The sequence below is a fragment of the Limnothrix sp. CMB-01 genome (genome assembly GCF_055193175.1).
Genome location: NZ_CM143720.1, coordinates 3345074 through 3460416, shown reverse-complemented (window position 1 = coordinate 3460416; position 115343 = coordinate 3345074). Strand labels below are relative to the sequence as shown.

Sequence of the window (115343 nt, the reverse complement as noted above, 5' to 3'; positions counted from 1 at the left end):
CTCCCCAATCTTCCATCACGAGTACATAGCTATTCCCCAAGGACTGAAGAGTCAGGGGATGAATAATGCCAGGTAAACTGAGATTTTTGGCGATCGCGTATTGATTCCGAAATTGCACCAGTTCGCCAAAGGTGGGATAGTCCGACAGCAGGATTTTTAACACTACCGATCGTTGATCACCATCCTGTATCCCTCGATAGACGGCCGTTCTTGATCCCGAATAGAGTTGCTCAATGATCGTATAGCCAGCAATTACAGGCAATGGCCGGGATGAAGAGCCAGTGAGAGGTGACATGAATATGGTTAAAAGTAAAATCCACTTTTCAGTATTAGATCTCTTCTGGTGATACAGCAACTTTGATGTGCTAGATATGACACAGCATACGGACGTAATTTGGTTTTATATAACAGTCTAGGGTTTCGCAGCAGAATCTATGACTTGATTGGCAGTCGAATCAAAAATTCAGCACCTTGTCCTGGCTCCGACTCAACGGTCAGGCTGCCGCTATGTTTATCCACTATGATTTGTTGAGCGATCGCTAGGCCCAATCCTGTGCCTTTGCCTACAGATTTCGTGGTGAACAAATGGTCAAAGATTCTGGACTGCACCTCTACATCCATGCCTTTGCCATTATCGTGAATGGAAATCTGGACTTGATCCTCAACCAGCGCTGTGCTGATGGTGATTTGTTGGGGATTCGCTTCTAATTCCTTGAACGATCGACCCTGGGCTAACTCATCAAACATATCGATCGCATTAGCCAGGATGTTCATAAACACCTGGTTGAGCTGTCCTGGAAAGCAATCGATCGATGGTATTTCGCCATAGTTGGTAATCACCTCGATCGCCGGCCGATTAGCATTTGCCTTGAGCCGATATTTCAGAATCAGCAGCGTGCTATCAATCCCTTCATGCAGATTAGCGCTGACTTTATACTCCGTATCCGCACGGGAGAAAGTCCGCAAACTTGTACTAATCGATTTGATGCGATCGGTTGCCCCTTGCATTGAATTCAGGAGTTGAGGCAAATCTTCGCAAACATATTCCAAATCAATATCTTCAGCGTGATCTTGAATCGGGGAAGTGGGACTAGGATAGTGCTGCTGATACAGGGCTAGATGTTCCAGCAAGTCCTGCACATGCTCTTTGCCATTATTAATGCTGCCATTCAGGAAGCCGATCGGGTTATTAATCTCGTGAGCAACACCCGCTACTAGGTTCCCCAAAGAAGCCATCTTCTCGCTCTGCACCATTTGCAACTGAGCATTTTTTAGTTCCTGCAATGTACGTTCTAGATCTTCAGACTTTTGCTGAATTACAGCTTCAGCCAAAATTCGATCGCTAACATCTTGAATCATTGAAAAGATGCCAATAGCCTTTCCTTCATTATCTACCAGAGGCGTATTGATCCATTCACACATGATGATCGTTCCATCTTTCCGAACGTTCTGATTTAAACTATGGAACCCCCCCTTTTGTTCCAGCAATGCTGTCATGACTTCAGCCACAAGAGGTCTATCCGATTCTGGAACAATCTGAGCTGCATGGTGATCCAACATTTCTTCTGCAAGATAACCAAAGATTCTTTCAGCAGATGGGTTCCAACTTGCCACCTTAAATTGGTCATTCCATTCAATAATGCCAACAGGTGTTTGCTGAATCAGAAATGTCAGCCTCTCTTGGAAATCCCTCAACGAAGCCTCTGCCGCTTCGCGCTCCTGTGATGCAGCTTTTTGCTCACTGATGTCCAACAAAAGCCCATCCCAAACCAGCGTTTCATCTGCCAGTTTTTTAATGCGTGATTCTCCATGAATCCACTTAACTTTTCCAGATGGGGTAATAATTCTTCCCTCCCACCGCCAAGGTGTTAAGGCTTGAGCTGAATCAGTAATCGTTTGACGATACAGTTCAACATCCTCTGGATGTGTCATGTTCATCAGAATACGTACATCAGCGATCGCTTGTTCGGCCGTAACCTCATACAGATCGTAACAAGCGTTGCTGATATAGGGCATTGATACTGAGCCATCAGTTTTCATGAGGAACTGATACACCACCCCCGGAACGTTATCCACTAGATTATGAAAACGGGATTGGGTATTGTCCAACTCATGAAGAGATTGCTCTAGCTGCTGACTATATTCTTGAGATTGTTGATAGAGTCGCGCATTTTCCAGAGAAATTGCCGCTTGGGTGCAAAGAAAATTGAGCACTGCAATGCGATCACTCGTAAATACACCGCTAGTTGATCGATTTTCCAAATGCAAAATAGCTCGTAGCTTTCCTTGATTGAGAATCGGCAAACATAGAACACTCTTCGGCTGATGCTGATTCAGGTAATTACCAATCACTGGAAGATTAGTTTTGAGATCATCAACCATCACCATCGTTGCAGTGTTCTTTACGTATTGAATAAGCTTCACAGGAACCGTTAGGTTATTGTCGAGCGATGCAGACTGCAAAGTTACTCGCTCTAGGTCTGCTATTACTCGCACTTGCCATTGATTCTCTTCGCAGAGCATTAAGGCGCATCGGTCTGCGCCAGAGTTCTCAAGCATCGTCTGAGCTAGCGCTTGTAGGAGTTCATCCAGGGCGATCGTGCTGGCGAAAGCCTGAGACATTTGCAGCAGAGCAGCCAGATCTAAAGTCTGATTAATAGTGCCGGAAGAGCTTTTATGGGATACGTAATGAATTGAATGAGCGGGAGCGGTAATGCTCGAAAGAGTTTCTAAAACAGTTAAATGTTGGTTTGCTGCTTGCAAGATGGGTTGCAATAACTGGGGGTAGCGCTGTTCTAAGTCGTTGATTTTTGCTCTGGCTCCCCAACGGGCATAGCAGTAGTAAGCTTCCTGCATATAACCTGCGGCGATTTTTTCTTTACCCCAATCAAGATAGAATTTAGCTGCGAGTTCATTAGCAAGGGCTTCTTCTTGGAGGTAATTATTTTCTTTGGCACCGGAGATAGCAAGATCGTACCAATCCCCTGCTTCTGTTCTTTGTCCTAAAACACGGGATTGCTCGGCTGCAACTAAACTATGCTTATGTTCAAAATTATAAGGACAGTTCACTGCCCATGACTTCATTAGCACTTGATTAATTTCTACTTGCTTCAACCGAAGTCGAGAAGCTTCCTCATCCAACAATCGTGAACGACTAGTAGAAGTTGAGAAATCCTTTAATAGACAAAGAGAATAGTAGAAATTATGAATTGCAAGAGTTATCCCAATGGCAGAGTCAGCGTAATTCGATGCTTCTACTGCCAACTGAATTGCTTTTGTGTTGCTTCCAAATAAGTAGCTCAGAACACACTTTGCTAAATATGCTGTAAACGGCAGGGATCGATCATTGCCTAGACGAAAGGTCTCAAGTTGTCCAGCTTCATCAAAGCAATCACCTGAGAACTGCTCTGAATTTATAGTGTTCTGTAACAAGTTTAAAACAAATTGATGCCAAATAGTTGCATGAACTAATGAGTGGTTTTGCTTGGTCTTTTTAATAATTGCTATTGCAAGCTCTTGTTTTTTTTCTACTTCTATCAGAGGCTTTCCAACTAGAACGTTAAATGTGCAGAAATGAGCAGTTGCATAGCTAGCATACTCAATATCTCCCATTTCAAAACCAACTTGACTAACTCTTTCCAAAGGCTCAATACTATCGAGTATTGGATTTTTCCAGGGATTGATAAAAACATTGAATAAATTAATGATCTTACACTCTAAGTCCCGAGCAGAAAATCGGCTTAGCACTTCTAATGCAAGTAAGCCGCAATAATAACCTTTAGTCAAATCTTTTTCAGCTCCACACTTTAAGATACCGTACAGTACATAAGCAAACGCAGTTAGCGAAGTGTGTCCTAGTTTTAGACTCAAATCAATTGCTGTTAATACAATTGATGATAAAAGTTCTGGCTTGGCTGTATAGGCCGGAGAGAAAATGGTCATCAGTATAGACATGATCGCCATTCCTCGATGATCTTGCATTACTGGCAATGATTCTATTTCAGATAGTTCTGGTAGATGAATATCTGAAGAGGTAGGTGAATGATTTAGATCAATACCTAAAAGCCCCAATGCTAGCTCTCCTACAGCTAGTGCTTCAATCATTTCTGATTGAGCCATATACATTTGAATTTGCAGTTCATAGATTTTTATGCAGTCAAAAATACTAGTTGCACGCTCTAAAACCAATTCAGCCAAATCGTTGGCACGAGCATAGTTAGTGGCAAGATATTCCGCTTTAATTGCAGACTGGTAAAGACGTAGTGTGAGTTGATATTGATGATCCCAACAATCAATCGATAACAATTCAATTCCATTTTTAAAATATTGAACCGCACTGTCATAAGCCGTTGCTCCTAGCGCTCTTTTTCCAGCCGCATAATTTAAATTGGATAGTTGATTTTTTTCTTCTTCTGTCGTAATTAGTTGTGTGCTTTTGTTTAAATGATTAGCAACATCAAAAATGTTTTCTTCTAGCCTTTCTAAAGACATAGAATGCAGCAACAGTTTGCCAATTTGGTAGTGAATAAACTGCCTCTGATTTTCAGCAATCAAAGAATAAGCAGCTTGTTGAACTCGATCGTGCAGGAATCGATAGGCTGGATTGGCATGATTTTGAGCTTCAAGCTGCTCAATTTCTTCAGACTGAAAAAACTTGTAAACCTGCGTGATCGGAATGATCAATCCTTCCTGTAAAGCTCTCCACAAGACGGTGGCTGTTTCCGTTTGGGATTGCTCTGCCACGATCGCCAGGGTCTGTAAATCAAACTGCGCGCCAATACAAGCTGCTAACTTCAAGACCTCTTGCGTCGCTGTCGGCAGTTTCTGTAACTGCAACGCCATAAATTCCACCACATCATCCGTCAGCGCCAGTGCATTGACCTGGGCAATATCACATTGCCAATAGCCTCGGTCACGGTCAAAAACGATGTACCCATCTTCATGGAGTGCCTTTAGAAATTGGGTCGTAAAGAAGGGATTCCCTTGGGTTTTACGATCAACCAGTTGTGTTAGCGGCTTCGACAATTTTCGGCTGCATTTCAACGTATCCGCTACTAAGCAATTGGTATACTCTAGGCTCAACGGCAACAAAGTGATTGTATTAACGGTTAAGTTCGCTTTTTCCAACTCCCCAATCGTCAACATCAGGGGATGAACTGGTGAGACTTCGTTATCTCGATAAGCACCCAACATCAGCAGATAGCCACTGCTTTCCATGAGCACTTTCAGCAATTGCAACGAAGCAGAATCAGACCACTGCAAATCATCTAGGAAGATTACTAACGGATGGTTAATGGTCGTGAAAACCTGAATAAACTTCTGAAACAGCAAATTAAATCGATTCTGGGCTGCGGTCCCTGACAGTTCCGGAGCTACGGGCTGCTGACCAATGACCTGTTCTAGCTCCGGAATCACCTCAATCAAGACCTGGCCATTTTCACCGACAGCTTTGAGGATTTGAGCTTTCCATTCGGCTAGTTGACTGTCAGACTCTGAGAGCAGTTGCCCCATCAGATCCCGCAAAGCCTGCACGAATGCTGACAGGGGAATGTTGCGATTAAATTGATCAAACTTCCCTTTGATGAAGTACCCTTTTTGCTGAGTGATGGGTTTATGAACTTCATTGACGACGGCAGTTTTCCCAATTCCCGAAAATCCCGCCACCAGCATCAGTTCTGATGCACCTTGGGAGACTCGCTCAAAAGACTTGAGTAAAGTTTTAACTTCGGCTTCTCTACCGTAGAGCTTTTCAGGGATTAAGAAGCGATCGCTCAGATCCCGTTGTCCCAATTCAAACTCAGTAACTTCGCCTGTTGTTTCCCATTGGCTTAAGCATTGCTGCAAATCATGCTGAAGACCCAAGGCACTTTGATATCGATCCTCAGCATTTTTAGCCATCAGCTTGGCCACGATCGCCCCCACTATCTCAGGCACTGACGGGTTTACCTGATCCACAGGCTGTGCTGTTTTGGCGATATGGCAATGCAACAACTCTAAGGGATCGTCAGACTCAAAAGGCAATTGACCCGTCAATAGTTGATATAGTGTCACCCCCAAGGCATAGTAATCGGCTCGATAGTCAATGCCACGATTCATGCGCCCGGTTTGTTCGGGAGCCAGGTAGGCTAAAGTTCCCTCTAAAATATTTGGATTCTGAATTTCTTGAGTTTCCTTGGGCAGCAAAGAAGCAATACTAAAGTCAATTAACTTTACTTCTTTCGATTCGGAATCAATCAGAATATTGGCGGGTTTAATATCTTTATGAATAACGCGCTGCTGATGCAGATCGTGCAAAATGGTGGTCAATTGTAATGCAATCTTGAGCACTTCAACCCAATTAAGCTTGTGCTGCTGTAGGTATTGATTGAGAGACAATCCTCCCCAATCTTCCATCACGAGTACGTAGCCATTACCGAAAGGCTGAAGAGTTAGGGGATGAATAATGCCAGGAAGATTGAGGTTTTTGGCGATCGCGTATTGATTCCGAAATTGCACCAGTTCGCCAAAGGTGGGATAGTCCGACAGCAAGACTTTCAACACCACCGATCGCTGATCACCATCCTGGGCAGCTCGATAGACAGCCGTTCGCGATCCCCAATAAAGTTGCTCTGTGATCGTATAGCCAGCAATTGCAGGCAATGGCCGGGATGAAGAGCTGGTGAGGGGGAACATGGATGTGGTCAAGAAGAAAACCTACTTTTCAGTATAAGGCTCCCTTCTGGTGATGCGGCAACTTTAGAGTGCTCATATCACGCTAAATACAGGATTAGTCCGCATACTTTATGTTTCGTGTTGATAACAACTCTTCTGCTTCAAAAAAGTCCTATGACTTAACTGGCAATTGAATCCGGAATTCAGCGCCTTGTCCCGGTTCCGACTCAACGGTCAGACTGCCGCTGTGTTTATCCACTACGATTTGTTGGGCAATCGCGAGACCCAACCCTGTGCCTTTACCTACGGACTTTGTGGTGAATAAATGGTCAAAGATCCTGGATTGCACTTCTGCATTCATCCCCTTGCCATTATCCCGAATCGTAATTTGTACCTGATCATCAACCAGAGTCGTACTGATGGTGATCTGTTGAGGATGTGCCTCTAATTCCTTGAACGATCGACCCTGGGCCAGCTCATCAAACATATCGATCGCATTGGCCAGGATATTCATAAATACCTGGTTGAGCTGTCCCGGGAAGCAATCGATCGGTGGTATTTCGCCGTAGTTGGTAACTACCTCGATCGCCGGCCGATTAGCATTCGCCTTGAGCCGATATTTCAAAATCAGTAGGGTGCTATCAATCCCTTCATGCAGGTTAGCGCTGACTTTATATTCCGTATCCGCACGGGAAAAAGTCCGCAAACTTGTACTAATCGACTTAATGCGATCGGTTGCCCCTTGCATTGAATTCAGGAGTTGGGGCAAATCTTCGCAAACATATTCCAAATCAATATCTTCAGCGTGATCTTGAATCGGGGAAGTGGGACTGGGATAATGCTGCTGATACAGAGCTAAATGTTCAAGCAAGTCTTGCACATGCTCTTTACCATTATTGATGCTGCCATTCAGGAAGCCGATCGGGTTGTTGATTTCATGGGCAACCCCTGCAACCAAGTTACCGAGAGATGCCATTTTCTCGCTTTGCACCATCTGTAACTGAGCACTTTGTAGCTCTTGCAATGTATTTTCTAAAGCTTGAGACTTTTGCTGAATAATAGCGTCTGCAGCCTTGCGATCGCTGATATCTCGTATAATTCCTTGTAGACCGATAGACTGGCCTTGGAGATTTTTAATAGGCGTTACATTGACTGTTACCCACAAATATTCTTTACCTTGGCATAGGTGTCGAAATTCTATATTTTTCTGGCTTTTACCTGTTTCGAGTGCAGCCGTGGCTGATGATGTCACTATTTCTATGTCATCAGGATGAACCAACTTAACAAAAGACTGCCCTACCCAGTCAGATAGCGATAATTTGAACATTGGTTCAAATTGAGGAGATAAATAAGTCAATGTGCTATCTGCTAGAGCAGACCAAATCATGTCATCTGCTCCTTCTACTAATCTTCTAAACTTTGCTTCACTATTTTGTAGAGTTTGGTAGAGGTCAGCATTTCGTAAAGAAATAGCAGCTTGAGTGCAAAGGAAACTAAGCACTGCAACACGATCACTAGTAAATACACCACTAGTTGATTGATTTTCTAGATACAAAATAGCATGTAGACTCCCCTGGTTCAGAACTGGTAAACATAGGACACTTTTAGGTTGATGATAATTTAGATAATCACCAATCACTGGAAGATCAGTTTTGAGATCATCAACCATCACCGTCGTTGCAGTGTTCTTTACGTATTGAATAAGCTTCACAGGAACCGTTAGATTATTGTCTAGCAGTGCAGGCTGCAAAGTTACTTGCTCCAGGTCTGCTATTACCCGCACTTGCCACTGATTTTCTTCGCAAAGCATCAAAGCACATCGGTCTGCACCAGAGTTCTCAAGCATCGTCTGAGCTAGCGTTTGTAGGAGTTCATCCAGAGCGATCGTGCTTGCAAAGGTCTGAGAAATTTGCAACAGAGTAGCCAAATCTAGCGATTGATTAATACTGCTAGAGGAGCTTTTTCGAGAGGTAGAATAAGCTGCATACCCTGGAGCATTAATGCTGGTTAGGGTTTCCAAAATAGTTAGAGATTGAATAGCAGTTTTTAAAATTGGTTGTAATAGTTGGGGGTAGCGCTGCTCTAAATCAGCAACTTTAGCTTTTGCACCCCAACGAGCGTAGCAATAATAGGCTTCTTGCATATAGCTTGTAGCAACTTTCTCTTTACCCCAATTGAGATAGAATTTAGCAGCAATCTCATTGGCGAGCGCTTCCTCTTGGATATAGCCACTTTCTTTGGCGTTAGCAATTGCGCGATCATAGTAATCCATCGCTTCGTATATTTGCCCCAAAACTCGATGTTGCTCTGCTTCTACCAAATAAAACTTATGTAAATAATTGATGGGTGCAGAATTTGACCATTTTTTTAGCAGATTTTGATTTTCAGCAACTCTTTGCAAATCCAAATTCTGAGCGCTAGATAATTTAGCAAGATAAGTTAATGAGTCATAGAAATGAAATAAGGGAACCATGAAGCAGCCCGATATTCCGCCGAGATATTGTTTAGCTTGTGTGGCAGCTGTGGTCGCAGATTCCCATTCGCCAAAAAGGTAACAGAGAATTAACTTATTCACGTAAAGGGTTCCCAACGCATAAAGATCATTAGCCTTTTGATGCAGAGGTAACATATTATTTTCGTCATAAATTTCACCCTGAATTTTCCAAGGATGCTCATTTTGCATCGCTAAGTTCATGATAGATTGATAGAAAATTTTTAAATAATTATGAGCTACTTCTTGTTTAATTTGTGCTAACGCTTGATTGTATAGTTGAATTTCTGGTTCTAGAGTTGACAAATCTTTGCCGAGAAAATAGGAAAGCGAGCAATAATTATAAGCACAATAGGCAGCATATTCTAAAGTTCCTGTTTCCAGTCCACTGTAATATCCATCAAGTAAAGGAGCTAGAGAATTTTTAATGTGGTGCTTCCAGGGTTTTACAAATGGATAAACCATGTTGATAGTGCTGGCTTTAAATTCTCGGTTCTGAAAGCGCGATAGTAACCCCAGCGCAATTTCTCCAATGTGATTACCCAAGTCAATTTCTCCGGTAATACACAAAATTACTCCATACCAAGCAAAGGCTTGAGCCGACACAGCAGCGCTACCATACTGAACTGATAATTCAATTTGCTTACACACAATCAGTGGTAAAAGTTCAGGAACCGCTTGATAAACCGCTGCTGTAACAGTTGCTAAAATTCGCATTTGAGCGATGGCTTGTAAGTCAGTCATCTCTGGTAGCAACAATAAATCTGCTAAGTCTTTTTCTTTTAATAATTCCTGAGTCTGCTTTAGGCTGCGAGAAATATCAGCGGCATTAGGGTTTCCTGGAAACACTATGCCAAATAGCTCTAAAACACTAAGAGCAGTTTTGATAGCTTCAGGTTGTTTACTTTGTGCTACTTCGGCCAAAATTTTTACTTCATAGACTTTGGCTTTATCCAGCACATCACGCGCGTTTGTAACTACTTCGTCAACCAACTGCTGCATTTTTTCAAAATTGCTGACCAAACAAGTTACTTCTGCCGCTAAATTATATAGACTCAGCGTGATTTCATAATGCTGTTTCCAAGACTGTAAAGCAAGTAAATTTATCCCTTGGTCAGCATATTCAATAGCTGCAATATAAGCAGTAGAAAGCTTTGCTTTTCGTGCAGCTTTTAGATTCAATTTAGCTAGCTCTTCTCGTTCATCTTGAGACTTGATTAGGTCAGCTCCTTGATTTAACTGATTGACAACCTCAAAAATCCTCTCTTCTTGATCTACTGAATTTACTACACGAGCAAGAAGCTGCCCGATTTTTAGGTGTTTTACTTGCTTTTGATCATCGGGAATTAGAGAATAAGCTGCTTGTTGTACTCTATCGTGCAGAAATTTATAATTAATGATCTGCTGATTTTTTAGCGCACTTGATTCAATACTTTGACCGATATAAAACTTGTAAACGTCACCAATGGGCACAATCAGTCCTTCTTGCAAAGCTCTCCACAGAAAAGTGGCTACTTCCGTTTGAGATTGCTCTGCCACGATCGCCAGGGTCTGCAAATCAAACTGTGCGCCAATACAAGCCGCTAATTTCAAGACCTCTTGCGTCGCTGTCGGCAGTTTCTGCAACTGCAGCGCCATAAACTCCACCACATCATCCGTCAGCGCCAGAGCATTGACTTGAGCAATATCACATTGCCAATAACCTTGATCACGGTCAAAGACGATGTACCTATCTTCGTGAAGCGCTTTCAGAAATTGGGTCGTGAAGAAAGGATTCCCTTGGGTTTTACGATCAACCAGTTGAGTCAGTGGCTTTGATAGCTCTTGGCTGCATCTCAATGTATCCGCCACCAAGCAATTGGTATGCTCTAGGCTCAGTGGCAACAAAGTGATTGTATTAACGGTTAAGTTCGCTTTTTCCAATTCCCCGATCGTCAACATCAGGGGATGAACTGGTGAAACTTCGTTATCTCGATAAGCACCCAACATCAGCAGATAGCCACTGCTTTCCATGAGCACTTTCAGCAATTGCAGCGAAGCGGAATCAGACCACTGCAAGTCATCCAGGAAGATCACTAAGGGATGATTGGCAGTCATGAAAACTTGAATAAATTTCTGAAACAGTAAGTTAAATCGATTCTGGGCTGCGCTTCCCGAAAGCTCCGGAGCTGCGGGCTGCTGACCAATGACCTGCTCTAACTCTGGAATCACCTCAATCAAAACCTGGCCATTTTCACCAACAGCTTTGAGGATTTGAGCTTTCCATTCGGCTAGTTGACTGTCAGACTCTGAGAGCAGTTGCCCCATCAGATCCCGCAAAGCTTGTACGAATGCTGATAGGGGAATGTTGCGATTAAATTGATCAAACTTCCCTTTGATGAAGTAGCCCTTTTGCTGAGTGATTGGCTTATGGACTTCATTCACCACAGCAGTCTTACCAATCCCCGAAAATCCCGCCACTAGCATCAGTTCTGATGCACCTTGGGAAACTCGCTCAAAAGACTTGAGTAGAATTTCAACTTCTGTTTCGCGACCATAGAGCTTTTCAGGGATTAAGAAGCGATCGCTCAGATCCCGTTGTCCCAGTTCAAATAATGCAATCGTTCCTGTTGTTTCCCATTGGCTTAAGCATTGCTGCAAATCATGCTGAAGACCCAGGGCACTTTGATATCGATCCTCAGCGTTTTTAGCCATCAGCTTGGCCACGATCGCCCCTACAATCCCAGGCACTGACGGATTTACCTGATCCACTGGCTGTGCTGTTTTAGCAATATGACAATGCAGAATTTCTAAGGGATCGTTGGCAATGAAGGGCAATTGACCCGTTAATAGTTGATATAGTGTCACCCCCAAGGCATAGTAATCGGCTCGATAGTCAATGCCACGATTCATGCGCCCGGTTTGTTCGGGAGCCAGGTAGGCTAAAGTTCCCTCTAGAATGTTGGGATTTTGAATTTCTTGAGTTTCCTTGGGCAGCAAAGAAGCAATACTAAAGTCAATTAACTTTACTTCTTTCGATGCGGAATCAATCAGAATATTGGCGGGTTTAATATCTTTATGAATAACGCGCTGCTGATGCAGATCGTGCAAAATGGTGGTCAGTTGTAATGCAATCTTGAGCACTTCGACCCAATTAAGCTCGTGCTGCTGTAGGTATTGATTAAGGGATACCCCTCCCCAATCTTCCATCACCATCACATAGCCATTACCGAAGGGCTGAAGAGTTAGGGGATGAATAATGCCAGACAGATTGAGGTTTTTGGCGATCGCGTATTGATTCCGAAATTGCACCAGTTCGCCAAAGGTGGGATAGTCCGACAGCAAGACTTTCAACACCACCGATCGCTGATCACCATCCTGGACAGCTCGATAGACGGCCGTTCGCGATCCTCTGTAGAGCTGCTCGGTGATTGTGTAGCCCGGAATATTGGGTATTGACTGTTCGGATACTCGAGTGGCAGTGGTCATAAGTGATACCAGGAGATCGGCTCAATCCATTCAAGACGCACGACAAATCCTCAAGCACTAGGCACTGCCAGGATATTGATTTAGTGTCTTAGGGCACTTAAGAGATCACTCAACGATCACTCAGCAATGCGGCTCTATAAATTTTGCGTAAAATCAGGAAAATCTCGGGAATAGCAGAAAAGTGCTGCGTAGAAATTTTCCCAGCACTCAGCACTGACAAGGCACTGATCCAATGTCATGGGGTACCAAGGAGATCACCCAGCAGTATAGCTCTACAAATTTTGCGTAAAATCGGGAAAATCTAGGAAATTACAGGAAAATTCCGAAAAAAAATCCAACTTGTTGGAGCAGGGAAGCGCTAATTGCTCAACACTGAGGCGAGAGGCTGAGGCTGCTGCTCAAAGAAGCGAATGCTGGTGGGCGTGCGGTTTTTGAGATCTGGCGCGTAGCGGGCTAGGTGGCGCACTACCCGATCGTTCACCCACAAAATGATGGGAAACCGAAACTGATGAGTGAAGGCGTTGAAGGCCCGATTGGTGGCCACCAACAGATCATCCAGTTCTTCTAGGGTTTCCAGCCCAGTGACCACCAGGGCTTGAGGCGGGTGTTGGTGGCAAAGGTGTTGGATTGGTGACAAGAGCGATCGGGCGGAGGTGGGCAACTGCAAGCACCCGACCTCCAAGGACAGCATCTCGCGTAAGCGATTAGTGGCACAACGCTGAACCGTTGGATCGTTGCAGTGCGCCAGAATCAGGGCAAATTCTCCCTGCTGGTGCAACAGAGTTCTGGCCAAAATGGCAACAGATCGCTCATTGGCGTTGGCGAGACCGCCTGGAACTTTGGGGCCCATGGCTTAACGCTCCTCTTTGGGAACAGTCGCATGACTGCTACGTATTGCGCCTGGGTGGATGGGTTAGGCCCAGGCGGCGATCATCTGGGAGTTAGCGGTTTTGTTGCTGCCAAGCTTGAAACCAATCGGTTTCTTCGAGGGAAGGGTTGATGCCAAACCACCGTCCCTGGGCATCGCGGTACTCGTAAACAATTTGAGTCCGCAGCAGCATTTGGTAGCTGTCTTCGCCACGCACACTTTGTTCGCGGACAACCTGGAAAAGGCGCTCTCGCTCAATGTCATCGATCGACAGGGTGAGATCGTCCCGACTGTCGCGAATGGCGCGCTCCAAGTTCGCCCGAGCAAAGGGAGGGTCTTCCTGCTGTAGGCAGCGATAGAGTAATCCTAACAGGCTTCGGGGGTGACCACCACTGACCCGACAAAGACGATTTAGGGTTTCCAAGTCTTCAAAAACTTCGCTGACATGGCTGAGTGCTTCGGTGGGAGAAAGGTTTGGGAAAGCCCTCGCCAAAACAGCCGATCGCAAGGCTTCCATGCCTGGTTCAAAGGGTTCCCCATTCCGAGTCCGCACCGGAATCATTGACAATACTTTGGGAGCCAAACCGCCGCCTAAGCGGTTTTTCATCGCTTCGTATTCGTCAGCAAACATTAACGAAAGAGGAACGGTGTAGACCAAATGGCAATTAATTCGCCGGAGCTGAGCACCGCGATCAATAAATAAATATTCCGGTTGCCGCCGCCCGATCGAGGGTAAGGTGCGGCTATCCACCCGATCGAGGTTATCCACAATCACCACTAGGCCCTTCTTGCCGCGCCGCAGCAATTCTTGGGTGGCCCGCTGAATAATTTCCTCGTTAATGGCCCGCAGAATTCCCTCCGTTCGCGGTTCCAGGTATTGCCGCAATTGGCTGCGCAGTTTGGGATTGTCCTGGGTTTTGGCGGTAATTTTGGCAATTCCTAGGGAAACCTCCGCCTGAGCACCCAGTTCGATCGGGGTTTGCAGAAAATCTGAAACCTCTTGGAACAAATTGGCAAAATAGCTGGGTTTCAACTTAATGCCGACGGCATCTAAGTTTTCGCTGACCTGGCGAGTAATGGCCAACAAAATATCACTAATATCCACATCGGCCATATCCAAGTCTTGGGTAGACTCGAAATAGACCACATGGAAATTCTCTTGCTCCAGTTCAGCTTTCAACCGCAAGAGTTCCGTGGACTTCCCGCAGCCAATGTGTCCCGTAAAAAGCTGACAAGTGGGCACATCGGGAGAAATTCGGACGATCGTCCGCTTCAGCTCACCAATGATATTGCCACCGCGCACATTCGAGAAATCAATATAGTATTTTCGATCTTCCGGCTTGGCGAGATCGAGCGTATAGGAAGGATTACAGGCCTTAAAGAAGCGGGATATATCGTCAATTGCCATGGTACTGAGAAATATCGGCCAAAGAAAACAGCAACAATCGACTTGGACTAGGGCTACGATGCAACCATCATGACCAACCTAGCGATCAAAGTACAGGGACACCGGCATTCACCCTGAAATCTATTCCTGAAATCTTGTCCTGAAATCTTGAAATTGATTGAAGTTGTGCAGTTTGTCCTGGGTTGCTGCTGCGGTGGGCATGGCGAGCAGCGGCAACTATTCTAAAGGGCCCCATTTTGAATTGGGGTTGGGGGTCTTGGCCACTGAAGCTCAGGAGAAATCAGCAATCCCTTGCAGGAAGCCATTATTCAGGACACTATTCCAGACGCTATTACATAAAACAGATCAGTTAAATGGGCTAAATGGGCCAGATGTTCAACGGGCCAGATGATGGGCCAGATATGGATCCGCTTGTTCCCTTGTCTCGTCGCCACTTGGATCTGCGGCGATCGCACCTTCGCCGTCGTCGCCACTGGAAAATTGCGCGGCGGAGTTGGCGCTTGGTGGCAGTGGGGTTGGTGGCGATCGCCACGGCCAGCTTGGTTACGTCTGCCCCTTGGGTGATTCGGGGGCCCGAACAGGTGGACGTGCTGGGCAATCGGATGCTGAGCGATGACCACGTGCGATCGCTCCTGGGCATCAGCTATCCCCAATCTTTGTGGAAACTCCAGCCCCAAGTGATTGCCGCCAGTTTGCGGGCCAGGGGCCCCGTGGCCCATGCGGAAGTCACTCGCCAACTGTTGCCGCCCAAGTTGGTGGTGCAGGTCACGGAGCTGTTTCCGGTGGCTGTGATTGAGTCCACGGTTCCGGTGCAACGGGCTGGCGGCAACCCACGCGCCCAAATCGGTCTGATGGACAGCCAGGGCACTTGGATTGAGCTAGAGCGCTACCAAGCCATGCGCCCTGTTCCCCAATTGCCCGTGCTCAAGGCGATCGGGGACTATGGCACGATTCAACGGGAATGGGCTTTTATCTATCGTTGGCTGAGTTTGTCGCCTGTAGCCGTGCAGGTGGTGGATTGGCGCAACCCCCGATCGATCCGTTTGCAAACGGAATTGGGGCCCGTGGAATTGGGAACCTATGGGCGCGATCGCTGGGCCCAGCAAATGGCCCTCCTGGCGCGGATGCGATCGCTCCCGCAACAACTTGATCCCAGGCAAATTGATCACATTGATTTTCGGGATTTGGAGCGACCCGCCATCCAAATGCGATCCACCACTCTGGACAAGGGAGCACAACAACAGCTAAAACCACCCTAGTAACACTGTTGTTGCCTGAGCACATTGCCCGAGCACATTGCCCGAGCATTCCACCTGTCGATCGGATTTCCGCCTCAGCAACTTCCCCACACTCGTTTACGCCCCGGCCCCCTTGATCCAACAGCCGCCAGATTGCTGAGATAACTTTTTTCCAGCAACTTTCAGCAACTTACCCTATAGTTGTCTACAAATTCTGTAAATTCTGTCGGTTGGACAATCTAACCTTCGACCCTTTTAGCTTGCCAATCCCATGACGCTTAATGACCGCCTGGGGCCTGCCCAAGACAACCCAACCGCCTACGACTCCGCCGAGTACCCCCGTGGAGCCAGCGGAGCCTATGGAAGTGCTGGCCTGCCCCTCAGCAATATCGGTAGCGGCTTTAAGAATAATGGAGATGGCGGGATGCAGCCCGGTGAAACTGCCAAAGGAAGCGAGATCGTGCCAGGAAGCATCGCCCGTATTAAGGTCATTGGCGTAGGTGGTGGCGGCGGCAACGCTGTGAACCGCATGATTGCCAGCCAAATTTCCGGCATCGAGTTTTGGTCCATCAACACCGATGCCCAGGCTCTGACCCAATCGGCGGCCCAAAACCGCTTGCAAATTGGTCAAAAGCTAACCAAGGGGCTGGGGGCTGGCGGCAACCGCACCATTGGCAAAAGCGCCGCTGAAGAGTCCCGGGAAGAAATTGCCAACCTGGTGCAAAACACAGAATTAGTCTTCATTACGGCCGGCATGGGCGGCGGCACTGGAACCGGGGCCGCCCCGATCGTGGCGGAAATGGCGAAAGAAGCCGGTGCGCTGACGGTGGCAGTGGTGACCCGGCCCTTTAAGTTTGAAGGGCGGCGGCGGATGGCCCAAGCCGAAGAAGGCATTGCGGAACTGCAAGCCCAGGTGGACACCACGATCATCATCCCTAACGATCGCCTGTTGGCCGCCATTCCAGAACAAACCCCCGTCCAAGAAGCCTTCCAGTTTGCCGATGACGTGTTGCGGCAAGGGGTTCAGGGGATCTCTGATATCATCACCATCCCCGGTTTGGTGAATGTGGACTTTGCCGATGTGCGGGCGGTGATGGCCGATGCCGGTTCGGCGCTGATGGGCATTGGTATTGGTTCCGGTAAGTCCCGGGCCCGCGATGCGGCCAATGCGGCTATTTCCTCCCCGCTGCTCGAAGCCAGCATTGAAGGGGCCAAGGGCGTGGTCTTGAATATTACGGGTGGTCGCGATCTAACCCTCCATGAGGTGAATGCGGCCGCTGAAGCGATCTATGAAGTGGTTGACCCGAACGCCAACATCATCTTCGGCGCGGTGATTGATGAGCGATTACAAGGGGAAATTTGCGTCACGGTCATTGCAACGGGCTTTTCGGCAGATTTGCCCCCCAGTCCGGCGGCGGGCCGCTTGGGCACTGGTTTACCGCGATCAACCCCCAAGCCCCTCCCAAACCCCACAGGTGACCAAAAGGGTAACAGCATGTTGGGTGGGCTAGATATTCCCGAGTTCCTGCAACGACGGCGGAATCCCTAGGCTCCCCGATCCCACCCGATCTTGCCCGATCTTGATCGTCCTAGATCATCTAGACCATGAGCCAGGGAATGCAGCCCCCGATCACCCTGACCATTGCCGGTTCCGATAGCGGCGGTGGCGCGGGAATTCAAGCCGACTTAAAAACCTTCGCCATGCACTGTGTTCACGGTGCTTGTGCTTTAACCTGCGTGACGGCCCAAAACACCTTGGGGGTCACCAGGGTTGACCCGCTGACTCCGGCGGCGGTGGTGGCCCAAATTGATGCGGTGGCGATCGATTTAGGCATCGCAGCGGCCAAAACGGGCATGTTGCTGAATCGAGATATTATTTCGGCCGTGGTCAATCGGCTCACGGCCGACCCGTTACCGGCCTTGGTTGTGGATCCGGTGATGGTGTCCCGCACGGGGGCGCAGTTGATTGATGATGACGCGGTGGCACTGATGCGCGATCGGCTGTTGCCCTTGGCGACGGTGGCCACGCCCAATTGCTATGAGGCGCAATTGTTGGCCGGACGGGCGATCAAGTCCTTGGCGGATTTGATCGCGGCGGCAAAAACCATTTGGCAGTTGGGGCCCCAGGCGGTGGTGGTGAAGGGGGGCGGTTTGCCGGGAGATTTACGGGGCGTGGATGTGTGGTTTGCGGGCGATGAACCGGTGGTGTTGCGAACGGAAACCGTGGACACCCCCCACACCCACGGCACGGGCTGTAGTTTGTCTGCGGCGATCGCGGCGAACTTGGCCTTGGGGCAAGCCCCCTTGGCGGCAACCCAGGCAGCCAAAACCTACGTCACGCAAGCATTGCGCCATGCTCTGGCGATCGGGCAAGGCCAGGGGCCGATCGGGCACTTTTTCCCATTGTTAAACGGTTGATTGAACGGTTGATCGCCCCTGCATCGCACCCCGTGAATTCCTGACTACCGATCTCCAACCACCAATCCCCCACCGCGATCGCACCCTCATTCCCCAATCCTGGAAGTTTTGAGCAGGAAATTGCCTGAACGCACTGAATTTTCACCAATCTCAGCTCCCTAGCGGGCGTGGGCAGATTTGACGACCGATCATCGGCCAGTTTCGCAGGCGACAATCAGCCCCTCCCCAGTCCGGAAGTCTGCTGCTTCGGTAGGAAGAGGAAAAAAGATGGTGACGATCGCTACGACCGGTGGTGAAAACACGGAAATTGGGCGATCGGGGACAGGCTGCTGCATGACTGAGATCGGTCTCCGTTTGCGATCGCCGTCGCCATCTGTGATTGCTAACCGAGTGAAACTAGAGATATCACAAGCATGATGGGCGATCGAGCAATGATGAGCACGCATTCCCCCAAATCTGGCCAGCGTCCAGAGGACAACGTGCGGGCGATCGCCGACGCGTTGGCCGTCTATCTCGCTTGGTCGTTTCGCAACAGTGTGACGCAGGTCAAAAAAACAACAACCGCTACCCCGGAAGTGCCCGCTGCGGGGCGGTCAGCTTCGGATTCCCAACCAGCAACCACGGTCGAAGCCATGGCCGACCAACCGCCAGCCGGTTTGGCCGACTCTGGGGCCCCGTCTGCAACTTCGGAGAACGCTGAGGATGACTCAGTAAATTTACGTAGATTGACCCAGTTCGCGCAACCGGGCCCGGACGCGATCGAGCCGATCCTTTCCTCTGAGTCATCTTCTGAGTCACGGCCGACGGCTGAACTGCGGGTGGGAACAGAACCCTCCCGCCAATTGCCAGGGTTAACTGCGGCCATGACCACCACGGAAACCATGACCAGCGGCGTGAATTTCCCAAGTGAGCGATCGAGCACTACAGCTCCGACTCAAGGATCGCCAGACTCCGATTGGGTAGATTTTTGGGCCGATCCTTGGGATACGGCTCTGGAACCGGGCATGGGTTAAACCGGTTCTCACTCGATCACCTAGCGATAATCCTCTCAGCCGATTTTCACGGTCGAACTATTCTGACCAACTAGGGCGAATTTTCTGAACCGGCCGCCCTAAACCAGCCAGCCCGTTTCGTCATCATTACTCTTGCGCGGGTCGATCGGGCCCGAGACCGAACGGCGCGGCGGCAATCGGCGCGGGGTCGGCGCATTGGGACGAGTCAGGGGCTTCGGCAGGTTGCGATCGTTCATCGGGTCGATCGGGGCGGGGGCAACCGGCGGAGCCAAATTCAAAATGCGGGGTTTGCTGCGGCGCTCCGGCACGATCGGGGCTGCCAACTTAGCCGGCAATTGTGGTGGTGTGCTGGCGGGAAGGCTACGGCTAGCGATCGCCGGGGCCGCAGGTTCCGATTGCTGAGCTAACCACAACCGCAACCCATCCTCGATCGCATTTCCAGGTGCATCGGTCAGTTCCAACACCCGATTGATCAAGGTCGGATCCAAGAAAACCGTATATTGCTCGCGATGTTGGCTGGACTGACCGGATGGGGCGGATGGTGCAGACATGGAAAGCGTAGCGATCGGGTGGGCAAATAACTAGCTCCATTGTCGCCTGTTTTGGGGCCGATCGCCCATTGACCTGGGGCGCAACCAATCTCGAACGGACGATCGGCGGGTCAACCTCACTCGGGCAGACGACAGCCACCGATCGGCCGCTAGCAGGCAGGCAACCAATAAGCCATGGGGCGGAAATTGGCTTAGCCAATTGGCCTGGCAGGATTCGGCAAAAAATTGGCAAAAAAAAAAGGAGAGTCGTTGCGGACTCTCCCAGTCATCAGGGTGCATCTACTTAGCACAGTATAACAGTAGGAGGGCGAGGGGTGTCACCCCCTTTTTTGAAATTTTGATGAACTCTTGGAAATCCAGCCGGCCGATCGCCTAGCCATTCAGCAACTCCTCCAGCAATTGGTTCGTGAGCTTCGGATCCACGCGGCCGCCGCTCTTCTTCATCAGTTGCCCCACAAAGAAGCCCTTCAGCTTGGTTTTTCCAGCGCGATATTGTTCCAGTTCCGCCGGATGGGCCGCCAAAACCTCTTCGATCATGGCCTTGATCGCCCCTTGGTCAGAAATTTGCACCAACCCCTTGCGATCGACCAGGGCCTTGGGCGAGCCACCTTCCGTTAGCAGCTCCGGCAGAATGTCCTTGGCGATTTTGCCGCTGATGGTTCCATTCACAATTAACCCCACCAACTCCGCCAACTCCGCCGGTTTCAGGGCCAAGTTTTCGATCGACTGTTTTTCGTTCTTCAGCCAAGCGGCAATATCGCCCATGATCCAGTTCGCCGCCTGTTTCACATCGCCCCCAGCGGTCACCGTGGCTTCAAAATATTCCGCCACCGCCCGCTCATCGGTCAGCACCTGGGCATCGTAGGCCGACAGCCCCAACTCCGTTTCATAGCGATGGCGCTTTTGGGCAGGCAACTCCGGCAACTCCTCACGCCAAGATTCCCGTTGCTCTTCCGACACCACGATCGGGGTGAGATCCGGCTCCGGGAAATAGCGATAGTCGCTGGAGCCTTCCTTAGAGCGCATGGAAATGGTGCGTTGGCTGCCCTCTTCCCAAAGACGGGTTTCTTGGACGATCGGCTCGCCGGTTGCGATCGCCTCAATTTGGCGCTCAATTTCGTACTCGATCGCCCGCTGAATCGCGTTGAACGAGTTCATATTTTTGATTTCAACCTTCGTGCCAAAGGCCTTTTGGCCCACCGGCCGCACCGACACATTCACATCACAGCGCAGGGAACCCTCCTGCATGTTGCCGTCACTGATGCCCAAATAGCGCACGATGCGGCGCAGTTCCTTGGCATATTCCGCCGCCTCTTGGCCCGTGCGAATATCCGGCTCCGAAACGATTTCCACCAGCGGCACACCGGCTCGGTTGTAGTCCACCAGGGAATAGGCTGACCCGGCCAGGCGATCGGCCCCCGCATGAACCAACTTGCCCGCGTCTTCTTCCATGTGCAAACGGGTGATGCCAATCCGTTTGCGGGTGGCGTTTCCTTGCTTGTCCACAATTTCAATTTCCAGCCAGCCGTGCTCCGCGATCGGCAGGTCATATTGGGAAATTTGATAATTTTTGGGCAAGTCGGGATAGAAATATTGCTTGCGATCGAACTTGCTGTAGGGGGCGATCTGACAATTGAGCGCCAAGCCCGCCTTCACCGCATATTCCAACACCTTTTGATTCAGCACCGGCAGCGTGCCCGGCAACCCCAAGCACACCGGATCCACATGGGTGTTGGGATCGGCTCCAAACTCCGTGGAACTGCTACAGAAAATTTTGCTTTCCGTGCTCAGTTGGCAGTGGGTCTCGAGACCAATGACGGCTTCGTATTCGGTCTTGGCAGGCGCGGCAACGGTCATATGCTTGGCTGAACTTGCTGTGAGTGACGGATGAGAAGTTAATAAACCGAAAGTGCATGAACCAGAGTTGAATGAACCCAGAGGAACTGAGTCCGGCTGAATCAGCAGACCGATTCAGTAGACCGATTCAGTGTCCATGGCCCATAGCCCGTCCAGTATTCCTACTGTGGGTCTTTGAGCGCGATCGGCCTAGAATCCCGAGAGGGCCCCAGTTGGCATGATTGAAAGGGTGAATCAACCGTTGAGCCAGTGGCCAAATCAACTAGCCAGACCATCACCCGATCAAAAACCCGATCAAAGCGCTCGGACTTCATTCTATCGCTAGCGATCGCCCGGCCCCGGTTGGAAGCAAAACTTTTGACGGTTGACCGGGCCATCGACCGGGCGATTGGCCTAGCAATTTTGACTGGCTTTTTGACTGGAATTCATTTCCAGGATTCAACAACTCAAGGATTCAATAACGGAAGGTGGCCGTGCAACGCAAGGGGCAAATCCTGATTGGGCTGTTGGGGGTATTGGCGGTTGCGGGGCTGGGTCTGGAATGGTGGCTGCGTAGTGACCCGATTTTGAGGGCAGCGCGATCGGCCTATGACCAAGCCAACTGTGCCGCCGCAATCCCTCGGTTTCAGCAGGTGGCCGATCGATCCGCTCCGGACGATCGAGACCCAACGGCCGTGGAAAGTCGCTATCGGTTAGCGGAATGTCAGCTTTATCAAACCGCTGAACAGGCCCAAAAGGCTCGCCAATTGAACAAGGCGTTTGGAGCCTATGTGCAATTTGCCAAGATTTATCCCCACAGTGCGCTGATTGGCGCGGTGCGGGCTAATGTGCGCCGAATTTTGGATCGCACCAGTCCGGGCAGCCTGGCCAGTCCGGAAGCTTGCCGAGGGTTAACCATTCTGCTCGATCGGGCTGTGGTCAGTGCCGAACACCCCAGCGCACCGCTGTTGTTGTTGACCTGTGGGCGGCTGTTTACCCAACGGGCTGAATATGCCCGGGCTGTTCATACCTATGTGGCTCTGGAGATTCACTATCCCGATCATCCCGTGATGGAACTGTTTCCGGAGGAGCTGGCCCAATTGCTGCGATTGGGGCAATTTTCGGAATCTTCGGTGCGCAATATCTATCAGGTGATTGAGCAACGGGATTTGGATCGACTGAATTGGACAGCCCGCCCGGAACCGGATACGGACTGGATGATGGCGAATCCGCGCTCTTGGGAATTGGTGCAACAGTGGCTGGCCAATCCGGAGTCTTGGCTGATTCTGGGAGGCGGGGCGGTGGGTTTGGGGTTGGGGCTGGCGGCCAGTCGCTGGTGGCGGCACCGATCGCCCCGGCCCCGGCGATCGGTTTCCCGGCGATCACCCGTGCGAGTCACCCAAGAACGGCCTACGGGGTTTCGATTTGATGGGGGTCAATATCGCCTGACCCGGCAACAGCTCAACCAAATCAAGGCGGAACCCAGCCAGACCATTCCCAAAACCCAACCTCAGCAGGCCGATCGCCCTACGCCCTCCCCGTCTACCTCGTCGCGATCCACATCGCGATCCACGTCCTCTCGATCGACTCCACCCCCATCGGCCCCATCCCGATCGCGGCGCGATCGCCCGGCGGCCAAGCGGCCGCCCCGCCCAGACCCGAAGCCCAAGCCCCCCAAAAGTCGTGGCCCCAGCCGGGCCCTAGAAGCGCAACTGTTGCTGTTAGTGCAAAACCAGCGATCGACCGCTGAACGCTTGGTGGCCTTTGAGCGATCGCGGATGCCGGGTAAGTCGGAGGATTGGTACTGGCAAGCGGCGATCGATCGGCTCATTCGCGATCGGCGCTAATCAATAGACCTCTTGCATTAATCAAGACCCTCACCCTAAATCCCTCTCCCAAGTCGGGAGAGGGACTTGATCACCCGCCACGAGATCGCCGTAACCCAGCAGTTCTGGCTCCCCTTCGCCCACCTTGGGAGAAGGGGTTGGGGGATGAGGGCAACGAGCTGATTCGTGCAAGAGGTCTAATTGCTGCTAACCAATTGCTGCTAACCAATCGTTACTAACCCAACCAGGAATCTTCAGGGTTGAACCGGGCGATCGCGATTGGCCAACCACCAACCCAGCCCAATGCCCAGAAAGCTGCAAACCAAATCCACCCCGCTAAAGGTGCGATTAGGGGACAGGCTTTGTAACCATTCTTCCGCCGCCGTCCAAATTGCAAAGCCCAAGGGAAACAGAGGCCAAGCGCGGCCGCCCAGGCGGATGGTTTTCCAGCGGCTGAAGCGGTGGCCCAGGTAGCTGCCCATGGCGTAAAGGATGATGTGGCCAGGGATGTCGTAGTGGGGAATTTTGCCTAAAAAACTGGGTAGATTTCCTGTGTAGGCCAGCCAAAGAATGCCGCAAAACAACAGGCCATAGAAGGGAGCCAGCCATCGCATCCAATCCACACGGGGCGATCGGGCGGCGGGCGTGGGGTCGGGTTCGCTGGGGCGATCGAGCGGTGACATAGGTGGAGTTAAGGGTCTGGAATAGGCGGCAAAGGATCCGGCAGTGATCGCACCCGCAGGTCTTGATAAAACTCCGTTTGATCCAATTCCACCTTCGATTGGGATGCCAGCAGCAGCAACGCCCAAAAGGCCCCTGCCCGATCGCTCTTGGTGGGTTGGTCACTGAGCAGCTCACCTTGACCCATTGACCCATGATGCGCGATCGTCAGCGGAATTGCCTGGGGGCCCGTGCGGGGGACTTGAGCGACCAATTCATCAAAACTCAGCCATCGATCGCCAAAGGGGCGCAAAAATGCCGCCAAGGCCTCCGAAACTTCCCCTAGGTTTTCTTGGTGCGCCAACTGCTGCACCGCGCGCATTTTTTGACGGCGGTTGGGGCGGCGGGTTTTGCGGGGGCGGGCCGGTTGGGTGGCCAACAGGCTGGCCACCTGCTGCAATTGCTCAATCATGTCGCCCAAGGACACGCGCCGCTGGCCGGTTTGGGGAGCCACTCCGCGCCGCTTCAGGCATTGTTCCAAATGCAGGGGCAACCGACCACGGGCGATCGCCTCAATGGCAGCTTCCGCTTCTTCTTCCCAATCATCGCCTTCTGTCAGCGGTGGAAATTCGGCCAGGGTCAACCGGTTCGCCTTAATCAACACCAACAGGGCCGCCGAAACAAAGGCCTGAGCCGATCGAGACAGATGTACATCGTAGGCCGCCTTACCCATTTGGCTTGCCACCGGTTCGATCGCCCGTTGCAGTTGATCCAAGTACCGATCCAACACCTCCACGGCCCGCACATCCCACGGGTCGATCGACCCCTGTTCCGCCATTTCAATCAATGAGGCGATCGTTTCTTGGATGACTAATCCAGCCATAGGCGACGGTAAAGAGGGGGCGTGGAAATAGTTGAGTTAGCGTGCTGGGGTTGGAAAACTTGGGTTAAAAAACGGGCTGAAACACTAGTGATGACCCAGGGATTCCCGATTGGATTGTTGCAACCACTCGATCGTCCGGCGACAGCCTTCCTCAAAGGACACTGGAGCACGATAACCCAAGCGGGTTTCCGCCTCTGTTAAGGGTAAATGCCATTGGCAGCGGTAGAGAGCCGAAAGCTCCTGATTCAAAGGCGACAACACTGGACGCGGCCGCTGGCCGCTGGCTCGTTTGCGTTGGGCTTGCAAACCCGATAGCAGTGTCCCCACCAGGCGCATTCCCCGTAGCGTTTCCCGCAACTCTTCCTTCACACTGGGGCGAAAGGCTTCGATGTTGACGTTGGGCAGTTGGTCAAAGGATTGACCGAGGGCGGCCGCGATCGGGCGGTAAAGGTCAGCCCAGGTCACCACTTCCTGATCCCCAATGAAAAAGGCCGCGCGATCGACCTTGGCCGCTTCGGCCGCCAGCGCAATCCCATGAACTAAGTTATCCACATAGACACTGTTGCAAATGCCGCGCCCATAGTCCGCTTGGTAAGCCACGCCATCGGTGACCGCATTGGCGAAAGCCTCGATCCAAGTGGACTTGGGGCCCCAAACAATCCCGGGGCGGATGATGACTAATTCGGTTTTGGTCTGTGCTCGATCGGCCTGTAAGCGCCACTCTGCCCTCACCTTGGCGTTGTTGTAGGCGATCGGGTAGTTGTCCCGCAGGGGGCTTTTTTCCGTGGTGCCGGGGGCCGGCGCTTGGCCATGCACCACGGCACTGCTGAGATAGATAAATCGTTTCACCTCAGCATCGGCGGCCGCCTGGTAAACCACGGGCGCGTTTTTGCGCACAAAACTGGGACTACCGGCCAGGCAATAGACCGCCGCTTGGCAACCCGTCAGGGCTTGGGCCAGGGAAGTCGGTTTGGTGGCATCAGCGATCCGGGCGATCGCCCCTTCCGGCACGCGCTTGGGCACCGATCGCCCGATCGCCACCACCGTGAAGTTCGGATCCTGCGCCAAAATCTCCACGACCCGCTGGCCAATAAACCCGCTGGCCCCAATTACGCCCAAGGTTACGGTCATCGTTGCCCACTCACTCCATAGCTCGGAAAATTTGGATTGGGAAATGGGGACAGTGATCGAAAATCTCGAAATCGAAAGTATCAAAATCGAAAATATCGAAAATGATGTTCTAGTCCCGCTCCGTGCGTACCCATTCCGTCTGTCGCCGCTTCAGGAATCCCAAATAAATCGGCACTTTTTGCAGCACATAGATCGGAATCATCAGCAACATTCGGGCTGACAGGAACGGCCGCCCCACTCGCCACCAAGCCAGGCCGATCGCCCCAAACAAAACCAACCCCAGCACCCCCATCCCGATTGCAGGTTGCCAACGCCCCACCAGGGCCCCCACACCGGTCACCGCGATCGCCGCACCCACCCAAATCATCACCAAAAACGACAGGGGCGGCACTAGCAAATCCAACCCCATCACCAGCAGGGGGCCATTGCCGGTGCGAATGGCACGCCCCAACAACGGCGGCACAACGGAAATCATCGTTTGCAAATGACCATGCTCCCAGCGGGTGCGTTGGCTGGTGGCGGCGCTTTCGGCCTGGGGCAACCGACCGGTCACGGGCGCATCGGGACAAAACAACGGCGGCGAGCCGGCCACCGTCAGATCAATGCCCATTTGCATATCCTCTACCAGATTGCCGCTAGCCAGGGGCAGTTGGGCGATCGCTTGCCAGGGAAATGCCATCCCCGTTCCATTTAACAGACAGGGCAACCCCAACCGCCGCAATCCCTCCGATCGGGCAAAATTCTTGACCGCAAAGGCAAAGGCCGAAACCCGCCGCGCCGCGCTGGGCGATGGCGGCAGTTCCATCAAATAGCGTCCTTGCACCGGGCGATCGTGCTTCAGCGCCCATTGCCCCAAGCGATCTAGGCTGCCCGGCTCCAGGGTGCAATCCGCATCCACAATCACCACCACCTCCGGCGGCTCCTGGGCCAACACCCGCACCCCAAAATCGAGAGCATAGCCCTTGCCCCGCTGCTCGGTGTTGAAGCGCTCCGCCACATCTGCACCGGCCGATCGAGCCAGTTCCGCCGTGGCATCGGTGCAGTTATCCGCCACCACCAGAAGCCGATCGCCCGGTTGCAACTGGGGCTGAATGGCTTGGATGGTTGTCCCGATCGAGGCCGCCTCATTGTGAGCCGGAATCAGCACCGCCACCCTGGGCCGTCGCCAACCCGCCGTGGAGGGCGATCGGCCAAAACCCGGCAACAACCCTCCCACCAAACACTCGATCGCCAACATCGCGATCGGCAACGACACCAGACCCGTCACCCCCCACAGGGCCCACTCCACCCCCAAGGCGACCTCAACCACCCCAGATTCAAGCAGCAGCGGCGGCATCGGTTGCCAGATTGAGAAGCAGTTAGCCATAGGTCGATCGCCTGAGAAATAAAGAGTCTTGTGGTGATTAGTTGAGCGAATCGCCTTCGCCACCCCCAAGGGCCAACTCAGGGCCTCATGAGCGCCGAATTTGCGTCAAATCTGCGCCAAATAGGTCAATCACCGTCACTTTACCTAGCTGAAATATCAGTCGCAATACTCGTCAAAACACCCTTAATCGGCTCCATTCTGCCTAAAACCACAGGGCTTGCAAAGGGCTTCAGTCAAGAATTGCCAGATTAGGAGAACTTCCCCATTATCTCCAATTGGCTTAATTCAACCCCAATTCAGACTCGATTCAACTGGGGAAATTCACTAGTCAGTTTTTTAAAGACTTTTTGAATGATTGATCGAAAAACGATGGTCTTGATGCCCTCAATCACGGTGGGCATTATGATAGCTTCATAAGGATCTGGGGTGCAAGCCAACATTGGGCAAGGCCATTACAGCTATTAATTGGGCATCGCGATTAGACCCTGGATGAAACAGGCAAATTGGATCGTTCAACTGAGCCATTGAATTCGGCCATTAGACCAATTTTGACCTAATGGGGAAATTAACCCTGAGGCTGTTCCCCAAGGGTGGATGAATATCACGAGTGCAGCGAGTGTATTTGACCAGATATCTGGAGCGATCAGCATTTTTGTCTTTCGAGCCACTGATTATCCATCTCTCATCACTGCACAATCACTCTGAGTGTCACATCTCAATAACTACCTATTTTGGAGAGGCTGCCATGACCTCGATCGCACCCAAGGTTCCGATTCTGAACATCACGCTCGACAACATTTCCCAACAGAAGTTGTTGGCAAATTTGAAACGGGGCGGTTGGGTGACCACGCCCAATATTGACCATTTGGTTAAAACTCGGAGAGATGAGGTTTTTGACACGATCTATCACAAAGCCGATTACTTGGTTTGTGATAGCCAGGTTTTGATTTTTGTGGCCAAGCTGATGGGCTACCACATCACTGACAAAATCTCGGGATCCGATTTCTTTCCGGTTTTTTATGAATACTATGCCCATGACCCAGAGATGACTATTTTTCTGCTGGGGGCCATGGAGGGAGTGGCCGAAAAGGCTCGCCATCTCATTAATGAAAAGGTGGGTCGCGAAATGGTTACGGGGGTTTATTCGCCGCCTTTTGGCTTTGAGCGCGACCCGGTGGAATGCGCCAAGATTGTTGACTTGATTAATCAATCGCGGGCTAATGTTCTGCTGGTGGGAGTTGGCGCACCCAAGCAAGAAAAGTGGTTTTATCGCCATCGCCATTTGCTGAAACATGTGACGGTGGCCTTTGGTTTTGGGGCGACGATCGACTTTGAGGCGGGCAATGTGCCCCGATCGCCCCGCTGGATGAGCCATGTGGGTTTGGAGTGGCTATTTCGGTTGTCCTGTGAGCCAAAGCGTCTTTGGCGGCGCTATTTGGTGGAGAGTTTGCCGTTTTTTATGGATTTGGGGGCGGCCCTGTTGGGTCGCTACCGACTGCACCGACCGATCGGGATCTTGCTGCAAGAGGCGGGATTTTTAACCGAAGGGCAATTGCAGGAGCTAATTGAGTGGTATGAACTACGCCAGCCGCTACCCCTAGAACAAATTCTGTTAGCCAAGGGCGTGGTGCAGCCACCGGTTTTGCAGTTTTTTGAAACAGTTTTGCCACGGTTGGGCGAGCGATCGGGGGTGGATCTCCAGTCGCGATCGGCGATCGTTCAGCTCTGCGAACAGGCTGGATTATTGACCCCTCAACAACTCCGGGAGTTGGAAGCCGGTGACAGCCCATCACCGGAATTGGTGGCGATCCAGCGAGGGTGGTTGAGCGCCCAAATGGTGCGGCTGTTGCAATTGGCAATCCCGTCCGGCGGCCTGACCCTGAAGCCCGAGGCGGCCCTTTACCGAGCTGGGTTGATTGATTTTGATTGGATTGCGGCGGCTCGGGCCTATCAACGCAATCCCCAGTGGCTAACGTTGGGCGAGTTGGCGGTGGCTCGGGGCTTAATTTCCCATCGTCTCCTGGTGTTTATGCAGGAACACCAAGCAGAACTGTCAGCCTTGCCCGATCCCCAGGCCCTGCGCGATCGGTTGGAGGCGGCGGGGTTGGGCACACCCCACGGTTTGGAGAGGACAGTTTAGCGGCCAGGGCCGTTGAGATATTCGATCGTCCCTCGGGCGATCGCCCAGGCCATTTGCGATCGCCAAGTGGGATTGGTCAGCAGGGCCGCATCTTGTCGGCCCGTCACAAAACCGGTTTCCACCAAAATTGAGGGCATTCGACTGTTACGCAGCACATAGAACCGAGCCGTGCGCACCCCGCGATTGCGCATGAACGGAAAGGCGCGCATGATGCTTTGTTGCACCGCCTGGGCCAACTGGCCACCGGACTGGTGGTAGTAGGTTTCCACGCCGCTCACGTCCGGGCGATTAATGCCCGCTGAGTTGGCATGGACGCTAATAAACACGGTGGCATTAATGCGGTTAGCCAACTGGGTACGCCCATCAAGGCTGATGAAGGTGTCGTCATCGCGGGTCAAAACCACGTCGGCCCCTTGGCGACGCAGCAGAGCCGCCAGTTGCAGACCAATATCCAAAACCGCTTGCTTTTCTTGCAGCCCCCCAATCCCGATCGCCCCGGGATCGCGACCGCCATGGCCCGGATCCACCACAATGCGCACCCGCCGATTCAACATCGGCAAACCGCCCAGGCGAGGATCGGGGTAATCGTTCACCCAGCCGGGCGATTGGCCAGAGTTGTCCGGTTGACGGGGCCAAGGCCGCGGCGGTAAAGGATTGGCCGTGGGCGGGTTGGCAGCGGGGGGATTCACGGCGGTGGTGCTGCCGATCGGCTGGGCAATCACCAAGCTCTCTTCGGCGCGAGCCTGCCAATCGGGGCTGCTCGGATCCACCACCAACAAAACTCGCACCCGAGGCGGATACCCACCTCGTTGGGGAGTGACGATCAGACGGGTTACGCCCGCTCGGCCGCCCACGAGTCGATCGACCCCATTGGAGATCGAGGCGTTATCTAACCAAATTTCGATCTGTCGGCGATCGGGGCTGCGGTTCACCGTAATGCCAGGAGTTCCGCCGCTCACCCGCAGGGCCAATCCGCCCTCAGACAGTTCCACCCCCTCCACTTGGGCGATCGGGGAGTTGCCGCCCGATCGTTCCAAAACCTCTCGCAATGCACCGGGAATCCAAGGACGATCGGAACCGTTGGAATTATTGGGGCTATTGGGAGGCGTGGGTTGTGGGCGATTCCGCTGGCCAGGAAGCACAAGCTGCTGGGGAGGCTGCTGGGCAATTGGTTCTCCGCCCAGTTCCACCGTCCATTGGGTCGGAGACAAGCTGCGCACCCGTACCCGATCGGGATCAATGCGATAGCCCGGTTGGAATTCGATCGCGATGCGGGTGGTGTTGCGATCGGGCTGGCCCACACGCACCGCTCGCACCATGCCCCCAAACCGCTGTTCCTGAACCGGTTGGGCCAAGGTGGTGTCTGGCAGGTCAATGGCCAGGCGATCGGGCCCCGACACAATTTGGGCCCGGGGCTGCACCCCTTCATCAGTCGTGAAGCTCAATTGATTGCGTGCCGGATCAAACCGCCAATTCAGCAGTTGCCCGGCCTGGGCTGGCAACGCTGCCACCAACGATCCCAGCAGCCCCAACAGCCCGACGGCTGCCATTTGCTTTCCGGGGGCCGACTTCCGGCCATCGCCAAACAAACGCAAAGCAACCAAAATTGATCTCCAACAAACCAAAACTGCCGGGCTGATTGGGCGATCGACATTGGCCCGTCTTGGGTGTCACTTCAGACCCATGCGATCACGCCCCCTTGCCGAATGCAGTTTAGCGCCCAGGCGAAATTTTGACCAAATTTGCTCGTTAGAGATCTACAAACGCAGCAGCAAATTCGGCCCGTGGGTGTCTGTCCCGCAAGTCATCATCAGCCCAAATCGTTCCGCCAACTCTTTTACTCGGGCGGTTTGATCGGGGCTAGGAGTCCAAGGATTGGGATTGTTATAGGCATAGTAAGCCTCCACCCCATCAATCCCTAGGGTTGCCGCCGCCATAATCAGGGGCTTGGCATCCAGGCGATAGCGAGCGGGGTGAGCCAGCACGGCAATGCCCCCCGCTTGTTGGATGGCGTGAATCACTCGATCGGCGTAGTAATACTCATCGCGCACGGGTCGCCCTTGCAAATAGGGCTGAATCACATCAGCGCTGATATCAAAGGCATAGCCCAGGATATGCACCTCGGTTCCCAGCAACCCTGCATTAATTTCAACCCCCGTCCACAAATGGGGAACCACCAGCTCAGGGTTCACCGACTTAGCCAATTGCAGCGCCTTCGCCGCCGCGAGATAGCCATTCACACTGTGGTGATCGGTAATGGCAAAGCCCTTGAGACCAATTTGCAGGGCCTGGTTAATCAAATCGGTGGGGCTGAGGCGGCCATCGGAGGCCGTTGTGTGCATGTGAAAGTTGTAGTGACGCGGGCAACTCGTCGGAGTCAAAGATTGGAATACGTCCCGCAGCAGCGCCTGGTCTTCAGCCGTCACCGAAGCTGTCACCGACAGCGGACTCAAGCCACGGGTAACGCGAGCTGTCATAGCGACACTCCCAAAGAATGGAGAAAAATGGCTTCACCAATCTTAAACAATTTTTAAAGACTTTCTGTTGCAATTCGTCGTGTGCCATGCATTCGTCATAAATGGTCTTTGGTCAAAAAAGAGACTCTCTAGAATTTTGATGATTTTAAATGCAAATCAAACTACTTTTTGACGATCCCAAACTTTTAGAAAGTTTTTAAAAAGTTTGAGAAACAGGCAAAAAAATTCCCGGCCGATTCTCACGCCTGCCATTGGTCTGCTGGAGGTGGGGATAGACCGGGCTAAAACTGCCCCAACACTGGGATCAGAAGAGTTAGTAGCGTTAGGAGAGTGAGCAACAATCAATTGATGGCGGTTTGGGTCGCCACTTCACCCGATCGGTTGCTGAGGGAGTCTGGATTGGTGCGCGGCTGCAAGAGACGGGGAGCGCGATCGAGCGTCAACTCTTGACTGAGACCCTCGCGCGCATCATCCCGATTCAGCAAACTGCAAATCAGCTCGCCGGGCCCATGGGGGTCAAACACATGGCGGATGCCATCCAGCCCGACCCAAATTCGGCGGCGGCAGTTGTAGGCCGATCGGGGCCGTTCCACCCCATCCACCGCCACCGTGGCCCGAAACTCCCAGTGTTTCTTGGCACTGCGCTGAATTTTCAGAATGCAAATTTGCTGACCATGCCAGGGCCGACAAAAATCCGCCGCTTGGGCTGCCGGTGTTTCCAGCCCCCAAATCAGCCCCCCCAGCAAGCCCCCCAACAGCAGGAACCCAGCCAGCACCAAACCGACCCGCCAGTTTCCAATCCAACGCTTTTGGATCAATCGCCCCTTTGCCACTAGAGCACACCCTTGGAACTGGGAATTTTGCCAGCACGACGCGGATCCACCTCGATCGCCATGCGCATCGCTCGGGCAAAGGCCTTGAACGTGGCTTCGATGATGTGGTGCGAGTTGATGCCATCCAGTTGGCGAATGTGCAAGGTCATTTGCGAGTGATTCACCACCGCCACGAAGAATTCCCGCACCAATTGGGTGTCGTAGGTTCCCACCCGTTCCGTGGGGATTTGCAGCCCATAGCTCAAATGGGGCCGGCCGGAAAAGTCCAACGCCACCTGCACCAAGGCCTCGTCCAAGGGGGCGACAAAGTGCCCAAACCGGACGATGCCCTTGCGATCGCCCAAAGCCTGATGCAGCGCTTGGCCGAGGGTAATGCCCACATCTTCGTTGGTGTGGTGATCATCAATATGCACATCCCCAGTGGCTTGGATATCCAAATCAATCAGCCCATGGGAGGCAATTTGATCAAGCATGTGATCCAAAAAAGGCACGCCGGTCTGGGCAGAGCAACGGCCCGTTCCGTCCAAATTCAAACCGACATGAACATCGGTTTCGCCAGTTTTGCGGCTGACGCGGGCGGTGCGATCGGGCGTGAGGATGACGGGGCGATCGAGCATCGGTTCAGTGATTGGCTCGGTGATTGGCTCGGTGGTTTGCATGATTTGAGGAACGATCGGAGGGCAAACGGCAACAGGGGCGATCGGGCAAAGGGGGGGCAAACAGGGGCGATCGCCCGTCTTGCCCCCATGGGTTATGGGTTACGAATCCCAGGATGAATCTCAGGCTGTGGAGAATGGGGCCAACAGCTACATTCCACAGCTACATTCCAACGATGTTGTAGCCCGCGTCCACGTAAATCACCTGGCCCGTAATCCCGCTAGACAAATCGCTGCACAAAAAGGCCGCCGTATTGCCCACTTCCACTTGGGTGACCGTGCGGCGCAGAGGGGCCGTTTCTTCCACGTGGTGAATCATGTCCAAAATGCCGCCCACCGCCGAAGAAGCCAGCGTCCGAATGGGGCCCGCCGAAATGGCATTCACCCGAATTCCCTTTTCACCCAATTCCGTGGACAAGTAGCGCACGCTGGCTTCCAAGGCCGCCTTGGCCACGCCCATCACGTTGTAGTTCGGCACGGCCCGCACGCTGCCCAGGTAGCTGAGGGTGATGATGCTGCCGTTGTCGTTCAGCAGGGGCTTGGCTGCTGCTGCCAACTTGGTCAGGGAATAGGCGCTGATGTCTAAAGCGCGGGCAAAGCCTTCGCGGGACGTGTTGCTGAAATCTCCGGTCAGTTCTTCCTTGCCAGCAAAGGCCAGGCAGTGGATCAAGATGTCAAAGTTGCTCCACTTGCTCTGGATGGTGGTGAAGGTTTCGGCCACCTGGGCATCGTCCTGCACATTGCAGGGCACCAGGAAGGTGGGGTTGAGGGGTTCAATCAACTCGGCCACTTTCTTTTCGGCCTTGCCCTTGTCATCGGGGAGATAGGTGGCGGCAATTTCGGCCCCGGCCGCGTGGAGCTGTTGGGCAATGCCCCAGGCGATCGAGCGGTTGTTGGCAATCCCCGTAACGAGGGCTTTTTTTCCAGAGAGGTTGAGCAGCATAGGTGTTCTAAATTTCAGCAACAGAATCTCAAATCACAAAATCCCAACACCAACTCAAGATCCCAACACCAACTCAAAATCCCAATCACCGAGTCCCGAGGGCGTTTCCCTTGGCGATCGGGTCAGCGATCGGGCGCGCGGGGCTTGATGGGGCAGTGGTGGGTTGCAAAGTTGCCATTCAATGGGGATTGGCAGCCCGTTGTTGACTCAAACCGTATCAGAGGCTACAACGAGCGAATTACAATGTTCGAGATTGTAGTGCTGCGAAGGTGACCTGAATCAGTTTAGACCGGTCAGGGGCTTCTGAAAGACCTTCGCGGGTTTTGAGTTTTGGGCTTGGCGATCGCGAACCTAATCGATTGAGATCGGGTTTTGTATCCACCTCTCAAAAAATCAAATCCGAAAAAAATGCGCGAATCGATCGCGCTTGGTATAACGTTTCTCAGTAGTTCGGCAGTTCGGCGCAGCGAGATGCCCTTATCAGTAGACAAGCCTTTAGCCGTTGTTTTCCGCCAACTGAGCGGAGATTCTTTCTCACCGCCCACTGAGCGGTTTGATCGGGGCAAAACGATTTTTTTCCCGGGTGATCCGGCTGAACGGGTTTACTTTTTGGTGAAAGGGGCCGTGAAACTCTCCCGTGTCTACGAGGCCGGCGAGGAAATTACTGTGGCCCTGCTGCGCGAAAACACGGTTTTTGGGGTGTTGTCGCTCCTGACGGGCAATCGATCGGATCGCTTCTATCACGCCGTGGCCTTCACGCCCGTGGAGTTGCTGTCGGTGCCGATCGATCGGGTGGAAAAGGCCCTCAAGGATGATCCCGACTTGGCCATGGTGATGCTTCAGGGATTGTCATCGCGAATTTTGCAAACGGAGATGATGATCGAAACCCTGGCCCACCGCGACATGGGATCTCGGTTGGTGAGCTTTTTGCTGATTCTGTGCCGGGATTTTGGGGTTCCCAGCTCCGATGGGATCACGATCGATCTGAAGCTCTCTCACCAAGCCATTGCCGAGGCGATCGGGTCCACGCGGGTCACGGTGACTCGGCTACTCGGGGATTTGCGCGATCGCAAGGCCATCTCAATCCACAAAAAGAAAATTACGGTACACAACCCCGTGAGCCTGGGGAACCAGTTTACCTAACCATCCAACGTCCTCGCCCAAACTATCATTGCAAAGGCCTAGATTGTTGGGCAAAGGCCGCTTAAGGAGCGATCGCACAGAGGGCGATGACGATCGGGTATGTACTAATTTTGCTAGCCACCTTGGTGTTAGGTGGGGCGATTGCCACCATGGGCGATCGGCTCGGCACCCGCGTGGGCAAAGCTCGCCTCAGCCTGTTCAACTTGCGACCGCGCCAAACGGCCACCCTCGTCACGATCGTGACCGGCAGCCTGATTTCCGCCTCCACCTTGGGTCTGTTGTTCTTGGCGGGCATTTTTGAACTTGAGGAAATTCAAACGCGCCTGGGGCGGGCCCGGCGGGAACTGGATCAAGCCCGCGTCCAACAGGATCAGGCCCGCGCTGAACTGAGCCAAATCAACCGATCGCTGCAAGCCTCCCTGGCCAGGCAAGCCCAAACCCAAAATCGCCTCAATGTGGCCCAAAAGCGTCTGCTCCAGGCCGATAAACAATTCCGACTCGCCAAGGCCCAACTCACCCAGGTTTCCCGCCGGGCACGGCAACTGCTGAGCGACATCAAAACCCTCCAGGGCGAGCGGCTCAGCCTGCAAAGCGACCTGCAACGCCTTGGGGGAGAAAATCGCCAACTTCAGGGGGATCGATCGCGTCTTTTGGATGAGCGATCGGCCCTCGATCGCCAGAATCAAACCCTAATTGCCCAAAACCGCGATCGCACCGTCCAAATCCGCGATCGGGAACAGCGGCTCAAGGACGTGGAATCCCGGCTGCAAGATGCCAACCAGCGGTTTCAGTCGGCCCAATCGGAGCTGCAATCCTTAGAAGTTTCCGTTCGGCGGCTGGAGCGAGAATCCCAGGCCCTGCGGGAAGGAAACGTGGCCCTGCGGCGGGGCGAAGTGTTGGCGGCCGGCATTTTGCGAATTCCCTCGCCCGAAATGACCCAAGCGGCGATCGAGCGGTTGTTAGTGGCCGCCAACCGCGCCGCCCTCGAACGCACCCAGCCGGGCATCGGAGCCAATCAACAGGCCATTTCTCTCTCGCGGGGAGAGGTGGAGCAGGTGATCTCTCAAGTGCGCGATGGTCGCGAATATTACGTGAAAGTAATTTCCACCGCTAACTATCTGACCGGCGAAGAACCGCCCATCCGAGTTGTTTTGGATGTGGCGCTGAATCAAATTCTCTTTACCCGTCGCGAAACCCTGGCGATGTCTTCCCTGGATCCTGCCAACCTGTCGCAACCGGAACTGCGCGATCGCCTGGAACTCGCCTTGGGCCAAGCCCTGTTTCGGGCCCAGCGAGCGGGAGTCGCCGCCGATGGCTTCCGGGTGGAAAATGTGCCGGGCTTGATCCAATTTGTGCGCTGGCTGGAGTCTCAAACCCAACCCGTTGAGGTGCGGGTGATTGCAGCCCGCGACATTTACACCGCCGGCCCCCTGTCCCTGTCCTTTGTGGCAGTTCGCAATGGCCAGGTGCTCTACGAAATTGAACCACCCCCAAACACCCCGATTGAATCCCGTCGATCGACTCGCCCCAGGCGCATCGGGTAAGGAAATCTTGCACATTGGGAAATCTTGCGCATTGGCCGGCCCGCCTCAATGGGGCGAGATCGGGTAGGGGCGTAACGGCGTAACAACGACGAGCGATTTGGCGATCGAGACCATCTAGCTTATTCCAGATCGAGATGATCCAATGTTTCGATCGCTAGGCTCACTTGGGCCTGTCGATCGCGCAGGAACCGATCGCACTGTTGCAGGCGATCGACCGCAGTGGTGAATTGATCAAAAGCTTGATCCAAATCCAAGTCGCCCGTTTCCAGTTGCCGCACGATCGTTTCCACCTCGGCCATGGCCGTTTCGTAATGCCAATCGGGGGCGGTTTCAGGAGGGCTGGGTTGGGCTTTAGCGCGGGGCATGATCAAAAAGCAATAGCGAGCAGGTAACAGATCACAATCATAGACAAGGGGTTGAACCCCCTTGCCCCCAACGATATCGCATTCTGCTGAGGCGGTCAGGGTGGAGGCGGGCGGGTGGCGATCGCGCCTTGCGGGAATTCTTGCGGGAATTCTTGCGGGAATTGTAGTCACGGGCCGGGAGTTTTAAACTGACGATCGCTCCCTATGCCCAACTCACCAATGATTTCCGCCCAAGAAGCTGAAGCGATCGCCCTACGGATCACGCCGCCAATCACCGACACTGAATCGATCGCCAGCGTGGCGGCCCTAGGTCGGGTGTTAGCGGAACCGGTGCGATCGCGCTTGGACTTTCCCCACTGGGACAACTCCGCCATGGACGGCTACGCGGTGCGCCAAGCTGACCTGGCTCAGGGGCCAACAGAATTGCAGGTGATTGAAACGATTCCGGCTGGGGTGGCTCCGCAACAAACTTTGGGCCCCGGCCAGGCAGCGCGGATTTTCACCGGGGCGATGATGCCGCCGGGGGCCGATGCGATCGCCATTCAAGAGGACACGGAACCGGCCGGGCCCGATCGGGTGAAGGTGTTGAGCCAGCCGGCCGTGGGGGAATTTGTGCGGGCGAAGGGGATGTTTTGCCGATCGGGCGATCAGATTTTGCCCGCTGGGTTGGCGATCGGGCCCGCTGAATTGGCAGTGTTGGCGGCGGCCCAGTGCGATCGGGTCACGGTGGTGCGGCGGCCGCGGGTGGCGGTGTTTTCCACGGGCGATGAACTGGGCACGATCGATCAACCCCTACAACCGGGGCAAATTGTCGATTCCAATCAATACGCCCTGATCGCCTTTTTGCAACAAATGGGTGTGGAGCCGATCGCCCTTGGGGTGGTGCGGGATGATCGCGCCGCTTTGAAAGCTGCCGTTGAACAGGCGATCGACCAAGCGGATCTGGTGCTGTCCACGGGGGGTGTGTCCGTGGGGGATTATGACTATGTGGATGCGGTCTTGGCGGAGTTGGGCGGCGAAATTCACGTCAAATCCGTAGCCGTGCGGCCCGGGAAGCCCCTGACCCTGGCCACCTTTGGCCCCAAGGTCTATGTGGGCTTGCCGGGAAATCCCGTTTCGGCCCTGGTGGGTTGTTGGCGGTTTGTGGCTCCCCTGTTGCGGAAGTTGTCGGGGCGATCGGGCCCCCACGGGGTGCAGTGGCTGACGGCGCGATCGGTGCAGGATCTGCAAGGGGCCGGGCGGCGAGAAACTTACCTTTGGGGATCGTTGCAGATCATCGAAGGGCAACTGGTCTTTAGCCTGGCCAAAGGCAGCCACAGTTCTGGCAACTTGATTAACCTAGCGGGAACCACCGCCCTGGCCCAAGTTCCCCAAGGAACCAGCGAAATCGCCGCCCACAGCGAAATTCAAGTGCTGCTGCTGGGTGGAGCCGTTGGGTGATCGCTGGACTGAACCCGATCGACCTCCCCCGCCATCCCCTTGGTTGGATCACTCATTAATTGGTGTAATTCCACCGAGCCCGATATCCCCGATTATCCAAATGGGTAAAGGAGGAGCCATAGCCCAAACCACCGGGCCACCAGGGATCCAAAATCCGTTGGGCCGCACGCGGCGACAACCCCGCCACCACAAAGTCCACACCATGGCCCCGAATGTGGGTTGAGTTGCGGGCCCCACCCACGGCCCGGTTCACGGCCGGGGGCCGATACCAGCTCGTGATGGTGATGGTGCGATTGCCCAGCCGGGCCCGCACCTCTTGCATTCGCCGGGCCATGGCAATGATGTTTTGGGTGATGGTGGAATTTTCGGGAATCCGCGTGCCATCTTTGGTGGCTTCACCCCAACTAAAGTTACCGCCCGCAATAATCGGGTCACGAGTCCAGACCGTACCCAGCCCGGGCACTTGAATCCGCCGTCCCCGATCGGGCACAGGGGTCGGGGTAGGGGCCGGGGTGGGCCTGGGGACAGGTGCGGGCGCAGGGGCAGGCACAGGTACGGGAGCAGGCGCGGGCGCAGGCTGAGGATCCCGAGGTGAGGGATAGTCATCCACATTCAGCAGGGTGATATGGCCCTCAAAAATGAACCATTCCAGCCGGTTATTGATAGGTTTCACCAGCCGAATCCGCAGGTGATCGCCCACGTCCTCATAGCTGCGAATTTGGAATTCTCCGGGGGAAAGAGCCACCTTTTCCGCATTGCCCAAGCTGCTGGCCTGTAGGGGGCGGGTTTTGAGGAAGGTACTGGTTTTCACCAACATGGTGGCCGGTTCCAAAAAGTCCGCATGGCCCCGGTAAACAAACCATTCCCGTCGATCACGGATTGGCTCCACGGTCAGGATTCGATAGTGGGTTCCCTGCTCGATCGAGTCAATCAGCGACAGTTCCCCGGCGGGCATGGCGGCCACTTCGTTTCGCGGCAGGGCGCTAGCCTGAACCGGTTGACTTTTGAGGACGGTGTTCTGTTTTAGGATCATCACCTGCCATTGCATGGTGCGCAGATCCGTTTCCAGGGAGCCGATCGCGGCCTGCTGGGTTTCCAAACCGCGCCACAGTTGCACCAACCGAGTCAAAGCACCCTGTTGATTTGGGGTTGCTCGGTAGGCGGCTGGCAACCGCCGCAGAAAAGAGAGCAATTCCCGATCGAGCTGGGCGGCGGCGGTGCTGGCTTCGGGGGCCGCCGGATTCGCAAACACAATCGGATTCACCCCCAAGCTGGTGAGGGCCGCGTTGCGATTGTCCAAATCTCGCCACATGCGGACGGTTTCGGTGGCCGCATTGCGCTGAGTGCCGCTGCCCGCATAGAACTCCGGAACCCGCAGCACAAAGGCCAGCAGGGCCGGATCGTAATTACGGGGCAACAGGCTTAAGTTGCTGTCGCTGAGTGAGGCGATCGCCGATTGGCGCGAATCCAGTTGCCGCCAAATTTGCACCAACCGCAACAGGGCCTCTCGCTGGTGCGGAAAGCCGGAATAGTTGGGCGACAAACGCCGGATGAAGGTGACCAAGGCCGTGTCCAGGGCCGCATCGGTGTAGTTCAAGGCGGGCAACCCTAAGGAAACCAAGGTGTCCTCCCGGGTGGCCAGGCCGCGCCAAATGCGGGTCGCTTCAATCAGGGCTTCCCGTTGATGCACGTAGCCTTGATAGAACTGGGGCAGACGCTCGATCGTGTCGAGCAGGGCCCGATCGATGGTGAAGGTGCTGCCGGTGAGGGCGGTGTTGGCGGGAGCAATCTGGGTCGATCGCTCCAAGGTGCAAAATTGGCGATAGGCAGCCGTCAGCCGATCAAGCGAGCAACCAGCCAGAATTGGCCCGCCAATGGTTTTGTCTTCAAACCCCCGAGCCAACACAGCCAACACTTCAGGGCTATATTGTCCAGCGTTCACCTGCCAAATTCGATCGGCCTTCCAACCGGATTGGATCAAAGAATCCGTTAACCGTCGCACCAACAGGGCCGCTTCCATCACCTGATCCGGCAGGCTGTCCACCTGTTCTTGATCCGCACTGGTTAAGCCCAACCCCCTTTCCCCTTCTGGGGTTGGCTGATCATGGGCTTCCTGGAGCGCGGGCAAAATGGGCATATGAATTCCCGCTCGCTGGGCAGCCAGGTGAAACAGATGCGCGTCCCGATCAAGTGCGGTGGTAGCCATGGGTCCAGCCAATCCGTTAAATACGTTTAAATACGTTTGCAGGGTTTAGACAGCCTTGAAGGAGCGTTGAAGGCCGAATCAGAATCTGTTCAGACAATTCAGACCATGGGGCGATCGCGCCACTTGCGGCCAAAACATTCCCCACTGTACATTGCGATATTTGCAAACGGGTCGATCGCTATGCCCTTGTCTCCTCAGTCCTCGCTGGCGGCGATGGCCGCTGCCCTTGCTCCCGGCCTTCGGGCGATCGCCACCGATATGGACGGCACCTTGACCCGATCGGGTCGATTTTCCAGTCACCTGTTTTTAGCCTTGGAGCGCTTGCAACAGGCCGGAATTCCCGTCCTGATCGTCACCGGGCGATCGGCCGGTTGGGTTAGCGCCTTGGTGGAATACCTACCGATCGCAGGGGCAATCGCGGAAAACGGCGGTCTGCTCTATCGGCGCGATCGACCCGAGGGACAATGGCTAGTGGACGTAACCGACCCAATCGCCCATCGCGATGCCTTGGCCGATGTCTTTGGCATCCTCCAAACGGAATTTCATCATCATTTTCCCCACCTGCACCCGGCCCCCGATAACCGCTTCCGAATCACCGATTGGACTTTTGATCTGGCAGATTTGCCGGGCATCGATCGCCAAACCCTATCGGCCATGGGGGAATCGTTGGCGGCCTTGGGCTGGGGATTTACCTACAGTGCCGTGCAAGCCCACATCAAGCTCCCAGAACAAAACAAGGCTGCGGGACTCCAACGGGCGATCGAACTGTTGTGGCCCGGTTGTTCCCTCGATCAAATCCTGACGATCGGGGACAGCCCCAATGATGAAAGCCTGTTTGACCCGGCCCTTTTTCCCCGCTCCGTCGGCGTGGCCAACGTGCGTCCCTACCTCAGCGAGCTGCTCCATCAACCGGCGCACATCACTCCCAGCGCTGAGGGAGAAGGTTTCTGCGAACTAGTGGCCGCTATTCTCGCTCATTGGGCCGACTGAGCCTCTATGTTCAAAGGATTTTCTCAAAGATCCAGCAATTCTCTCCCCTTCAATAGTTTGAGCAACTGGGTACGATTTTTCCAGCGTTCAACTCTGCCATCTCTGTAGATTTTGGCAATAAAGGGCGCTTGGTTGCCCTGGCTGAACCGTTCTAATTTGGGTAACACCTCAACAAATAAGGCAGCCATTTGCTGACGGTTCAAGTTGCCTGACACTAAGATGAAAACCCTTGCTTCAGCACGGGCGATCGCCCCCAATTCCAGCTTATTGGTTCCAATCGCCTCATCTTTAGTCAGCACGACCCAACCCCGATCGCCCACCACCGTCAACCACTCTGGGTCAGGGGTATTTTGGGCAAAAAAATTGCCATGATGCTCAACTTGAGCACCCACTTCCCTGAGGGCCTTGGCCACCGACTTTCCGAGGCACCAATCAATGAAGAAAATAGGGCGATCGGCTGGAGTCACGCGGCACGGTTTTGAGCTTCAAACTGAATGGCAGCCTTAATTTGTGCAGGAGAGCAATCAAACTCATCTGCTACATCGTCGATCGAGTCACCCGCATCAATCAGGCTAACAATGGCAGCGGTAGGCACTCCCTGACCTGCAATGACCGGCTTACCAAACCGAATGGATGGGTCGAGGAAAATAATCTTGTCAGTGCCTGGCTCAGGAACCCACTCAATGATGGGAAAAAATCGGTTGGCGATTCCCTCTGCGTTCCACTCAATGCGGGTCAGCAGGTGTTTCAAGGTTTCGCGCATGGCAAGCTGGCCCGATCGGGAAACATTAACCAGCCGATCCACTTGATCCACAAACAAATCAACCCCATCGGTTTGAAACCGTCTCATCACCAATGGGTGAGCCGTGTCAAACTGCTGGCTCATGTAATCTAGGGCATTGCGAACTTTATCAAGCTTGACCTGATGGGTTTCACGAATAATTCGCAAAACATGAGCCTCTACCAGGTTTGTGAACGAGAGCTGGGGCAGAGCTAAATCGGGCCGCTGAATCAGTGGCTCAAACGCTTGCTGACCAATTTGGGTGGCATAGGAACGCCCCTTAAGCCAAGAGCGCAGCGTCACAACTGGGATACGCAAATACCGCGCAGCATCCGTCACCGAATACGCTGGGGTGTTATAGATATCGTCATCCCACTTCACCATGTGTTGCCCAAAACAGTTTTGCTGACCAAGCGTTATCGGATTTTTGCTGAAGACTGAGGCAGCACCTAACCAGGGCTAATTAATCACAATGATGCCATTGCAGTGATCAGGAAACTCGATCAAGCAATCTGAGCGATTTGTCTAAGGGATTTGTTGGTTACCTGAAATCGCAGTGTCGCAGAAACTAAGCGGGTGATGGGACTCGAACCCACGACATTCAGCTTGGGAAGCTGACGTTCTACCACTGAACTACACCCGCGCGGTTGTTACTTTACCCCAATTGCTTGCCTTTGAGCTACTGAATCAACCTCTAGCCAGCCCTCAAGCAAGGGGGATTGGTGGGCTGATTCTCGGCTTGGGGGCCCGGAATTTTGAGCGCGGATAGTATTCTAGCACTGGACTTTCTCGCGCGATCGCCCCTGGAGCTTCGGTTATGACTGCCGCCGCCACGACCTTTGATGGGCCCACCCTGTTGAAGCAACTGCTCGATCGAGCCTCCCTGTCCCAAGCTCAGGCCGCCCAACTGATGCAAGCTTGGTTGGATGATGGGCTGGCTCCGGCCCTGTCGGGCGCAATTTTGGCTGCTCTCCAGGCCAAGGGGGTAACGGCTGATGAGCTGGCTGGGATGGCCCAGGTTTTGCTGAGCCAATCGGTGAGCGTGACGGGCGATCCGCTGCCCAGCCCCTCGATCGACACTTGCGGCACGGGTGGCGACGGGGCTTCCACTTTCAACATTTCCACGGCCGTCGCCTTTGTGGCCGCCGCCGCTGGGGTCACGGTGGTGAAGCATGGGAACCGGGCCGCTTCCAGCAAGTCGGGATCCGCCGATGTGCTTGAGGCGCTGGGAATTCGCCTCGGTGCAGATCCTGCCCAAATCCAAGCGGCGGCGCATCAGGTGGGGATCACGTTTCTGTTTGCGCCCGGTTGGCATCCGGCCATGAAGGCCGTCGCGCCCATTCGCCAAGCCCTGAAGGTGCGCACCGTGTTTAACCTGTTGGGGCCCCTGGTGAATCCCCTGCGGCCCACGGGCCAGGTGATCGGTACTTTCAAAAGCGATTTGATTGAGGTGATGGCCGGGGCCCTGAATCGGCTGGGCACTCAGCGGGCGATCGTCCTCCATGGGCGTGAAGGTTTGGATGAAGGGGGGTTGGCGGATGTGACCGATCTGGCTGTGTTGGCCGATGGGGCGATCGCCCGCTTTGAGTTGGATCCGGTGGCGGCCGGTTGTGCGGCCGCGCCCACGGCTGCCTTGGTGGGTGGTGATCCCAGCGAAAATGCCGAAATTTTGCGCCAAGTGCTTCAGGGTCAAGGCTCGATCGCCCAGCGGGATGCCGTGGCCCTGAATGCATCCCTGGCCCTCCAAGTTGCCGGGGCGATCGCTGAGCCGATCGGGTCGCCGGAAGCCTGTGCTGTTGGTGTGGCTCGGGCCAAGGAAATTCTGGCAAGCGGGGCCGCCTGGGAAAAACTGGTGGCCCTACGAGAATTCCTAAAAGCCTAAAGCTGCCGAGGATCAGGGGGCGATCGGGCGGGATTAGGGCTGATTTTTGGCGGTTCTTTTTCCTTCCCGATCGCAACCCGTTGGCATAATTGCGAGATTTCCAGCAAGTTTGTGCCAAAAAACAATGCCAATCTGGAAACCTAATTTGTGAAGATTCGGTTAACGACTGCTTTCAAAAAAAGATTAATCTAAAGACTATCCCCCTTCAGTCCCGGACGCTTTTTCCATTGGGTATGATAGAAAGGCTAGGCTAATTCAGATGGCATCGCGCTCAACCCAACTTAAAATCCAAAAGAATTCAAAATTTGGGAATTGACAAGCACCACAGCCTCAACCCATTTGACCAATTGAGAGTAAGCATTCATGGGTTCAACCATAATCAGTCTTACAATCAATTCAATTACTGTTTTTTGTTGTTTAATTTGATACACACTGAGAACATAACAAATTATTCTTTTTCAGAATTATTTAATTCGAATATTTTTAATTATTGGCCGATCTTGAATCATTCTAGTCATTTTCTCGAATAGTTGATCTGATTCTCGAATAGTTGATCTGATTTTTCTTGAAACTATGACTTGAAATTATGATCTGAGATAACTGCCTAGAGTTCTGATTTCAGTTGTCCTGCCTAGTAATGAAATTTGGCTAATAGCACCTGTCCCAAGGAGAAAGGTTTGTGATGCAACGTTGGAAGTGGGTTTGGCTGAGTGGAGCGTTGCTAGCGGGGCTAGGGATCATGGATTTCGGGTCTCAATCCTTGGCGAATCAATCGCTGTTCCAATACACCATGCAGGCTTGGGCATCACTGCCATTCAACGGGGGAACTGGGGGTGGTAGTGAACCCATTCCTCGAATTTTGGTGGATCAGTTTGGCTATCGACCTCAGGATCCCAAAGTGGCGGTGATTGCTTCTCCGCAGCGGGGTGAAAATGCCAACCGAGCCTTCACGCCGGGATCGGTCTATGAAGTTCGAAATGCCTCGACTAATGCGGTGGTTTTTTCGGGTGCTCTTACCCCTTGGAACGGGGGCCAAATCCACGGTCAAGCGGGCGATCGGGCCTGGCATTTTGATTTTTCGACCGTGAAACAATCGGGAACCTATGTGGTGGTCGATCGGGAGCGGGGCGAGCAATCATTTCCCTTTCAAATTCAGGCCAATGTTTACCAAAAAAACCTGGTAACCGCCACACGTGTGTTTTATTACCAGCGGGCCGGTTTCAACAAAACGGGTTCTGTGGCTGGGAAGTGGCAAGATGGGGCGGCTTTTTTGGGCCCCAATCAGGATTCCCAGGCTCGATCGGTCAGTGCCAAGGATGATCCCGCCACGGCCCGCGATTTGCGAGGGGGATGGTTTGATGCAGGTGATACGAACAAATACAGCACCTTTGCGGGCCCCGTGGTGAATCAACTGCTGACGGCCTACGAAGAAAACCCTCGAGCCTTCACCGATCGGTTCAACATTCCCGAATCGGGCAACGGCATCCCCGACCTCATCGATGAGATTAAGTGGGAGGTGGATTGGCTGAAGCGAATGCAGGAAGACGATGGCGGCGTGTTGATCAAGGTGGGCGTGCTGGATCACAATGCGGCTGATCGCCCCAGCCAAGATCGTCGCCCCCGATATTACGGGCCCAAATGCTCTTCCTCCACAATCGCCACGGCGGCCGCCTTTGCCCATGCGGCCCGAGTCTATCGGCAGTTTCCCGCCCTGCAAGGGGAGTCCCGAGATTTGGAACAGCGGGCCATTCGGGCTTGGAACTGGTTCCAGCAAAATCCCCTCAAGACCGATTGCGACACCCAGGAAATTAAAGCCGGGGATGCCGATCGCCCCGTGACCGAGCAACAAGGCAATGCTGCCGCCGCCGCTGTTCACCTGTTTGCCCTCACCGGTAACCCCGACTACAGCACCCAACTTGCAAAATATCTCACCGCTTCCCAGCCTTGGAACGACAACGTTTGGGGTCGGTATCGGGCCCACGAAGGCGATGCGCTGCTGCTCTATACCCGCTTGACCAACGCAGATGCCGCCTTGGTTAAGCAAATCCGCGATCGATTCGTGGACATGGTGCGCACCCAAACCCAGGCCTACGGCTTGCGTGTGGATCTGGATCCCTATCGGGTGTCACTGCCCGATGAGCAATATCACTGGGGCAGCAACCAAGTTCAGGCCAACTATGGCAACAGCAACCGGGACGCAATTCGCTATGGCGCAGTGCCCGATCGCAACACCAGCCTACAAGCCCGGGCTATGGCCCATTTGCACTACCTCCATGGCGTGAATCCCTTGGGGTTTGTTTACCTAACCAACATGGGCAGTCTGGGAGCCGAGCGATCGGTCACCAGCATGTATCACGAATGGTTGGGGCGTGGTGAGTATGAGCGCGTTGCCCCCGGAAAACCGGGCCCGGCTCCCGGATATTTGGTGGGCGGGCCCAACCGCGACTACACCGGCAACCAAGAATCCGTCAAACAACAGCCCATCCAAAAGCGCTATCTCGACTCACCCACCGGCTGGCCGGTGAATAGTTGGGAACTCACGGAGCCAGCCATTTACTATCAAGCGGCCTACGTTCGTTTGCTGGCCAGTATTACCAGTCCGTAATCTTTTCCAGAGGTTTTGTGTAGCGACGGTGTTAGTTTGGGTGCAATTTTCCACTCCTTTTCACTCTTCACTCACTAGCTCCTATGCCCAACCTTCAAGGAGTCCTGCAACGTCTGCGCACCACTCTGGGGAAATCCTCGGTGCAAGACAATCTCTGGATGATTGCCGCCAGGGTGATTAGCGTGGCGATCCAGGCGCTGTACTTCATTTTTGTGGCGCGGTTTTTAGGATCCAAAGAGTATGGCGAACTGATCGGGGTGTTGTCCTTGGTGGCCATGCTTTCGCCTTTCATTGGGGTTGGTTATGCCCACTTGTTGATGCGGACGGTTTCGCGCGATCGCAGCAGTTTCCGCACCGAGTGGGGGAAGTCCCTATTCGTTTGGGGCTGGTCTTCCCTGCTGGGCATTGGGTTGGTGATGTTGCTGGCGAGTCGAATTTGGGGCAGCCAAGTTTCCCCCTGGTTGGTGCTGTGGATGGCCCTGGGGGACTATTGGGGCGTTTGTCTGCTGGAATTTAGCAGTTCGGCGTTTTTATCGGTGGGGGTGGCGGCTCGCCCAGCCCAACTCAAGGTGCTTTTCAGTGCCGTGAAGCTTTTGGCGGTGGGGGCCCTGTGGTTGGTTCCCGACTGGCGATCGGCAGAAACCTGGTCGATTTTTTACTGCATTGCGTCAGTGTTGCCGGCCTTTGTGGCCTTTGTGTTGGCCAGTCGGCAGGCGGGCTGGCCCCTGTGGCCCAAGCCCAATTGCGAGTGGGAACTGGGTCAAGGGTTTTACTTTTCGATTGCCGGTTCCGCTGAAACGATTAATGCCAATGCGGATAAAACCCTGCTCTCTAGCTTGGTGAATGAAGAGGCTGCCGGGATCTATGGGGCGGGCTATCGGTTTGTGGATGTGGGCTACCAGCCGATCTTGGCCATTGGCGCGGCGAATTATGCTCGCTTTTTCCAAGCGGGCACTAATGGCATTGACGGCAGTATTCAATTTGCCAAGCGCCTGTTTCCGCTGATCGCGGGCTACGGGGTGCTGGGGGGATTGGGGATGTTTTTCTTTGCCCCGGTGGTGGAGTGGATTTTGGGGTCGGAATATCGCGAGGCGATCGGGGTGTTGCGTTGGTTCGCCCCCGTGCATTTGATCTTGGGAATGCAGTATTTGGCGGCCGATTGCCTCACCTCTTCGGGCCACCAGGGGCAACGGAGCTTAATTCAAGTCACCGCTGCCATTTTGAATGTGGTGCTGAACCTAATCTTGATTCCGTCCTATTCCTGGGCGGGGGCCATTTGGGCGACGCTGGCTTCGGAAACGTTCAAGATGGTGGGGCTGTGGGGAGCGGCGGCCTTTTTCTGGCGGCGCGAGTTGGCCATGAAGACCAAGGGTTAATCGACGGGTTAATCAACAGTTAGGAGTTGGTTGCTATGCAAGCCGATTGATTTTCGGACTTGCCAAGCATTCATCACGATGAGCGCAAGGAACTGAAACCCATTGTCTTGGTCGATCGATCCCACTCTAGGACGGAACCAAGGTAACCATGGCATAGCGATCGGGGGAAAGATATTTTTGCGCCACCCGTTGCACGTCTTCGGGGCCCACGGCCTGGATCCGATCGGGATAAACCGTTGCTTCGGGCAGTTGATCCAACAGGCCGTAGTAGCCATAGAGGCTGGCGAGTTGGTTGGGGGTTTCCGTGGCGAAAATATAGTCGCTGCACAGAAGACGCTGGGCCCGCTTCAGCTCGATCGGGTTAATGGGGTGATCGCGCAGCAGGGCCAGATGATCACAAATGCAGGCTTCCACCACGCCCACATCCCGCACATCTAGCCAAGCGCCGATCGTGAGTAAGCTGGCATCCCGTTGGGCACTGGCTTCGCAGTCGATCGCCAAAACCCATTGCCGGTCTTCGCGCAAATCGCTGACCAAGCGCGAGGTGCGCCCAATGCCGAGAACGGTGGCCAGCACTTCCAAAGCATAGGTATCGCCAATGTCTTGCAAGCTGGGCCCCGTCCAGGCCATCATCACCCGAGCTTGTTCAAGATAGGGCCGGTGTAGCTCTTGGCGATGGACGGCGGCAATCGGCGGAGTTTGCCCGATCGGCTGGGGAGGACAGGCTTGGGGCTGACCAAAGGCCGCAAAGGCCGATTCCATCAAGTGACGGGCGTGATCGGGCGGCAACCCTCCCACCAAGGCCACCACCAGATTTTCCGGTTGGTAGTGACAGGCATGGAACCGCCGCATCTCAGCGGGCGATCGCTTCATCAAGGATTCTTCACTGCCCAAAACCGATCGCCCATAGGCATGGTCGGGATAGACCCGCGACAGCAGCATCTGAAATCCCACCCAATCGGGGCTGTCATAGGCCTGGCGGATTTCTTCGAGCACCACCGATCGCTCCAGCTCAAATTCCTGATCGGGAATCGTCGCATTCAGCAACAACTCCGCCAAGTGGGGCAGGGTGGCTTCCGCATGTTCCACCGCCGTGGTCACAAAATAATGGGCATAATCGTGACTGGTGGCGGCGTTGGTGGCTCCGCCGCGACTCTCGATCGCCCGGTCAAATTCCCCGGGGCCCAACCGGTCAGTGCCCTTAAAAATCATGTGTTCTAGGAAGTGCGCCATCCCATCCCAGGCGATCGGTTCAGCCACAGCCCCCGCCTTCACCCACACATCCATGGTCACCACCGGGCTAACGGGCACATAGTGATAAACCACCCGCAAACCATTGGCCAATTGCCACAGCTCCGGCTGTTGACGGTTGGGGCGAGGAACTTGCTCAGTTCTCCAAGGACTCTGTACCATCCGATCGCCACTCCTAAAACACAACTGGGATCCGCCATCGTAGCCAGCACCTTTTATCAGGAACCGATCGATTCGCTACAAAATCCCAGTTCTCTAGTTTGGCAGGCGATCGCTGTCCCAGACCAGGGCTGAATGCTCGCCTGTCATCACCCGTAACCAATGCCATTGAATGAGAGGAGCGGTGTAGGAATTGCAGACAATCTTCAGGCGCTAGACCTGTTCTAACCGATTGCGGCCGCGATTTTGAGAGATTGAATCCTTGGTTTAAAGTTATGATTTGGATTGTTGAGATTTGAGTGAATTCATTAAATTTCAAGCGAAAATTCCCAGTCAAACTTTAAGGAAATTCAAATTTCACTCGATCCTCGTCCAAGACCTGTTCAAGACCCGTTTCAGACAGCAACCACCGCTAACTATTGCTGATATGCCGGATTTTGATTCCCCCGCTCCTGAACCAACAGAAATCAAAGCCTCAGGGGCCGATCGCCCGGCTGATGGGCCCTCGTCGGGGGCGATCGAGCCGCCGGAAGTCATGCCGCCGGACATGATTCCAGAAGGCGCAACGGGCCAGGATGCGGAGCCGTCTTCAGCGTCGATCGGGAAGTCGCCCCGCGAGCCGCAGCGCCCGGGGTTGTGGACCAATGCTTGGCAATCGGCGAAGGATCGGCTGACGGGCTTGAGTTTGCCGAATTTACCCAGTTTGCCAAACCTGCCCAACTTACCGACGGAATTACCCAATTTGCCTCGTAATTGGTCGGTTAATTTGCCGAATTTACCTAATCTGCCGAACTTGCCGAACTTGCCAAATTTGCCAAAAAATTTGCCGAATCTACCAAAGAATTTGTCGGATCTATCTGCCGCCCTAGGTCATCTCAAACCCGGCGAAACCCTGGCCCAGGGGGTGCAATCCCTGACCCAATGGTTTAGCGTCAGTGACGATCGGGTGGCGGCGGTGTTGGCGGAAGTGCGGGCCCAACTGCCCACCACAGAAGTGACCCTGTTGGGAAAACCCCAGGCGGGCAAAAGCTCGATCGTCCGAGGGCTAACGGGAGTTTCGGTGGAAATTGTGGGCCAAGGCTTTCGGCCCCACACGCAACACACGGCACGCTATGCCTATCCCTCCGATGAGTTGCCGCTGCTGATTTTTACGGACACGGTGGGTTTAGGGGATGCGGAACGGGACAGCCAGGCGATCGCCCAAGCCCTGCTGACGGATTTTGACGAGGATCCCGATCGGGCCAGAATTTTGATCCTCACGGTGAAGATCAACGACTTTGCCACCGAAACCCTGCGGCAAGTGGTCGCCACCTTGCGCCAACGCTATCCCGCCGTGCCTTGCTTGTTGGCGGTCACCTGTTTGCATGAGGTTTATCCGGCAACGGTTGAAGATCACCCGGCGGATCCTCTGGGCTTGGAGGCGGTGGCCCGGCCCTTTGCAGCATTGCAGGAAGCCTTTGCGGGCCTGTTCGATCGCGCTGTGCTGTTGGATTTCACCCGCGAGGAGGATGACTATCACCCCACTTTTTACGGTTTGGAAGCCTTGCGCGATGCCCTGGCGGATTTGCTGCCGGAAGCCGAAGCCCGCACCATCCATCAATTGTTGGATTCGGTTTTGGACGGGGAGCCGGGCCGCCAAATCAGCAACCTCTATCGGGATGTGGGGCGGCGCTATGTGTTGGCCTTTGCGGCGGCCGCGGCGGCAGTTGAGGCCGTGCCCTTGCCCTTCGCATCTATGCCGGTGCTGACGGCGCTGCAAGTTTCCATGGTTGGCCTGTTGGGACAGCTCTATGGCCAAAAACTCACTCGATCGCAAGTGGGCGGCATCATCAGCACGATCGCGGGCGGATTTCTGGCCCAGGCGATCGGGCGGGAGTTGGTGAAATTTGTCCCCGGTTTTGGCAGTGCGATCGCCGCTTCCTGGGCGGCGGCCTATACCCTGGCCTTGGGAGAGGGAGCCTGTGTCTATTTCGGAGACTTGATGGGCGGCCGCAAACCGGATCCCGATCGAATCCAGGCCGCCATGAAAGCCACGTTCGATCGGGCCTTCGATCGTTCCCGCCTTGACCCGCCCGATCCGGAACCCACCGACGCACCCAACCCACCAGCAGCCCCCTAGGGTCGATCGCCCTTTGCTGGTTAATTGCGAGTTTATGACTCTTGCGGATTGTCCGGGCCGGCAAGCCACCTAGCCCAACGATTCCATCACGATCGCTTCGTCCCCCTTTCTCCATGACTGCCACCTTTTCCCCCGCCATCCCGCCCACGGCCGTTGTGGCCAGCAAGGCTTGGAGCTATCAACCCCCTGCCGAGGCGATCGGGGCACAGCGAATTTTGGTGAAACCCAATTTGGGCTATCCCGTGGGGCCACCGGTCACCGTGGGCGATCGAGTCTTGGCCACTGTTTTGCAAACCTTGCGATCGGTTGCTCCCCAAGCGGAAATCCTGATTGTAGAAGGTGTATGTTCGCCGGTTTCCCTCTCGGAAATTGCCCAGCGGCGCGGTCTGCATCGGTTATTGGATCAGGGCATGGCCCTGGTTGATGCGGACAGCCTGCCCTTGGCGGAATACGAGAACCGATCGCCCTTACCCGTGCGCTTTCGTTCCATGTGGGCCCCGGCCCTGTTGCGGGAGGTGGACTGTCGAATCTCGATCGGGGCCCTCAAGCGCACCCATTTGAAAGAGGCTCCCCTCATTTCCGCCTCTCTTAAAAATCTCTACGGTCTCTTTCCGCGCGATCGCTACAAAGCACGCAGCCCCTACTCCCGTGGCCAGCTCCATCGCCCCTCTGTGCCGCAGGTTTTACAGGATGTTTATTTCTGCATTGGCCATCTGTTTAGCGGGGCGGTGGTGGATGGCACGGTCAAATATTTCAGCCCCGACTATCGACCCGACCGAGGGCAAACCCTACCGCTCGATCGGGTCTTTTTTGGCAGTGATTTAATTGCAGTCGATCGGCTCGCTTGCCAAACCGGCCAAGAACCACTGCCCGATTATTTAGCCGCCATCGATCGGCTCAGAACCCAAAGGGATATCCCCTAGATTTTTCGCCAGCGTTCTCGACTCAAGAACATGCCCCGACCATTCCGAGCGCGACAGGTTAAGCCGGTGGTTTTGGCTTCGCAACGAAATCCATTTCGCTCCCAAACCTGGTTGTAATTCAATCGAGGATATTGATCCGCGATCGTGTCTCCCGCACAAAGCACTTCGGTCTGGCCGTTGGCATTCAGCAAGATTTCATGACCCCAATCCAAATTACAATCGGCGGGCTGCGGGGGCAGTGGCCGCAACCCCGACTGCACATGACAGCGCAAATAGCCCTGGCCGCCATCCATCCAAGAGCCACAGATAATGTTACCGCTGGGTAACACAAACCCTTGAATCCCGGAATCAGCCTGCATAGGATGAACCTGAACCGTGCCCCAACTGAGGCCAGCCACCGCCGCCGGAATTAACCATCGAGAAAGTCGCGAAAGAGAATCCATCAGTTTCTACAGTTCCTAATGCCTTTTGCCCTGTTCTCATCGCGAGCCAAGTAACAGCCGTTGGGCCGTTTCGCCGCAACACAACCCGATGCTAGCCGATGGTGAACAATGAGGAAATGTATATCACGCTACAAACCGGGTATAATACCGAGCACCATGAGTGACCCCAAGCCCTATGTTTACTGATCTGCTGCCATTGTCTCTGCATGTGGATGCAGCCCTTTTGGCAAGTTCAGGCCTGTGGTCACTCGCTCTCTATTTGGCGTTGCCGGCCGTGAGCGATCGGCTGATGGATCTCTTGATTCGCTGGTTTGACTTTGCCGAGCGATCGCTCTATTTTTCCACGGAAGAATTTGAAAAAACTCGGACTGTTCGCGAATCCCAAAACGCTTTTTATGCCTCCATTTTCAGTGTCATTCCCTTTCTCGGGTTTGGCTTTTTGGTGCATTTGTTTTTATCCCAGGCGATCGGGACAGTAGCCACATTGGGCCTATCAGGCTTAGCCAGCGCCACGGCCGGCGTTTGGGAAACGATGAAGCCGAAAAACAGCAACCAGAAGTAAGGTCAAAATAAGAGAGAAAATAGAGAGAAAACAGAGAGAAAGGTAATTTAAAAATAAATGAAAATAAAAAAGTAAAAATAAAAACGTAATTGAACATGAAACAGCAAGATCAACAACACCCACAAGAAATGGTCGATCGCAACTTGGTGCAAGCCATTTTGACCAGCGATCCCACCGATTTTTATGTTTGTGAATTAGCCAGGTTAAGAATTCGCTATCGCAACTTTCCGGGAGCGAGACAAATTCAAGCCGACCTGGACAAAGCCCTCAGCCGCTGGGGGTTTGATGAGGAATCACTCTATCAAAAAACTCGCGAATTGCACGCCCAAGGCAATATTTATCAGGTCAATAGCCGTCGTCGCGATGAAGAAGATTGGAGTTAAAACCTCATCAATTGGGCTGTCAATACCTGTCAATACAAGGGTGTCTGAAAAGCCTAAATTGCTACCTTACGGGTCTGACCAAACAACAAAGACAAGGGGCTTAAGCCCCTTGCCCCAACGACGGTTCGTGCTTGATCCACGTTAAAAAATACCTTGTAGACATCCTCTAATTCAGTCTTGATCAGCAATTGCGATCTGAAAATCTAAAACTTGATCAGCAATTGCAATCTGAAAATCTAAAAAACTGCCTCGGGAGAGCACGGAAAACTCCCGAAGCAGCATCTGGGTCGTCTGGCTTTGCTCACAGAATCCTAGGCTGCATTGAGCCGAGTTGATCTGTAAGGGAAGGATTGATCTACATACAACAAAAAAGAGAAACGGCTTAGGCCGCGCTGCTTCCGATCGTCACAGAGAACAGCAACAACGCCGCAATCAAGAGCGACATGCCCGCCAACAAACCGATCGCCGTGGGCCAATCGGCCTGGCGCATAAAGGTTTCCCAATTGAACAAACCAAACTGCACATCCATGGGTTTTGGCAAGCGATCGCGATAATCTTCGCCATAGCGAGCCGTGTGCGCAAAGGTCACTGCACCGCTCGATCGCTGAGGCAAAATCCGCCGCCGTTGATAGGGAACCGTGTCCCGTCCAAAGTGGGTTTGATATTCCTCGCTGTTGAGCAACGAGTCAATGAAGCCATTCAAACCTTCGGTGGCCAAAACGATCGACCAAGACAGTTTTTCCCGATCGTTATAAACCTCACGACCCAAAATTCGCTGCACACACATCTGCACAAAGCGATAATTATTATTGGTGTCGTAATTGCGCGTGCGAAACACTTCGGAAGTGGCCAGGCCGCGAATGAAGTCTTGCACCGAAATTTGACCGCAGCGCAGTTGAGATTCCAGCGCCAAAAGACGGCTGCTGGCCGTTAGCTGTTGCTCATTAAAAATTTGCCGATAGGCCGCGCGAATCACCTCATCAATCTCATTGGTGATGAGACGCAAACCACCTTGATTGGCAACTTCAAAACCATCCACTCGCTGGTTTTGAGAAGTCAGGGGGTAATCCAGAAGGGGAAGTGCCATAAACCAATCACTCTTTCAGTTTCAATTCCGGATTTATAGAAGCTCGGTGGCTCCTGGTTGGAAGCCAAAGCCGAAGCCAAAGCTGAAGCCAAATTTTTGGAATCTGCTCAGTTTTGCTGAAGAACTGCTCTGGAAATTGGAATCAAAAGATTGTTCAGTCCAGAGCAGATTGGCACTAGCAGGGAAGGAGATTTTAAAGAAGGCAACTGAATAGATTAATCCATCAAATTGCCAACAATGTTGAACAACATTCTTCTGAGGTTTAAACCACAACCTGCTTCAGCATAGGTTAGGGCATGAGTAATTAAGCTTAGTCATTTGAGAAAAGTAGGATTCCGCAATTCTTCTCAACTCCAAAGGCGGTTTTTTGCAAGTATTTGTAAGGTTTTCTCAGAGATTGAAGATTCAATAAATTTGATCTTCTTTGGAAATTGCAAAATCTCAATCGGTTTACGCTTAATTTGTGCTTGATCGCCAATGATTCTGTTCTCGATCGCCTGTTAATCCAAAATCCCTGAAAATGAGAGTATGTAAAAAAATGTAATCTCCATGAGGAGCGATCGAACCCATCCGGGGCCGGTTTGGGTGCAGTCCCCGATCGATTGCTGGAGCTTTTGATTTGGCTGTTGATTTTGGTTCCGAGCTTTGAGCCGGTTTTTGAGTCCCTGGTTTTTGAGGCCCTAAGGATTGCAGAAGGGGCAGTAGGTGGGATCCGCAGTGGTTTCGCCTTGGGGAAAGGGATCGTCCTGTTGGTGGCCGCAGCGATCGCAAATGGAGCGATGCAGGCGAATGAGCGGCGTGGGCAGCCCACATTCACCACAGGGCAACCCCGGCAGCCGCTGCGTGACCCAAAACCCCGGCCAGTGACAAACAGGACAGGTCGATCGCGCCTTGGCCACCAGGTTTTCCGTGGCTTGGGCAATCACCTGCATTCGCGTGGGGTTATGCATGGCTCGCATATCCGTTTCCACCCACAGGGAACCATCGGCCGATCGGGTCAGGGCCTCGGTGACGGCCGCCGCCAGGGCCGAGCGATCGCGCAGGCCCTTCGTCACCCCCTGAAGGTTTTGGGGTTCGCCCCAACCCACCACCAGCCCGTGATCGGGAAAGCCGATGGTTTCAGCAAATTTTTCCACTTCCGCCCAACTGCGAACCCGCCCTTGGCGATAGTTGGTTTTTAGGGAAATGGCCTCGCCGACCAACTCCAGCCCCAGGGATTGATCAATCAACAGCACCAATTCCCGGTTAGCCGCCGCGAAGGGGACGCTGGGATGGGGGCCAAAGGAGCCTTCACTGGCTAGGGCGATCGACCCACCGGTTAGCGCCAAGGCCGCCAGGGCCTTAGCCCGGGCCGTGGCAAGCTGATCGCCGGGTCGATCGACCTCTCGGGTAAAGGTGCCAAACCGATCCGTATCCAGTTCCGACGGCACGATCGAGCGCAGGCCCCAGGCTTGCTCCAAAATCGGCGCAATCACCTGTTCCTTGCCATGCATCGTGGCGATCGTGATGGTTTCCCCTTCCCAAGCGTCCGTCAGGTTCATTGTTCCCCAAAAACCGATGCCCTCAAGTTCCTAACTGGCAATTGTGGGGTGGAAGAAGAAGGCCAAACCCAGCACCAAATAGGCCGCCAACAACAGCAACCCCTCCAGCCAATTGGATTCCCCGTCGGAGCTGATGGAGTTGGCGATCAACACCGAAACGGCCACGGCCACCAACTCAAAGGGTTGGAAGTTCAAATCCATGGGTTGCCCAAAAAACCAACCGGCAATCACCAACACCGGAGCCACAAACAGGGCAATTTGCAAGCTGGAACCCATGGCCACCGAAACGGACAAGTCCATTTTGTTTTTCATGGCCACGGTGACGGCGGTGGCGTGCTCTGCTGCGTTGCCAATAATCGGCAACAAAATCACCCCGGTGAACAGTTCCGTCAGTCCCAACTGTTCGGTGGCCGTTTCCAGGGAATGCACCAACAATTCCGACTCGATCGCCACAAAAATCGTGGCCGCCAACAACACCCCCACCCACAGGGGCAGGTTTGGCCGGTGCGCTTCCCCTTCGCCGGTCGATTCGTCGCTGGCTTCCGGATCGGGCACTTCCCCTTCTGCCACGGCCACATCGTAGAGATAGCTGTGGGTTTTCATGGAAAACAGCAGGGTCATCACATAGACCAAAATCAAGACCACCGCCACCGCCGTCGAAAGCTTTTGCAAGACGCTCTCGGCAATACCCACGGAGGTGAAGTTCACCGCTGTGGGTAGCAGCATGGCAATCACGGCCAGGTTCATGGACGAGGCATTCATACGGGCAATGACGGGCTGGAAGGTTTGCTCCTTAAAGCGCAAGCCACCCAAAAACATCGACAGCCCCATGACCAACAACAGGTTACCGATGATGGAACCGGTCAAGCTGGCTTTCACAACGCCAACGTAGCCCTCTTTGAGCGCAACCAAGGCCACAATCAATTCGGTGGCGTTGCCAAAGGTGGCGTTCAGCAATCCCCCCAGGGAGGGGCCGACCAACCCGGCGAGTTCTTCGGTGGCATGGCCCATCCAGGCGGCGAGGGGCACGATCGCCAAGCAAGCGGTGATGAACACCACCAGCGGACTCCAGTGCAACCATTCCGCCGCGATCGAGACGGGAATAAACCCCAAAAGGATGAGGAAGACGAGATCTTTTTTGCTCATTCTTTTTTGTGTTTGTTTGCTTTTTGCGTTTTCTGCTGGGGGTTAATCAACGGACTTCGGTTAGGGGAGCCAGCGAGGACGGGCCCCAGGCAGTGGTAACGCCTGCGGGGTCAATTTGGCAAAGGTTCCATCGGGATTTTGGGCCACGGGCAGCAACCAAAGTTGGCTGTGCTCAATTTTATTGCCATCACTGGCTTCGGGTCGGCGGGCAGCTTCGGGGTCGGCGCTCGATCGATCCGCACGGTTGCCCCGTCCTGACTCCCGATCGTCCTGGGTGGTTTCTTCTTCGCTTGATTTGGACTGATCGGACTGATCAGCGCGATCGCCCTTGGCCTTTGCCTTGGTGTCGATTTGGTCAAACAACAGGGCTGCACCATCCGGCGATAGATCAAGGGCAATATCGAGCTGCTCCGGCAACAGCAACAGGGGCGACAGGGCCTTGGTTTTTAGGTCAAAGGCTCCGATATAGGGTTGTTCGCGGTAGTTTTCATCCTCAACCCGTTGGGTAACCAAGGCGTAGAGCACACGGTTATCGGGGGTGAATTCAGCACGCAAAATTGATCCTTGAATTCGGGCCAGTTCCGTTTCGCCGCTGGGGGTGACCACAAAGAGCGATCGGGTAAAGTCACCGTTGAATTTCACCAGGGCCGCCGCTGAACCGTCGCTGGCAAATCCCAACACGGTTCCAAACTTGGGCAAAAAGTCCAGGGGTTGAATTTCCCGCCGGTAGCGATCGTTGTTGCCCATGTCAGCTTTGGGCAGGGGCAAAATGGCCACCCCCTGCCCCTGGGTGATGGCGATCGATTGGCTGTCGGGCGTAATCACAAACTCGCCGCCGCCCTGGCTCTCCAGCTTTTGGGGCGTTTGCCGATCGCGCAGCAGCCACAGACTGACATTGCTGGCATTTTTGCGCTCCGCCCGTTGCACCAGGGCCGCCGAACCGTCGGGGGCCAAGTCAAATTTCAAGTTTTGATAATCCCGGTTATCCAAGACTGGCATCACCTCGCCGGCCGGTTCGGGCGCTTGGTTGGTGACGCTCAAGCCTGTGGTGACCGTATAAAACTGCTGCTCGAGCAGGCTGGGGCTGTCGGTTTTTTCCAGGGTGCTGGTTTCGGTGGCAGAAAACAGGATCCGATCGCGGTTGGGATAGGGCTTGAAGTCGTTCACCAACAGGTTCGGCGGGGTGAGGATGGTTTTCCGCTGCTGGGTCAGTTCATACAGGATCAGGCGGCCGGCTTCCTCGCCTTCGGTGCCAATGTAAGCAAAAACCCGATCGCGCGATCGAAATGCCGCTGAGAAGGATTCCGCCGGTTTGCTGTCTTCGCGGGTGTCGCGGGCCCCGGCTCCCAACTGGAGCTGAAAGCTAGTGCCATAGGGTGCTGGGCGATCGAGCGTGAAGGCCATGCGAGTTCCGGCCCAGCTAACTTTCCCTTCCAGGGGAGGATCCAGTTTTAAATTAGCCTCCACACTGTCTCGATTCATCGGCCGATTGAAGGCCAACACAAAGGCGCGATCGTCCGCTCCAATGGTGCGATCGGCCCATGAGAAGTCGCGCACCCGCGCCGCCGATCGATCGCCCAGCACCAACAAAGCCGCGATCGCCACCACCAAAGCCGCGATCACCAGCCAGGCGGCTCGGTCAATGGGTTGCCATTGGGGATTGCCCTTGGGGCTGTTTTGCCATCGATGTTGCACGGATCGCCACATACCCAATCAGAAATTCCTCAGTTGATTGCACCGGATTGCGCCGGATTGCGCCTTTGCTTCCGCCCGATCGCCCCTAAAAATTACGCCCAAGAGTCATGCCCAAAAGTCACGCCCAAGGGTCACGCCCAAAACTCATCTAGAACTCATAGGGATTTTTGGGAACCGGAATCGGGCGCATTGTTTGTGGCGCAATGCTCAACACTCGCTCGCCCTTGATTTCATCCACCGCCATTCGCCCCTGAATTTCTAGCCAAGTATCAGGGGGATAGTCCGGCATATTGGCCGGCCGGCGCACGGGCAGCCCGATCGGGTACGCATCCGCCGCACAGCAGGTGATCGTAAACCGCGAAATCCAAAACACATCTGCCGGATAGCCCTCCACCTTGGTGACAAAACCGCTGATGTTCACCGGTTGGTTTCGGTAGGCTTCCGGTTCGGGATAAACCTCCAAAGTCCGCACCCACTCAATCAGCGATCGCTGTTCCGGGCGCTTGTTGCTGCGAAAGGCCTTGGGCGCACGGGCGATCGCGGTGGTGGGGTCGCCAATGCCCCGTTGCAAAGCTTTGTGGCTGGTGAGGGGCTGCGGCGCAATCCAAAACCCCCCGATCGCCGCCAACAGCAATAACAGCGTTGCCCACCCCTTGGGCAGCAAACTGATGTGTTGTTCTGAGTCAGGATCCGCCGCCAACGACAATCGCCGCCGCAACAACCGCCCAGATTGCACCAAATTAATCGCCAGACTGGCCGCCGCCATCAGCAACAAAAACCCCGTGACCACCACCAAGCCGTGATAGGCGGGATGGATCAGCAGGGCCAAGCGGCCACCGTGCCAGTAGTGCAACATCAGCGCTCCCCACGCTGCGATCGCTGCCACATCGACCCAAGGCAGCCAGTTCGATCGACTTGGTTGTGACAACACGGCCGAAGCAGCTCCCATTGGAGCCGTCGCGCTAAGGAATGGCTTCATTGTACGGGGTGGTTTTGACCCCAACCTAGCGTTCCCGTGGTCATGCTGCCCCTCAAATGCCCAGTGGATCAGCTTTTCAGCCCCCTGCGGCCTCCATTCTGAGCCAATGACCACCGAAAGATTCAGAAGGGGCGCGAGACGGCCCCACGTCCCAAAAAGTTCCGAGGGCAAGACAATGCAACAAGCGGCTAAAACCCACCCAAATTCGGCTGCTGTCCCCTTTACCGTTAAACACAGGCTTGATCGTTTATGGCTGGTTTTGTTGATAGTTACATGAGTCGTTTTGCTAATGCTTTTCGGGTGACTGCTTGGAGAGCTTCATGAATAGTTTGGAAAATTTCATGAATCATTCCATGCTGTTTCACTGATGTTAATGCCACCAGAAAAAATCCAAAAAAATCCCTGCAATTCCTGAATTCCGCCCCCAGAGCCGAGAGACTCAGCCTGGAGGTTTGTGGCTAATTTAGAGGGATGCCAAACAATCAAAAAACAGTTCATCCATCGTGACATCTCCCCAGGAGACACAATGGAGGCTCAACCATTCAATCAGGAGATGATTCCTATGAACCGTTCTGTGAACCGTACCTGTACTGCATTGGCAGCATTTTTGTTAGGGTTAGGAGTGGCCCATGGGGGCGCGATCGAGCCAGCCATGGCCCAAAGTTCCTGCCGCTGGGAAGGGGGCCAGTTGCGCTGTGATGATGGCAGCCGATCGGACAGCGATCGCAACCGGAATCGAGACCGCGATCGGGATGATTATCGCTACTACGATCGCAACGAAGAACGGTATCGCGACGACTACGACAACGATCGCAACAACTATCGGGGCGATCGACAGGACTTGGAAGATCGGATCGATCGGCTCTATCGCGAAGTGTTGGGCCGGCCAGCCGATCGCAACGGACTGCGTACCTACGTGGATCGGGTGCGCGATCGCAACTGGTCGCTGCAACGGGTGCGGGACGAATTAGCCAACAGCCGCGAGGCCGAATCCGCCATCGATCGCGCCTATCAAGAAATTTTGGGTCGCCGGGCCGACAGCCGAGGAATGCGCACCTACCTCGAACGGCTGCGGGGAGGCTGGTCAATCCAGCGCGTTCGGGAAGCCCTCATGAACAGCCGCGAGCGGCGATAACACCCAGCTCAGCTCCACTTGCCCGGGTCATCTCGGCATTGCTGGACGGTTCCTAACCCATTCCTAAAGACCACCCATTCCTGAACAGAGGACAGATTCTTCACCATGGCTCGGACGGATATTGACTATCTCGATCTCACCAACAACAGCGAAACCATCTCCCTCGCAGCCGGCCAGCAGGGCCGCCTGGGTGTGCGGGCCCTCGCAGGCAACGATTACATCAACGGTTCCAGCGACAACGACACCCTCTATGGCAACAGCGACAACGACACCCTGATCGGCAACGAAGGCAGCGATGTGCTCTTTGGGGGCCAGGGCTTTGATTTTGTGATTGGTCGCGATGGGGATGACCTGCTCACGGGTAACCTGGGCAACGACCAACTCGAAGGCGGCGCAGGACGCGACACCCTCCGTGGCGGTCGCGACAACGATATTCTCTACGGCCAAGAGGGCGATGATCTGCTGGCCGGCGACTTGGGCATCGACACCCTGATCGGCGGCACCGGGCGCGATACCTTCGTCCTGGCGGTTGATGATGCCACCACAACCATTGCGAGCGCCGATGTGATTGTGGATTTTGACTTCAACGGTGGAGATTTCATCGCGATCAGTCGTCAGGTAGACCTATTTTTTGATAATTCCCTCGACTATTCGCGGATTGTGGGTTTTGGCAGTCCCGATGTGAAGGATGTGTTGATTCGTGTGGGCGGAGCCGTGGGGCCAATCATCGGAGTTGTGGTGGATGCGACCGATCGCCAAGTGGCCCAAGCCTTTGCCGAAGGGCCACGGGTTCTGTAGCCCGCTGCCAATTGAGGGCTGATCAAAGGGTTGATCAATTCGTTGCTACGGCGATCGCACCAAAATCTGGCGATCGCACTAAACCAAAAGCGCCCCGCTACGGGTTCGTAGCGGGGCGGTCTTTAGGGTTTCAGATTTCGAGACTTTTGAGGGGTCTCTTCTTCAGTTCGCTCTGACTTGATGTTCAGATGATTTGGTGGCGGGGAGCGGATTTGAACCACTGACCTTCGGGTTATGAGCCCGACGAGCTACCAGACTGCTCTACCCCGCGGCGCGAATTCAAATATAACCGGAAGCCCTAGAAAAAGCAACTACTTTCTGAAAATTTTCTCCCACGCCACCCACAAGGGCCCAAAGGGGGGCTGAAAAAGCTGAAAAAAACGTTGAGCGAACGGTTTGAGCAAACGGTTCAACCAGACCCAGCCTTAGCCGCGATCGGCTCCATCCGCCCACCGGTCAACTGAGCGATCGCCCCAACCGCCGGTCAAAACATGTCGAGATCGTCTACCTGCACAATTTCGCCATTGAACAATTGCGCCAAGCTACGGGCACTGCGGGCCACCAAGTCATCGGGCCCTGGTGGCAGGGGTGGCCCCGCTGGCGAAGGGGGCGAAACGGATTGGGGAGAAGCGGCGGGGGGCAGTTGAGGCGATCGCACAGGGCGATCGGGGGCGGGTGCGGGGGGCCGGGCCGGGGCCGGCAGGGGATTCGCAGCGGGAGCTGTGGGCAACAGGGCTGGGGATGCGGTGGGCGGGGGAGCCACCCTAGTCGCGATCCCACCAAACCCGCCCGCCGTTGGGTTCGCGGCCGTAGTCGGCATCGGATTCGGGTTCCGGGCTGGGTTCGGGGGCGGGGGGGGCGTTCCCCTGGGTGGATTTTTTGGGAAGGACGCGGGCGCGCTGGTCTGGGGGGGCATCACCACATTGGCCCGAATCGCAACCGTGACGCTCCGTTGCAGGTGCTGCTGAAAGGCCGTTTCGATCGCCTTGGTGCGGGACTCAAACTTGGCAACCCAACTGGGCGGAATCCCCACGACGGCGTTTTGACCATCAAAGGACAGCAGTTGCCCCATCTGCGACAACATCATCTTGGTGGCCGGGGGTTGCACATGAACCAAGATCGCTTGCCACAGTTGATCCAGCTCCGCAGAAGCGGGAACCGGCGTGATCGGGCTGGGTTCCGGTGCAAAGGTTTCATCGGGCCCAGCGCTGACCGGGGCCGGCTCCGGAGCGGGAGTGGGCACGGGGGCCGGTTGGGGAACAGCGGCCACCGGAGCGATCGCCGCCGGAACCGTTGTTGCGCTTGGGGGAGTTGCGGTGGGGGTGCTTGTTGCGATCGGGGCTGGAGCCACACCTCCCACGGACTGCAACAAACCGATCAACTGCATCAGCGCGGCAGGATTCGTTTGGGCCCATTGGGTCACGCCCTGGGCAAATTGGGCGATCGCCCCCGAATCTAGCCCCAACTGGGCCAACAGAGCCGAGAGCGGATCGCTCGACACAGGAACTGAAACGGGCGCGATCGGGGCCGGCACAGGAGCCGGAAGCGCGATCGGGGCGATCGGGCGAGGCGGCATCGGAGCCACCGACCCAACAGCCCCTACCGAAGCCACCGCCCCCGGCAACAGCCCCATCAAAGTCACCTCCAACCACAACCGAGGCTGGGTGGAGTTTTTCAGTAGCGATTCGCCGGTTTTGAGGTACTGCTGCCCATGCAAGATCCAGCTCAGTTCCTGACTGCGGGCAAATTCACAGAGTTGCTGCCAAGTTGGCTCCGTCAGGGCCACCAAATCACCCCGATCGGGCGCAGTCTTCGCAATCAGCAGATCTCGATAGAAACTCGCCAAATTTTGCAGCACGATCGTCGGTTCCCGCCCCCGATCCATCAGCCGCCGCAAACAATCCACCGCCCCTTCCGCATCACCCGCCGCCAAACTGGACACCAAAGCCAGCAAATCTCGCTCCGGCACAGCCCCCACCAGATCCCAAACGGCCTCCACCGTCACCCCCGTGGGAACCAGGCTTAGTTGATCCAGCAGGCTTTCCGCATCGCGCAAGCCCCCCTGTGCAATTTGGGCCACCAGGGTCAACGCTTCCGGCACAATCTCGATCGACTCCTGTTGGGCGATCGTCCCCAAGTGGCTCACCATGTCCACCAGGGGAATCCGCCGAAAGTCAAATCGCTGACAACGAGAAATAATCGTCGGCAAAACCCGCTGCGGATCCGTCGTGGCCAACACAAACACCACGTGGGCCGGCGGTTCCTCCAGGGTTTTCAGCAGCGCATTGAACGCCGCGCCCGACAGCATATGCACCTCGTCCAGCACATAAACCTTGTAGCGGCATTGCACCGGGGCAAATTGGGCCCGCTCAATCAGCTCCCGGATGTTGTCAACCCCCGTATTGCTGGCTGCGTCAATTTCCACCACATCCAGCGCCCGCCCCTGCGTAATTTCCACGCAAGTTTGGCAATGGCCGCAGGGTTCCGCCGTGGGCCCCTCACTGCTCAGGCAGTTGAGCGATTTCGCCAAAATCCGAGCGCTGGAGGTTTTGCCCGTTCCCCGAGGCCCCGCAAACAGGTAAGCCGGCGCAATTCGATTCTGCTGAAGCGCGTTGGTCAGCGTTTGGGCGATCGCCTGTTGGCCCACCAAGTCGGCAAACCGTTGTGGGCGATATTTGTGGTGCAGCGGTTCGTAGGGCATGGCTAGGAGCGGGTCAATGAAGCGACCAGACAGCCATCTTATAAAACAACCGCTGTGAAAATCGCCTCCTGCCAGATTCCGTCCCCTGTGGCAATGGTGGGAGAAGCGACGTTCAACCGCTGACGGTCTCAGGGTTTGGCTTGGGCGCTCTCCTCATCGCTTGATACGAATCGACCCTCGGAGATCTTGCGTATCGGAGGGCGCATGGCAATATGGCCCCACAAGAATCGATTTTCCCGCGCCGGTAGGGGCGTACCGCTGTACGCCCTCCGCCAGGATTGATCGCCTGAACCGAATTGGTTTGCGGAGATCTTGCGTATCGGAGGGCGCATGGCGATGTGGCCCCACAAGAATCGATTTTTCCGCGCCGGGTAGGGGCGTACCGCTGTACGCCCTCCGCCAAGGTCGATCGCCTGAACCGAATTGGTTTGCGGAGATCTTGCGTATCGGAGGGCGCATGGCGATGCGCCCCTACGGGTGGGGTGGGGTGGTGAGTTCTTGCAGGAGGGATTGGGTGAGGGGGTGGTTGGAGAGTTCGGCGGTGCGATCGGCTTCGATGGCGGTTTGCACGAGGTGACGGAAATTTTGCCGAAATGTTTGGGTGTTGGGATGGTCTTGACCGAGTTTAGCTAGAGCAATTTCCAAACAGCACCGGTAGAGGGGTTCAGCGGCCTCGTACCATCCCTGGGATTCGTAGAATACTGCCAAGTTGTTGAGGCTGGTGGCGGTGGCAGGATGGTCGGCTCCCAGCACTCGCTCATGGATTTCCAGCGATCGCCGGAAGAGGGGTTCCGCTGCCTCGTACCGTCCCTGGGATTCGTAGAATACTGCCAAGTTGTTGAGGCTGGTGGCAGTGTCGGGATGGTCGGCTCCCAGCACTCGCTCACAGATTTCCAGCGATCGCCGCAAGAGGGGTTCCGCTGCCTCGTAACGTCCCTGGGAGCGATAGAGGTCTGCCAAGTTGTTGAGGCTGGAGGCGGTGTTGGGATGGTCGGCTCCCAGCACTCGCTCACGGATTTCCAGCGATCGCCGGTAGAGGGGTTCCGCTGCCTCGTACCGTCCCTGGGATTCGTAGAATACTGCCAAGTTGTTGAGGCTGGTGGCAGTGTCGGGATGGTCGGCTCCCAGCACTCGCTCACAGATTTCCAGCGATCGCCGCAAGAGGGGTTCCGCTGCCTCGTAACGTCCCTGGGAGCGATAGAGGTCTGCCAAGTTGTTGAGGCTGGAGGCGGTGTTGGGATGGTCGGCTCCCAGCACTCGCTCACGGATTTCCAGCGATCGCCGGTAGAGGGGTTCCGCTGCCTCGTACCGTCCCTGGGAATAGTAGAGTCCTGCCAAGTTGTTGAGACTGAGGGCAGTTTGGGGATGATCGGCTCCCAGCACTCGCTCACGAATTTCCAGCGATCGCCGGTAGAGGGGTTCCGCCGCCTCGTACTGTCCCTGGGAATAGTAGAGTGCTGCCAAGTTGTTGAGGCTGGAGGCGGTGTCGGGATGGTCGGCTCCCAGCACTCGCTCACGGATGTCCAGCGATCGCCGGTAGAGGGGTTCCGCTGCCTCGTACCTTCCCTGGGATCGATAGAGTTCTGCCAAGTTGTTGAGGCTAGTGGCGGTGAGGGGATGGTTGGCTCCCAGCACTCGCTCAACGATTTCCAGAGATCGCCGGTAGAGGGGTTCCGCTGCCTCGTACCGTCCCTGGGATCGGTAGAGGTTTGCCAAGTTGTTGAGGCTGGCGGCCAGGTTTCCCGATGGTTCCTGGGTGTCGTAAGTAGCGATCGCCCGTTGGAAATAGTCCTCAGCGGGGATCGCTTCGCCCGTCCCCCGGCCTGCCTTGTAGCGATCGGCATAGCGATCGCCCAACTGTCGCAGCAGATCCGCCACGGCCAGGCTGCTCGGCCCCAGTTCAGCTTCGGCAGCAGCTAAAGAAGCTTCTAGATCGGCGATTGATAGCCCCACCGGATCGGCACTGTCCGAGGGCAGCGACTCAAGGCGATCGGGACGGATCTCTGATGAAGTAGCCGCTTCCTGAGCCACCACCGCAAACAAAAACACGCCATCCCGCCAGCTCCAAAAGTCCGGTGCTTTTCTCGGCAACTCTGGCCAGACCTGTGATGGCAACCACAAAACAATCGGGAGCGCCAACTCCCGCAAGGCTTCCCGCGTCCATTGCAAATAGCCCAGGAACTTCTCGATCGGCTCGGGGCCCGTCAGCCCCAACGACTCCGCCCCCACCACCGTCACCAGGCTGGGCAACGCCGACCCCGCCTCCGCCAAGGCCAGGCTGACGGCACGGTGCAAGCTGGGGTCTTGGGCATCCAGCCGGGCCCGCAGGGGTTGCGCCTGGCCCGCCAACTCGGATTCGTAGCGCTCAATCCAGGCCAACCGTTGGCGATCGTGGTCGCACCGAGCCAACAAAACCTGCAATTGCCCCAGTCCCATTTCCAAGGAGGCAACGAGGCGATCGTAGGTGCGATCGTTTTCGGGGGTGATTTCTGGGCGATCGTCAGGGTTCATCCGCCAATCCGCTGCTCAATTCGCAACTGATCAATCAACAAAGGATGCACATCGTACCAACTTTCTTTGTTGCGATATTCGATCACATACAAGCTGTGCAAGAGATTCAAAAACTCATCGGCTTTTGGATCATCGGGCTGATAGTTGAAATAGGTTTGCTCCAGAATTTCGCGATCAGATTTGCCAAGGGTAATCGACATTTCATTGCGGAGCGAATCCAACGCCTCTTGCAAAATGGTCTGATCGATTTGAGCTTGGCTAATGTCTGCACCCCGCCGTTGTTGCACACGCAACTCCACCCGCATCAGGCGACAACATTCCTTGGCAATCCGAATCAATTCCCGATTGACTCCGCCACTATAAAGCACAATTTTTTCAGCAACTCCCTCGGCAAACAGGTCTGGCACGACCCGGCGATGGAGAATCTGCAATAGCGTTTGGAACTTATCGGGCACGGGCTGCCCATCGGGCCGGTGACTATCGTTTTTGGCAAACAACTTCAGCACGGGCATCACATAGATATTGGTGCTGGTTTCGGTTTCCAGATGGCTTTTGAGGCGCGTGTCCCGAATGGTGGCGATCGGGATTGTGTAGATCACAATGAAGTTTGGCTCTAGCAGGGACTTCAAATTGCGGTAGAAAATCTCATCAATTTGCGTCAACTCTAGTTTGTCTAGATCATCAATAATCGCCAGAATGGGTTGACCGCTAGCCAGCCGAATTTCGGTAGCAATGTTATTGATCGTATCAATTAGATCACGCAGATCCTTGGAAAATTCAGTTTTGATTTCCTCCCGCATTTTGGCATCGGTCTTCAGCTTGGTTTTGAGCAAGCCAAATAGATCGAAGCCCACTTCTGCCTCGCCACTCACTGATGCTTCTTCAATGTGGGTGCGGGTTTTAAACCAGTTGCGAAAGGCGTTGATCTTGCTGGGGGAAATCGCGATTTTCTCGGCTTCTGCCTTGGCCATCAACTGCACGGCCATGGTGAACAAAATATTGATGTGATTGATTGAGTAGCTTTCAATCAAATCAGCAATTGAGAAAAAGACGGTGAAGTAGCGATCGCGCATCATCTTGGCAAATTCCGCCAGCACCGTCGATTTGCCGCAGCCGCGATGGCCCGCAAAGATGAATTGATTGTCTGACTCGGTGCTGTCTTCCACGAGCTGCTCCAGTTCCGCCAAGCAGCGATCGTTGTAGCTCACCCCAAAGTTTTTCCAATCTTGGTCGGCCACCAGGGGTTGAAGCTGCAAGTTTTGGAAGGCTTTTTGGAAGGCCTCGGAACGGGCAAGGCTGGCCGAAGATGCTTCAGACATGGGAAACCACAGACGAAATAACGGGCGAGAGACCGGGCGATCTGCCCTTGGGTTAATCACCCCAGCCGATGGGGGCGATCGTCGCCATTGTGCCACAGGGGTGCTGGTCAGAATTAGCCTGCTTTATCCTCACCATGGGCTTGGGTCAATCATAGCCCGCACCGGTTGCTGAGTTCTTGCGGGCGCTTGGGCAGGGGATCAGCGGCCGCCAACCGATCGCCGAAGACGGAACCATGGGACAAATCGATCGAGATTTTGCGGAAGATCGGCGCTTGTGTTAAACCGCTAGAGGGTTAATCAACCGGAAATTGGCGCTTAGGAGCTTGGGGATGGCAAAACGATCGAACGAAGGCACCGTCGCAGCCCCCGTTTCGCCAATGCCCGATCGCCCCGCTTCTGGGGTTTATGTGGTAGTGCATGGGCATTTTTATCAACCCCCGCGCGAAAATCCCTATTTGGAGGCGATCGTGCGGCAGCCCAGCGCAGCCCCTTGCCACGATTGGAATGAGCGGGTTTATCGGGAATGCTATCGACCCAATGCCTTCGCCCGAATTTTTAATGATTCGGGGGCGATCGTGGGGTTGGTGAACAATTTTGAGTGGATGAGCTTTAACGCGGGGCCAACGCTGCTGAGCTGGTTGGAGCGGTTTGACCCGGCCACCTATGCCCGAATTTTGGAGGGCGATCGCCTGAGCGCGGCTCGGCTGGGGGGCCATGGCAACGCGATCGCCCAGGTCTATAACCACATCATCATGCCCCTGGCCAATCGGCGGGATAAGCAAACCCAGGTGCGATGGGGCGTGGCGGATTTTCGATCGCGCTTTGGTCGATCGCCCGAAGGCATTTGGTTGGCGGAAACAGCCGTGGATTACGCCACCCTTGATGTGCTCATCGACGAGGGCATTAAATTTGTGATTTTTGCCCCATCCCAGGCCCAGCGCTGCCGACCGCTGCCCACGGAAGCCGATCCGGAGCCGGATTGGGTGGATGTGGGATCGGGGCAAATTGACCCCACTCGGTCTTATCGGTGTTTTGTGCCTAAGGGAGGGGAACCGGAGCCAATCGACCCGGCAGCGCCTTCGGATCCGGCGGCCACCTTGGCCCGCGATCGCTACATTGATCTGTTTCTTTACGATGGGCCAATTTCCGGCGACATGGGTTTTGGGGATGTGCTGACCAGTGCCGCTTCCTTTGCCGATCGGTTGGGATCGGCGGTGCGGGCCGATCGCCCCAGCCAGGTCATTTCCGTGGCCACCGACGGGGAAACCTTTGGTCACCACAAGCGCGATAAGGAAAAGTGCTTGGCCTATGCCCTCAGCATGGAGTTTCCGGGGCGAGGCTGGTGTACCACCAATTTTGCCCATTACCTAAGCCTGCACCCGCCGGAGTGGGAGGTGGCCATGAAGCCGGTGACGGCCTGGAGCTGCTCCCACGGGGTCGATCGCTGGCAGGATGATTGCGGTTGTGGCGGCGGCGGCGGCTGGCATCAGCGCTGGCGGCGACCGTTGCGGGACAGTTTGAACTATTTGCGCGATCGACTGGTGGCGGTGTTTGAACGCTATGCCACACCACTGCTGCGGGATCCTTGGCAGGCCCGCGATGAATATATTGAGTTGGTTTTGGATCGATCGCCCGATCGGATGACAGCATTTTTGGAACGTCATCGGGCCCGCCCCCTGTCAGCCCAGGAGCGAATCGATGCCCTGCGGTTGCTGGAAATGCAGCGCCATGCCCTGTTGATGTTCACCAGTTGCGGCTGGTTTTTTGAGGAAATCTCTCGCCCGGAAGGGGTGCAGATTTTGCGCTATGCCAGCCGGGCGATCGAGCTGGCGGCCGAAGTGGCCGGCGTGAATTTGGAGCCGGACTTTGTGGCCCAACTGGCAGCGGCCCCTAGCAACGTGCCGGAATTTGGCGACGGGGCGGAGGTTTATCGACAGTTGGTTTTGGATGATCATGTCAGTTTTGAGCAGGTGGTGGCGGCCCACGCGATCGGCTCTTTGATTCCCAACCAACCACGCCAAAGCCGAGCCTATTGCTACACGATCGAACAGCAGGATTACCAACTGCAACGGCTGGGATCCCTGGCTTTGGCCGTGGGCGAGTTGGTGGTGACTTCGGATATTGCGGGCGAGTCTGCCCATTTTGTCTTTGGAGCCTTGCACTTGGGCGGTTGGGATTTTCACTGTTGTGTGCAGCCGTTCCAAGGCCGATTAGCCTACAGCAAGCTGAAGGAGCGGCTGTTTGCGGCGTTGGAGTCTGCCAGTGCGGCCCAGGTGGTCTTGGCCCTGAGTGCCACCATGGGCGGCCAGTCCCGGGGATTTGCCTTGGCGGATCTCTGTGCGGAGGATCGCGATCGGCTGATGCGGGTGCTGGTACAGGAAACAACGGCAAGGCTGGATACGCTGTACGATCGCGCCTATCGTGACAACTGCGGGATCATGACCCGGTTCTATCGAGATGCGCTGCCGGTTCCCCGCGAATTACAGGTGGCGGCGGAGTTGGCCTTGGGTCAGCGGGTGTTGGCCTTGGTGCAGCGGTTGGCCGGCGAGTTGGAAACTTGGCCCTTGGCAGCGATCGAGGCCGGGCCGGGAACGCTAACGGAGTTGGAAGCGGTGGCCGCCGAAGCCCAGCGCCTCCACTGTCAATTGGATGGGCTGGAAATTGCCCCTTGGATTACGCGGGCGATCGGGCGGTTGCTGGAACGGGCATTGGGCTTGGTGGAAACGGAACTGAGCGGGCATCCTGCCGCTGACCCAGAACAGTCCCTGGGCGGGTTCCGGGTGGCTGTGGATGCGATCGAGCGACTCACCAGCCTCAGCCGATCGCTTCAACTCACCTTAGATCTAGATTTGGTGCAGGAGCGGCTCTTTTTCTGGTGGCAGGGTTCCATGGCCGCCGCGCCCTTGGATGATCGGTGGTTGGGCTGTTTGGGGGATTTGGGGCAGGCCCTGGCCGTGCGGCTGCGACCGGGCCCCTACAGTAATTTGCTGATCGATCGTCCCCGATCATCTTGAGCCAATTGGCAGCAATCTGAATCGATCAGGGGCAATCCGAGGCGATCGCCCCAAGTCTAATCCCGTCGGGCAGCCGTGCATCCTAACCCGGATCGCAAAAATCTCGGAAATACCGGAGATATCAGAGGTCTATTCTGCTTTTGTGGCGGCGGTTTTCAGTATCATAAAGGGCGGTCAAAATGTCAGCCCTATGACCTACAACCCTCGGATTCAGGATCTACCCGCCACAGAACGCCCCCGGGAGCGGTTGGCAGCCTTTGGCCCCCGCAGCCTCTCGAATGCGGAACTGTTGGCCATTTTGTTGGGCACGGGCCAAGGGCCGGGCAAGCTCTCGGCCGTGGGGTTGGGGCAACTGATTTTGCAAACCTTGGGGGGCGATCGCCAGGATCCGCTAGCCGTCCTGCGCGATGCATCCTTGGCGGAACTGACCCAAATTCACGGGGTGGGGGATGCCAAGGCGACGGCAATTTTGGCGGCAGTGGAGTTGGGCAAGCGGATTTTGCAAACCCGACCGCTCGATCGGGCCGTGATTGACACCCCAGCCGCCGCCGCCGCTGCCCTCAGTCAGGATTTGATGTGGCAACCGCAGGAACGGTTTGCCCTGTTGTTGTTAGATTCCAAAAATCGACTCCTAGCCACCCAAGTCCTGACGATCGGGACGGAAACCCAAACCCTGGCCCATCCTCGCGATATTTTTCGGGAGCTGATTCGTCAGGGCGCTGCCGCCTGCATTGTGGCTCACAATCACCCCTCGGGCGACCTAACCCCCAGTCCTGAGGATTTGACCCTCACGGAGCAGCTTTTGGCAGGGGCCCATTTTCTGGAACTGCCGCTGTTGGATCATTTGGTGGTGGGCTATGGGGAATTTCGCAGCCTGCGCGAGACCACCGATCTTTGGGCCGCCTATCCCGCCATGGGCTAAGGGGGCTAGCTCAAGGTTGGGCGGGTGGCTCCGGCGTTTCGGGATTCTCCGGGGGATCTTCCGGCGGGTCAAAGGTGGGCCCATCCCAAGCACTCGACCAATAGACCCGACCGCCGCCGGTCATTGGTTTGGCCGGTTGCCAGCCGTTCAGCATCTCTTGCAGAGCATCCAAAGAGATCGATCGAGTCTCCCGCAGCTTGTGCCAAACCGATCGCGACAGCAGCAAGGAATGCTCAAATCGCTCGGCCCCAATACTTTCCAGATAGGCTTCCCGCTCCGGCTGGTAGTCCGCAGAAGCCAGCAAGAGGGGCAAATCGGGATTGAGCGATCGGGTAATCCGCGCCATTTGGGCCATCAACTCGGGATAGAGCCAGGTATAGGCCGGATGCACGGTTAACTCCGCCCGGTGGGGCAGCGCTGCATATCGGTGCGATCGCACTTGGAAATAGCCGATCGCGGCCTTCCGTTGGGGTTCAAACACATAACCCATCGTGGTTTCCAGCCCATCCATCCGCTGCCGGGTGTCCGCCAGGGCCGCCAACCAATCCGCCTTGAAGTCATCCACGCGCAAATCAAAGGTCTGGCGCACATGGGGGGGCATGGCCGCCGTATCCAGTTGATACAGCAAGGGCGCATCGGCATTCCCCACCGGCATCAGGTTGGGCAAGTCCGGTTCCCGCTCCGCCAGGGCTGTGAGGGCGGCCGGCGGAATAGACCAATAGGTTAACTGGGCGATCGGCTGGAATCCGTTTTGGCGATAGAGCGCCAGGGCATCTTTGCCATGCACATTCACCTCCAGCATCCAGGTGCGTGCTTCCCAAATGGTTTCAAAGCAGTAGCGCAACAGCTCGGAGCCGATGCCCTGGCTGCGACATTCCGGCATCACAGCCACCTGCTTCACACGCCAAGTGCTGCGCGATCGATTCACGGGCATCACTGCGATCGCCCCGCAAACCCGCCGATCGCGCTCGGCCACGCTGGCCCGTAACCGTCGCTGGCTGGGGGCCAGCATCTCCATCAGTGCCGATAAGCCATACCAAGTGCGCAGCCGCGGCCAATCCACCCCTGCCGTTTCCAGGGGGCTTCCTAGCCCGTCAAAGTCCGCTGAGTCCGCCGCAAGCTGGGCGATCGCATCCAAATCGCGATATTGGGCCCCTCGCAGGACAAGATCGGCATTTTGAGGCAAAAAAGCAGGCATCGCGCAGCCGCTCCCACATGGCAGGTTGCTCCTACTGTAGCGGTTTTGATTCCCAGGTGGGGTAACCGTTGGCGAATCCCGATCGTCAATCCCAAACGCCAGTGCTGCGATCGGGGCTAGGGCCTTAATTTTCGGGTGAGTAATTCAGCCCCTTCCTTAACCGCTATTCAAGCCGTTGGATTGATTATTTTCGATTTTGCACTTTCGGTTTCTGATTCAAGAATCGCCTGATTCTTTATTCGTCAACATTCCAATTTTCAGTGATTAACATCCAAATTCTTAATTGTCACAAGCTTTCAAAACCAGGAAATTCAACACCCTGATTCGTTGCTTCAAGTAGTTGCAAACCTGACAGATTGATAACTGGCCCACCCCAGGAAACCAACCGAGAACCGCAGTTGTCTGATAAAGCAACTGAGAAGGAAAACCTCGGAATTCAATCGGGTTTGGGAATTTTGAAATACTCGGCTCCGTCAAGATTTGCCAGTTTTTCAACTGTCCATCCCTCCGATCTCCGGATTTTAAACCCCTTTTCAGAAGTATGCAAAGAAGCGCACAGAATGCTTCTCTCAGAATTTTTCAGGGGATTCTTGATCGGGTTCCCCCTCGCTCCTCAGGATTTAAAACCATGCTGAATCGCAATCGCTGGAAAGCCGCCGCCGCTCTGTTGATGACCTTCGGAATGAACGTCACCACCATCACCCCGATGCTGGTTGCCCCTCTGGCTGCCCCTGCTCCGGCCGTGGCCCAAACCATTTCATTCCCTGATGTACCTGCCAATCATTGGGCCAGTGATTACATCCGCGCGCTGGTTTCTCAAAACATTTTGGCGGGTTTTCCCGATGGCACTTTTCGCCCCGATGCACCGGTCACGCGGGCAGAATTTTCAGCCATGTTACGCAAGGTTTATCAACGGGGCAGCATCCGCAGCGCGATCAATTTTGTAGATGTGCCCAGCAGCCATTGGGCCTATGATGCCATTCGCCGCGCCTATGAAATGGGCTTTGTTTCTGGTTATCCCGATGGCATCTTTTTGCCGGAACAAAACATTCCGCGTGAGCAGGTTTTGGTGGCGTTGGCAAATGGTTTGAACTATCAAGCAGCGGCTCCCACGGAACAGGTTTTAGGCAACTTTGCGGATAGTGGGGCCATTTCCAATTTTGCCCGCGGCCCGATCGCGGCAGCCACTGAAAAACGGATGGTGGTGAACTATCCGAACGTCAGCTATTTGAACCCTGGACGCAATGCCACCCGAGCGGAAGTGGCGGCTTTTCTCTACCAAGCCTTGACCAGTGAAGGGCGAGTGGCGGCTCTGAGTTCGCCTTATATTGCCAATGCTCAAACCGTGGCCACCAACTATCGGATTGCGGCGGGCACATCCCTGCCTGTGAGCTACATGAAGGAAAAAATCCTGCTGATGCCGGATGAAACCTTGCCGGTGACTTTTAATGTGCGCAACAACATCACCACCACCACGGGCCAGGTGTTGATTCCGGCGGGCAGCCAAGTGAAGGGAAATCTGCGGCCGGCCGGCGACAAGGCGACGCAGTTTGTGGCGCAGGAAATTGTGATGCCCGATGGTTCAACGCGCTCCCTGAAGGCCACGTCCAGTGTGATTACAACGACGGAAACGGTGCGCAAGGGGGCTGATTTGGGTCGGTTGCTGAAGAATACGGCGATCGGGACGGCGGCGGCGGCGGCCATCTCGGCGGTGACGGGCGATCGGGCGATCGCCACGGAAGAGTTGCTGATCGGTGCGGGTGGCGGTGCGCTCTTGAGCCTAATCGAGCGGTTCTTGGGTCGCAACAGCATCGATGTGCTGGTGGTGCAACCGGAAACGAATCTGAACCTGACCCTCACGGATGATTTTGTGGTGGCGGCTCGCTAGGCGGGAAGTCCGCAAACCCGGCAGCGGGACTGAGACCCTGATTCAGAGCGTTCTCAGTCCCGTTGAGAGCATCCCGTTGAGCGCGATCGAGCGCCATGGCCCTTAGCTTGCGGGTTGCGGTTTCGATTTGGCTTCCAAATCTTCCAGGCGCGATCGCAGGGTTTGGTTGTCTTTTTTCAGTTGATCTAACTCTTGGCGTACCTGATCCAAGGCGCGATCGGAACCCGCATTGTGCTGCACTCGCTTCACGGCTTCTTCTGCCATCCGGCGCACGCGGCCATCGGGCGACTGACTGGCCAACCCTTGCAAAATCCCGATCGCCTTGGTGGTTTCCATTTGTCCCAGGGCAGCCACCACCGCCACTTGGGTTAGGAAAAAGCTCTCGCGGGCGTAGGTTTGCAGCCCATTCAAGACCCGATCGACCGCTGGGGCTTCTTGACCGTTGGCCACCGCGCCCAGGGCCCGAATGGCCGCCAAGCGCAGGGCTTGGGGAATGCCCGGTTGGCTGGTTTCCAAAATCAGTTCCAGGGCGGCGGCGGAGGTTTTGAGGGCGCTCAGGCCACTGATGGCTCCCGATCGCACCACTTCATTCCAGCCCGATCGCTTTTTCAGGGCAGATTTGAGCAGCGTAATCGCCCGATCGGCCAAGGCCGGTTGGGCAGACGCGATCGACCCGATGGCCGCCAAGGCCGCCGACTCGGTGGAATAGCTGGCATCACCCTTTTTGGCGATCGGCTCCAGCACCGAATAAGCCGCCTCGGTTTTGAGGGAAGCAATGGCCTGAATCACCGATCGACGCACGCGGGGATCCGAATCCTTCAACCCCGGCTTCAGGGCCGCCAACACCCCATCCAAGCCAATGGTGGCCAGGTGATCGGCCACCTCGGCACGCACCCCCCAGAAGCGATCGCGAGTCAGGGATTGGGCCAAAGCATTCAAGGCCTCCAGCGTGCCTTTTTGGGCGATCGCCTTAGCCGCAAACACCCGGGCGATCGGGTCAGGATCAAACTGCAATTGGGCTTTCAATTCCGGCAGCGGATAATCTAGCTCCACCGTTTTGAGCCAATGATTCCCCGGATCAAAACTGACGAAATCTGGTTTTTGCTCCAAGGGGAAATAGAAGGTTTGTTCCCGATCGTGAATGGCCAGCTTCACGGTTTTGAACGTGACCTTGGGGGCGGGGGCTGCCGCTTTTTTTGACTTTTTCGATTTCGGAGCGGGGCTGGCTGCTTCATAGCTGAGGGTTGCAAAAGCCACCGGAATTTTTAAATTAAACAGCGTCTCCAAATCCCCTTCCTTAGCTTGGGTTTGGATCACAGTCAATTTTGCAATGTTATTTTCCCCATCCCAGCTATAGGCAACCTTGAAATCAGGATGGCCTCCTCGAAACACATACTGATCAAACAGAAACAACAAATTGCGACCCGTTGTCTGTTCGATCGCTCGCAAGAGGTCGATCGTTTCGATGGCACCAAAGGCATGATTTTTGACAAATGTTTGAATTGATCTCCAAAACAAATCATCGCCCAATTCCTGATGCAGCATGTGATAAACACAGCCGCCCTTTTCATAGGTATGGCAATCATAAAGTTCGATCGGCTCGCGATAAACATGGGTCACCATGGGCCGCCGGTAGCGCCGCCGATCTTCCCCTAAATAGGCCCGTTGATCACCCAGGCGATAATAGGCCGCTTCCTCCGATCCATATTCATGCTCAGTCCAGAGGGTTTCGGAATAGGTAGCCATGCCTTCTTTCAGCCAAGCATGAGACCAATGCTTAATGACCAGCAAATCGCCAAACCACTGGTGAGCCAGCTCATGAACCACCAAAGCTTCGGAATTACGATTATCGATCGCTGCTCGTTCATCTAACAAACAGCGATCGGTTAACAGGGTCATGGAAGTGTTTTCCATACCCCCGAAAATGAAATCCTCCATGCAAGCTTGTCCATACTTGCTATAGGGATAGTCATAGTCAAATTTTTCGCTGAGAAAGTCCATCATCGCGGGCGTTTTGCCCATGGTGCGCTGGGCTTCCGAAGCCCGATTCTGAGCGGTGTAATAGCTCACAGGTCGGCCGCGCCACTCATCCTTAATCTCTGCAAAATCTCCCACAGCCAGGGTAAACAGATAAACCGGATGAGGCTGTTTTTGATGCCAATGGTAAGTGGTGGTTTTGCCCTTAGTGGTCTGATTAATCAGCTCTCCATTTGAAAGCACCAGCAAACCACTGGGCACTTGCACTTGCATTTCGGAGGTGCAGAGTTGCCCTGGAAAATCAAAGCAGGGAAACCAAAACCGAGAATCTTCGTCCTCGCCTTGAGTCCAAACTTGCACATTTTTATTGGGATAGTCCGCCGTGGGCTGCACAAAATAGATGCCTCGTTGGGGACGATCTAATTGATAGTCAATGACTAATTTAAAGAGGTGATCGCGCTGGGTTGGTTCCGCAAGGGTAATGGCTAATTTTTCGCCGTCATACTCAAATTTCTGGGCGGTTTTGCCCACTCGCACCCCTTGAATTTGCATCGCCACCGCATCTAATTCCAGGCGATCGACTCCATCTTGTACGGGCAACAGGTCGATCGAGCAAGTTCCCGTGACCTGGCAATTGGGAATATCCAACACCAAATCAAGGGCCACATGTTGCGTGCGCACCGGGCGATCGGGGAGATAGTGGGGCTTGGCTCCGGGAAGTTGAAACGATCGCACTTCATCTGCACTCAAACCCCAAAATGCTTCCAAAAACCGATTCCGCGACATGGTGGATTGCCCCTAACGATGATGGACTAGCGAAAAATTGCTGACAAATTGAACGATTTGAGCCAGCTTGGCAAATTATTGATGGTCTTGGGCACAAAAATTATTGGCTCATCCCAGACTCGCCGTAGTTATTTTTAACATAACCATCAGAAAATTAGGGCAAGATCAATGGTAGAGATTACAAGATGGCTAGGAGTTGAACCCAATTGAAACCCGGCCCATCGGCTAATCTAGGAATAGTCAACGTTATGAGCTGTGACGAACCCAGCAACCAGATACAAGATCGCTGCTTATTGAAAAGCACTTCTCAAAATCATTTATTCACCAATAACCTCTTTCAAAATCTTCCGATCGAGTTACCCGAAGAGATCTTTGAAACGATTTTGCAAACTCCCGAGATCAAAATTGAGCGAATTTTATCAAAGGGACACCGATCGGAACCTGAGTTTTGGTACGACCAAGCGCAATCCGAATGGGTTTTGGTGCTTCAAGGTCGTGCCCATTTGGAACTACCGGAAGGCAGGGTTGAGCTAAAGCCTGGCGACTATTTCAATATTCCTGCTCACCAAAAACATCGGGTTGCTTGGACAGACCCGAATGTGGAAACCATTTGGCTAGCAATTTTTTATTGAAATTTGCGCTCTGATGAGAGGGGATGAATTATCGTTTTTGAGGCTTGATTAGCCCCGAAATGTTGCTTTCAAGATTGATTTCAAAAACGACTTTTAACCTTGGGTTCTTTTAACCTTGGGTTCTTTTAGCTTTGGGCCACAACAACTCGATCGCGCCCGGCCCATTTCGCTTGATAGAGAGCGGCATCGGCCGCTTGCAACAGGGTGGCTACGGTAACCGCATGTTGCGGAAAGCTGGCCACCCCAAAGGAGGCAGTAATTGCCCCCAGGGTTTGCCCGCCGTGACGCAAGGACAAATACTTCAGCTCTTGGCACATCACCTCCGCCCGTTGCACCGTTTCTTCGAGGGTGGCTCCGGGCAAAATCAGTGTCATTTCCTCGCCACCATAGCGACAGGCGATATCGGAACCTCGGATGCGACTTTGCAGAAATTGCGCCACTTCCTGCAACACCAAGTCCCCGGCATCGTGGCCAAAGGTGTCGTTGAATTGTTTGAAATGGTCAATGTCCAAAATGATTGCCCCGATCGGGGAGCGATCGCGCCGGGCCCGACAAACCGCTTGCTCCAGGGCTTCCTCTAAATAGCGTCGGTTATAGAGACCGGTGAGCGGGTCGCGGATGCTTTGTTGTTGCAGGGTTTCCCGCAATCGCAGGTTGGAAATGGCCAAGGCCACCTGCTCCGCCACGGTGCGGGCGAGCTGTTGTTTTGGAGCCGAAAGGGAATCGTGCTGCGGGGTGCAAAGATATAGCAGTCCGAGGGTTTCGCTTTGGGCCATCATTGGCAAACAAAGGGATTCCGCTTGGGATCCCAGGGGGTGGGCATGGCGACAGAGCAACCCCGTGTGCTTGTGCTCGGCCCAATGGATGCGGCCACGACGCAGGGCCCAGCAATCATCGGGATAGAACAGGGTTTCCCCGATCGGGTCAGGGCCCCAAGTGGCCACCGCCTCCAGGGCCACGCGAGTCGATTCCAGGGTAAACAGGGCCCCGGAACAGCCGGGAAACAGAGCTTGCACCAGGTCAGCCACGGCGGTGTAGGCTTCCTCCACGGTCACGCAAACCTGCAGGAAATCAATCATTTCACTCAGCAGCGCCATTTCGCGGTTGCGAAACTTCAGCTCCTCAATGCGTCGCTCCAGTTGTTGATTGGTTTCCTGAAGCACCTGTTCGGCCTGCTTGGTTTGGGTCACATCCCGAAAAGTCAGGGTCAGGCCGTCGCCTAATTTCACCGCCGTGAGTTGCAACCAAGCATCGCGGCCGTCAACTTGGGTGATTCGGAGCGATCGACTGAAGGCTTGGCCAGTTTCCACCACCCGCACATAGGCTTCAAAGAGGCCGTCTTGGCGCACAAGGGGCACTTGATCAAGCAGTTGTCGATTCAGCAGTTGATTGCGCGATCGCCCCAGCACCATTTCGGCCGAGGCGTTCACCGCCGTCCACAAAAAGTCCACAATTTGCCCGGCCCCGTTGCGAATCGTGCGCAGGGCAGCAATTCCATCGATCGAACTGTCGAGAATATCCGCCAGTTCTTGTTGGGTGCGGGCCAATTCGCTAATGTCCGTCAGGACTCCCCAAAGGATATCTTCCCCGTTGACCGCGCTGTGGCGCACCGCCCGCACCAGGCCATGAACAATGTTTTGATTGCGGTGCTCAAACCGCTGAATCAGTTGAATGCAGTTGGCCTGGTTCACCTGCACCGCCTGCCGCAGATTGTTCAGGGTCGATCGATCTTCCTCAATGAGCCGCTGTTCCCAAGTGGCCCACTCATCGGCCAACTCCGAGGGGCCATAGCCCAACAGGGCCTTCCACCGAGGCGACAACACCAGGCGATCGGTCGTTAGGTTCCATTCCCAAACCCCATCGTTCACCACTTGGGCAACCCCATCGCCCACTTGTCCCAGGAAATGGGTCAAACCGGCAGACCAGTAGCCATGCACCGGCTGCGAACAAATTAGCGGGGAATAGTCTGAGTCTGGGGCTGGTTCTGACAACTGACCAGCCAGGCCGCCCCGTTCCACCACCGCTTCCAGCAAAGCAGTACGAGAAATAACCCCCGCAAAAACTCCCTGCTCCTCTAGCAACACCAACCAGGCGCATTTTTGAGCCTGAAACGTGTCCCAAGCGGTTTGCAAATTGGTCTGAGCGGGCAAGGTCACGGGTGGTCTAGCCAGGCTCATGAGGGCAGAGGTGGCCAATTCCCGCTGGGTCGCCACGGCCCAGGCCAGCTCGCTCACCGTCAGCACCCCGATCGGCTTCTCGCCCTGGGCCGTCGGCAACACCAGCACAATCAATTGTGATTCAGCAATCTGCGATGGGTGAATTCCCTGAAGATGCTGCACCATGTCTGCGATAGTTTTGTCCGCTGAAATCACCAGCGCTTGCGTTGCCGCAAGGTAGCCAGCTTCGCCCAGGGACAGGGAACGGACAGCGGGAATAATTTGGTGAGAATCAAGCACAGGATAGGAAAAAGCAAACGCCTGAATCAGTGAAATCGTTTGAATCGTTTTTGGCAGCCGTGATGCAGTGTTTGGGCCGATGGGGCCGGCTGACCATGAGCAACGTCCCCAGCGATCGCTAAGAGGTAAGCGGGCGGCTTGGGGCTAATTGATCACGACTAATATCCAAATTAATATCCAAAATCAGTACTCAAACAGTGCTAGGGCTGTTTATCGCCGCACAGAGCCGCGCGATCACCTGATCCTAACCCATTCATCCCAAGACCCTGATGGATTGCCTGATGCATTTCCCGATGTACTAGATCTCCAGATCTCCGACTAGATGCACGAACTGAGGTGCTCGTTATTGAATTCCCATTGAATCGCCGAATTGAATCACCGACTGGATTACCGGATGGACTGCTGAATCAGTTGTTGGATGAATCGAGCGGTGGACAGCTTGCAGCAACCACCAAGCCGAGTGGCCAGTCACCACACGGCGGGACTAACCAGCAATCAACAGCTCCGCATTTATTATGAGTGGGTTGGCCCGGTCTTCACCAAGGGGTATTGATAATCAGCCCTGTTGTTGAGGAATTGGGGGCGGCAACCCAAGAAAGTTCGCCTCAAAATCCGTATGGATTGATACAAATCACCGCAAGCTCTCTACCAATTGCTAGGATTGCCCTAATGATGGCGGTCGGTATGTGATCAGCGAGGCGGCGTGATGACTGATAATGCGGCCTTTTGGGAGGGCATCGAGCAGGCAAAACAAGGCGACCAAGCAGCGGCGATCGCTTGCTTTGACCAAGCTATTGCGGCGGATCCCCATTGGTCTGAAGCCTATTACCGGCGGGGTTTGGCCTATTTTGATATGGGCCGATTGCAACAGGCTGCCTTTGACTATTCACGGGCGATCGAACTGGCGAACGATTATCAACCGGCTCTCTATGGTCGAGCCTTGGTTCGTGTGGTTTTGGATCACTTTGATGGAGCGTTGGATGATTTAGCCAGCCTGCTTCAGCTCAATCCCCAAAATCCAGCGGCCCACCAACTGAAGGCAACGGCCCTGCGCAAGCGAGGAGATCTTGCCGCCGCGATCGTCAGCCTGCGCAAGGCGACGGAGCTTTATCTCGATCGCCGCGATCCCGTGGGGGCCCGGCAATGTTTGGATTTACTGAAGCAGCTACAACCCAACGCCAGTCCGCCCGTGCTGACGGAACCGTTGCCCCCGTTTAATGCGCCGCCCACGTTGGCCAGTTTGCAGGCCACCGCCACGGGTGCGTCCACTGCGGGCACATCCAGCACGGGCACATCCAATACAGGTACACCCAATGCGGGCGCACCCGTGGGAGCGATGATGCGCCCAGAAGCCTTCTATGCCCAGGCTCTGAACCGGGCGGAGTCGGGAGATGTGCAGGGGGCGATCGCGGAGTTAGATTGGGCCCTGAAGTTGGATCCACAGGATCCAAAGGCGCTGGCCTGTCGGGCAGCGGTGCGCATTAAGCAAGGCAACTGGCAAGGGGCGATCGCGGATTGCAACCGGGCGATTCAAGGGGGTGGGGCTGATGCCACGCTTTACCGTTACCGGGCCAGGGCCAGGCTGGAAATGGGCGATCGGGCGGGGGCGTTGACGGATTTAGATCAAGCCTTAGCCCAAGATGACCAAAATCCGCTGCTGTGGTTGGCGCGGGGCGATGCCCAACAGGCACTGGGCAACTACAGCGCCGCGATCGGGGACTATAACCAAGCATTAGAGTTGGGGGGCGATCGGCCCGCCATTTTGTTGTTGCGGGCCCAAGCGGCCGTTCGCCAAGAAAACCTGAAGCAGGCGATCGAGGACTACCAAACCGCCGCCAGCTTGTTTTGCGATCGCAACGACTGGGAACGCTATCGCGCCACCTTGGAACAACTCAAGATGTTGCAACAGCCGGTGAACCTGTCTCCGGGGTTGCCCCAAAAGTCCCAAAATCCCCTTTGGCAGCGGCTGTTGGGGCGGGTTGGCGGCCAGGAAGCGATCGCACAAACCTTGCTCGATCGGGCCCGAGACCATTACCCCAACATGGATGAGGATTGGTATTTGGAAAAGGTGCTCTATGACCTGGAACGGGATGACCTCCCGGAGGATTAGGGCCCATCGTCAAATCGCCTGAAACCCTGATGACCTCGTTCTTCAAACAATCAGTCGTAGGGGCGAGGTCTCCTCGCCCATTCCCGTAATCCTTGGGTGTTCCCAGGGGTGGACAGGGTTGTGGCGATCGCCCGGGTGAGGGTTGGGAGACCCAACCCCTACGATGATTGGGGCAATGAAAACAGGCCCCAAAGACCCATAATTTCGACTCGCGAAAAGTCTGGGAACTGGCTTTGGGAACTGGCAACGAAAGGGTTGATCAGCTTTCGCCAGCCACAGGGGTTGCGATCGGGGAGAACATAATCGATTCCAGTTGAATCAGCGCCTTGTCTAGGTCGTCGTTCACCACCTGCTGATCAAATTCATCGGCAGCGGCCACTTCCTCGCGGGCCCGGGCCAAACGCCGCTCGATCGCTGCTTCGGCATCTTGGCCACGCGATCGCAACCGTCGTTCCAACTCATCCAGCGACGGCGGCAACACAAACACCCGAAACGCCTCGGGAAACGTGGTTTTGACCTGACGCGCTCCCTCTAACTCAATTTCCAACAACACCTGCTCGCCCCGCGCCAGACGCTCCACAATCGGTTGGCGCGGGGTTCCATAACAATTACCGGCAAACTCAGCCCACTCCAGCAGATCACCCGCTTCGGCCATGGCCATGAACCGATCGCGCGACACAAAAAAATAATCCTGCCCGTCCACTTCGCCGTCACGGGGCGATCGCGTGGTGGCAGAAACGGATAAATACAAATCGGGATGGCGTTCGCGTAACAGCTTCACCAATGTGCCCTTACCCACGCCGCTGGGGCCTGTTAATACCGTTAGCGTTCCGTTCGCCATTTGAGTTGCGCGCCGATCTTCAAATGCATTAATACTGGTCTCAATCAAGGGAAAACAGTGCTGATTTAAAGCCAACTTAAAGCCAACCTAAAGCCGACTGAAGCCAACTTAAGCTGATCTACAAAATCGAAACCTCGTGAATTAAAAACCTATCAATCAAGAACTCGTCAACCGAAAGCCTGTCAAGTGATGGAGCCAGGTCGCTCCTAGTCCATCAGCCTAGATCCCAATCATCCTGTCAGTTTTAGCGATTTTGAGCGTGGCTTTAGCCCCTTAGGCACTAGGCCCATGGTTGCATTTTCCATAATCGCTCGATCGCATTCTTGGGGCTATCTGGCTTGCCACAAAGTGTAGTCAGCCAATGTCATTAGCCTAATAAATTAGCCGGTGGTTACTGAACCACAATCTTGCCGGCCATGCCAGCGCCACGGTGAGGTGCGCAGTAGTAGCTGTAGGTGCCAGCAGGCAGGTCGCTCGGCAGGGTGAAGCCAGCTTCGCCTTTGCCCAACAGTTGGCCCAGTTTCTTCACTTCAGCCGCGTCAAACTTCGAGGCATCTTCCAACACCACGTTGTGGGGCAAACCAGCGGGGTTCGACCAAACGATCGTGTCGCCAGCCTTGGCGGTCACGGTTTCAGGGGAGAACTTCAGCAGGTTGGTCATTTGCACGCTGTGGGTTTCGGCCAGGGCGCTGGGAGCCACGGCGAACAACACACCAGCAAACAGAGCGACGGCAGCCACCAGCAGGCTAGCGCGACGGGCGATCGATTTCATCCAAGCTTTCATTGGTCAAAAACTCATGAAAGGGGTTTTACAGGTTGAATTCTATCGCTCTCCCGTAGCAACGGTGCTGGTTTTGACCAATTTCCTTCGACCGATTCGATTTGATCGATTAGGTCAGATCGATTAGGTCAGATCGATTGGGTTTGATCAGCTTGATCGAGCTTATTGCTCCAAGGAACCGTGACCACAGCCGATCGCCTGGGTGATGGATGACCAGCCACGCTCCGCCAGCTTGGCCGCCAAGCCCTCAGCAATGCGGCGGGGCAGTCCCGGCCCCTCGTAGACAAAGCCGGTGTAGACCTGAACCAAGCTGGCCCCGGCGGCAATTTTGTCCCAGGCATCCTCGGCGCTGAAAATACCGCCCACGCCAATAATGGGCAGTTGGCCAGCGGTTTGGCGATAGATATGGTGAATGACTTCCGTGGCCCGATCGCGCAGGGGTTGGCCACTAATGCCCCCGGCTTCGGCGGTGATTGGATTGCCCGTTTGCTTCAGGGTTTTGGTTTGCAGTTGGTCGCGGCGGATGGTGGTGTTGGTGGCAATCACCCCTGCTAGGCCAAAGCGCTGGGCAAGGCCCACTACGTCATCGATCGCGCTCCATTCCAAATCTGGCGCAATTTTCACCAACAAGGGCTTCTGGCCTTGGTTGTCTTGCTGAAGGCTGTCCAAAATCTCCCCGAGTCGATCGGCATCTTGGAGCGATCGCAGGCCGGGTGTGTTGGGCGAAGACACATTCACCACGAAATAATCGCCCCAATCCTTCAGCAGCCGGAAGCTGCCCAAATAGTCGGCGGCGGCTCCTTCCAATTCAGTGATTTTGGACTTGCCCAGGTTGACCCCGATCGGGATGTTGGGATTTTCCCAGGGGGAAGGGCGAAGGGCGGCCAGCCGTTCAGCCAGCGCCGCAGCCCCTTGGTTGTTGAATCCCATTCGGTTCAGGACGGCGCGATCGGGCAGCAGGCGAAAGAGCCGAGGTTGCGGGTTGCCCGGCTGGGAATGGAGCGTCACCGTGCCCAACTCCGCAAACCCAAACCCCAGTTGCTCCCAAGCCCCGGCGGCTACCCCATCTTTGTCAAAACCAGCCGCCAGGCCCACGGGGTTCTCAAACTTCAAGCCCCAAAGGGTTTGACTCAGTTCCGGTGTTTGGGCAGTGAACCAATGGCGCAGGTTGGCGAGCATCGATCGCCCCGTGGCCGATCGCCGCAACTGAGCCAACCCTTGCAATAACTCCATGGCCTGGTCGTGGGCCCGTTCGGGGCTAGGAGCCAAGGGCGAAAACACCAACGGACGAAGGACGCGATACCAATCCATAAAACGGCAACAAGAGACGGCAACAAGAGACTGATGCGGGCTTGAGTTCGCCAACAGCAGAGCAGACCCACCCCGATCGCGCAAGTCGCCAATCAAGTCGCCAAGGACGCAATCGGCGGTTTTAGGGGGCTTTGAACCGACGGCGGCTTGAAAACTGCTTAGGACGTAAGCGATCGAGACAATTCCACTTGATTCACAGCGCGGTTTAGGTGGCGCAAAAACTCTTCTTTGCCTTCAAAGCGATCGAGCCGAAAAATTGGTTTTCCATCCTGAAACAAAATCACCGTCGGCAGGGTGGTGAGGCGATAGGAATTGGCTAATCTCAGATTGCTGTCTGCATTGACATTAACCAACTTGATCGACTCACCCCAGTCCGATCGCAGCTTATTCAGGAGGGGATCAATCAAACGACACAATCCACACCAAGGGGCCCAAAAGTTCACCAACACCAAACCGGGCGTTTGTAGCACTTCCCGATCGAAGCTGGAGTCATCCATGGTATCTAGCATTATGAACCGGCAAAGAAATATTAAAAAACGCTGGACGAGAAATAAACGAAAATAATCAAAAATCGCCGGGAATTTGGCACATTTCAGGAAGGCTAGTCACGCAAACCAATCTAGAAATGTCCTCTGTCCCCGGCGATCGATACCTACCAGTTTACGCTAGCCGTTAGCCGAATGAGCGCCGGATGGGCCCACCAAAATCCCAACACAAAGGCCGTGACCCCCACATAGGCCGGACGCAAAAATTCCGCAAGCTGAAGGGTTTGGCGGCCGTCAAAAATTGCCCGAAAAGGAATGATTGATGTGCGTTCCTTGACTTTTAAGAATGCATCGCCATAGCGGCCATACAAGCGCCGATCCCCGTGCCAAATTGCAAACAGGTGATGGGCAATCAAACCGGCACAGGTCACCATCATGAAACTGGTTCCCAACCAAAGGGCATGGCCCACGCACCAAATAATTTGCCCGATCGCCTGGGGATGGCGAGTGATCCGAATAATTCCCGTTTCGTACAGGTGAACTTGGGGCTTGGCGACGGCGGCCACTTCCAACAGGTTAAAGGTGGCCGGATAAAGGAACAGAAATGAAATGGCCGACAAGATCCAAACCACTGGCTGCACCCAGGCTTCTCCTTGCAGTTGCCAAAGTTGGATCCCGTCGTAGCGATGGTTGAAAAAGTAGGTAATCAACAATCCCGCGGCCGGCAAACTGACCAAGGCAAACAACACCCGGTAAGCCCGCGCGCCGATCAGGGCTTCGCCTTTGATCCGCAGGGCTGCTAGTCCGCTGTGCAAAACCGCAAACCCCACCAACAAACCCAGCATGATCCAATGGCTGGCGGGAAACCAGGCGGGAGTGAGCCAAGGGGCCAAACCCAGGAGGGAACTCATTGCCCCGATCGAGCCGATCGATCCAGTAAATCCGAGGGAGAAAATGGAAATCATGATGCAATCAATCACGCAATCGGCAGTGAGGGCAGAGGGAGGATCGGTGATCCAAACGGGCAAAACCCGAAATAATCAAAAATGACCAAAAGTGACTGGAAATCGCCACAGGTGACCCGAGAGCGCCAGAAATCGCCCCGAAAATTGCTGGAAATCACCAGAAACAACCAAAGATAGCTGGAAACAACCCCAGAGAGAGTTGGAGATCCCCAAAGGTGGCTGGAAGACGGCAGCAACCGGCCTCAGCGCTCCAGGATAGGAATTTACCGGTTTTTGGTCGGTGCGCCGCAGGGATTGGTGCTGTGTTTGATCCTGGGTCTATCAGGGAACCGAAATTTTCTCATAAATGTTTTTAATCAAATGGTGGGGGTCTGCTTCAGAATAATGAAGAACGGGCGATCGTGCGGCTAGGTCGAGATGAGATCCTAGGTTGATGATCATTTGTCACCGTTCGATCGCCTAAGGTTCACTGTCTACGGTTCAGTCGCCCCGTAACCTCTCGATTCACGCCTCCTTTCTCCAGAATGGTGGGCCTGTGAATTTGGCCCGGGCCCTGATGGTTGTCGTTGGGGACTCTTCCCAGTGCAACCTTCCGCCAAAAGGCTGTTTCGCCCTGTGTTGTTTCGCCTCGTGTTGTTGCGCCCTGTGCTGTTTCGCCCTGTGCCGTTTCACTCGATCGCGCCACGACATCTTGCAGCAACGGCTTTCTTCGCCAACTCCCGATCGATTTCCATCCCATTCCACTCGATGGCTTTCTCCAGGCTGTAGTACTGTCTATGTCCGATTTGCCATTCACGCTTGACCAACTCCGCATCCTCAAGGCGATCGCCGCTGAAGGGAGCTTTAAGCGGGCCGCCGATAGCCTCTATGTTTCGCAACCTGCGGTGAGCTTGCAGGTACAAAACCTAGAGCGCCAATTGGATGTGCCCCTGTTCGATCGCGGCGGTCGCCGGGCCCAACTAACCGAAGCAGGCCACATGCTGCTGAGTTACGGCGAAAAGATCCTGACCCTTTGCCAGGAAACCTGCCGGGCAATCAAAGATTTGCAAAACCTCCAAGGTGGAACCCTGATCGTGGGGGCCAGCCAAACCACCGGGACTTATTTGCTGCCTCGGATGATTGGCATGTTCCACGACAAATATCCCGAGGTGGGGGTGCAGTTGCATGTGCATTCCACCCGCCGCACCTCCTGGAGCGTGTCGAATGGCCAAATCGACCTGGCCATTATTGGCGGCGAAGTGCCGGCCGAGCTGCAAGAGTCCTTGGAAGTGTTGGCCTATGCCCGCGATGAGCTGGCGCTGATTTTGCCGCCTCAGCACCCCTTGGCCCAGCTTGATCCCATCGATCGGGAACATCTCTATGGGTTGTCTTTCATTGCCCTTGACTCCCAATCCACCATCCGCAAAGTGATTGATACGGTCTTGAGTCAGTCGGGAATTGACACCCGCCGCCTCAAGGTAGATATGGAATTGAACTCGATCGAAGCCATTAAAAACGCAGTTCAAGCAGGTCTCGGCGCGGCCTTTGTCTCCGTAGCGGCGATCGAAAAAGAACTGCAATTAGGCCACCTCCACCGCAGCCAAATCGAAAACTTCCGGGTTGAACGAATCCTCAAGGTGATTACCAACCCCAACCGCTATCGATCCAAGGCCGCAGAAGCCTTCACTCGCGACATTTTGCCCCATTTTGCTTCGGCCGATTTATATCCACCGCCCCCGAGCGTCCCTAGCTCTCCGGAGCCGGAAATGCTGATTAGTTTGGATTAGTCAATTTGGCATTAATCCCTCTCAAGCTAATTAATCTTGGGTTAATTAATCTTGGATTAATCAATCTCGAACTAATCAATTTCAAACTAATCAATCTTGGATTAACCGATTTTTAGAAAACAAGTGATCAAAAAACAATAGGCAACCAAATCGGAAACCAATTTTAAAATTTTGATCAGAAACCGGTTGATCAGAAAGTTGATCAGAAACCTGAACCATCGACCTTCTGGGGAATAATTGCCGGCCGTTGCGGCCCCTGGCTTAGACTGGAGGCAGCGACCGAAGGCAATCCCCATGGAGGTTTACTGCACGCGGCCGGGGTGCGATCGCCCCCGGAACGAGTTTCCCGATCTGGATCACCCTCAGACCCTGGTGTCTGTGGGGCAAAAGTTTTGTTCGCGCTGCGGAATGCCGCAAATTTTGGGCGGTCGCTATTTGCCGATTCGCCTGTTGGGGCAGGGCGGCTTCGGAGCGGCTTATTTAGCCATCGATCGCTACACCCCCGCAACCCGTAAATGCGTGGTGAAACAGTTTTTGCCGCCGGCCGACCTTCAGGGCGATCGCCTAGCCCTGGCCCAATCTTTGTTTGTGAAGGAAGCGGCGGTGCTGGAATCTTTGGGCCATGAGCATCCCCAAATTCCGGATCTGTTCGCCTTTTTTCCGCTCACGGTTCCCACCCCAACAGGCGATCGCACGCAGGACTACTTCTACATTGTTCAGGAATTCATTGACGGGCAAAATCTGGAAGAGGAGCTAGCAGATCAGGGCCCTTTCTCAGAGGCAGAAACGCGGATCGTGTTGCGAGAAGTGCTGAAGGTGCTGCATTTCATTCACGATCGGGGAGCCATTCACCGAGACATCAAACCCTCAAATCTGATGCGGCGGCGGGATGGGCGGCTGTTTTTGTTGGATTTTGGTTCCGTGCGGTTGGCGGCCCAAGGCTCGAATAACCAGTCCACCAGCATCTATTCCACCGGATTTGCGCCGCCGGAGCAGGTGACCGGCGGGATGGTTTTCCCATCCACGGATCTCTATAGCTTGGGGGTCACTTGCCTGGTGTTGTTAACGGGGCAAGCGCCTGAAACCCTTTATGACTCGTTTCAGGGCCAATGGCGCTGGCGATCAGGGGTGACGGTCAGCGATGAGTTGGCCGTGGTGCTCGATCGGCTGGTGCAGCTCACGCCCAATCAACGGTTCAGCTCGGCCCAAGAGGTGCTGGCGCGGCTTGATCAGGTGACCATTTTGCCGTTGGTGAATCCCGGCGCGGGCCAGCCCAGTTTGCAAATTTTGAGCGTGCCACCCAAACTCAGCACCTCTCAGCCCATGGCCGCCGGCCCCGCCCCCCTTGCGCCCCATCCTCCAGCGCCAACCCAACCGCAACCCGCCACCTCCCCAAAACCCAGCAAGGGCAAGGCGCGATCGGGCACACCCTTCAGCACGCGCGAGTGGATCAGCCACAGCCTGTTTACTGGTGTTCAGGGCACATTAATTTGGAACTTTGGGCAAAGTTTGGGGCAATTGTTCGGCATTGAGGCGGCCGTGCCGGGCCTGTGGTTGCTGATTATTTTGGTGGCGCTGCAACAGTCGCGGACGATCGAGCGGTGGGATTTATTGCTGTTGCCGGTGATTACGATCGGGGTAGTCAGCCTGATTCCTCTGTTGCGAAACGGGTTAGCCCTGTTGGAATTGATCGTGCTGGCCGGGGCGATCGGGCTGGTTTGCGTCATCATCACCTGCATCATTCGCCTCGGATTTCTGCTCACAGGTCGCACTCGACCCTAATCAGAATCCATGGCCATTCTCAACACAACCAGACAAGGGGCTGAAGCCCCTTGTCTCCCACGATTTCGCGAGAATTTTCAGCAGATTTAAGCCAAGGCTTTCACGATTTCTTCATCAGTCGAAAAGTCCACTTCCGCGCGATCGGCTCCCGACGGTAAGTAATCATTTTCAAACGCATCTCGCAACCCAGAAACCAAATCGTAGGCAGGTTGCCATCCCAAGTCTTGTTTTGCTTGTTGATTGCTGGCAAAGAAATGCTGCACGCGCATTGGAAAAGCCTTTCGCTTGCCAAAATCAAATTGCTTGGGATCGTAATGAATCAGTTGCAATTGCTCCGGATCTTTACCGGCAGCCAATGCACAGGCCCGCGCCAAGCCATCGAACGTGACGTAGCGATCGCCCGAAATGTTGTAGATTTTGCCAATGGTTTTGGGGTTACCAGCCGCCGCCACCATTGCACTAGCCAAGTCAGCCACATGGCCCAGTTGGGTGATGTGTAATCCGTTGCCGGGAATGGGAATTGGGCGATCGCGCACAATCCGATCAAAAAACCAAGATTCCAGCGGATTGTAATTCAGGGGCCCGTAGATATAGGTGGGTCGAAATGATGTGAAAGGTTCATCATGGTGGGCTAAATAACTTTCCGTTTCATGTTTGCCCTTGTGACGACTTTTGGGATCAACGGGGTCTGCCTCGCAGTGGGGCAATTGGTCGGTTTTTAGGTAAACACCGGCCGAACTCATGTAGAGAAAATGCTCGGTTTTACCGCGCAACACTTCCACCAGCGGTTGCGTGTCGCTGAGTTCGCGACCGTTATTATCAAACACCCATTCAAAGTGGCGATGGGCTAGCTTTGATTTCAATTCATCGCCTTGGGTGCGATCGCACTGAATCACTTCCAAACCTTCAACGGGCGAGGGCTTGCGACCACGATTCAACAGGGTGACTTCATGACCTTTTTCCACCAGTAATCGGGTCAGATAAACGCCAATAAACCGCGTTCCACCCATCACTAAAACACGCATAAATCCCTTGCACCTTTCAAAAAATGGAGTATTGATCGCTTGGAAAACAAAATTGGGGAAAGAAATAGCCCGGAAGCTTTGAGACCACAGCGACGAGGCTATTTTATCGATTTATTCCCCACACAAACGCTCCACCGCCCCTTAAGATTTGATCTGTTACCGCTTGCGATTGATTGTGCCTGCCCATGAGTCGGTTTGACCCCGCTGAAGATGCTGCCTCGGGCGATCGGGATGCGCGATCGCGCCGCAGCTTTGGATCGGCGGCCGATTGGCAAGGAGCAGGAGAAGATTGGCCCTTGGAAGCGTTCAACGTCAAAGCATTTCGCAAACGGGGCGATCGCTCCGGTGAGCCGGGCCCCAGCGCCCGATCACGCCCGCGATCGCGCCCTCAATCTTGGTTGGGGCCAACGCCCGATCGGGATGACTCACTGACCCAAAAATGGGAGCAAACCTGGCGGCAAATTCGCGCCCAGTTGCCCGACCCACGCCAGGTGAACCCGTCTCGCCAACGGGTGACGGTTGTGGGCGGCGTTTTGCTGGCCGCTGTGGCGGGGTTGGTGTTGCGGTTGGTGTGGTTACAGGGCGTTCAGGGCGAAACCCTCACCAACCGGGCCCGCGCTCAACAGCGAGTAACAGTCAAACCCTTTGCGCCTCGCCGCTCAATTGTCGATCGACGCGGGGTGGCGCTGGCGCTCGATCGGGTCACCTACACCCTCTACGCCCACCCCAAGCTATTCAACAAGCCCAAATCCGTGGTGGCAGCCCTTGTGGCTTCGATTTTGCAGGAACCGGTGACGGAGGTGGCCCAAAAACTGGAGCGGGGCCGCAGCGGCATTCGGCTCCACGAGTCCCTGACGGAAGACCAGGCCCAACGGATTCGGCGCACGGCCTTGGATGGGCTGGAGTTGCATGAGCGGCCCGGTCGGGTCTATCCCCAGGATGAGATGGCGGCGGAGATTGTGGGTTATGTGAACCTATTTGACGGCCAAGGTAAGACCGGCTTGGAATATTCCATGGGGCGACTGTTGGCGCGATCGGTCAGTCCTGTGACCCTGGAACGGGCCCCGGGTGGCTATGCCCTGCCGCGCTTGGGCAGCCTGGAAAACGATCGGCTGAACCAGTTGACCTATTTAGACGATTTACAGCTCAAATTAACCCTTGATTTGCGATTGCAACGGGCCGCCCGGGCCGCCGTGCAGGCTCAAATGACCGCCAGCCGCGCCAAAAAGGGAGCCGCGATCGTCCTGGATGTGCAAACGGGAGCCATTCGGGCCCTGGTTTGTGAACCCAATTACAATCCCAATCGCTACTCAGAGGCGGATGTTGCCCGTTTCCGGAATTGGGTGGTTTCGGATTTATACGAACCGGGGTCAACCTTCAAGCCGCTGGTGATGGCTATGGGGTTGGATTCGAGGGTGTTGAGTTTGGATGACACCTTTGATGACAATGGTTCGGTGCAAGTGGGCGATCGAATTATTCGCAATTTCAACTTTGCCAGGCTAGGGAAATTGAATCTGAGCAAAGTCATCCAAACTTCGAGCAATGTTGCCACAGTTCGGATTGGTTTGCGATTAGATCCAGGGGTGTTTTATCAATACTTACAGCGCCTGGGTTTTAATCAAGCTAGCGGGGTTGATTTACCCTTTGAAACCCCTGGTCAAATTAAAGATCGTCAGACTTTTTTAGCCTCCAAAATTGACCGTGCCACCACCTCTTTTGGTCAAGGGGTTGCCATCACACCGCTACAACTGGTGCGGGCGATCGCGGCCCTGGCCAATGGGGGAAAACTCGTCACGCCGCACATTGTGGACAGCCTCAGCACCGTTGAAGGGCAACCCTATTGGCAACCGGCCCACCCGGAACCGATGCCCGTCTTTTCCGCCGCCACCACCCGCGAGGTGCTGAAAATGATGGAAACCGTAGTGTCTCAGGGCACGGGCAAACGGGCCCAAATTCCGGGTTATCGGATTGCGGGCAAAACCGGCACTTCCCAAAAACAAGATGAACGGGGCGGCTATCGGCGCGGGGCTGTCATTGCCAGTTTTGTCAGCATTTTTCCCGTTGAAAATCCTCGATATGTGGTGATGACCATTTTTGATGAACCTCCGGGTGGTTCTGGCGGGGTGGTGGCGGCTCCGGCGGCTAAGCCAATTTTGGAATCGATTATTACGCTCGATGGATTACCGCCCCAATAGGTTTTCAGAGATCAAGTTCGCTCAATTTTCTGACCACTTGGGAACGGATTTAGCGCGATCGAATCACCGATAGCAAACTGGAGCGATCGTCTGTCCAAAGTTGGCTAGGGGGTTGGGGTGGAACCGGTTGCCATTGGGTTTGGGGGCGATCGATTAACCAATTCAGATTCTGGGGCGATCGGGCGATCGCCACCCAATGGGAAGGGGTTTTACCGATTGCTTTTTCCGCTTCCAAAACCCGTAAATCCCAGCGATGAATCGCCGTTAAGCGCAAGTCCTGGCTAATGGCTCCCAAGACAGGCAACAGATCAAGATAGCGATTCGTAATGTTAACCAAAATCAAGCCCCGATCAGTCAGTTTTTTGAGATAGCTGACAATGGCTTCACGGGTAATTAAATGCACGGGAATGGAGTCGGAGCTAAAGGCATCCATAATCACCAAATCCAGGGAGCGATCGCCCACCGTTTGCATTTTTAAACGGCCATCCCCAATCTCCACTGTCACCTTGCCCTTTGACAGCTCCAAGAAACTGAAATAGGTGGGATTTTGAGCAATTAACTTCACCGTGGGATCAATTTCATAAAATGTCCATTGCTGATCCGGTTGGGCATAGCTGGCCAACGTACCAATGCCCAGGCCCAAAACCGCCACCCGATCGCGCCGAGATTGATTAAACCCCGCAAAAAATTCCCCGATCGGGCCCGTTTCTGTGAAGTAGGTGAGCGGTCGATCGCGCCGTTGGGGCAGCAGGCTTTGTTGGCCATGGAGTGTGGAGCCGTGAAGCAAGGACATGACCTGTCTTGAGCGATCGCGCACCACCCGATTCACTCCAAAAAAGCTGCGATCAATTAACAGCACCTCGCCCCGTAAGCCCACGGAAAATTGCATCATTAAAATAATGGCCAGTCCCGCAGAAATGATCTTAGTTTTGCGCAATTGCAGCGCCCAACCAATCGAGGCCAGCAAGCCAAAAGCAACGCCATAGGCGGCCCAATAGTCTGCCAGATGATTGAAATTAATTCCTGCTAGCAGTGCGCCAAACCCCAGCCCGATCGCGATCCAACTCCACTTGGGCAAGCGGTGGGAGTTAATCACCGACAGCAGCGTCAAAATCAGAATCAGGGGATATTCCTGGGTTGTGGGAAACAGGTAGGGCGCAGCGATCGCGTTAAACGATCCACCCAAAGCTCCCCCCAAAGCAATCCAGAAATAAAACTGCGTCAGGTAAGTTACGGATGGCTTAATTAGCGCCAGAGTTTGATGGCAAACAAAGGCCGCGATCGCAAATCCCAGCCAGTGAAATGGCAACATCACCCACAAATTTTGGGCCCCATCCAAGCGCGACCAAAACACCAACGGAGTCACCAACAATGGCAAGCTGGCGATCGACAGTGGATAGGCGATCGCGCTCCATCGCCAATTGGAAAAAGCGACAATATAGGTTAGTAGATAGAGGCTGAGGGGAATTGCCCAAAAGAGGGGAATTGCCGCCAAATCCGTGGTGACATAGGTGGTGACACCCAGCGATAAGCTGGCTGGCAAGAAGGCAAATAGGGCCCATTGGAGTCGATCGCGCCAAGTGGGTTGCAAGGGTTTGTTTGGCAAGCTGTCCGGCTCAGAAGCAAACGTCAGGCGATTAACCACTGCGCCATTTTTTGAGCTGGCTGGGGTATTGTCAAGGGTAGTTAATTGTTCTGGTAATGTTGTTAATTCTTCTAGGTTTTCAAGATTCTCCAGCTTTTTAAAGTCTCCTAGTTCTCCAAAATTTTCTGATCTTGGTTGTTGTTTTGATTGCAAAACTTGTTCTGAATCATTTGAATCACTGGAAGACCTCCCGGAGCGATCGCGCCAAGTAATTAGCACACAGGCCCCAATGAGAAGCAGCTCAACCCCATAGCCCAATTGCCAAAATTGTCGCTGTTCCATCAGGGAAAAAAGCGGCTCAATGGCCCCTGGATATCCCAAAACGCCTAACAAGCTGCCCGCATTACTCGCAGCATAAAGGACATAGGGATCCTTACCTAAATCTAAGCGAGTTTGCGATACCCATCGTTGCAACAAGGGAGCCGTTGCTGAAAGGGCAAAAAACGGCAAAGCCACTCCTAAAAACAAAATTTGGAGCAGAGTAATTAAGGGGCGATCGACAGTAATGGTTGATTGACTCAAGACTTGGTTGAACTGACTCCAAAGCGCCAACCCACCCCCGATCGCCACAGCTCCATGGATCCAAAACTGAGAGCGTAACGACGGGCGATCGCTCAACCAAGCCGCATAGCCATAGCCGGCCAACAGCATCATTTGAAAGAAAGCCTGGCAAACATTCCAAACGGCCGGTGTTCCCCCCAACAGAGGCAGCAGGCTTTTTGCAACAATAAATTGCACCCAAAATAGTAAAAAAGCGCTACCAAAGAGCGCTACCGAAAATATTGTTTTTTTCATGATTCTTGTGAACCAAGGAAGTTTTATAAAACCAAATTATTACCTACTAGCGTAGCTGCCTTACTGGGTTAAATTACATGGGTGTTATCGTCACCTGATCGTTAAGCAGCAAGATGCTCAAGCCCCTTGTTACCACGACTAGCTCCGCAACTTTGGCCCAATGTATTAAGCCTGTCATGCTACTACTCAGTTCTGGCCAACACTGATGCTGCTGTCGCCCATGCCGAGCACGCCGATTTGATCTTAGTTCAGCACCTACTTAGCCCAAATTATCTTAACCTAGTTCCCCAAAAGACAAGGGGCTTAAGCCCCTTGCCCCCGCACTTTCGCACAATCACAATCTGCCAAGATCACGATCTTTCAGGGTTACGATCTTCCAGGGAAATTATTTTCCAGGTTCGTGACTTTTAAGCCTTCAGGATTTGAGGTAACGGAAACCAGATAATCAACGCTAGACCTTAGCGGGTTCTGAAAAGCGGATTTTCAGGTAATCTTCTTCCATTTTAGCGCCCGTTGGTTGCAGAGCCGCCAGGGCTTGGGGCAACACCAAGTTACGGCGATGGTTACCGATCCGAACATTCAGTTCATCACCGGTTTTGCTCAGTTCAATCTGGCTCTTAGGAATGCCCGGCAAGTACATTTCCAGGCTGTAGGTGTTGTCCACCTGCACCACACGCAAGGTCGTTTCTTTGTAATAAACCTGAGCGGGATCTTCGTTGTTCGGGTAAAGGGTTTCCTTCAGGCGATCGAGCGCTGCCAATCCGCACAATTCTTCAGAAAAAAGCGGTACTTCTTTCACCGGCAAGGGGCGGAAATTCTCGTGAATTTCATCCTTATATTTCTGCTGATCGGCTTTCCAGCGATCGAAAAAGGGATCGCTCACCTCCGCCGGAATCACCCGATTGGCCACCACCATATCGGTTGCCACGTTATATAAACTCAGGTAAGCATGGGCCCGCAGCGATTCTTTGATCACCATTTTTTCTGGATTGGTCACCAGCCGCACCGAAGTTTGGGAACTGTCGGTTAAGACCTTTTCCAACGCCTCAATTTGTTCATAGAATTCGTAGGGCGCGTCCATCACTTCCTTATCCGGCAATGAAAAACCAGCGATCGGGCGGAAGATCGGTTCCACCAATGGCCGCAGGGCGACAGACATGCTTTGCAGCGGCTTATAGAAGCGGCGCATGTACCAACCGCCCACCTCCGGCAGACTCAAAAGCCGCAAGGCCGTGCCCGTAGGGGCTGAGTCAATGATCAAGACTTCGTATTCACCCTCGTCGTAGTGCCGCTTCATGCGCACCAGGGCGAAAATTTCGTCCATTCCCGGCAAAATTGCCAATTCTTCCGCTTGTACACCTTCTAGGCCACGCGCTTGCAGGACTTGCGTGATGTAGCGCTTCACTGCGCCCCAATTTCCTTCTAATTCTGCCAGGGCATCCAACTCCGCCGCCCACAGGTTCGGTCGCACCGCGATCGGATCGTGACCCAACTCTAAATCCAGGCTATCGGCTAAGGAATGGGCCGGATCGGTACTGAGGACGAGGGTTTTGTAGCCCAGCTCGGCACAGCGCAGGCCGGTGGCTGCGGCGACGGAGGTTTTACCGACTCCGCCTTTGCCGGTCATCAAAATTACGCGCATGATGGAATTGCCTTTGTTTCGGAGGAGACGATCGCCCAGTGCGCCTCCATTATGGCGTTTTTTGTAAAGCTTTTTGAAGCCTGTCTCAGGTAGGTTGCACGATCTGTCAACCGTTTGCGCGAGCAAAATGCTGTTTCAACACATCCCAGATGGAACATTGCCAATAGTCAATGTGGGAGTTGATTAAACCCTGGGAATTCAGCCCCAGCTCGCTCCAACCGGTGATCGAAATTCGTGGTTTCCAGGGGATTGGTGTAGTCCAAGTCAGAGTCCAGTCTGTGCGGATCGTGCGATCGGTTGTCACGGCAATTTCATGCAGCCTGAGGCAAGGATCCTGAAACCATTGATCAATAAAGGTGATCGTTTTTCGGTAGCGATCAACTCCTCGAAATTCGCTCGTTGGATCTTTGAAATAAACCTCCCGATCGTAAATTTCAAATGTTTGATCCTTAGGAAATTTCTGATAGTCTGCTTTCAAAATTTCAACAACTGATTCTATGTCCATCTGTCTATTCATTTGATTCTCGATATTGATCCAGGGAGCATTTTCAGCATCACAGCCAACGTTCAATTGGTTTCATCAACCAACACACTAAATGGGCCTTGATTTTTAGCTTAGGCGATTGATGAATTTTTGTGATCACTACAATCACTCTTTGGTCATGGTTTCGGAACAAAATCTCTTGAAAATGCTATTCTTATTATGGATTTTCAGTATAATTTCTGCTGAGATTTTTTGAAATTAATTTCTCAATAAATTTTTAATCGCGTTTTTAAGTCAATTCTAAAGCACAATATTCAATAATTCTCAAAATAACTATTTAGTTATAAAATATTCAATGACTCACTCTAGAGCATTCTTTTAACATAGCTCTGCTTGATTATTGCTGAACTTAATTCAATTTTTTGCCCATTAATCTAGCAACTTGTGATTGCAATTGCTATGATCAGAGCCGAGCTAACGTGATCTCAAGCAGTCGTCAAGTTAAGCCCCAAAACTCTTCAAACCACAATCAAGACCGTAGCCCAATCAGCCTCGATCAAGGCTTGGGTCAGGACTAAGGCGCTGAATCCACTCCTCAACTGCATGACCGTGGCCCATGACTAGCCCACTGCAACAAACCTCGCCCACTTTGTGGCCCAACCTTGAGGGTTACGAAATTACTGAGCAACTTTACTCAGGATCTCGCACAGCCGTTTACCGGGCAATTCAGACGGATATAGGGCGATCGGTCGTCATCAAAATTCTTTGCCATGAGTATCCCAGCTTTAACGAGCTGACACAATTTCGCAATCAATATAGCATCGCTAAGTCTTTGAACATTACGGGTATTGTACATCCCTATAGTTTAGAAGCCTATGGCAACAGTTATGCCCTAGTGATGGAAGATTTTAGTGCTATCTCCCTAGAAAATTACCGAAAACAATACTCGATTTCATTAACTGATTTTCTGTTGATTGCCTTACAGGTATCCGAAATTCTCCATAACTTACACCAAAGCCGCGTTATTCATCGAGATATCAAGCCCGCCAATATTTTGATTCAACCCAGCACCAAAGCAATCAAGATCATTGACTTTAGTATTGCTTCCGTGCTGCCCAAGGAAACTCAGGAAATTCAGAACCCTAATCTTCTTGAGGGAACCATTGCCTATTTAGCCCCTGAACAAACCGGCCGCATGAATCGCGGCATTGATTATCGCACGGACTTTTATGCCCTTGGAGTCACCTTTTATCAATTGTTGAGTGGTCGGCTCCCCTTTGAAGCAGCGGATCCCCTCAAACTCATTCACTGTCACATTGCCAAAACACCCACAGCGCTTGACCAGGTGAATCCTGCGATTCCTTCCATGGTGGCAGCCATTGTCTCTAAATTAATGGCAAAAAATGCAGAACATCGCTATCAAACCGCGAAAGGGTTAAAGCATGACCTGGAGGAATGTTGGACACAGTGGGAGGCCGCTCAACAAATTCAGCCTTTTGAGTTGGGAACTCGAGATTTAAGCGATCGATTCCTGATTTCTGACAAACTCTACGGGCGCGATCGGGAAGTTGCTCGTTTATTAGCAGCCTTTGAACGCGTTGCCCAAGGAAGCACAGAATTGATGCTGGTGGCGGGATTTTCCGGGATTGGCAAAACCGCCGTCATTCATGAAATTCACAAGCCTATCACTCGCCAGAAAGGCTATTTCATTAAGGGGAAATTTGATCAATTCAATCGCAATGTTCCTCTCTCGGCTTTTGTGCAAGCTTTCCGCGATTTAATGAGCTATTTGCTTTCTGAGCCAGATAGTCAATTAAACCAATGGCGAACCAAAATTTTGCAAGCCTTGGGAGAAAGTGGACAAGTTTTGGTTGAAGTCATTCCCGAGCTGGAGACCATCATTGGGTCTCAGCCAGCCGTGCCCGAACTATCAGGAACAGCCGCCCAAAATCGATTTAATTTTCTGTTTCAGAAATTTATTCAGGTTTTCACAAGGCCCGATCATCCCTTGGTCATTTTTTTAGATGACTTACAGTGGGCAGATTTAGCTTCTTTGCAACTTTTGAAGGTTTTGATGGGGGATAGTGCCCACTTACTCATGTTGGGAGCCTATCGCGATAATGAGGTTTCGCCCATTCACCCCCTCATGGTTACCCTAGAGGAATTGATTAAAGAAAAAGCGATTGTTAACACCATTACCCTATATCCACTGAGTCTAGAACATACCAATGATTTAGTGGCTGATACGTTGCGTTGCCCGCCCGATCGAGCCTTGCCCCTAACCGAGTCAATTAATCGGAAAACCCAGGGAAACCCTTTTTTCACAACACAATTTCTAAAGTCGCTCCACGAGGAAGGCTGGATTACATTCAACCGAGAAGCCTGCTATTGGGAATGTGATATTTCCAGCATCTACACCCTAACCACGACTGATGATGTGGTGGAGTTTATGGCGGCGCGGCTTCAAAAGCTGCCTGAGTCCACGCGATCGGTCTTAAAGCTAGCGGCTTGTTTGGGTAACCAATTTGACTTAACAACCCTCTCGATTATTGCTCAACAATCTGCCGCAGAAACAGCCAATGCCCTTTGGAAGTCGTTGCAAGAGGGCTTGGTTTTACCCAACAGTCAGGTCTATAAATTTTTCCAGCCGGAGGTACTGACCCCAGCCGATCGGGAGGTGCAGGAACCGCAGGTTAATCCAACCTATCGTTTTTTACACGATCGCGTCCAACAGGCCGCCTATTCCCTGATTGATCCGGCTCAGAAACCCATGACCCATCTGATGATTGGTCAACTTTTGCAGACTCAGCTCTCTGGTTCAGAGTTAGAAAATCGACGATTTGATATTATTAACCACCTAAATTTAGGCCAAGACTTACTCACCACCGATACAGAACGGTTTTCCTTGGCTCAAAGTAATTTGGAAGCTGCCCAAAAAGCCAAAATGGCAACGGCCTATGCGGCTGCTAGCAACTTTGTTAATACGGGGTTATCACTCCTATCCAATGATCGTTGGCAGAAACAATACCACCTGAGTTTGGAGCTACATATCTTAGCGGCCGAGGTGGCATGCCTCATGGGCGACATTGCCGAGATGGACAATCATTGTCAGCAGGTTTTAACGGCAGCTCAAAATCCATTAGACAAGGTAGAAATCTACAAAATTCAAATTAATGCCCTCGCCACTCGCAACCAAATGTCAGAGGCGATCGCGATCGGGACTGGTGCACTTTCAGAATTGGGTGTGGAGTTTCCAACTCAAACCAGCTCAACCATCAATCATCAAGTGCTTGAATCGTTAGCTCAGCAACTTGAAGATTATGTCATTGAAAATTTAGGCCAGCTTTCTCCTATGACTAATCCTCGCATCGTAGCAGCGATGAAGTTAATGGCGATGCTGTTCACACCAATTTATATGGTAAAAGCAGAGCTATTTCCATTGATTTGTGCGCGGATGGTGAGTCTGTCTTTGGAATTTGGAAATAGCTCTGTTTCCATGATTGGCTATATCGGCTATGGTTTAATTTTGACCAATTTTTACAATGAATTTGAAAAGGGATATAAATTTGGCAAAGTGTCCTTAGAGTTACTTGATCACTTCAGTTCCCGTGAACATCGAACTATGACACTCTTATTTTTCAGTATTTTTATTCAACATCGTCATAATTCTTTGCGATCAACCATCCCTATGCTCAAAGAAGGCTATCTTTTGGGAATGGAAACTGGTAATTTACTCTATGCTAGTTATAACATCAACAATTACTTTTATAGTCAGTTTTTTTCTGGTTCTTGCTTAACCGATATAGAACCAGAACTCGGCCAATACTGCGCGGTCTTGAACCAAATGCAGCAAGAAAACCCTGTGAGCTATCTTTACATGCAACAACAGGCAATTCAAAGCTTAATAATCAGCACCGATTATCCTGACCGACTCGTTGGCGAGAACTATGATGAGCTTGTGACGTTCCCAAAGTATGTTCAAAAAAATGAATTACTCGGACTGGCATGGGCTTATATTCATAAATTAATTTTGGCTTATCTTTTTGGCTATTATAAACGCGCCCTTGAATATATTAATTCAGGCTCTGCTTACTTGAGTACTATTGCAGGGTTTATCCATATTCCAGTTTTCCATTTCTATGCAGGGCTAACCTACTTCCGGGCTGCCATTACTCAGGCTAGCCTAGGGCAATCGCGGGCCTTATCTCTCGGAGAACAGCAGCAAACTGCCTTAGCCACTTGGGCCAATCAATCGCCAATTAACCATCAACATAAGGTGGATTTGTTAGAAGCAGAAAAGTGCCGCGTGCTGGAAAAGTTTTACGAAGCCGGTATTTTGTACGATCGCGCCATCGATGGAGCCAAGGCACAGGGATTTTTACAGGAAGAAGCTTTAGCGAATGAACTGGCTGCCAAGTTCTATTTAGATTGGAACAAGGAAAAATTCGCTGCCAGCTATATGCAAGAAGCCTATTACTGCTATGCCCGATGGGGTGCAAAGGCGAAGGTCAGTGAAATCGAACAGCATTATCCCAAATTGCTGGCTCCTATTCTTGAGTCAACTTCCGAGAAATTGAATCCTCTGGAAACATTTGTTTCTATTGCGACAGCAACCTATAGCTCCACTGCCACACAAAATTCCAGCAGTAATAATCTCAATGTCATGCTCGACTTGGTAGCTATCATTCGAGCATCTCAAAGTATCGCTAGCACCATTCAACTAGAGGAGCTACTGCAACAATTAACGCAAATTATTTTGCAATATTCCGGCGGTGACCAATGCGTTTTGATGGTTCCTGATCATGATGGTGAATGGTTAGTGCGGGCGATCGCCTCCACGGAAACGACCAAGCTTTGCACCATCCCTCTTCAGAATGAAAATTCCCTACCTTTACCCCTAATTCAATGGGTGAAAAATACCAAAGAATCGGTGGTGATCAATGAAGGTCAAACCCATTTGCCGATCGGGGATGCTTTTCTTGATCGCCCGATGCCCCAAAGCGTGTTGTGCTTACCAATCCTCAACCAAGCGCAATTGGTGGGCATTTTGTATCTCAGTAACCAAGCTGCGAAAAATGTATTTACAAGCGATCGGCTCTTGGTTCTGAATTTTCTTTGTGCCCAAGCAGCGATTTCACTGGAAAATGCTCGGCTCTATCAGCAAGCACGCACCTATGCTCAACAGCTTGAACAATCTCAACTACAAATTGTTCAAAGCGAAAAAATGGCATCTTTGGGAAACTTGGTGGCAGGAGTTGCCCATGAAATCAATAACCCAATCGGCTTTTTAAATGGCAGCATTCAAAATTTGCAAGATTCTTTTCAGGATCTCATTGGTCATTTAGAACTCTATCAACAACATTATCCCAACCCTGAACCCAGCATCACGGAAAATGCAGAAGAGATTGATTTAGACTTTCTGAGTGAAGATTTGCCAACCTTGTTGAAATCGATGCAATTGGCAACCGATCGCATTAAAGGTATTAGCAATAGTCTGCGCACCTTTTCACGGGCAGATACTGAATATAAAGTCCAAGCCAATTTACATGAAGGAATCGACAGCACATTATTGATTCTGAAATATCGACTAAAAGCCAATGAGCATCGCCCCGCTATTGAAGTCATTCAAGACTATGGGGACATTCCGGCAATCGATTGCTTTCCGGGACAGCTTAATCAAGTGTTTATGAATCTTTTGGCCAACGCGATCGACATGTTCGATGAGCTAGCGCAAGGGCAAGCATTCGAGGCGCTAGCGGCCCATCCGCAAACCATTACGATTGGCACTCGACGGGTGGATGATCACGTGCAAGTGACCATTCAAGACAATGGCAAGGGCATGAACGAGGAATTGCAATCCAAGATTTTTGATCCCACTTTCACTACCAAGGCCGTTGGCAAAGGCACAGGGTTGGGCTTGGCGATCGCTCGCCAAATTGTGGTGGAAAAACATGGCGGTAGCTTAATGGTGCGATCGGAGTTGGGCCAGGGGTCTCAGTTTCTGATGAGTTTGCCCATTCACGGATCTTGAGCAGCTTGCGAAATGGTTGGAGATTTCGATCACAGACTGCCTGAAATTAATAACCTGGAGCTAATAGCCTAGAACCAATAACCTGGAACCAATAATCCGAAATTAATAACCTAGGCTCCATAGCCTGAAATTCAATGCCGATCAGCGAGCAACAATCAGAAACAGGGATCAGCAACAGAGATCAGAACATGAGTGATTACAATTTTGTCGATGGGTTGCGCGATCGCCGTCGCCGGTTAAGCGATCGGGTGTCGTTTCCGGTGGCCCTGTGGTCTGGGCAAGGGGCGGCGCGAAATTTTCCCGCCAATCGCTATCCTTTTCGGGCCAGTAGTCATTTTCTATATTTTGCGGGTCTGTCCCTCGAGCGGGCCGTGCTGCTGATCCTGGACGGGCGCTCCATCCTGTTTTGGGATCAGCCCACGGTTGATGATGCGTTGTGGCACGGGCCGGAACCCTCGCGGGCGGAATTGGCGGCCCAAATGGGGGTGGAGGATGCCTATCCCCTGGCGGAGCTGGCGAGCTATTTGGGCGATCGGGTGACGGAGGTAGCCACCATTGCGGTGCAGTCGCCTGCGGCTCGGGCCGATCAGGAAACATTGCTGGGGCGATCGCTCCCCCAACCGGCCCAGGCGAACGGCCTCGATGGGGCCCTGGTGGATGCGATCGTGGCGGTGCGATCGACCCAGGATCCGATGGCCCTAGGGGAGTTGCGGCGATCGGCGGCGATCGCGGTGGCGGCCCACCGGGCCGGCCTCGCGGCCACTCGCCAAGCCCCCACGGAAGCGGCCGTGCGGGCGGCGATCGAAGCCACTTTGATCGCCCAGGAGGCTTGCCCCGCCTACAACAGCATTGTCACTACCCGGGGCGAAGTGCTCCACAATGAGCGCTACCACCACCCCCTCACGCCGGGAGATTTGTTGTTGGTGGATGCGGGGGCTGAGGTGGCCAGCGGCTGGGCTTCCGACATTACCCGCACCTGGCCCGTATCGGGGCAGTTTTCCGCCACGCAGCGGGCAATTTATGAGGTGGTGTTGGCGGCCCATGATGCGGCGGTGGCGGCGGTGCGGCCGGGGGTGGAATACCGCGACATCCACCACAAGGCGGCTTGGGTGTTGGTGGAAGGCCTGGTGGACTTGGGCATTTTGCGGGGGCAACCGGCGCAGTTGGTCGATCGGGATGCCCATACGCTGTTTTTTCCCCATGGTGTGGGCCACCTGTTGGGGCTGGATGTGCATGACATGGAGGATCTGGGCGATCGCGCGGGTTATGCGCCCGATCGCCAACGCAGTGAGCGGTTTGGCTGGTGTTTCCTGCGGCTCGATCGCCCCCTGGAGGTGGGCATGGTGGTGACGATCGAACCCGGTTTTTATCAAGTGCCGGGCCTGCTGCAAGACCCCGCTCGGCGCGATCGCTATGACGACTGTGTTGATTGGGAACGGTTGGCCCAATTTGCCGATGTGCGCGGTATTCGGATTGAGGATGACGTGTTGGTCACGGCGACAGGGCCGGAGGTGCTCACGGCCGATTTGCCCACGGATCCCGACCAAATTTGCGCGCTGATCACTGGTGCTTAGCGGGTTCAAAAGTCAGCCTCAAGTCTGGCTCCTGGACTGAAACGCCCGTCAGTCCAGGAGCCAGCCCCTAGCTAGACAGCAACAGAGACGGCATCGATCGCCCGCCACCATTGGGCAGCATGGGCGGCATGGGTCGATCGCCCAAATTGCCCCGAATCAGAAATCGATCGGGCAAATCCGCCGCCGATTCTGCCTCCTCCAACGCAGGCGGCGCAGGGGGCAACTCCACCACAAAGGTCGTGCCCTGATTGGGTTCCGACTCAAACCAAAGCCGCCCCCCATGCTGCTCCACAATGGTTTGATAGGCGATCGACAGGCCCAACCCCGTCCCCTGCCCGATCGGCTTCGTACTAAAGAAAGGATCCAAAATGCGATCGTGCACCGCTTCCGGAATGCCGAGGGCATTGTCTCGAATCCGAATCACCGCCCGCCCGCTAGCTGGATCCAGGGCCGTGACCAGCCAGATAGTAGGGCGTTCCTCCTTGGCTAACCATGGGGGCGACTCGATCGCCACCGTCAAAGCATCGATCGCATTTTCAATCAGCGCCGCCAACGCCTGATTCAGCGGGCCCGGATAGCAAGTGATGGCCGGCAGTGCTCCCCACTCATGAATGAGCTGAATCGAATGGAGTTGATCACCGCTGCGCAAGGCATTCAGCCGCCCTTGAAACAACACCAAGGCACTATCCAAACTCTCGTTGAGGTTAATGCTCTTGACAATCGCCTCATCCAACCGCGAGAAAGCCCGCAGCGATCGAACAATCTTTTGGATTCGCTCCACGCCCGATCGCATTGATTGCAACATTCGTGGCCAATCCTCAGCAATGTAAGCAGGATCCACCTCTTCCACCAACGCTTCCACCTCGGCCGCAGGAGCCATCCCCGATCGCGCCCACTCCGCTTGGTAGACATTCACCAAATTCAACAAATCCTGGATATAGTGCCCCGCGTGGGCCAAATTGCCCGCAATGAAGGCCACCGGATTGTTCACCTCATGGGCCACCCCCGCCACCAACTGTTCCAGCCCCGCCAACCGTTCCGCCTGCACCAACTGGGCCTGCTGCCACTTCAGGGCCTGCAACGCCGCCTCCAACTGAGCCGCCTTATCCGCGAGCTTGTCCTCCGCTGCCTGTCGCCGCCGAATTTCCGCTTGGGCCTGTTCGTACAGTTCCGCCTGCAACACGGCCACGGCCAACTGATGGGACAACCGCTCCAACAAATGAATTTCGTTCGGATGCCACTGGCGCGGACTATGGCAGTGGTGAGCAATTAACAGACCCCAGAGCCGGCCATGGTCAGAGATGGGCAACACCAAATTAGCCCGCACTTGGAACCGACGCAGCAAATTGCGATGGCACTCGCTCAGGGGAGCCGTTTCAATGTCGCTGATGGCGCTAATGCGTCCCTGTTGGTAATCCTGGGCGCGGCTGACCTGAAAACAGGTGTCCTCGATCGTCACATCCAACGACGCATCCCAGCCCTCGCCCACGGACTCGGCCACCACAATGCCGCTCCAGTCGGGGTTAAAGCGATAGACCACCACCCGATCGGTCTGCAGCAGTTGGCGCACCTCATTCACCGCCGTGCTCAACACCGCCGTCAAGTCCAGGTCTTGGCGAATGCGTTGGGTCACGCCGCTCAGGAGTTGTTCCTCTTGCAATTGCCGATTTTGGCGCTTGCGGGCTTCCACCGCTTCAGTCACATCCGTTTGCACGCCGATGTAGTGGGTCAAATGGCCCGCCGCATCATGCACGGGGCCGATCGAAAGGCGATTCCAAAAGGGCCGGCCATCCTTGCGGTAATTGAGCAACACCACCTCGCAGGCCTCGCCCCGGCGAATGGCCTGGCTGAGTTGCTCCACCGCCACCGGATCCGTGTCAGGCCCCTGCATAAACCGACAGTTACGCCCCAGCACCTCTTCCCGGCGGTAGCCTGTCATGGTCTCGAAGGCTTCGTTGCAATAGATCAGGGGGCGATCGGGCCGGCTCATATCGGCGATCGCAATGCCACAACTGGCCGAAGCCATCGCCCGTTCATACAACTCCAGGGTCACCGGCAATAACCCTGGACTCGCTTGATTTTCCATAAGCCTCCAAGCTTCAGGATCTGACTCGTCCTCTGATTGGTTTGTGGTTTGCCATCCGGCCAAACATTCAGAACCATTCAACAGCGCCGTTGAATCTTCAGACACCCTCTCGGATGACTGGGCATTCATGGTGTTTTCCGCCGCACCCTGCAACGACAAACAGCGTTCAAGGTCAATCCCTGGTGATCCCGAATCCTTCATTGTTCCGGGTCAGTCCATGGTGATCAAGAGCTTGGTTAAAAAATTTCTCGATTCACCCAATTCAAATGCTGTTGATTAGGATTGGTTTTCACAGAATTTTATTTCCCTAATCTCATTCTAGAAGTGATTTCAGGAAATGATTGGGTCGGCGGCGGCTACCGGCCACGGAGCGATGGGAGCGATGGGAGCTATGGGAGCATTACAGGAGAATTGTGGGGCGTTGCGGGAGCATTGCGAGAACGTGGTGGGAATGTTGCGGGAACGTTGATCGATCGCACGAGACAGACCAAGGCAGACGGATTATTGTTGGCTGTTATTGTGGTTTTCGATTGATGTTGTGGTGTCTGGTGGCGATTCATGCCTAACCTGTTTTGGCCTCGGAAATGGACAAGGGCGATCGCTCCGGCTCGATCGCCCCAGTTGCGTCAGTCGTTAGGGGCGATCGGGCTGGTGGCCAGCTTGCTGGTGGGGGGCTGTGGCGGCGGCGCATCCACCAACTCCGCCAACCGTCCCAGCGCCAGCGGCCCGGCGGATAAAACCCTGAAGTTGCTCTATTGGCAAGCCCCCACCATTTTGAATCCCCACCTGGCCACGGGAAATAAGGATTTTGACGGGGCGCGCGTGGTCTATGAACCCCTCGCCAGCTACGACAAAACGGGCAAATTGGTTTTGTTTTTGGCGGCAGAAGAACCCACCCTGGCCAACGGTGGCGTGGCCAAGGACGGGCGATCGGTCACTTGGAAACTAAAATCCGGCGTGAAGTGGGCCGATGGCAAACCCTTCACCGCTGAGGATGTGGTCTTTACCTATGAGTTTTTGAGCGATCCTAAAACCGGCGCAGCCACCCTCACGGACTACGCCATGGTGAAGTCGGTGCGGGCGATCGATCCGCAAACGGTGCGGATTGAATTCACAGCGCCCACGGCCAGTTGGTCTCAGCCCTTCACTGGCTACAACGGCATGATTTTGCCCAAACACATTTTTCAGGACTATGTGGGAGCCAGGGCCAAGGAAGCACCGGCCAACCTGAAGCCGATCGGGACAGGCCCCTATCAAGTGGAGTCCTTTAAGCCGGGTGATTCGATCGTCTACAAACCGAACCCCAACTACCGCGATCGGGCCAGCCTCGCCTTCGAGCAGGTGGAAATTAAAGGCGGCGGCGATGCCACCTCGGCCGCCCGGGCCGTGCTGCAAACCGGCGATGCCGACTATGCCTACAATCCGCAGGTGGAAGCGCCGATTTTGAGGCAACTGGAAAGCGGCGGCAAGGGCAAACTGCTGGCCGTGACCGGGGCCCAATCGGAACGGATTCACTTTAACTTCACTGACCCCAACCGGGCCACTGCCGACGGGGAGCGATCGAGCGTGCAGTTTCCCCACCCCTTCTTCACGGATAAAACCGTGCGCCAGGCCTTTGCCCTCGCGGTCGATCGCGCCACCATCGCCCAGCAGCTCTATGGCCCCACCGGCAATCCCACAGCCAATCTGATCATCGCTCCCCAGCAGTTTGCCTCACCCAACAACCAAGTGGAATTCAACCTGCAAAAAGCAGCCCAACTGTTGGATCAAGCGGGTTGGAAAGACACCAACGGCAACCAAATTCGCGACAAAAACGGCGTGGAAATGCGGGTGCTGTTTGTCACTTCGGTGAATCCCCTGCGCCAGAAAACCCAGGAGATTGTGAAGCAAGCTTGGGAGTCGATCGGGATTGGCGTGGAACTGAAGTCCGTGGATGCCGGAGCCTTCTTCTCCGGCGACCCGGCCAACGCCGACACCGTAAACCGCTTCCAAGCCGATTTGCAGCTCTACACCACCGGCAACACCTCCCCGGATCCCAGCGCACACCTGAAATGGTGGACTTGCGCCGAAATTGCCAGCAAAGCCAACGACTGGAACCGGAATAACTACACCCGCTATTGCAACTCAGCCTATGACCAAGCTTGGGCCAAAGCCGACCAGGAATTGGATCCGATCAAACGGCAGGCGGCCATGATTGCCCTCAATGACCAACTGATTCAGGATGTGGCCCTGATTCCCCTCATTGCCCGGGCCAAAGTGGGAGCCGTCAGCGATCGATTGCAGGGCGTGGATCTCACCCCTTGGGACAGCGACACCTGGAACATCGCCACCTGGAAGCGTCCCTAACCCTCCATCCATCAATCGGGTTCAGCAACCGCCGAGTTTCTCGCCCTTGCGTTAACGGGGGCCCTTCATGGTATGGTTATTGCGACCTGGACCCGCGCAATCCCAACGCCCGAACCGTGTCAGAGCCGGAAGGCAGCAGCACTAAGGGATGCTTGAGATAGGCGCGGTCTCCGGGTCTCTTTTTTTGTTGATTGCTTTTGCTGATTGCTTTTGCGAATTGCTTCTGTTTATTGCTTCTACTTATTTTTTGTTCGTATTCAATCTTGTAAAGTACCCCGAGCGATCGCGGGATTGATCGCCGGATATATCTCGGGATAGATCTCGGGACGCATTGCGGGATAAGTCGCGGGACACATCACGGGACACATCGCGGGATACATAAATCAACGGGCGAATTTCCTGAGTTGTTGATGAATCCAACAACCACAGACCTGAATTGCATAGGATTGAAGTATTCAGCCTGTTGAACTGAAACCGAGACAGTCCTAGCGAAGGCTGAGGTACTGGTTTTGGCAGCCGATCGATCGGGAACGTCTCAGCGGCAGCCCAGTTCAATCACCAGGGTCAGGGCGCGGGGATTCGCGATCGCACAGCCACTAGGAGCGTAATTAACAATGATGGAGCGGCATCATGGGGCCAGGCAGGCGGCCCAACAGGCCTTCTTAGAGGCCCTCGAACGCCTACGGGAAAATCTGACCGATCCTGAAGATGCGGCCGCCCTTGACACGGTGGAACCCAAAGCAGCCCCCAGCCCCCAGGCCGCAACCGAAACCGCACCTCCCGCCAACCAGGAAATTACCCTGGAGGATTTGGAAGCAGCGATCGAGGACATTGAGCGCTATATGGGCAGCCAGTACCCACAGGACGAAGACCCCCAGGCTCCCGTAAATCCTGAAGATCCCGAAAATTCAGAGAATTCTGCAAGCTCTGAAAATTCCAAGGCGGCACAGGGTGAGGCAAGCAACCCCGATCGCCCCTTGGATCAAGGGATGGAACCAGCGGCCGAAACACCCGATCTGGCAGACTCAAACGCGCTATGGGCAGAAATTCTGTTGGGACTGGAGCAAAAGACCGCTCCTCCGCCACCGCCTGCACCCCACGATCGGCGGCGCTCAGGGGAAACCCGTTGAGTGGTTCCCTCAACGATTGGTGAGCCGTTAGCCGCGCCGCCCTTCTGCGATGCCCTCGATCGCCTCAAAGTAGTCTGCGGCCTCTTGCCACACTTCCCGAAATGACATGGCTCCCGATCGCTCGTTGGGCGACACCAGATGTTCCCATTCGGCAATGTAGCTGGTCACTAAATCCACCATCGGTTCACTGATGCTGCTGGTGGGCATTCCCGCTCCGGCAAACCGATAGACCTGATCGGTGGAAAAAGATTGCAGTTGAAACCCTCCCGGCTGGGTGATGGCTTGGTAGGGGCCAATTTGCACGGACGTTTGCGGGGACGGGGTGGGCTGTTCGATCAGCATGGTTCCAAGCAATGGGGAATTGGGGGGCAATGGGAGGCGATCGGCTTGGGCATCGATCTCATTGGATTTCAATCAATCCATTCAGGCCAAGCAAACTAAGTAAGTCGGGACGATTAATCGAGATCAAGCCAACGCGATCGACCCAAAGCAATCCAGATCAATTCAGGGCGATCGATCCAGAGCGATCGGGCGATCGCGGCCCTAAACCCTGGCCGCAGCCGGGTTGCCGACATTGCTTGCTTGACGCATTTGTCGATCCTCCGGGTAATCCTTGTCGGGAATTGGGACGTAGGAACGAACAATTTTGCGGAATTCATCCCCTTCGATCATTTCTTCGTCGAGCAGTTGATCAACCAATCGATCGACCAGTTCTCGATGCTCACGGAGGATCTGACAGGCCTTTTCGTAGCAGTTGACGGCAATTTCCCGCACGGCGCGATCGATTTTGGCGGCCACCTCTTCGGAATATTCCGGCTGCGACATCCAACCTCGTCCCAAAAACACCTCGCCCGATTGGCTTTCCAGGGCCAAAGTCCCCAAATCAGACATGCCATAGCGAGTGACCATTTCGCGGGCCAAGGTGCTGACCACCTTCAGATCGTTGCTGGCTCCGACGGTGATTTCGGAATCGCCAAACACTTCCTGCTCGGCCGCCCGTCCCCCCAGGGTCATCACAATTCGATCGAGAATCCAAGCACGGGTATAGAGACCGCTATCCACCATTTCTTCATTGAAAACCTGTTGGGCAAACCCACCAATGCCGCCCGATCGGGGAACGATCGTCACCTTATTCAACGGGTCAGAATGCTTCAGCAGCGTCATCAACAGGGCGTGGCCCACCTCGTGATAGGCAATCAAGCGTTTTTTCTTGCTATCCAACAGGGGAGCCAACTTCAGGCCAATGGTGATCCGGTCGATCGCGTCGTCAATTTCCTCCAGGCTGATGGCCGGCTTCCGTCGCCGGGCCGTCAAAATCGCCGCCTCGTTGAGCAAATTCGCCAAATCGGCCCCCGCAAAACCGGGAGTGCGCCGGGCGATCGCCTCGATCGAAACCCCTTCTTCAACCTTCTTGGTACGAGCATGGACTTGCAAAATCGCCAGCCGACCCGTGTAACTGGGTAAATCAACGGTAATTTGGCGATCAAACCGGCCTGGCCGCATCAAGGCCGAGTCCAGCACATCGGGGCGGTTCG

At 54.3% G+C, this 115343-nt stretch carries 77 protein-coding genes, 2 tRNA genes and 1 other RNA gene (2 of these 80 running past the window's edge); 32 read left to right on the top strand and 48 right to left on the bottom strand.

Annotated features, from left to right (window positions below; genetic code table 11):
• The 5 genes from ACZA91_RS14330 to ACZA91_RS14310 all read right to left on the bottom strand — a co-directional run.
• Positions 1-295 carry the 5' end (the start) of a trifunctional serine/threonine-protein kinase/ATP-binding protein/sensor histidine kinase gene (locus ACZA91_RS14330; RefSeq protein ID WP_463182934.1) on the bottom strand. Its footprint begins 5153 nt before the window's first position, so only the first 295 of its 5448 coding nucleotides appear in the window; its start codon is at positions 293-295; its stop codon lies off the left edge, out of view.
• A gap of 137 nt (positions 296-432) precedes the next feature.
• The gene (locus ACZA91_RS14325; RefSeq protein WP_463182932.1) at positions 433-6672 is read right to left on the bottom strand and encodes an AAA family ATPase; all 6240 of its coding nucleotides are present in this window, start codon (positions 6670-6672) and stop codon (positions 433-435) included.
• A gap of 151 nt (positions 6673-6823) precedes the next feature.
• Complete coding sequence (locus ACZA91_RS14320) at positions 6824-12610, bottom strand: trifunctional serine/threonine-protein kinase/ATP-binding protein/sensor histidine kinase (RefSeq protein ID WP_463182930.1); 5787 nt, start codon at positions 12608-12610, stop codon at positions 6824-6826.
• 358 nt (positions 12611-12968) lie between these two features.
• A complete protein-coding gene (locus tag ACZA91_RS14315) occupies positions 12969-13460 on the bottom strand; it encodes a hypothetical protein (protein ID WP_099533551.1) in 492 nt (163 codons plus the stop codon).
• 91 nt (positions 13461-13551) lie between these two features.
• The gene (locus ACZA91_RS14310; protein ID WP_099533550.1) at positions 13552-14886 is read right to left on the bottom strand and encodes a P-loop NTPase fold protein; all 1335 of its coding nucleotides are present in this window, start codon (positions 14884-14886) and stop codon (positions 13552-13554) included.
• Between the two features lie 419 nt (positions 14887-15305).
• On the opposite strand from ACZA91_RS14310, the gene ACZA91_RS14305 reads away from it, so the two are divergent.
• From ACZA91_RS14305 to thiD, 3 genes are all read left to right on the top strand, one after another.
• A complete protein-coding gene (locus ACZA91_RS14305; RefSeq protein WP_158234453.1) occupies positions 15306-16145 on the top strand; it encodes a cell division protein FtsQ/DivIB in 840 nt (279 codons plus the stop codon).
• A 250-nt stretch (positions 16146-16395) separates the two neighbouring features.
• Positions 16396-17673 (top strand): cell division protein FtsZ, encoded by a 1278-nt coding sequence (gene ftsZ, locus ACZA91_RS14300; protein ID WP_099533548.1) that lies wholly within the window; start codon positions 16396-16398, stop codon positions 17671-17673.
• A gap of 56 nt (positions 17674-17729) precedes the next feature.
• Positions 17730-18542, top strand: coding sequence for a bifunctional hydroxymethylpyrimidine kinase/phosphomethylpyrimidine kinase (gene thiD, locus ACZA91_RS14295; protein ID WP_463182924.1), 813 nt, complete (start codon positions 17730-17732; stop codon positions 18540-18542).
• A 188-nt stretch (positions 18543-18730) separates the two neighbouring features.
• On the opposite strand, the gene ACZA91_RS14290 is transcribed toward thiD, so the two are convergent.
• Positions 18731-18877, bottom strand: coding sequence for a hypothetical protein (locus ACZA91_RS14290; RefSeq protein ID WP_190355185.1), 147 nt, complete (start codon positions 18875-18877; stop codon positions 18731-18733).
• A 96-nt stretch (positions 18878-18973) separates the two neighbouring features.
• On the opposite strand from ACZA91_RS14290, the gene ACZA91_RS14285 reads away from it, so the two are divergent.
• Positions 18974-19555, top strand: a complete 582-nt coding sequence (locus ACZA91_RS14285) for a hypothetical protein (protein ID WP_463182919.1) — start codon at positions 18974-18976, stop codon at positions 19553-19555.
• A gap of 98 nt (positions 19556-19653) precedes the next feature.
• Here the strand turns inward: ACZA91_RS14285 and ACZA91_RS14280 are convergent, their stop codons facing one another.
• Positions 19654-20106, bottom strand: coding sequence for a hypothetical protein (locus ACZA91_RS14280; RefSeq protein WP_463182917.1), 453 nt, complete (start codon positions 20104-20106; stop codon positions 19654-19656).
• Between the two features lie 372 nt (positions 20107-20478).
• Positions 20479-21963, bottom strand: coding sequence for an Asp-tRNA(Asn)/Glu-tRNA(Gln) amidotransferase subunit GatB (gene gatB / locus ACZA91_RS14275; protein ID WP_463182915.1), 1485 nt, complete (start codon positions 21961-21963; stop codon positions 20479-20481).
• Between the two features lie 467 nt (positions 21964-22430).
• Here gatB and ACZA91_RS14270 point away from each other — a divergent pair, with 467 nt between their 5' ends.
• A complete protein-coding gene (locus ACZA91_RS14270) occupies positions 22431-23789 on the top strand; it encodes a tetratricopeptide repeat protein (protein WP_463182914.1) in 1359 nt (452 codons plus the stop codon).
• A 233-nt stretch (positions 23790-24022) separates the two neighbouring features.
• Here ACZA91_RS14270 and ACZA91_RS14265 read toward each other — a convergent pair whose 3' ends face one another.
• The 4 genes from ACZA91_RS14265 to ACZA91_RS14250 all read right to left on the bottom strand — a co-directional run bounded on the left by ACZA91_RS14265 (position 24023) and on the right by ACZA91_RS14250 (position 27808).
• Positions 24023-24451, bottom strand: a complete 429-nt coding sequence (locus ACZA91_RS14265; protein WP_234406956.1) for a VanZ family protein — start codon at positions 24449-24451, stop codon at positions 24023-24025.
• An 8-nt stretch (positions 24452-24459) separates the two neighbouring features.
• The gene (locus tag ACZA91_RS14260; protein ID WP_099533541.1) at positions 24460-25311 is read right to left on the bottom strand and encodes a segregation/condensation protein A; all 852 of its coding nucleotides are present in this window, start codon (positions 25309-25311) and stop codon (positions 24460-24462) included.
• 84 nt (positions 25312-25395) lie between these two features.
• A complete protein-coding gene (locus ACZA91_RS14255; RefSeq protein WP_463182911.1) occupies positions 25396-26442 on the bottom strand; it encodes an NAD-dependent epimerase/dehydratase family protein in 1047 nt (348 codons plus the stop codon).
• A 109-nt stretch (positions 26443-26551) separates the two neighbouring features.
• On the bottom strand, positions 26552-27808 hold the full coding sequence (locus ACZA91_RS14250) for a glycosyltransferase family 2 protein (protein ID WP_463182908.1): 1257 nt from the start codon (positions 27806-27808) through the stop codon (positions 26552-26554).
• 745 nt (positions 27809-28553) lie between these two features.
• Between ACZA91_RS14250 and ACZA91_RS14245 the strand changes: the two genes are divergently transcribed.
• Complete coding sequence (locus ACZA91_RS14245; protein WP_099533538.1) at positions 28554-29948, top strand: WecB/TagA/CpsF family glycosyltransferase; 1395 nt, start codon at positions 28554-28556, stop codon at positions 29946-29948.
• Here ACZA91_RS14245 and ACZA91_RS14240 read toward each other — a convergent pair.
• The 5 genes from ACZA91_RS14240 to fabI form a co-directional block, all read right to left on the bottom strand.
• Positions 29945-31552 carry an N-acetylmuramoyl-L-alanine amidase gene (locus ACZA91_RS14240; RefSeq protein WP_143473033.1) on the bottom strand — a complete coding sequence of 536 codons (1608 nt, stop codon included), beginning with the start codon at positions 31550-31552 and terminating at the stop codon, positions 29945-29947. The two genes, ACZA91_RS14245 and ACZA91_RS14240, sit on opposite strands and share 4 nt — an antisense overlap.
• 153 nt (positions 31553-31705) lie before the next feature.
• Complete coding sequence (locus ACZA91_RS14235) at positions 31706-32425, bottom strand: PHP domain-containing protein (protein ID WP_393010942.1); 720 nt, start codon at positions 32423-32425, stop codon at positions 31706-31708.
• A 341-nt stretch (positions 32426-32766) separates the two neighbouring features.
• On the bottom strand, positions 32767-33258 hold the full coding sequence (locus ACZA91_RS14230; RefSeq protein WP_463182901.1) for a hypothetical protein: 492 nt from the start codon (positions 33256-33258) through the stop codon (positions 32767-32769).
• Positions 33258-33875, bottom strand: a complete 618-nt coding sequence (gene hisB / locus ACZA91_RS14225) for an imidazoleglycerol-phosphate dehydratase HisB (protein ID WP_099533559.1) — start codon at positions 33873-33875, stop codon at positions 33258-33260. Before hisB ends, ACZA91_RS14230 begins: the two co-directional genes overlap by 1 nt.
• Before the next feature lie 202 nt (positions 33876-34077).
• Positions 34078-34854, bottom strand: a complete 777-nt coding sequence (gene fabI, locus ACZA91_RS14220; RefSeq protein WP_190355293.1) for an enoyl-ACP reductase FabI — start codon at positions 34852-34854, stop codon at positions 34078-34080.
• 474 nt (positions 34855-35328) lie between these two features.
• Here fabI and ntcA point away from each other — a divergent pair, with 474 nt between their 5' ends.
• The gene (gene ntcA, locus ACZA91_RS14215; protein WP_099533558.1) at positions 35329-36000 is read left to right on the top strand and encodes a global nitrogen regulator NtcA; all 672 of its coding nucleotides are present in this window, start codon (positions 35329-35331) and stop codon (positions 35998-36000) included.
• An 86-nt stretch (positions 36001-36086) separates the two neighbouring features.
• Positions 36087-37544: a DUF3084 domain-containing protein gene (locus tag ACZA91_RS14210; RefSeq protein ID WP_190531866.1), complete on the top strand. Its 1458-nt coding sequence runs from the start codon at positions 36087-36089 to the stop codon at positions 37542-37544.
• A gap of 119 nt (positions 37545-37663) precedes the next feature.
• Here ACZA91_RS14210 and xseB read toward each other — a convergent pair whose 3' ends face one another.
• Positions 37664-37909 carry an exodeoxyribonuclease VII small subunit gene (gene xseB, locus ACZA91_RS14205; protein WP_190355294.1) on the bottom strand — a complete coding sequence of 82 codons (246 nt, stop codon included), beginning with the start codon at positions 37907-37909 and terminating at the stop codon, positions 37664-37666.
• 219 nt (positions 37910-38128) lie between these two features.
• Between xseB and ACZA91_RS14200 the strand changes: the two genes are divergently transcribed.
• The gene (locus tag ACZA91_RS14200) at positions 38129-39349 is read left to right on the top strand and encodes a molybdopterin molybdotransferase MoeA (protein WP_463186448.1); all 1221 of its coding nucleotides are present in this window, start codon (positions 38129-38131) and stop codon (positions 39347-39349) included.
• Positions 39350-39404: 55 nt separating this feature from the next.
• On the opposite strand, the gene ACZA91_RS14195 is transcribed toward ACZA91_RS14200, so the two are convergent.
• Positions 39405-41555: a D-Ala-D-Ala carboxypeptidase family metallohydrolase gene (locus ACZA91_RS14195; RefSeq protein ID WP_463182898.1), complete on the bottom strand. Its 2151-nt coding sequence runs from the start codon at positions 41553-41555 to the stop codon at positions 39405-39407.
• A gap of 180 nt (positions 41556-41735) precedes the next feature.
• On the opposite strand from ACZA91_RS14195, the gene ACZA91_RS14190 reads away from it, so the two are divergent.
• The gene (locus ACZA91_RS14190; RefSeq protein ID WP_463182896.1) at positions 41736-42545 is read left to right on the top strand and encodes an HAD family hydrolase; all 810 of its coding nucleotides are present in this window, start codon (positions 41736-41738) and stop codon (positions 42543-42545) included.
• 23 nt (positions 42546-42568) lie between these two features.
• Here ACZA91_RS14190 and ACZA91_RS14185 read toward each other — a convergent pair whose 3' ends face one another.
• From ACZA91_RS14185 to ACZA91_RS14175, 3 genes are all read right to left on the bottom strand, one after another.
• On the bottom strand, positions 42569-43012 hold the full coding sequence (locus tag ACZA91_RS14185; protein WP_099534345.1) for a PIN-like domain-containing protein: 444 nt from the start codon (positions 43010-43012) through the stop codon (positions 42569-42571).
• Entirely contained in the window at positions 43009-43710 is a 702-nt protein-coding gene (locus ACZA91_RS14180; protein WP_190355199.1) for a DUF433 domain-containing protein, read from the bottom strand. The genes ACZA91_RS14185 and ACZA91_RS14180 overlap by 4 nt, the downstream gene beginning before the upstream one ends.
• Positions 43711-43897: 187 nt before the next feature.
• A tRNA-Gly gene (locus ACZA91_RS14175) sits at positions 43898-43969 on the bottom strand.
• A gap of 174 nt (positions 43970-44143) precedes the next feature.
• Between ACZA91_RS14175 and trpD the strand changes: the two genes are divergently transcribed.
• The 3 genes from trpD (at position 44144) to ACZA91_RS14160 (ending at position 49189) form a co-directional block, all read left to right on the top strand.
• The gene (gene trpD / locus ACZA91_RS14170; protein ID WP_099534347.1) at positions 44144-45208 is read left to right on the top strand and encodes an anthranilate phosphoribosyltransferase; all 1065 of its coding nucleotides are present in this window, start codon (positions 44144-44146) and stop codon (positions 45206-45208) included.
• 682 nt (positions 45209-45890) lie between these two features.
• The gene (locus ACZA91_RS14165; RefSeq protein WP_463182893.1) at positions 45891-47813 is read left to right on the top strand and encodes a glycoside hydrolase family 9 protein; all 1923 of its coding nucleotides are present in this window, start codon (positions 45891-45893) and stop codon (positions 47811-47813) included.
• Positions 47814-47896: 83 nt separating this feature from the next.
• Complete coding sequence (locus ACZA91_RS14160) at positions 47897-49189, top strand: oligosaccharide flippase family protein (protein ID WP_190531876.1); 1293 nt, start codon at positions 47897-47899, stop codon at positions 49187-49189.
• 126 nt (positions 49190-49315) lie between these two features.
• Here ACZA91_RS14160 and ACZA91_RS14155 read toward each other — a convergent pair whose 3' ends face one another.
• Positions 49316-50602 carry a M16 family metallopeptidase gene (locus tag ACZA91_RS14155; RefSeq protein WP_190531878.1) on the bottom strand — a complete coding sequence of 429 codons (1287 nt, stop codon included), beginning with the start codon at positions 50600-50602 and terminating at the stop codon, positions 49316-49318.
• Positions 50603-51026: 424 nt separating this feature from the next.
• Between ACZA91_RS14155 and ACZA91_RS14150 the strand changes: the two genes are divergently transcribed.
• Positions 51027-52718: a GTPase family protein gene (locus ACZA91_RS14150; protein WP_463182891.1), complete on the top strand. Its 1692-nt coding sequence runs from the start codon at positions 51027-51029 to the stop codon at positions 52716-52718.
• A gap of 113 nt (positions 52719-52831) precedes the next feature.
• Positions 52832-53641, top strand: coding sequence for a DUF362 domain-containing protein (locus ACZA91_RS14145; protein ID WP_463182889.1), 810 nt, complete (start codon positions 52832-52834; stop codon positions 53639-53641).
• Here ACZA91_RS14145 and ACZA91_RS14140 read toward each other — a convergent pair.
• Positions 53638-54084 (bottom strand): DUF6636 domain-containing protein, encoded by a 447-nt coding sequence (locus tag ACZA91_RS14140; protein ID WP_463182887.1) that lies wholly within the window; start codon positions 54082-54084, stop codon positions 53638-53640. The genes ACZA91_RS14145 and ACZA91_RS14140 overlap by 4 nt on opposite strands.
• 175 nt (positions 54085-54259) lie before the next feature.
• Here ACZA91_RS14140 and ACZA91_RS14135 point away from each other — a divergent pair, with 175 nt between their 5' ends.
• Together ACZA91_RS14135 and ACZA91_RS14130 are read left to right on the top strand one after the other, a co-directional pair.
• Positions 54260-54646 carry a hypothetical protein gene (locus ACZA91_RS14135; protein WP_099534355.1) on the top strand — a complete coding sequence of 129 codons (387 nt, stop codon included), beginning with the start codon at positions 54260-54262 and terminating at the stop codon, positions 54644-54646.
• 89 nt (positions 54647-54735) lie between these two features.
• The gene (locus ACZA91_RS14130) at positions 54736-55029 is read left to right on the top strand and encodes a DUF3288 family protein (RefSeq protein ID WP_099534356.1); all 294 of its coding nucleotides are present in this window, start codon (positions 54736-54738) and stop codon (positions 55027-55029) included.
• A gap of 382 nt (positions 55030-55411) precedes the next feature.
• On the opposite strand, the gene ACZA91_RS14125 is transcribed toward ACZA91_RS14130, so the two are convergent.
• From ACZA91_RS14125 to ACZA91_RS14105, 5 genes are all read right to left on the bottom strand, one after another.
• Complete coding sequence (locus ACZA91_RS14125) at positions 55412-56116, bottom strand: phycobilisome rod-core linker polypeptide (RefSeq protein ID WP_463182884.1); 705 nt, start codon at positions 56114-56116, stop codon at positions 55412-55414.
• A 680-nt stretch (positions 56117-56796) separates the two neighbouring features.
• Complete coding sequence (locus tag ACZA91_RS14120) at positions 56797-57657, bottom strand: DUF6671 family protein (RefSeq protein WP_463182883.1); 861 nt, start codon at positions 57655-57657, stop codon at positions 56797-56799.
• Between the two features lie 30 nt (positions 57658-57687).
• Entirely contained in the window at positions 57688-58803 is a 1116-nt protein-coding gene (gene cax, locus ACZA91_RS14115; protein WP_463182881.1) for a calcium/proton exchanger, read from the bottom strand.
• A gap of 60 nt (positions 58804-58863) precedes the next feature.
• Positions 58864-60510: an Ig-like domain-containing domain gene (locus tag ACZA91_RS14110; protein ID WP_463182879.1), complete on the bottom strand. Its 1647-nt coding sequence runs from the start codon at positions 60508-60510 to the stop codon at positions 58864-58866.
• 136 nt (positions 60511-60646) lie between these two features.
• On the bottom strand, positions 60647-61429 hold the full coding sequence (locus tag ACZA91_RS14105; RefSeq protein ID WP_199291510.1) for a TIGR03943 family putative permease subunit: 783 nt from the start codon (positions 61427-61429) through the stop codon (positions 60647-60649).
• A gap of 610 nt (positions 61430-62039) precedes the next feature.
• On the opposite strand from ACZA91_RS14105, the gene ACZA91_RS14100 reads away from it, so the two are divergent.
• Together ACZA91_RS14100 and ACZA91_RS14095 are read left to right on the top strand one after the other, a co-directional pair.
• Positions 62040-62612, top strand: coding sequence for a DUF4214 domain-containing protein (locus tag ACZA91_RS14100; RefSeq protein WP_190531888.1), 573 nt, complete (start codon positions 62040-62042; stop codon positions 62610-62612).
• 105 nt (positions 62613-62717) lie between these two features.
• Positions 62718-63410, top strand: coding sequence for a calcium-binding protein (locus tag ACZA91_RS14095; protein ID WP_463182875.1), 693 nt, complete (start codon positions 62718-62720; stop codon positions 63408-63410).
• A 194-nt stretch (positions 63411-63604) separates the two neighbouring features.
• Here ACZA91_RS14095 and ACZA91_RS14090 read toward each other — a convergent pair.
• The 4 genes from ACZA91_RS14090 to ACZA91_RS14075 all read right to left on the bottom strand — a co-directional run bounded on the left by ACZA91_RS14090 (position 63605) and on the right by ACZA91_RS14075 (position 69941).
• A tRNA-Met gene (locus tag ACZA91_RS14090) sits at positions 63605-63681 on the bottom strand.
• Between the two features lie 213 nt (positions 63682-63894).
• Positions 63895-66111, bottom strand: a complete 2217-nt coding sequence (locus ACZA91_RS14085; RefSeq protein ID WP_463182872.1) for a DNA polymerase III subunit gamma/tau — start codon at positions 66109-66111, stop codon at positions 63895-63897.
• A gap of 471 nt (positions 66112-66582) precedes the next feature.
• A complete protein-coding gene (locus tag ACZA91_RS14080) occupies positions 66583-68622 on the bottom strand; it encodes a tetratricopeptide repeat protein (RefSeq protein ID WP_463182871.1) in 2040 nt (679 codons plus the stop codon).
• Positions 68619-69941: a P-loop NTPase fold protein gene (locus ACZA91_RS14075; protein ID WP_190355214.1), complete on the bottom strand. Its 1323-nt coding sequence runs from the start codon at positions 69939-69941 to the stop codon at positions 68619-68621. Before ACZA91_RS14075 ends, ACZA91_RS14080 begins: the two co-directional genes overlap by 4 nt.
• A gap of 329 nt (positions 69942-70270) precedes the next feature.
• On the opposite strand from ACZA91_RS14075, the gene ACZA91_RS14070 reads away from it, so the two are divergent.
• Both ACZA91_RS14070 and radC read left to right on the top strand, forming a co-directional pair.
• The gene (locus ACZA91_RS14070) at positions 70271-72955 is read left to right on the top strand and encodes a DUF3536 domain-containing protein (RefSeq protein ID WP_463182868.1); all 2685 of its coding nucleotides are present in this window, start codon (positions 70271-70273) and stop codon (positions 72953-72955) included.
• A gap of 190 nt (positions 72956-73145) precedes the next feature.
• Positions 73146-73877, top strand: a complete 732-nt coding sequence (gene radC, locus ACZA91_RS14065; protein ID WP_190531897.1) for a RadC family protein — start codon at positions 73146-73148, stop codon at positions 73875-73877.
• A gap of 10 nt (positions 73878-73887) precedes the next feature.
• Here the strand turns inward: radC and ACZA91_RS14060 are convergent, their stop codons facing one another.
• Positions 73888-75075, bottom strand: coding sequence for a GNAT family N-acetyltransferase (locus ACZA91_RS14060; protein ID WP_190531899.1), 1188 nt, complete (start codon positions 75073-75075; stop codon positions 73888-73890).
• Positions 75076-75703: 628 nt separating this feature from the next.
• Between ACZA91_RS14060 and ACZA91_RS14055 the strand changes: the two genes are divergently transcribed.
• Positions 75704-76963 (top strand): S-layer homology domain-containing protein, encoded by a 1260-nt coding sequence (locus ACZA91_RS14055; protein WP_190531901.1) that lies wholly within the window; start codon positions 75704-75706, stop codon positions 76961-76963.
• Positions 76964-77065: 102 nt separating this feature from the next.
• On the opposite strand, the gene ACZA91_RS14050 is transcribed toward ACZA91_RS14055, so the two are convergent.
• Complete coding sequence (locus ACZA91_RS14050; RefSeq protein WP_463182864.1) at positions 77066-79726, bottom strand: M1 family aminopeptidase; 2661 nt, start codon at positions 79724-79726, stop codon at positions 77066-77068.
• A 293-nt stretch (positions 79727-80019) separates the two neighbouring features.
• On the opposite strand from ACZA91_RS14050, the gene ACZA91_RS14045 reads away from it, so the two are divergent.
• On the top strand, positions 80020-80358 hold the full coding sequence (locus ACZA91_RS14045) for a cupin domain-containing protein (RefSeq protein WP_463182862.1): 339 nt from the start codon (positions 80020-80022) through the stop codon (positions 80356-80358).
• 125 nt (positions 80359-80483) lie between these two features.
• Here the strand turns inward: ACZA91_RS14045 and ACZA91_RS14040 are convergent, their stop codons facing one another.
• A complete protein-coding gene (locus ACZA91_RS14040) occupies positions 80484-82814 on the bottom strand; it encodes a diguanylate cyclase (protein WP_099532563.1) in 2331 nt (776 codons plus the stop codon).
• A gap of 706 nt (positions 82815-83520) precedes the next feature.
• Here ACZA91_RS14040 and ACZA91_RS14035 point away from each other — a divergent pair.
• Positions 83521-84924: a tetratricopeptide repeat protein gene (locus tag ACZA91_RS14035; protein WP_463182859.1), complete on the top strand. Its 1404-nt coding sequence runs from the start codon at positions 83521-83523 to the stop codon at positions 84922-84924.
• A 259-nt stretch (positions 84925-85183) separates the two neighbouring features.
• Here the strand turns inward: ACZA91_RS14035 and gmk are convergent, their stop codons facing one another.
• The 5 genes from gmk to ACZA91_RS14010 form a co-directional block, all read right to left on the bottom strand.
• On the bottom strand, positions 85184-85765 hold the full coding sequence (gene gmk, locus ACZA91_RS14030; protein WP_099532560.1) for a guanylate kinase: 582 nt from the start codon (positions 85763-85765) through the stop codon (positions 85184-85186).
• A gap of 391 nt (positions 85766-86156) precedes the next feature.
• Complete coding sequence (locus ACZA91_RS14025; RefSeq protein WP_199312255.1) at positions 86157-86549, bottom strand: plastocyanin/azurin family copper-binding protein; 393 nt, start codon at positions 86547-86549, stop codon at positions 86157-86159.
• Positions 86550-86708: 159 nt separating this feature from the next.
• On the bottom strand, positions 86709-87857 hold the full coding sequence (locus ACZA91_RS14020; RefSeq protein WP_463182855.1) for a quinone-dependent dihydroorotate dehydrogenase: 1149 nt from the start codon (positions 87855-87857) through the stop codon (positions 86709-86711).
• Positions 87858-88015: 158 nt separating this feature from the next.
• Positions 88016-88354 (bottom strand): thioredoxin family protein, encoded by a 339-nt coding sequence (locus tag ACZA91_RS14015; protein WP_234406677.1) that lies wholly within the window; start codon positions 88352-88354, stop codon positions 88016-88018.
• A 155-nt stretch (positions 88355-88509) separates the two neighbouring features.
• Positions 88510-89253: an NnrU family protein gene (locus ACZA91_RS14010; RefSeq protein ID WP_099532584.1), complete on the bottom strand. Its 744-nt coding sequence runs from the start codon at positions 89251-89253 to the stop codon at positions 88510-88512.
• A gap of 830 nt (positions 89254-90083) precedes the next feature.
• On the opposite strand from ACZA91_RS14010, the gene ACZA91_RS14005 reads away from it, so the two are divergent.
• Both ACZA91_RS14005 and ACZA91_RS14000 read left to right on the top strand, forming a co-directional pair.
• Complete coding sequence (locus tag ACZA91_RS14005) at positions 90084-91073, top strand: LysR family transcriptional regulator (RefSeq protein WP_099532556.1); 990 nt, start codon at positions 90084-90086, stop codon at positions 91071-91073.
• A gap of 294 nt (positions 91074-91367) precedes the next feature.
• Entirely contained in the window at positions 91368-92855 is a 1488-nt protein-coding gene (locus ACZA91_RS14000; protein WP_463182850.1) for a protein kinase domain-containing protein, read from the top strand.
• Between the two features lie 86 nt (positions 92856-92941).
• Here ACZA91_RS14000 and ACZA91_RS13995 read toward each other — a convergent pair whose 3' ends face one another.
• Entirely contained in the window at positions 92942-93880 is a 939-nt protein-coding gene (locus tag ACZA91_RS13995; protein WP_099532553.1) for an NAD-dependent epimerase/dehydratase family protein, read from the bottom strand.
• Between the two features lie 185 nt (positions 93881-94065).
• Between ACZA91_RS13995 and ACZA91_RS13990 the strand changes: the two genes are divergently transcribed.
• Positions 94066-96075 (top strand): peptidoglycan D,D-transpeptidase FtsI family protein, encoded by a 2010-nt coding sequence (locus tag ACZA91_RS13990; RefSeq protein WP_463182848.1) that lies wholly within the window; start codon positions 94066-94068, stop codon positions 96073-96075.
• Between the two features lie 49 nt (positions 96076-96124).
• On the opposite strand, the gene ACZA91_RS13985 is transcribed toward ACZA91_RS13990, so the two are convergent.
• The 3 genes from ACZA91_RS13985 to ACZA91_RS13975 form a co-directional block, all read right to left on the bottom strand.
• Positions 96125-98458 carry a fused MFS/spermidine synthase gene (locus tag ACZA91_RS13985; protein WP_463182846.1) on the bottom strand — a complete coding sequence of 778 codons (2334 nt, stop codon included), beginning with the start codon at positions 98456-98458 and terminating at the stop codon, positions 96125-96127.
• Positions 98459-98966: 508 nt separating this feature from the next.
• The gene (locus ACZA91_RS13980; protein ID WP_099532551.1) at positions 98967-100157 is read right to left on the bottom strand and encodes a TRC40/GET3/ArsA family transport-energizing ATPase; all 1191 of its coding nucleotides are present in this window, start codon (positions 100155-100157) and stop codon (positions 98967-98969) included.
• Between the two features lie 106 nt (positions 100158-100263).
• Positions 100264-100662: a DUF2358 domain-containing protein gene (locus ACZA91_RS13975; RefSeq protein WP_463182843.1), complete on the bottom strand. Its 399-nt coding sequence runs from the start codon at positions 100660-100662 to the stop codon at positions 100264-100266.
• 595 nt (positions 100663-101257) lie between these two features.
• On the opposite strand from ACZA91_RS13975, the gene ACZA91_RS13970 reads away from it, so the two are divergent.
• Positions 101258-106672: a trifunctional serine/threonine-protein kinase/ATP-binding protein/sensor histidine kinase gene (locus ACZA91_RS13970; RefSeq protein WP_463182841.1), complete on the top strand. Its 5415-nt coding sequence runs from the start codon at positions 101258-101260 to the stop codon at positions 106670-106672.
• A gap of 188 nt (positions 106673-106860) precedes the next feature.
• On the top strand, positions 106861-108246 hold the full coding sequence (locus ACZA91_RS13965; RefSeq protein ID WP_463182840.1) for an aminopeptidase P family protein: 1386 nt from the start codon (positions 106861-106863) through the stop codon (positions 108244-108246).
• 67 nt (positions 108247-108313) lie between these two features.
• On the opposite strand, the gene ACZA91_RS13960 is transcribed toward ACZA91_RS13965, so the two are convergent.
• On the bottom strand, positions 108314-110332 hold the full coding sequence (locus ACZA91_RS13960; RefSeq protein ID WP_463182838.1) for a sensor histidine kinase: 2019 nt from the start codon (positions 110330-110332) through the stop codon (positions 108314-108316).
• A 558-nt stretch (positions 110333-110890) separates the two neighbouring features.
• Here ACZA91_RS13960 and ACZA91_RS13955 point away from each other — a divergent pair.
• From ACZA91_RS13955 to ACZA91_RS13945, 3 genes are all read left to right on the top strand, one after another.
• Positions 110891-112678, top strand: coding sequence for a peptide ABC transporter substrate-binding protein (locus tag ACZA91_RS13955; RefSeq protein WP_190527573.1), 1788 nt, complete (start codon positions 110891-110893; stop codon positions 112676-112678).
• A gap of 83 nt (positions 112679-112761) precedes the next feature.
• Positions 112762-112858, top strand: an RNA gene (gene ffs / locus ACZA91_RS13950) — signal recognition particle sRNA small type.
• 434 nt (positions 112859-113292) lie between these two features.
• On the top strand, positions 113293-113808 hold the full coding sequence (locus tag ACZA91_RS13945; protein ID WP_463182836.1) for a hypothetical protein: 516 nt from the start codon (positions 113293-113295) through the stop codon (positions 113806-113808).
• A 27-nt stretch (positions 113809-113835) separates the two neighbouring features.
• Here ACZA91_RS13945 and ACZA91_RS13940 read toward each other — a convergent pair whose 3' ends face one another.
• Positions 113836-114150 (bottom strand): hypothetical protein, encoded by a 315-nt coding sequence (locus ACZA91_RS13940; protein ID WP_463182834.1) that lies wholly within the window; start codon positions 114148-114150, stop codon positions 113836-113838.
• Positions 114151-114351: 201 nt separating this feature from the next.
• A protein-coding gene (gene ftsH / locus ACZA91_RS13935) for an ATP-dependent zinc metalloprotease FtsH (RefSeq protein WP_277924579.1) crosses the window boundary here: on the bottom strand, positions 114352-115343 show its 3' portion. Its footprint extends 1129 nt past the window's final position; only the last 992 of its 2121 coding nucleotides appear in the window; its start codon lies beyond the right edge, outside the window — the gene reads right to left on this strand; the stop codon is at positions 114352-114354.

Excerpts from the sequence above, each read along its gene's own strand:
- hisB (WP_099533559.1), bottom strand. The coding sequence starts at position 33,875 with ATGCTCGATCGCCCCGTCATCCTCACGCCCGATCGCACCGCCCGCGTC.
- ACZA91_RS14000 (WP_463182850.1), top strand. The coding sequence starts at position 91,368 with ATGGAGGTTTACTGCACGCGGCCGGGGTGCGATCGCCCCCGGAACGAG.
- ACZA91_RS14280 (WP_463182917.1), bottom strand. The coding sequence starts at position 20,106 with ATGTCTGCACCATCCGCCCCATCCGGTCAGTCCAGCCAACATCGCGAG.
- ACZA91_RS14265 (WP_234406956.1), bottom strand. The coding sequence starts at position 24,451 with ATGTCACCGCTCGATCGCCCCAGCGAACCCGACCCCACGCCCGCCGCC.
- ACZA91_RS14325 (WP_463182932.1), bottom strand. The coding sequence starts at position 6,672 with ATGTTCCCCCTCACCAGCTCTTCATCCCGGCCATTGCCTGCAATTGCT.
- thiD (WP_463182924.1), top strand. The coding sequence starts at position 17,730 with ATGAGCCAGGGAATGCAGCCCCCGATCACCCTGACCATTGCCGGTTCC.
- ACZA91_RS14005 (WP_099532556.1), top strand. The coding sequence starts at position 90,084 with ATGTCCGATTTGCCATTCACGCTTGACCAACTCCGCATCCTCAAGGCG.
- ACZA91_RS13995 (WP_099532553.1), bottom strand. The coding sequence starts at position 93,880 with ATGCGTGTTTTAGTGATGGGTGGAACGCGGTTTATTGGCGTTTATCTG.
- ACZA91_RS14110 (WP_463182879.1), bottom strand. The coding sequence starts at position 60,510 with ATGTGGCGATCCGTGCAACATCGATGGCAAAACAGCCCCAAGGGCAAT.
- ACZA91_RS14015 (WP_234406677.1), bottom strand. The coding sequence starts at position 88,354 with ATGGATGACTCCAGCTTCGATCGGGAAGTGCTACAAACGCCCGGTTTG.
- ACZA91_RS14150 (WP_463182891.1), top strand. The coding sequence starts at position 51,027 with ATGCCGGATTTTGATTCCCCCGCTCCTGAACCAACAGAAATCAAAGCC.
- ACZA91_RS14250 (WP_463182908.1), bottom strand. The coding sequence starts at position 27,808 with ATGGCTAACTGCTTCTCAATCTGGCAACCGATGCCGCCGCTGCTGCTT.
- ACZA91_RS14285 (WP_463182919.1), top strand. The coding sequence starts at position 18,974 with ATGATGAGCACGCATTCCCCCAAATCTGGCCAGCGTCCAGAGGACAAC.
- ACZA91_RS14070 (WP_463182868.1), top strand. The coding sequence starts at position 70,271 with ATGGCAAAACGATCGAACGAAGGCACCGTCGCAGCCCCCGTTTCGCCA.
- ACZA91_RS14145 (WP_463182889.1), top strand. The coding sequence starts at position 52,832 with ATGACTGCCACCTTTTCCCCCGCCATCCCGCCCACGGCCGTTGTGGCC.
- ACZA91_RS14195 (WP_463182898.1), bottom strand. The coding sequence starts at position 41,555 with ATGGCTACCACCGCACTTGATCGGGACGCGCATCTGTTTCACCTGGCT.
- ACZA91_RS14050 (WP_463182864.1), bottom strand. The coding sequence starts at position 79,726 with ATGTCGCGGAATCGGTTTTTGGAAGCATTTTGGGGTTTGAGTGCAGAT.
- ACZA91_RS14310 (WP_099533550.1), bottom strand. The coding sequence starts at position 14,886 with ATGGCAATTGACGATATATCCCGCTTCTTTAAGGCCTGTAATCCTTCC.
- ACZA91_RS14080 (WP_463182871.1), bottom strand. The coding sequence starts at position 68,622 with ATGAACCCTGACGATCGCCCAGAAATCACCCCCGAAAACGATCGCACC.
- ACZA91_RS14255 (WP_463182911.1), bottom strand. The coding sequence starts at position 26,442 with ATGACCGTAACCTTGGGCGTAATTGGGGCCAGCGGGTTTATTGGCCAG.
- ACZA91_RS14035 (WP_463182859.1), top strand. The coding sequence starts at position 83,521 with ATGACTGATAATGCGGCCTTTTGGGAGGGCATCGAGCAGGCAAAACAA.
- ACZA91_RS14060 (WP_190531899.1), bottom strand. The coding sequence starts at position 75,075 with ATGCCTGCTTTTTTGCCTCAAAATGCCGATCTTGTCCTGCGAGGGGCC.
- ACZA91_RS13980 (WP_099532551.1), bottom strand. The coding sequence starts at position 100,157 with ATGCGCGTAATTTTGATGACCGGCAAAGGCGGAGTCGGTAAAACCTCC.
- ACZA91_RS13975 (WP_463182843.1), bottom strand. The coding sequence starts at position 100,662 with ATGGACATAGAATCAGTTGTTGAAATTTTGAAAGCAGACTATCAGAAA.
- ACZA91_RS14075 (WP_190355214.1), bottom strand. The coding sequence starts at position 69,941 with ATGTCTGAAGCATCTTCGGCCAGCCTTGCCCGTTCCGAGGCCTTCCAA.
- ACZA91_RS13955 (WP_190527573.1), top strand. The coding sequence starts at position 110,891 with ATGCCTAACCTGTTTTGGCCTCGGAAATGGACAAGGGCGATCGCTCCG.
- ACZA91_RS14025 (WP_199312255.1), bottom strand. The coding sequence starts at position 86,549 with ATGAAAGCTTGGATGAAATCGATCGCCCGTCGCGCTAGCCTGCTGGTG.
- ACZA91_RS14140 (WP_463182887.1), bottom strand. The coding sequence starts at position 54,084 with ATGGATTCTCTTTCGCGACTTTCTCGATGGTTAATTCCGGCGGCGGTG.
- ACZA91_RS14315 (WP_099533551.1), bottom strand. The coding sequence starts at position 13,460 with ATGGGCCCCAAAGTTCCAGGCGGTCTCGCCAACGCCAATGAGCGATCT.
- ACZA91_RS13965 (WP_463182840.1), top strand. The coding sequence starts at position 106,861 with ATGAGTGATTACAATTTTGTCGATGGGTTGCGCGATCGCCGTCGCCGG.
- ACZA91_RS14210 (WP_190531866.1), top strand. The coding sequence starts at position 36,087 with ATGACGATCGGGTATGTACTAATTTTGCTAGCCACCTTGGTGTTAGGT.
- ACZA91_RS14200 (WP_463186448.1), top strand. The coding sequence starts at position 38,129 with ATGATTTCCGCCCAAGAAGCTGAAGCGATCGCCCTACGGATCACGCCG.
- ACZA91_RS14290 (WP_190355185.1), bottom strand. The coding sequence starts at position 18,877 with ATGCAGCAGCCTGTCCCCGATCGCCCAATTTCCGTGTTTTCACCACCG.
- ACZA91_RS14155 (WP_190531878.1), bottom strand. The coding sequence starts at position 50,602 with ATGGTACAGAGTCCTTGGAGAACTGAGCAAGTTCCTCGCCCCAACCGT.
- ACZA91_RS14095 (WP_463182875.1), top strand. The coding sequence starts at position 62,718 with ATGGCTCGGACGGATATTGACTATCTCGATCTCACCAACAACAGCGAA.
- ACZA91_RS14125 (WP_463182884.1), bottom strand. The coding sequence starts at position 56,116 with ATGGCACTTCCCCTTCTGGATTACCCCCTGACTTCTCAAAACCAGCGA.
- ACZA91_RS13970 (WP_463182841.1), top strand. The coding sequence starts at position 101,258 with ATGACTAGCCCACTGCAACAAACCTCGCCCACTTTGTGGCCCAACCTT.
- radC (WP_190531897.1), top strand. The coding sequence starts at position 73,146 with ATGACCTACAACCCTCGGATTCAGGATCTACCCGCCACAGAACGCCCC.
- ACZA91_RS13945 (WP_463182836.1), top strand. The coding sequence starts at position 113,293 with ATGATGGAGCGGCATCATGGGGCCAGGCAGGCGGCCCAACAGGCCTTC.
- ACZA91_RS14190 (WP_463182896.1), top strand. The coding sequence starts at position 41,736 with ATGCCCTTGTCTCCTCAGTCCTCGCTGGCGGCGATGGCCGCTGCCCTT.
- ACZA91_RS13960 (WP_463182838.1), bottom strand. The coding sequence starts at position 110,332 with ATGGAAAATCAAGCGAGTCCAGGGTTATTGCCGGTGACCCTGGAGTTG.
- ntcA (WP_099533558.1), top strand. The coding sequence starts at position 35,329 with ATGCCCTTATCAGTAGACAAGCCTTTAGCCGTTGTTTTCCGCCAACTG.
- gatB (WP_463182915.1), bottom strand. The coding sequence starts at position 21,963 with ATGACCGTTGCCGCGCCTGCCAAGACCGAATACGAAGCCGTCATTGGT.
- gmk (WP_099532560.1), bottom strand. The coding sequence starts at position 85,765 with ATGGCGAACGGAACGCTAACGGTATTAACAGGCCCCAGCGGCGTGGGT.
- ACZA91_RS14320 (WP_463182930.1), bottom strand. The coding sequence starts at position 12,610 with ATGACCACTGCCACTCGAGTATCCGAACAGTCAATACCCAATATTCCG.
- cax (WP_463182881.1), bottom strand. The coding sequence starts at position 58,803 with ATGAGCAAAAAAGATCTCGTCTTCCTCATCCTTTTGGGGTTTATTCCC.
- ACZA91_RS14260 (WP_099533541.1), bottom strand. The coding sequence starts at position 25,311 with ATGGCTGGATTAGTCATCCAAGAAACGATCGCCTCATTGATTGAAATG.
- ftsZ (WP_099533548.1), top strand. The coding sequence starts at position 16,396 with ATGACGCTTAATGACCGCCTGGGGCCTGCCCAAGACAACCCAACCGCC.
- ACZA91_RS14135 (WP_099534355.1), top strand. The coding sequence starts at position 54,260 with ATGTTTACTGATCTGCTGCCATTGTCTCTGCATGTGGATGCAGCCCTT.
- ACZA91_RS14020 (WP_463182855.1), bottom strand. The coding sequence starts at position 87,857 with ATGGATTGGTATCGCGTCCTTCGTCCGTTGGTGTTTTCGCCCTTGGCT.
- ACZA91_RS14165 (WP_463182893.1), top strand. The coding sequence starts at position 45,891 with ATGCAACGTTGGAAGTGGGTTTGGCTGAGTGGAGCGTTGCTAGCGGGG.
- ACZA91_RS14085 (WP_463182872.1), bottom strand. The coding sequence starts at position 66,111 with ATGCCCTACGAACCGCTGCACCACAAATATCGCCCACAACGGTTTGCC.
- ACZA91_RS14100 (WP_190531888.1), top strand. The coding sequence starts at position 62,040 with ATGAACCGTTCTGTGAACCGTACCTGTACTGCATTGGCAGCATTTTTG.
- ACZA91_RS13990 (WP_463182848.1), top strand. The coding sequence starts at position 94,066 with ATGAGTCGGTTTGACCCCGCTGAAGATGCTGCCTCGGGCGATCGGGAT.
- xseB (WP_190355294.1), bottom strand. The coding sequence starts at position 37,909 with ATGCCCCGCGCTAAAGCCCAACCCAGCCCTCCTGAAACCGCCCCCGAT.
- ACZA91_RS14160 (WP_190531876.1), top strand. The coding sequence starts at position 47,897 with ATGCCCAACCTTCAAGGAGTCCTGCAACGTCTGCGCACCACTCTGGGG.
- ACZA91_RS14235 (WP_393010942.1), bottom strand. The coding sequence starts at position 32,425 with ATGACAGCTCGCGTTACCCGTGGCTTGAGTCCGCTGTCGGTGACAGCT.
- ACZA91_RS14245 (WP_099533538.1), top strand. The coding sequence starts at position 28,554 with ATGACCTCGATCGCACCCAAGGTTCCGATTCTGAACATCACGCTCGAC.
- ACZA91_RS14055 (WP_190531901.1), top strand. The coding sequence starts at position 75,704 with ATGCTGAATCGCAATCGCTGGAAAGCCGCCGCCGCTCTGTTGATGACC.
- trpD (WP_099534347.1), top strand. The coding sequence starts at position 44,144 with ATGACTGCCGCCGCCACGACCTTTGATGGGCCCACCCTGTTGAAGCAA.
- ACZA91_RS13940 (WP_463182834.1), bottom strand. The coding sequence starts at position 114,150 with ATGCTGATCGAACAGCCCACCCCGTCCCCGCAAACGTCCGTGCAAATT.
- ACZA91_RS14120 (WP_463182883.1), bottom strand. The coding sequence starts at position 57,657 with ATGAACCTGACGGACGCTTGGGAAGGGGAAACCATCACGATCGCCACG.
- ACZA91_RS14180 (WP_190355199.1), bottom strand. The coding sequence starts at position 43,710 with ATGGTGAAGTGGGATGACGATATCTATAACACCCCAGCGTATTCGGTG.
- ACZA91_RS14010 (WP_099532584.1), bottom strand. The coding sequence starts at position 89,253 with ATGAGTTCCCTCCTGGGTTTGGCCCCTTGGCTCACTCCCGCCTGGTTT.